This is a genomic window from Streptomyces sp. NPDC126499 (assembly GCF_040302485.1).
In the GTDB taxonomy this organism is placed as follows: domain Bacteria; phylum Actinomycetota; class Actinomycetes; order Streptomycetales; family Streptomycetaceae; genus Streptomyces.
The window spans coordinates 217731-333073 of record NZ_JBEOUO010000009.1; the positions used below are offsets into that span (position 1 = coordinate 217731).

General features: G+C 71.1%; 77 protein-coding genes (2 of these 77 cut by a window edge). 41 read left to right on the forward strand and 36 right to left on the reverse strand.

Annotation, left to right across the window (positions count from 1 at the left end; translation table 11 throughout):
- From ABTZ91_RS16315 to ABTZ91_RS16325, 3 genes are all read left to right on the forward strand, one after another.
- A protein-coding gene (locus ABTZ91_RS16315) for a DUF4349 domain-containing protein (protein WP_352077809.1) crosses the window boundary here: on the forward strand, positions 1–592 show its 3' portion. 479 nt of this gene lie to the left of the window's left edge; only the last 592 of its 1071 coding nucleotides appear in the window; the start codon falls outside the window, past its left edge; its stop codon occupies positions 590–592.
- A gap of 136 nt (positions 593–728) precedes the next feature.
- Positions 729–2102 carry an FAD-dependent oxidoreductase gene (locus ABTZ91_RS16320; RefSeq protein WP_352077810.1) on the forward strand — a complete coding sequence of 458 codons (1374 nt, stop codon included), beginning with the start codon at positions 729–731 and terminating at the stop codon, positions 2100–2102.
- Positions 2103–2168: 66 nt separating this feature from the next.
- On the forward strand, positions 2169–2660 hold the full coding sequence (locus tag ABTZ91_RS16325) for a hypothetical protein (protein WP_352077811.1): 492 nt from the start codon (positions 2169–2171) through the stop codon (positions 2658–2660).
- Between the two features lie 40 nt (positions 2661–2700).
- Here the strand turns inward: ABTZ91_RS16325 and hemE are convergent, their stop codons facing one another.
- Positions 2701–3777: a uroporphyrinogen decarboxylase gene (gene hemE / locus ABTZ91_RS16330; RefSeq protein WP_352077812.1), complete on the reverse strand. Its 1077-nt coding sequence runs from the start codon at positions 3775–3777 to the stop codon at positions 2701–2703.
- 91 nt (positions 3778–3868) lie between these two features.
- Between hemE and ABTZ91_RS16335 the strand changes: the two genes are divergently transcribed.
- The 12 genes from ABTZ91_RS16335 to ABTZ91_RS16390 all read left to right on the forward strand — a co-directional run bounded on the left by ABTZ91_RS16335 (position 3869) and on the right by ABTZ91_RS16390 (position 19786).
- Positions 3869–4597 (forward strand): DUF3000 domain-containing protein, encoded by a 729-nt coding sequence (locus ABTZ91_RS16335; RefSeq protein ID WP_352077813.1) that lies wholly within the window; start codon positions 3869–3871, stop codon positions 4595–4597.
- A gap of 344 nt (positions 4598–4941) precedes the next feature.
- Positions 4942–5607, forward strand: coding sequence for a response regulator transcription factor (locus ABTZ91_RS16340; RefSeq protein WP_015037008.1), 666 nt, complete (start codon positions 4942–4944; stop codon positions 5605–5607).
- A gap of 189 nt (positions 5608–5796) precedes the next feature.
- Positions 5797–7080: a ribonuclease D gene (locus ABTZ91_RS16345; protein ID WP_352077814.1), complete on the forward strand. Its 1284-nt coding sequence runs from the start codon at positions 5797–5799 to the stop codon at positions 7078–7080.
- A 125-nt stretch (positions 7081–7205) separates the two neighbouring features.
- On the forward strand, positions 7206–7970 hold the full coding sequence (locus ABTZ91_RS16350; protein WP_352077815.1) for a ferritin-like domain-containing protein: 765 nt from the start codon (positions 7206–7208) through the stop codon (positions 7968–7970).
- Positions 7971–8106: 136 nt separating this feature from the next.
- The gene (locus ABTZ91_RS16355) at positions 8107–9333 is read left to right on the forward strand and encodes an acetyl-CoA C-acyltransferase (protein ID WP_352077816.1); all 1227 of its coding nucleotides are present in this window, start codon (positions 8107–8109) and stop codon (positions 9331–9333) included.
- Positions 9330–11459 (forward strand): 3-hydroxyacyl-CoA dehydrogenase NAD-binding domain-containing protein, encoded by a 2130-nt coding sequence (locus ABTZ91_RS16360; RefSeq protein WP_352077817.1) that lies wholly within the window; start codon positions 9330–9332, stop codon positions 11457–11459. The genes ABTZ91_RS16355 and ABTZ91_RS16360 overlap by 4 nt, the downstream gene beginning before the upstream one ends.
- A gap of 185 nt (positions 11460–11644) precedes the next feature.
- Entirely contained in the window at positions 11645–12664 is a 1020-nt protein-coding gene (locus tag ABTZ91_RS16365) for a signaling protein (RefSeq protein ID WP_352077818.1), read from the forward strand.
- Between the two features lie 277 nt (positions 12665–12941).
- Positions 12942–14936 carry a hypothetical protein gene (locus ABTZ91_RS16370; protein ID WP_352077819.1) on the forward strand — a complete coding sequence of 665 codons (1995 nt, stop codon included), beginning with the start codon at positions 12942–12944 and terminating at the stop codon, positions 14934–14936.
- A 69-nt stretch (positions 14937–15005) separates the two neighbouring features.
- Entirely contained in the window at positions 15006–16508 is a 1503-nt protein-coding gene (locus tag ABTZ91_RS16375) for a bifunctional cytidylyltransferase/SDR family oxidoreductase (protein WP_352077820.1), read from the forward strand.
- 37 nt (positions 16509–16545) lie between these two features.
- A complete protein-coding gene (locus ABTZ91_RS16380) occupies positions 16546–17349 on the forward strand; it encodes a rhamnogalacturonan acetylesterase (protein WP_352077821.1) in 804 nt (267 codons plus the stop codon).
- 9 nt (positions 17350–17358) lie between these two features.
- Positions 17359–18171: an Ig-like domain-containing protein gene (locus ABTZ91_RS16385; RefSeq protein ID WP_352077822.1), complete on the forward strand. Its 813-nt coding sequence runs from the start codon at positions 17359–17361 to the stop codon at positions 18169–18171.
- Between the two features lie 10 nt (positions 18172–18181).
- Positions 18182–19786 carry a glycosyltransferase gene (locus ABTZ91_RS16390; RefSeq protein ID WP_352077823.1) on the forward strand — a complete coding sequence of 535 codons (1605 nt, stop codon included), beginning with the start codon at positions 18182–18184 and terminating at the stop codon, positions 19784–19786.
- On the opposite strand, the gene ABTZ91_RS16395 is transcribed toward ABTZ91_RS16390, so the two are convergent.
- The gene (locus ABTZ91_RS16395) at positions 19763–20947 is read right to left on the reverse strand and encodes a hypothetical protein (RefSeq protein WP_352077824.1); all 1185 of its coding nucleotides are present in this window, start codon (positions 20945–20947) and stop codon (positions 19763–19765) included. The two genes, ABTZ91_RS16390 and ABTZ91_RS16395, sit on opposite strands and share 24 nt — an antisense overlap.
- Before the next feature lie 142 nt (positions 20948–21089).
- Here ABTZ91_RS16395 and ABTZ91_RS16400 point away from each other — a divergent pair, with 142 nt between their 5' ends.
- Positions 21090–22184: an LCP family protein gene (locus ABTZ91_RS16400; RefSeq protein ID WP_352077825.1), complete on the forward strand. Its 1095-nt coding sequence runs from the start codon at positions 21090–21092 to the stop codon at positions 22182–22184.
- Between the two features lie 19 nt (positions 22185–22203).
- Complete coding sequence (locus ABTZ91_RS16405) at positions 22204–22572, forward strand: NTP pyrophosphohydrolase (RefSeq protein ID WP_352077826.1); 369 nt, start codon at positions 22204–22206, stop codon at positions 22570–22572.
- A 32-nt stretch (positions 22573–22604) separates the two neighbouring features.
- On the opposite strand, the gene ABTZ91_RS16410 is transcribed toward ABTZ91_RS16405, so the two are convergent.
- The 9 genes from ABTZ91_RS16410 to ngcE all read right to left on the reverse strand — a co-directional run bounded on the left by ABTZ91_RS16410 (position 22605) and on the right by ngcE (position 34662).
- The gene (locus ABTZ91_RS16410) at positions 22605–24083 is read right to left on the reverse strand and encodes an amino acid permease (protein ID WP_407077966.1); all 1479 of its coding nucleotides are present in this window, start codon (positions 24081–24083) and stop codon (positions 22605–22607) included.
- Positions 24084–24252: 169 nt separating this feature from the next.
- Positions 24253–26172 (reverse strand): 1-deoxy-D-xylulose-5-phosphate synthase, encoded by a 1920-nt coding sequence (dxs, locus tag ABTZ91_RS16415; RefSeq protein WP_352077828.1) that lies wholly within the window; start codon positions 26170–26172, stop codon positions 24253–24255.
- A 225-nt stretch (positions 26173–26397) separates the two neighbouring features.
- On the reverse strand, positions 26398–27726 hold the full coding sequence (locus ABTZ91_RS16420) for an ABC transporter permease subunit (protein ID WP_352077829.1): 1329 nt from the start codon (positions 27724–27726) through the stop codon (positions 26398–26400).
- Positions 27723–28523, reverse strand: coding sequence for an ATP-binding cassette domain-containing protein (locus ABTZ91_RS16425; protein ID WP_352077830.1), 801 nt, complete (start codon positions 28521–28523; stop codon positions 27723–27725). The genes ABTZ91_RS16420 and ABTZ91_RS16425 overlap by 4 nt, the downstream gene beginning before the upstream one ends.
- 138 nt (positions 28524–28661) lie before the next feature.
- Complete coding sequence (locus tag ABTZ91_RS16430; RefSeq protein ID WP_352077831.1) at positions 28662–29759, reverse strand: substrate-binding domain-containing protein; 1098 nt, start codon at positions 29757–29759, stop codon at positions 28662–28664.
- Positions 29760–29881: 122 nt separating this feature from the next.
- On the reverse strand, positions 29882–31102 hold the full coding sequence (locus ABTZ91_RS16435; protein WP_352077832.1) for an ROK family transcriptional regulator: 1221 nt from the start codon (positions 31100–31102) through the stop codon (positions 29882–29884).
- A 156-nt stretch (positions 31103–31258) separates the two neighbouring features.
- Complete coding sequence (locus tag ABTZ91_RS16440) at positions 31259–32209, reverse strand: carbohydrate ABC transporter permease (RefSeq protein WP_352077833.1); 951 nt, start codon at positions 32207–32209, stop codon at positions 31259–31261.
- A gap of 16 nt (positions 32210–32225) precedes the next feature.
- Positions 32226–33155 carry a sugar ABC transporter permease gene (locus tag ABTZ91_RS16445; RefSeq protein ID WP_352077834.1) on the reverse strand — a complete coding sequence of 310 codons (930 nt, stop codon included), beginning with the start codon at positions 33153–33155 and terminating at the stop codon, positions 32226–32228.
- Between the two features lie 67 nt (positions 33156–33222).
- A complete protein-coding gene (gene ngcE, locus ABTZ91_RS16450; protein ID WP_352077835.1) occupies positions 33223–34662 on the reverse strand; it encodes an N-acetylglucosamine/diacetylchitobiose ABC transporter substrate-binding protein in 1440 nt (479 codons plus the stop codon).
- A 379-nt stretch (positions 34663–35041) separates the two neighbouring features.
- Here ngcE and ABTZ91_RS16455 point away from each other — a divergent pair, with 379 nt between their 5' ends.
- Entirely contained in the window at positions 35042–38905 is a 3864-nt protein-coding gene (locus ABTZ91_RS16455; protein ID WP_352077836.1) for a GH92 family glycosyl hydrolase, read from the forward strand.
- A 77-nt stretch (positions 38906–38982) separates the two neighbouring features.
- Here ABTZ91_RS16455 and acnA read toward each other — a convergent pair whose 3' ends face one another.
- Entirely contained in the window at positions 38983–41697 is a 2715-nt protein-coding gene (gene acnA / locus ABTZ91_RS16460) for an aconitate hydratase AcnA (RefSeq protein WP_352077837.1), read from the reverse strand.
- A gap of 170 nt (positions 41698–41867) precedes the next feature.
- Entirely contained in the window at positions 41868–42719 is an 852-nt protein-coding gene (locus tag ABTZ91_RS16465) for an alpha/beta hydrolase (RefSeq protein WP_352077838.1), read from the reverse strand.
- Positions 42720–42785: 66 nt separating this feature from the next.
- Between ABTZ91_RS16465 and ABTZ91_RS16470 the strand changes: the two genes are divergently transcribed.
- From ABTZ91_RS16470 to ABTZ91_RS16480, 3 genes are all read left to right on the forward strand, one after another.
- The gene (locus ABTZ91_RS16470; protein ID WP_352077839.1) at positions 42786–43385 is read left to right on the forward strand and encodes a helix-turn-helix transcriptional regulator; all 600 of its coding nucleotides are present in this window, start codon (positions 42786–42788) and stop codon (positions 43383–43385) included.
- Positions 43386–43476: 91 nt separating this feature from the next.
- On the forward strand, positions 43477–43833 hold the full coding sequence (locus tag ABTZ91_RS16475; RefSeq protein ID WP_352077840.1) for a VOC family protein: 357 nt from the start codon (positions 43477–43479) through the stop codon (positions 43831–43833).
- Positions 43834–43883: 50 nt separating this feature from the next.
- The gene (locus ABTZ91_RS16480; RefSeq protein ID WP_352077841.1) at positions 43884–45413 is read left to right on the forward strand and encodes a UDP-N-acetylglucosamine 1-carboxyvinyltransferase; all 1530 of its coding nucleotides are present in this window, start codon (positions 43884–43886) and stop codon (positions 45411–45413) included.
- 91 nt (positions 45414–45504) lie between these two features.
- Here the strand turns inward: ABTZ91_RS16480 and ABTZ91_RS16485 are convergent, their stop codons facing one another.
- Together ABTZ91_RS16485 and ABTZ91_RS16490 are read right to left on the reverse strand one after the other, a co-directional pair.
- Positions 45505–48024 carry a tetratricopeptide repeat protein gene (locus ABTZ91_RS16485; RefSeq protein ID WP_352077842.1) on the reverse strand — a complete coding sequence of 840 codons (2520 nt, stop codon included), beginning with the start codon at positions 48022–48024 and terminating at the stop codon, positions 45505–45507.
- Positions 48025–48065: 41 nt separating this feature from the next.
- On the reverse strand, positions 48066–48449 hold the full coding sequence (locus tag ABTZ91_RS16490; protein ID WP_352077843.1) for a hypothetical protein: 384 nt from the start codon (positions 48447–48449) through the stop codon (positions 48066–48068).
- Positions 48450–48657: 208 nt separating this feature from the next.
- Between ABTZ91_RS16490 and ABTZ91_RS16495 the strand changes: the two genes are divergently transcribed.
- Positions 48658–53652, forward strand: coding sequence for a DUF3320 domain-containing protein (locus ABTZ91_RS16495; protein ID WP_352077844.1), 4995 nt, complete (start codon positions 48658–48660; stop codon positions 53650–53652).
- Positions 53653–53655: 3 nt separating this feature from the next.
- On the opposite strand, the gene ABTZ91_RS16500 is transcribed toward ABTZ91_RS16495, so the two are convergent.
- Entirely contained in the window at positions 53656–54714 is a 1059-nt protein-coding gene (locus ABTZ91_RS16500; protein ID WP_352077845.1) for a beta family protein, read from the reverse strand.
- 300 nt (positions 54715–55014) lie between these two features.
- Between ABTZ91_RS16500 and pglW the strand changes: the two genes are divergently transcribed.
- Together pglW and pglX are read left to right on the forward strand one after the other, a co-directional pair.
- Positions 55015–59700 carry a BREX system serine/threonine kinase PglW gene (pglW, locus tag ABTZ91_RS16505; protein ID WP_352077846.1) on the forward strand — a complete coding sequence of 1562 codons (4686 nt, stop codon included), beginning with the start codon at positions 55015–55017 and terminating at the stop codon, positions 59698–59700.
- Positions 59697–63317, forward strand: coding sequence for a BREX-2 system adenine-specific DNA-methyltransferase PglX (gene pglX, locus ABTZ91_RS16510; protein ID WP_352077847.1), 3621 nt, complete (start codon positions 59697–59699; stop codon positions 63315–63317). The genes pglW and pglX overlap by 4 nt, the downstream gene beginning before the upstream one ends.
- Before the next feature lie 59 nt (positions 63318–63376).
- On the opposite strand, the gene ABTZ91_RS16515 is transcribed toward pglX, so the two are convergent.
- Entirely contained in the window at positions 63377–63586 is a 210-nt protein-coding gene (locus ABTZ91_RS16515) for a DUF397 domain-containing protein (protein ID WP_352077848.1), read from the reverse strand.
- Complete coding sequence (locus ABTZ91_RS16520; RefSeq protein ID WP_352077849.1) at positions 63568–64410, reverse strand: DUF5753 domain-containing protein; 843 nt, start codon at positions 64408–64410, stop codon at positions 63568–63570. Before ABTZ91_RS16520 ends, ABTZ91_RS16515 begins: the two co-directional genes overlap by 19 nt.
- 217 nt (positions 64411–64627) lie before the next feature.
- Here ABTZ91_RS16520 and ABTZ91_RS16525 point away from each other — a divergent pair, with 217 nt between their 5' ends.
- From ABTZ91_RS16525 to ABTZ91_RS16565, 9 genes are all read left to right on the forward strand, one after another.
- Positions 64628–64888, forward strand: a complete 261-nt coding sequence (locus ABTZ91_RS16525; protein WP_352077850.1) for a hypothetical protein — start codon at positions 64628–64630, stop codon at positions 64886–64888.
- A complete protein-coding gene (locus ABTZ91_RS16530; protein ID WP_352077851.1) occupies positions 64885–65175 on the forward strand; it encodes a hypothetical protein in 291 nt (96 codons plus the stop codon). The genes ABTZ91_RS16525 and ABTZ91_RS16530 overlap by 4 nt, the downstream gene beginning before the upstream one ends.
- 125 nt (positions 65176–65300) lie before the next feature.
- The gene (locus ABTZ91_RS16535; protein WP_352077852.1) at positions 65301–67166 is read left to right on the forward strand and encodes a DUF2075 domain-containing protein; all 1866 of its coding nucleotides are present in this window, start codon (positions 65301–65303) and stop codon (positions 67164–67166) included.
- A 182-nt stretch (positions 67167–67348) separates the two neighbouring features.
- Positions 67349–71272 carry a DUF6079 family protein gene (locus ABTZ91_RS16540; RefSeq protein WP_352077853.1) on the forward strand — a complete coding sequence of 1308 codons (3924 nt, stop codon included), beginning with the start codon at positions 67349–67351 and terminating at the stop codon, positions 71270–71272.
- Positions 71269–74175 carry a BREX-2 system phosphatase PglZ gene (pglZ, locus tag ABTZ91_RS16545; protein ID WP_352077854.1) on the forward strand — a complete coding sequence of 969 codons (2907 nt, stop codon included), beginning with the start codon at positions 71269–71271 and terminating at the stop codon, positions 74173–74175. The genes ABTZ91_RS16540 and pglZ overlap by 4 nt, the downstream gene beginning before the upstream one ends.
- Positions 74176–74225: 50 nt before the next feature.
- Positions 74226–75974, forward strand: coding sequence for an AIPR family protein (locus ABTZ91_RS16550; RefSeq protein ID WP_352077855.1), 1749 nt, complete (start codon positions 74226–74228; stop codon positions 75972–75974).
- A 43-nt stretch (positions 75975–76017) separates the two neighbouring features.
- Positions 76018–77343 (forward strand): BREX system ATP-binding protein BrxD, encoded by a 1326-nt coding sequence (gene brxD, locus ABTZ91_RS16555; protein ID WP_352077856.1) that lies wholly within the window; start codon positions 76018–76020, stop codon positions 77341–77343.
- A complete protein-coding gene (locus ABTZ91_RS16560; protein WP_352077857.1) occupies positions 77343–79487 on the forward strand; it encodes a DEAD/DEAH box helicase in 2145 nt (714 codons plus the stop codon). The genes brxD and ABTZ91_RS16560 overlap by 1 nt, the downstream gene beginning before the upstream one ends.
- A 216-nt stretch (positions 79488–79703) precedes the next feature.
- Positions 79704–79832 (forward strand): DUF6408 family protein, encoded by a 129-nt coding sequence (locus ABTZ91_RS16565; RefSeq protein ID WP_352077858.1) that lies wholly within the window; start codon positions 79704–79706, stop codon positions 79830–79832.
- Between the two features lie 50 nt (positions 79833–79882).
- Here the strand turns inward: ABTZ91_RS16565 and ABTZ91_RS16570 are convergent, their stop codons facing one another.
- The 5 genes from ABTZ91_RS16570 to ABTZ91_RS16590 all read right to left on the reverse strand — a co-directional run bounded on the left by ABTZ91_RS16570 (position 79883) and on the right by ABTZ91_RS16590 (position 86608).
- Positions 79883–82000, reverse strand: coding sequence for a DUF2075 domain-containing protein (locus ABTZ91_RS16570; protein WP_352077891.1), 2118 nt, complete (start codon positions 81998–82000; stop codon positions 79883–79885).
- Positions 82001–82299: 299 nt separating this feature from the next.
- The gene (locus ABTZ91_RS16575; RefSeq protein ID WP_352077859.1) at positions 82300–83139 is read right to left on the reverse strand and encodes a hypothetical protein; all 840 of its coding nucleotides are present in this window, start codon (positions 83137–83139) and stop codon (positions 82300–82302) included.
- A gap of 89 nt (positions 83140–83228) precedes the next feature.
- Positions 83229–84779: an MFS transporter gene (locus tag ABTZ91_RS16580; RefSeq protein ID WP_352077860.1), complete on the reverse strand. Its 1551-nt coding sequence runs from the start codon at positions 84777–84779 to the stop codon at positions 83229–83231.
- Positions 84780–84893: 114 nt separating this feature from the next.
- Positions 84894–85292 carry a RidA family protein gene (locus ABTZ91_RS16585; RefSeq protein WP_352077861.1) on the reverse strand — a complete coding sequence of 133 codons (399 nt, stop codon included), beginning with the start codon at positions 85290–85292 and terminating at the stop codon, positions 84894–84896.
- On the reverse strand, positions 85289–86608 hold the full coding sequence (locus ABTZ91_RS16590; RefSeq protein WP_352077862.1) for an acyl-CoA dehydrogenase: 1320 nt from the start codon (positions 86606–86608) through the stop codon (positions 85289–85291). Before ABTZ91_RS16590 ends, ABTZ91_RS16585 begins: the two co-directional genes overlap by 4 nt.
- A gap of 308 nt (positions 86609–86916) precedes the next feature.
- Here ABTZ91_RS16590 and ABTZ91_RS16595 point away from each other — a divergent pair, with 308 nt between their 5' ends.
- Positions 86917–88608 (forward strand): AMP-binding protein, encoded by a 1692-nt coding sequence (locus tag ABTZ91_RS16595; RefSeq protein WP_352077863.1) that lies wholly within the window; start codon positions 86917–86919, stop codon positions 88606–88608.
- Between the two features lie 4 nt (positions 88609–88612).
- Positions 88613–89419: a PaaX family transcriptional regulator C-terminal domain-containing protein gene (locus ABTZ91_RS16600; RefSeq protein WP_352077864.1), complete on the forward strand. Its 807-nt coding sequence runs from the start codon at positions 88613–88615 to the stop codon at positions 89417–89419.
- A gap of 138 nt (positions 89420–89557) precedes the next feature.
- On the opposite strand, the gene ABTZ91_RS16605 is transcribed toward ABTZ91_RS16600, so the two are convergent.
- Both ABTZ91_RS16605 and ABTZ91_RS16610 read right to left on the reverse strand, forming a co-directional pair.
- Entirely contained in the window at positions 89558–91909 is a 2352-nt protein-coding gene (locus ABTZ91_RS16605) for an FAD-dependent monooxygenase (RefSeq protein WP_352077865.1), read from the reverse strand.
- On the reverse strand, positions 91906–92733 hold the full coding sequence (locus ABTZ91_RS16610) for an enoyl-CoA hydratase family protein (protein ID WP_352077866.1): 828 nt from the start codon (positions 92731–92733) through the stop codon (positions 91906–91908). Before ABTZ91_RS16610 ends, ABTZ91_RS16605 begins: the two co-directional genes overlap by 4 nt.
- Before the next feature lie 342 nt (positions 92734–93075).
- On the opposite strand from ABTZ91_RS16610, the gene ABTZ91_RS16615 reads away from it, so the two are divergent.
- A complete protein-coding gene (locus tag ABTZ91_RS16615; RefSeq protein WP_352077867.1) occupies positions 93076–93558 on the forward strand; it encodes an ATP-binding protein in 483 nt (160 codons plus the stop codon).
- Here ABTZ91_RS16615 and ABTZ91_RS16620 read toward each other — a convergent pair.
- Positions 93506–94357: an MBL fold metallo-hydrolase gene (locus ABTZ91_RS16620; RefSeq protein ID WP_352077868.1), complete on the reverse strand. Its 852-nt coding sequence runs from the start codon at positions 94355–94357 to the stop codon at positions 93506–93508. The genes ABTZ91_RS16615 and ABTZ91_RS16620 overlap by 53 nt on opposite strands.
- A gap of 101 nt (positions 94358–94458) precedes the next feature.
- Here ABTZ91_RS16620 and ABTZ91_RS16625 point away from each other — a divergent pair, with 101 nt between their 5' ends.
- The gene (locus tag ABTZ91_RS16625; RefSeq protein ID WP_352077869.1) at positions 94459–94989 is read left to right on the forward strand and encodes a MerR family transcriptional regulator; all 531 of its coding nucleotides are present in this window, start codon (positions 94459–94461) and stop codon (positions 94987–94989) included.
- Between the two features lie 161 nt (positions 94990–95150).
- Here ABTZ91_RS16625 and argF read toward each other — a convergent pair whose 3' ends face one another.
- The 10 genes from argF to ABTZ91_RS16675 all read right to left on the reverse strand — a co-directional run bounded on the left by argF (position 95151) and on the right by ABTZ91_RS16675 (position 110867).
- A complete protein-coding gene (argF, locus tag ABTZ91_RS16630) occupies positions 95151–96161 on the reverse strand; it encodes an ornithine carbamoyltransferase (protein ID WP_352077870.1) in 1011 nt (336 codons plus the stop codon).
- Positions 96162–96310: 149 nt separating this feature from the next.
- Entirely contained in the window at positions 96311–97543 is a 1233-nt protein-coding gene (locus tag ABTZ91_RS16635) for an arginine deiminase (protein ID WP_352077871.1), read from the reverse strand.
- A gap of 323 nt (positions 97544–97866) precedes the next feature.
- The gene (locus ABTZ91_RS16640; protein WP_352077872.1) at positions 97867–100512 is read right to left on the reverse strand and encodes a polynucleotide kinase-phosphatase; all 2646 of its coding nucleotides are present in this window, start codon (positions 100510–100512) and stop codon (positions 97867–97869) included.
- Complete coding sequence (locus tag ABTZ91_RS16645) at positions 100509–102128, reverse strand: 3' terminal RNA ribose 2'-O-methyltransferase Hen1 (protein WP_352077892.1); 1620 nt, start codon at positions 102126–102128, stop codon at positions 100509–100511. The genes ABTZ91_RS16640 and ABTZ91_RS16645 overlap by 4 nt, the downstream gene beginning before the upstream one ends.
- Before the next feature lie 67 nt (positions 102129–102195).
- Positions 102196–103107, reverse strand: a complete 912-nt coding sequence (gene mmuM / locus ABTZ91_RS16650; RefSeq protein WP_352077873.1) for a homocysteine S-methyltransferase — start codon at positions 103105–103107, stop codon at positions 102196–102198.
- 82 nt (positions 103108–103189) lie between these two features.
- Positions 103190–103933 (reverse strand): 4'-phosphopantetheinyl transferase superfamily protein, encoded by a 744-nt coding sequence (locus ABTZ91_RS16655; RefSeq protein ID WP_352077874.1) that lies wholly within the window; start codon positions 103931–103933, stop codon positions 103190–103192.
- Complete coding sequence (locus ABTZ91_RS16660) at positions 103930–104790, reverse strand: metallophosphoesterase (RefSeq protein ID WP_352077875.1); 861 nt, start codon at positions 104788–104790, stop codon at positions 103930–103932. Before ABTZ91_RS16660 ends, ABTZ91_RS16655 begins: the two co-directional genes overlap by 4 nt.
- A 101-nt stretch (positions 104791–104891) precedes the next feature.
- A complete protein-coding gene (locus tag ABTZ91_RS16665) occupies positions 104892–106304 on the reverse strand; it encodes a lanthionine synthetase C family protein (RefSeq protein ID WP_352077876.1) in 1413 nt (470 codons plus the stop codon).
- Positions 106305–107161: 857 nt separating this feature from the next.
- Positions 107162–110593 carry a lantibiotic dehydratase gene (locus tag ABTZ91_RS16670; RefSeq protein ID WP_352077877.1) on the reverse strand — a complete coding sequence of 1144 codons (3432 nt, stop codon included), beginning with the start codon at positions 110591–110593 and terminating at the stop codon, positions 107162–107164.
- Positions 110594–110720: 127 nt separating this feature from the next.
- A complete protein-coding gene (locus ABTZ91_RS16675; RefSeq protein WP_352022414.1) occupies positions 110721–110867 on the reverse strand; it encodes a hypothetical protein in 147 nt (48 codons plus the stop codon).
- Between the two features lie 239 nt (positions 110868–111106).
- Here ABTZ91_RS16675 and ABTZ91_RS16680 point away from each other — a divergent pair, with 239 nt between their 5' ends.
- The 4 genes from ABTZ91_RS16680 to ABTZ91_RS16695 all read left to right on the forward strand — a co-directional run.
- The gene (locus ABTZ91_RS16680; RefSeq protein WP_352077878.1) at positions 111107–112999 is read left to right on the forward strand and encodes an HAD-IIIC family phosphatase; all 1893 of its coding nucleotides are present in this window, start codon (positions 111107–111109) and stop codon (positions 112997–112999) included.
- Positions 112996–113235, forward strand: a complete 240-nt coding sequence (locus ABTZ91_RS16685) for an acyl carrier protein (RefSeq protein WP_352077879.1) — start codon at positions 112996–112998, stop codon at positions 113233–113235. Before ABTZ91_RS16680 ends, ABTZ91_RS16685 begins: the two co-directional genes overlap by 4 nt.
- Positions 113232–114113: an alpha/beta fold hydrolase gene (locus ABTZ91_RS16690; RefSeq protein WP_352077880.1), complete on the forward strand. Its 882-nt coding sequence runs from the start codon at positions 113232–113234 to the stop codon at positions 114111–114113. Before ABTZ91_RS16685 ends, ABTZ91_RS16690 begins: the two co-directional genes overlap by 4 nt.
- Before the next feature lie 193 nt (positions 114114–114306).
- Positions 114307–115343 carry part of the coding region annotated (locus tag ABTZ91_RS16695) for an SDR family NAD(P)-dependent oxidoreductase (RefSeq protein ID WP_352077881.1) on the forward strand (this coding region is incomplete at its 3' end). Its footprint extends 10341 nt past the window's final position, so 1037 of the 11378 annotated nt are shown.

Consider the following 115343-nt stretch of genomic DNA (forward strand, 5'->3'; position numbering starts at 1 on the left):
GGACGTCACCGAGCAGGTGGTGGACGTGGAGAGCCGGATCGCCACCCAGCGGGCGAGCGTGGCGCGGGTGCGGGCCCTGATGGACAAGGCCACGCAGCTGAGCGACGTGGTCACCCTGGAAGGGGAACTGAGCCGCCGTCAGGCCGACCTGGAGTCGCTGCTCGCCCAGCAGGCCTCGCTGAAGGACCGCACCTCGCTGGCCACGATCACCCTCCACCTCACCGAGCCGGAGGCCGCACCGGCCGCCGAGGCCGACGACCGGCCCGGCCTCCTGGACGCGCTGGCCGGCGGCTGGGACGCCCTGGTGGGCGCCGCCGCGTGGGTCCTGGTCGTGCTCGCCGCGCTGGCCCCGTGGCTGGCGACGGCGGCGGTGCTGTACGTGGGGTGGCGCCGGCTGGTCCGGCCGCTGTGGACACGGCGGCGGGCGGAGCGGATGCGGGAGCCGGGGCCGGGGGCGGCCGGGGGCGTGCCGGCCGTGCCGGTCCAGCGCCGTACGAGCGCCACGGGCGTGCCGCTGCCGGAGCCGGAGACAGCCGATGCGCCCGCCACTCCCCGGGCCCCCGACGGTGCCCCCCTGAACCCCGGCGAGTGAGCCGAAGGGGTGCGGCCGGGGGAACAGGGACGAACGCGCGCAGCCTCCCGAGGAACGAGGGAGGCGAGCACGTACGGCGCTGTGAGTCCGGCTCAAGCACCACCCGGGAGGGGAACCGAGCCACGAAAATAGGGGCATGAGCGAACGACTGGTGGTCATCGGGGGCGACGCGGCGGGCATGGCCGCCGCGTCGCAGGCACGCAGGCTCAAGGGGCCCGGGGAGTTGGAGATCGTCGCCTTCGAGCGGGGGCGGTTCAGTTCCTACTCGGCCTGCGGCATCCCGTACTGGGTCGGCGGTGACGTCGGCTCCCTGGACGAGCTGATCGCGCGGAGTCCCGAGGAGCACCGGGCCCGGGACATCGATCTGCGGATGCGGACGGAGGTGACCGAGCTCGACCTGGACCGGCAGCGGGTGCGCGGGCGGGATCTGGAGTCGGGTGAGGAGTTCTGGACGGGTTTCGACAAGCTGGTGATCGCGACGGGGGCCCGGCCGATGCGGCCGCCGCTGCCGGGGATCGACGCGCCGGGTGTCCACGGGGTGCAGACCCTCGGGGACGGGCAGGCGTTGCTCGACTCGCTGGAGCGGGCGCGGGGCCGGCGGGCGGTGGTGGTGGGTGCCGGGTACATCGGTGTGGAGATGGCGGAGGCGCTGCTGGGCCGCGGTTTCGAGGTGACGGTCCTGAACCGGGGCGAGCAGCCGATGGCGACGCTCGATCCGGACATGGGGCGGCTGGTGCACCGGGCGATGGACGGCCTCGGGATCACGACGGTCGGTTCCGCGACGGTGACGAAGATCCTGACCGGTGAGGACGGCCGGGTGCGGGCGGTGGCGACGGACGACGCCGAGTATCCGGCGGACGTGGTGGTGCTCGGCATGGGCGTGGAGCCGGAGACCTCGCTCGCGCGGGCGGCGGGGCTGCCGCTCGGCGCGTACGGGGGTCTGCTGACCGATCTGTCGATGCGGGTGCGGGGCCACGAGAACGTCTGGGCGGGCGGCGACTGCGTGGAGGTCCTGGACCTGGTGTCGGGACGGGAGCGCCACGTGCCGCTGGGCACGCACGCCAACAAGCACGGTCAGGTGATCGGCGCGAACGTGGGCGGCGGTTACGCGACCTTCCCCGGGGTGGTGGGGACGGCGGTGTCGAAGGTCTGTGACCTGGAGATCGCCCGCACCGGGCTGCGGGAGAAGGACGCCCGGGCAGTGGGTCTGCGCTACGTGTCGGTGACGGTGGAGTCGACCAGCCGGGCGGGCTACTACCCGGGGGCCGCGCCGATGACGGTGAAGATGCTCGCGGAGCACGGCACGGGGCGGCTGCTCGGCGTGCAGATCGTGGGTCGGGAGGGTGCGGGGAAGCGGGTGGACATCGCGGCGGTGGCGCTGACGGCGGGGATGACGGTGGAGACGATGGTCTCCTTCGACCTCGGCTACGCGCCGCCGTTCTCACCGGTGTGGGATCCGGTGCTCGTGGCGGCGCGTAAGGCGGTGGCGGCCGTTCGGGCGGCGCGGTGACCCGGGCGGCGCAGCGACCCGCCGTGACGACTTGCACCGATATGGTCACCATGCGTGACTGATCACATGATCAGACACAGCATGCGCGCGCTCTGCGCGGCCGCTCTCGTCATCGCCCCGCTCGCCCTCACGGCGACCCCCGCCCACGCTGTGACCTGTACGGTCAACGGCCAGACCGTCACCGCCAACGTCGTCATGGGCACGCCCGGCAACGACGTCATCCGGTGCGGCTCGGTGCCCGACGGACATCAGGTCAACGGCGTGGCCGGAAACGACAGCATCGAGATCGTCGGCGATGTCGACGGCCTCGTGACCGGCGGGCCGGGCAGCGACTACATCACCGTCTCCGGCTCGCTGAACACGGCGACCGTCTCCGGGAACGACGCCTCCGACTACATCATCGTGCAGGGGACGGTCGGTGCCGGCAGCGCCGTGACCGGTGGCCTCGGGAACGACGTCCTCCGGGTGAACGTCAACGCCGGCACCGTGGACGGCGCCGGCGGATTCGACTCCTGCCGGGTCGCCACCGGGAACCCGCCGATCAACTGCGAGTACTGAGCACCGACCACCCGCGCGCGGGCGGCCGTCCCCTGAGGGATCAGACGGCCGTCCGCGTGTGCACGTACTCCACCAGGCGGGTCAGCGCGTCCGGGTCGGTCGTCGGCAGCACGCCGTGGCCGAGGTTGAAGACGTGCCCCTCCAGGTCCTTCGCGGCGGCCAGGACCTCGTCCGTCTTGGCCTCCACGGCCTCCCGCGAGGAGAACAGCACGGCCGGGTCGAGGTTGCCCTGGAGCGCCTTGCCGGGGCCGACCCGGCGGGCGGCCTCGTCGAGCGGGACGCGCCAGTCGACGCCCACCACGTCGGCGCCCGCCTCACCCATGAGGCCGAGCAGCTCGCCCGTACCGACGCCGAAGTGGATGCGCGGGACGCCGTACGAGGCGACCGCGTCGAACACCTTGGCGGAGGCGGGCATGACCGAGCGGCGGTAGTCGGCGGGGGCGAGGGCGCCCACCCAGGAGTCGAAGAGCTGCACGGCGGAGGCGCCGGCCTCGATCTGCACCTTGAGGAAGGCCGAGGTGATCTCGGCGAGGCGGTCGAGGAGGTCGGCCCACAGCTGCGGGTCGCCGTACATGAGCGCCTTGGTGTGCTCGTGGTTGCGGGACGGGCCGCCCTCGACGAGGTAGCTCGCGAGGGTGAACGGCGCGCCGGCGAATCCGATGAGCGGGGTGGCGCCCAGCTCGCCGGTGAGCATGCCGATGGCCTCGGTGACGTAGGCGACGTCCTCGGAGGTCAGGTCGCGCAGCCGGGCCAGGTCGGCGCGGGTGCGGACGGGCTCGGCGACGACCGGGCCGACGCCGGGCTTGATGTCGAGGTCGACGCCGATGGCCTTCAGCGGGACGACGATGTCGCTGAAGAAGATCGCCGCGTCGACCTTGTGGCGGCGCACGGGCTGCAGGGTGATCTCGGTGACCAGCTCGGGCCGCATGCACGACTCGAGCATGGGGATGCCCTCGCGGACCTTGAGGTACTCGGGGAGAGACCGCCCGGCCTGCCGCATGAACCAGACGGGCGTGTGCGGCACGGCCTCGCGCCGGCACGCCTTCAGGAACGCGGAGTCGTAGGTCTGCGGCTGGTGCTTCGTCTGCTGGCCCTGAGGGCGATCGATGGCGCTCACGCCCAGAATCTTCGCATGTGGCGAGAAGCCGCTCACCCGGCCCGGGTGTCCCTCCCTGCGCACGGGCCCCGTTCCGCCTACTCTTCCCGGCATGGCTGCGGCTCAGGGACATTTTTCCGATCATTCCGACGGCATTCGAGGGACGGGGAAGACGGCGGGCGACAGGGTGGACCCCACGGAGACGAATCCGCAGCCCGCCGCCTTCCGGCGCGCGGTCGAGGGGCTGCGCGCGGTCCGGCTGCGGCCTGAGATCGAGGTGGATCCGACCCGCCCCCCGCAGCGGCTCGCCCCGTACGCGTACGCCCTGGAGGCGGCGGTCGTCCAGGGCGAGGAGGACCTGGCGGACGGGCGGCTCGTGCTGCTGCACGACCCGGCCGGGCACGACGCCTGGAAGGGCACCTTCCGGCTGGTGACGCTGATCCGGGCGGAGCTGGAGCCGGAGATGGCCGCGGACCCGCTGCTGCCGGAGGTGTGCTGGTCCTGGCTGACCGGCGCCATGGAGGCGCGCGGTCTCGCGTACGGGGAGGCGAGCGGCACCGTCACGATGGCGGGCTCGCACTACTTCGGGGGGCTGGCGGAGCGGCGTCCGGCGACGCAGATCGAGATCCGGGCCTCGTGGACGCCGCTGGAGGGTCTGGCCGGCGTGCCGGACACCGGGACGCATCTGGCGGCCTGGTGCGATCTGCTGTGCCAGGTGGCGGGGCTGCCGCCGTCGCCCGCGGATCCCACGGCGGGCCCGGCGACGGGGCCGGGGGCGGGCACGACGTCGGCGGCGGGGGTCGTGCCGCTGCCCCAGCGGCGGGGGCCGCAGCAGCCGTGACGGCCGGGCTTCAGCGTGCGTGACGAGCCTGCGTCAGCGGGCGTGACGGTCGGGTGTCAGCGGGCGTGACGGTCGAGCGTCAGGGGGCGCGCGGTGGCGGACGTCAGGGGGCGCGCCGTGACGGACGTCGTTTTTCGGACACTTTCGGGCGTGGAGAGCATGAGGCTCGTACGATGATCGATCGCGCGTCCGAATTGCACCAATTGTTACTCACTAAATCGTGATCTTTCCCTAAAGGCGGGCGGCCCGGCTGCCGAAGGAGTCAATGACCCCTTCAAAGCACGGGTTCGCCCCCGGCTTCTTCCCCGAGCCGGCTCCGTCCCGCACCTTCCCCAGGAGGCCTGGTGTCCGTTCTCCTCGAGCAGCCCGCAAGCCTGGTCGCCTACCGCCCGAACAAGCCGACGGCCATGGTCGTCGTGGCCGACCCGCGCGTCCGCTCCACCGTCACCCGCCACCTGTGGGCGCTCGGCGTGCGCGACGTCATCGAGGCGTCGTCCATCGCGGAGGCCCGTCCCCGCGTCGGCAACCCGCGCGACATCTGCGTGGCCGACGTCCACCTGCCCGACGGCAGCGGCCTGACCCTGCTGTCCGAGACCCGCGCCGCGGGCTGGCCCAACGGCCTCGCCCTCTCGGCGGCCGACGACATCGGCGCCGTGCGCAACGCCCTGGCCGGCGGCGTCAAGGGATACGTCGTCACCGGCACCCGTACCAACATCGGCCACCCCACCCGCCCCGGCGCCGCCCCCATCGGCGCCGCGGCCGCCCGCCTCGGCCACCGCCGCCCCCCGGGTGCCCCGAGCCACCCGGGCGGCTACCGCGAGCTCTCCGGCCGTGAGGTCGAGGTGCTGCGGCTCGTGGCGGAGGGCCAGTCCAACAAGGCCATCGGCGTCTCGATGGGCCTCTCGGCGCTCACCGTGAAGAGCCACCTGGCCCGGATCGCCCGCAAGCTGGGCACCGGCGACCGGGCCGGCATGGTCGCGGTGGCCCTGCGCACCGGGATCATCCACTGAGCGGCCCGACCCCGGAAGGGGTGTGAGAACCGGCAGGCGCCTGCCGACGGAACGTTCCCTCTGACCGGCCGGACCCACGGGTCCGGCCGGTTCGTTCGGCTGTTTCGCCTGTTTCGGAAGTTTCGACTGTTCCGCCTGTTCCGGCTGTTCCGTAGATGGGTGCTTGCCATTCGCAGATACCCTTGACAGGTGACCGACGCCCAAGACACCGCGAGTGACACCGCACTGCGAACCACCGGGGGCGCCCCCTCGGACGACGACGTCCCTGCGCATGGGCTGCCGATCCCGCTGCTCGAACCGCGTGAGGGCATTCCGCCCGTCGTCGCGACCGAGGACGCGCTCGCCGAGGTGATCGCCGCCTTCGCCGCCGGAAGCGGCCCCGTCGCCGTCGACGCCGAGCGCGCCTCCGGCTACCGCTACGGGCAGCGCGCCTATCTCGTCCAGCTCCGCCGGGAGGGCGCGGGGACCGCGCTGATCGATCCGGTGGGCTGTCCGGACCTGTCCGGCCTCGGCGAGGCGCTCGCCGGGGCCGAATGGATCCTGCACGCGGCGACCCAGGACCTGCCGTGCCTGCGGGACATAGGCATGGTGCCGACGCGGCTGTTCGACACCGAGCTCGCCGGGCGTCTGGCCGGCTTCCCGCGGGTCGGGCTCGGCGCGATGGTCGAGTCGGTCCTCGGCTACGCCCTGGAGAAGGGCCACTCCGCCGTCGACTGGTCGACCCGCCCGCTGCCCGAGCCCTGGCTGCGCTATGCCGCGCTCGACGTGGAGCTCCTGGTGGACCTGCGCGACGAGCTGGAGGAGGAGCTGGAGCGCCAGGGCAAGCTGGAGTGGGCGCTCCAGGAGTTCGACGCCATCGCCTCGGCCCCGCCGCCCCCGCCGCGCAAGGACCCCTGGCGCCGCACGTCCGGCATGCACAAGGTGCGCCGCCGCCGCCAGATGGCGGTGGTGCGGGAGCTGTGGACGGCCCGCGACCGGGTGGCCCAGCGGCGTGACGTCTCCCCCGGCAAGGTGCTGAGCGACGCGGCGATCGTGGAGGCGGCCCTCGCGCTGCCGCCGAACGTGGGCGCGCTCTCCGCGCTGCCCGGCTTCGGGCAGCGGATGGGCCGCCGCCAGCTGGAGCAGTGGCAGGCGGCCGTGGACCGGGCGAAGGCCCTGCCCGACGCCGAGCTGCCGCAGCCGGGCCAGCCGGTGGCGGGCCCGCCGCCGCCGCGCGCCTGGGCGGACAAGGACCCGGCGGCCGCGGCCCGGCTCTCCGCGGCCCGCGCCGCGGTGTCGGCGCTCGCGGAGGAGCTGAACCTGCCGCAGGAGAACCTGATCACGCCCGACACGGTCCGCCGCGTCTGCTGGGAGCCGCCGTCCCCCGCCGACCCGGAAACGGTCGCGGCGGTGCTCGCCGGCCACGGGGCGCGCCCCTGGCAGGTGGAGCTGGTGACGCCGCTGCTGGTGGGGGCGCTGGCGGCGAAGGCGTAACCGAGCGGGAGAGCGCGACGAGGCCCTCGGACCCTTCCGGTCCGGGGGCCTCGCCATGTCCCGGTTCTGTCACCGCTCCCTCCTTCTACTTTTGAACGCGCTCAACCATGGCTAGCGTTCTGAACATGATCAAAACCAACGGGGACACCTACGCCGACTGGATCGACGACTTCACCGCCGAGCGCGAGCGCCGCGCCGCCCTCGGCGACCCGGACTGGAGCACGGGAGCCCGTCTGCCACGAGCGCTGATCCGCAGCATCCAGCGCTTCCAGGTGGGCGAGGACGGCGACGGCGAGGAACTCCGCGCGAAGGCCGCCGCCGCGGGCGACCCGGAGTACGCCGAGGCGGTGGCGCTCTTCGTGGCGGAGGAGCAGAACCACGCCCGCCTCCTGGCCGAGCTGCTGCGCGCGGCCGGCGCCGGCACCCTGCCGGGCCACTGGACCGACGCCACCTTCGTCCGGCTGCGCCGGCTGCTCGGCCTCCGTCTCGAACTCCTCGTCCTGATGGTCGCCGAGGTGGTGGCCCTGCGCTATTACCGCGCGCTGCGCGACGGCGCCGCCGACCCGCTGACCGCCGAGGTCGCGGGCCGCATCCTCGCCGACGAGGAGCGTCACGTCCCCTTCCACTGCCGCCGTCTCCGCGAGAGCCTCGCCTCGCTCCCGGCCCCGGCCCGCCACGCCACCACCACCGCCTGGCGCGCCCTGCTCACCGGAGCCGCCCTCGTCGTCGCCGCCGACCACGCCCCGGCCCTGCGCACCCTCGGCGTCCGTCCCACCGCCTTCCTCCGCGACGTCCTGCGCAGCGCACCCCCGATGGCGGCGGCGATGAACGGCAGCGGACCGCTGACGGCGCTCGGTCCGGGCCCCCGGCGCACTCCCCCGTCGGTGTGACCTTCACCGCTTGGGGCGGGGGGACTGGGCAGTCTGGTTACCCGCAAGTAGCATGGGGGGAGCAAGCGCGCGCTTAGCCGCGTGCCGGGCAGTGCGCCCGCAGCAGTGCCATCCCGCACCCTGGAGGAGAGCCATCGTGCCTCGTACCGTCAGGGACGTCGTCTTCGTCGACGGCGTCCGTACCCCGTTCGGCAAGGCGGGCCCGAAGGGCATCTACCACGAGACCCGCGCCGACGACCTCGTCGTGAAGGCCATCCGGGAGCTGCTGCGCCGCAACCCCGGTCTCGACCCGAAGAAGATCGACGAGGTCGCCATCGCCGCGACCACGCAGATCGGTGACCAGGGCCTGACCCTCGGCCGTACCGCCGGCATCCTCGCCGGTCTGCCGCAGTCGGTGCCCGGCTACTCCATCGACCGTATGTGCGCCGGTGCGCTGACCGCCGTGACCTCGGTCGCCGGTTCCATCGCCTTCGGCGCGTACGACGCCGTCATCGCCGGTGGCGTCGAGCACATGGGACGCCACCCCATGGGCGAGGGCGTCGACCCGAACCCGCGCTTCGTCAGCGAGAAGCTGGTCGACGAGTCCGCCCTCTTCATGGGCATGACCGCCGAGAACCTGCACGACCGCTACCCGAGCATCACCAAGCGGCGCGCCGACGAGTACGCCGTGCGCTCGCAGGAGAAGGCCGCCAAGGCGTACGCCGACGGCAAGATCCAGCAGGACCTGGTGCCGATCTCGGTCCGCCGCACCTCCCCCGAGGGCGGCGAGACCGGCTGGGGCCTGGTCACCGCCGACGAGCCGATGCGCCCGGGCACCACCCTGGAGTCGCTGGCGAACCTGAAGACGCCGTTCCGCGTCCACGGCAACGTCACCGCGGGCAACGCGGCCGGCCTGAACGACGGCGCCACCGCCTCGATCATCGCGTCCGAGGACTTCGCCCGCGAGAACAACCTGCCGGTGAAGATGCGCCTGGTCTCCTACGCCTTCGCCGGCGTCGAGCCCGAGGTCATGGGCTACGGCCCGATCCCGGCCACCGAGAAGGCCCTGGCCAAGGCCGGTCTGACGATCGACGACATCAACCTGTTCGAGATCAACGAGGCCTTCGCCGTCCAGGTCCTCGCCTTCCTGGAGCACTACGGCATCGCCGACGACGACGCCCGCGTCAACCAGTACGGCGGCGCCATCGCGTACGGCCACCCGCTCGCCTCCTCCGGCGTCCGTCTGATGACGCAGCTGGCCCGCCAGTTCGAGGAGCAGCCGGAGGTCCGCTACGGCCTCACCACCATGTGCGTCGGCTTCGGCATGGGCGCCACGGTCATCTGGGAGAACCCGAACCACAAGGACGCCGGAGGCAGCAAGTGAGCACCACCGCAGAGCTTCTGAAGGGCGCCGCCGAGCTCTTCCCGGACGAGGTCGTCACGTCCGCCCACGTACGGCACTTCGAACTCCCCGCGGGTGCGGGCCGGTTCGCGCTGATCACGCTGGACAACGGCTTCGACCACACCAAGCCGACCACCTTCGGCCCGCAGTCGCTGGCCAACCTGAACACGGCGATCGACCAGGTCGAGGCCGAGGCCGCGAACGGTGAGATCGTCGGCGTCGGCATCACCGGCAAGCCGTTCATCTTCGCCGTCGGCGCCGACCTCAAGGGCGTCGAGCTGCTGAAGCGCCACGAGGACGCGCTCGCCATCGGCAAGGGCGGCCACGACGTCTTCAAGCGTCTGTCGAACCTGGCCGTGCCCACCTTCGCGTACTACAACGGCGCGGCGATGGGCGGCGGTGTCGAGGTCGGTCTGCACTGCACCTACCGCACCGTGTCGAAGGCCCTGCCGGCCTTCTCGCTGCCCGAGGTCTTCCTCGGCCTGGTGCCCGGCTGGGGCGGCTGCACGATCCTGCCGAACCTGATCGGCGCCGAGAAGGCCGTCTCGGTCATCATCGAGAACTCGCTCAACCAGAACCGCCAGCTCAAGGGCAAGCAGGTCTTCGAGCTCGGCATCGCCGACGCGATCTTCGAGGGCGCCGACTTCCTGGAGCAGTCGCTGATCTGGACGGCGTCCGTCCTCAAGGGCGACGTCACGGTCGAGCGCCCGGAGATCGACCGCGGCGAGGCCTGGGACCAGGCCGTCGCCAAGGGCCGCTTCGTCGCCGACTCCAAGGTGCACGGCGCCGCCCCGGCCGCCTACCGCGCCCTCGACATCATCGAGGCCGCCAAGGACGGCGACCTGCAGAAGGGCTTCGACGCCGAGGACCAGGCCCTCGCTGACCTGATCATGGGCGGCGAGCTGCGGGCCGGCATCTACGCCTTCAACCTGGTGCAGAAGCGCGCCAAGCGCCCGGCCGGCGCGCCGGACAAGTCGCTGGCCCGTCCGGTCACCAAGGTCGGTGTCGTCGGCGCCGGTCTGATGGCCTCCCAGCTGGCCCTGCTCTTCCTGCGCCGCCTCGAGGTGCCGGTCGTCCTGACCGACATCGACCAGGAGCGCGTCGACAAGGGCGTGGGCTACGTCCACGCCGAGATCGACAAGCTGCTCGGCAAGGGCCGGATCAACCAGGACAAGGCCAACCGTCTCAAGGGCCTGGTCTCCGGTGTCCTGGACAAGGCCGAGGGCTTCGCAGACGCGGACTTCATCATCGAGGCCGTGTTCGAGGAGATGAGCGTCAAGCAGAAGGTGTTCGCGGAGGTCGAGGCGGTCGCCCCGGCGCACGCGATCCTCGCCACCAACACCTCCTCGCTGTCGGTCTCCGAGATGGCCTCCAAGCTCCAGCACCCGGAGCGCGTGGTCGGCTTCCACTTCTTCAACCCGGTCGCGATCCTCCCGCTCCTGGAGATCGTCCGCGGCGAGAAGACCGACGACGCCTCGCTGGCCACGGCCTTCGCCGTCGCCAAGAAGCTGAAGAAGACGGGTGTGCTGACGAAGGACGCCCCGGCGTTCGTCGTGAACCGCATCCTGACCCGCTTCATGGGCGAGATCCAGAACATCATCGACGAGGGCACCCCGGTGGCCACGGCGGAGAAGGCGGTCGAGCCGCTGGGCCTGCCGATGTCCCCGCTGGTCCTCCTGGAGCTCGTCGGCCCGGCCATCGGCCTGCACGTCTCCGAGACCCTGAACCGCGCCTTCCCGGAGCGCTTCAAGGTCTCCCCCAACCTGAAGGCGGTCGTCGAGGCCGGCAAGCGCGGCTTCTACGTGTACGACTCCGGCAAGCCGGAGCTCGACCCCGAGGTCGCCGCGCTCCTGAAGCAGGGCGACGTCGTCCTGACCGAGGAGCAGGCCCGGGACCGCGTCCTGGACGCGGTGGCGCAGGAGATCGGCCTGATGCTCCAGGAGGGCGTCGTCGCCGAGGCGCAGGACATCGACCTCTGCCTGATCACGGGCGCGGGCTGGCCCTTCCACCTGGGCGGCATCACGCCGTACCTGGACCGCGAGGGCGTCTCCGAGCGCGTCAACGGCAAGCGGTTCCTGGCGCAGGGCGTGGCGAGCGTCCCGGCGTAAGGCGGCGGATCCGCGCGGGTGCCCGTCCCTCGGTCGAGGGGCGGGCACCCTCATGTCCGGGTCCTGGGCGGTCCTGTGTTCGACCCTCGAACGGAGGGTGACAGAATGGTGGATCTTGTACCCCCGGCAGAACGGCCCGCACCATGGCAACCTCCGGCCCCGGAACCGGCCGCCGCACTCTTCTCGTGGCGGGCGCGGCCTCACTGGCCCTCGGTGGTCTTGCGGGCCTGACCTTGTGGGCCGACGAAGAGACCGAGGAGTCGAAGGAGGGAGACAAGGTCCCCGCCGCCCCGGCGATCGCGGGGGCGTTCGACATCGCCCGTCCCACCCGGCTGTGGGGCCCCACGGCGCTCCACGACATCACCGGACCGCAGTCGCTTGCCTTCGACGACACCCGTGGTGATGTCTACGTGGTGCAGCTCGCCCAGGGCGGTCTGACGCTGCGCGGCGAGGAGGGGCCGGTGGACGCGGAGGACCGTAAGCGGGCCGGGGACCTGTGCGTCACCCGCTTCTCGCGCGCCGGGGATCGGCTGGGCCGGATGTATCTGCGGGGGTTCGGGCACGGCGTCTCGATGGGCGTCGAGCCCGAGGGCGACACGGTGTGGCTGTGGATGGAGTCCCAGGCGCACCCGAAGACGGGCTACGGGCGGGCGGTCGCCCGCGTGCGGTTCCGGGACGGGGCGGTCCTGGACAGCGACGACCGCGGTGTGCGGCACCACCGGCTGACGCCCAAGGGCAGCAGCCGCGTGCACCCGGCGGTCGACATGACCACGGGGCGGGTCCTGATCAGCTACCGGCAGGGCGAGGAACACGGGTATTCCGTGCACCGCCTCCGGGACGTCGTCGCGGGGCGGGACGAGCCCCTGCACAGAATCGGGCGAGCCGCGTTCCTGAAGGGCGAGACGTTTCAGGGGTGCGCGCTTCACGGCGATTACATCTACCAGCTCACCGGAAATCCCTACAGCAAAGCCGACGGCCGAAATCCCCGCGATTCGGGCGGAAACACCTACATTTCCGCCATCAATGCCCGGACGGGCGAATCCGCCGGCCGCCGCCATGTTTCCGTCGACCCGTCACTCCGCTATCGGGAACCGGAGGGAATCGCCGTTCGGCTCTCGCCGGAGCCGCTGCTGTGCATGGGCTTCTCGGTCAAGACGAGCGGTCGGCGGAACATCGCCCTGTACGGCTTCGAGCCGCAGCGCTGACCCTTCCGCCGCCACCGAGCGTGATGCCGAAATCACGTTACGACAGGGTTGTACGGGCGCAGGGCACGATTGAGGCATCGTTCCATAACTATTCGGCACGTCCGACGCTGTGGATTCACCTTCCATCCACCTGTGGTTCGCGCGTCAGATACCCCTGCTTATACTTTCCAAACGCTTTACAGCATCTGCACAGGTCGACAGTCACGTCCCCACCGTGGCGAAGTCCTGGCGCGAAGTGACCCGCGTCACGACAACGGCAAGGAGGGGCCGCGAGGCCATGAACAAGCAGCGTCGTCAAGCCCTTCTGGGTGTCCTCATCTCGAGCGCCCTGGTGCTGAGCTTCGTCGGCATGATGGCCGCGGTCGTGATGCCGTCCCTGACGGTGTTCGCCGCCTCGGCCGCCGTCAGCTACGTCGCCGACCTGCTCCTGCACAGCGCCCAGTCGACCACCCTCGACCGGCTCCGTGACTCGCGCTTCGGCCTCACCATCCGCTTCATCATCCGGCAGTTCCTGCTGCTCGGCCTGTGCGGCGCGATGTCCGACATCGACTCCTTCGTCGTCCAGATGACCGCGGTCGGACTGCTGCTGCTGTTCGCCCTGCAGCTGGCGTACGGCGCGGTCCTCAAGCACGTGCGCAAGAAGCGCGCGGAACTGCCGTTCACCACCCGCGGACTCGACATGGAGTCCCTCGGCATCCGCCGCATGCCCCACCCGTTCCTGATGGACAAGCACGTCCGCAAGACGCTGCACCTGGATGTCCCGCTGTTCGCCGGCGCGCTCGGCACGATGGCCACCGACAACTGGCGGTTCGTCACCTACGGCGGCATCCTCTCGGTCTCGGCCGGCTACGTGGCGCTGCTCGTCCTGCTGCCGGGGGCCCGCAACGCGCTGATCCTGCCCTCCACCGACGCCGCCATCGACGAGCTCAACCACGAGCTCGCCCGATACCGCCCCCAGATCGCCCTCTACTTCACCTTCGCCGCGATCTCCCGGGACTTCATGTACCAGGTGAACATGTGGCTGGAGTCGCTGGAGTCGATGGACCTGCGCCCCATCATCGTGCTGCGCGAACGGGCCACCCTGCGCTATCTGGACGCCACCTCCGTACCGGTCATCTGCGTCCCGAAGGCCGAGTACCTGGCCCGGGTCGAGATGCCGGAGCTGCGCGTCTGCCTCTACCCCGGCAACGCGGGCAAGAACGTGCACATGCTGCAGCGCCACGACGTCAAGCACGTCTTCATCGGCCACGGCGACAGCGACAAGGCCGCCAGCAGCAACCGCGTCAGCAAGGTCTTCGACGAGATCTGGGTGGCCGGCCGCGCCGGACGCGACCGCTACGAGCGCATCAAGCACGCCGTCCGCCCCGACCAGATCGTCGAGGTCGGCCGGCCCCAGCTGATGTCCCTGCACCGCTGGACCGGGCAGACGAGCCAGCCGGTGCCCACCGTCATCTACGCCCCCACCTGGGAGGGCTGGACCGACGACGCCTGCTACACCTCGGTCATCCCGGCCGGCGAGAAGCTGATCAAGACGCTGCTCGCCCACGAGCGGCAGCTGAGGATCATCTACAAGCCGCACCCGCTGACCGGCTCCCGGTCCGCCGCGGCCGGCGCCGCGCACCGGCGCATCATCGCCCTCCTGGAGGAGGAGAACGCCCGGCGCTTCGGGCGCAACCCGTCGGACGCCAGGACCGCCGTGCGCAAGCTCGCCCGCATCGACAAGCGCATCGCCGAACTCTCCGAGCGCGGCGTCCGCTCCCCGTACCCGGACCTCACCGAGGCCGAGCGCACGGCACGGATCCGGCGCAGCCGCAACCAGGCCGGGGAGCTGTACTGGAGCGCCGTGCCGGACGAGGCGCACCACGTGGTGCTCGACCGGATCCCGTCGCTCAACGACTGCTTCAACCACTCGGACCTGCTCATCGGCGACATGTCCAGCGTCGTCTCGGACTTCGTCGCGACCCGCAAGCCGTACGCGATCTTCAACCTCGAGGGCCTCCCGGACGACCAGTTCCGCAACGAGCAGCGCACGGCGTACGCGTCGTACCTGCTGGACCTGGACTGCAACGGTCTGGCGGAAGCCCTGGACGCCATGCTCCACCCCGAGCGGGACACCATGGCCGCCTACCGCGAGCAGTTGAAGGAATACCTGCTCGGCCCGGACTACCCGCCGTCCGTCGTCCGGTTCAACGCCGCGGCGAACGACCTGTACCGGCGCGGTGTGCGGGACTTCCCGATCGAGTACCCGGAGCGGGCACAGCTTCTCGCCTAGGGCGCGCCGCCCCGGCCCGCGTCGCACAACGTCAGCCACACCCACCCTTCACCCAGGAGTCCGGAGATCGTGACCAGTCCTGCCACCCGTCGTCGTACTGTCGCCGTCGTCCTCGCCGGCGGCACCGGGCAGCGCGTCGGCCTCGCGATCCCGAAGCAGCTCCTGAAGATCGCGGGGAAGTCGATCCTCGAACACACCCTGTGCGTCTTCGAGAACTCCCCCGAGGTCGACGAGATCATCGTCCTCATGGCCCCGGCCTACGTGGCCGAGGCCGAGAAGATCGTCACGAGGGCGGGCCTCGGCAAGGTCTCCCGGGTCCTGCCCGGCGGCGCGACCCGCAGCGAGACCACCAGTCTCGCCATCGCGCACATATCCGAGGGCCTGGCCGACGGCGAGGACGCCTGCCTGCTGTTCCACGACGCCGTACGGCCGCTGCTGTCCCAGCGTGTGGTCAAGGAGTGCGTGCGGGCCCTGGAGCGCTACCAGGCCGTGGACGTCGCGATCCCGTCCTCCGACACGATCATCGTGACCCGCACCCACGGCGACGACGGCGAGTTCATCACCGAGGTGCCGGACCGCTCCCGGCTGCGCCGCGGCCAGACGCCGCAGGGCTTCCACCTGTCCACCATCCGCCGGGCCTACGAGCTCGCGCTGGCCGATCCGTCCTTCGAGGCCACCGACGACTGCTCGGTCGTCATCAAGTACCTGCCGGACGTGCCGGTCCATGTGGTCATGGGCGACGAGTACAACATGAAGGTCACCCAGCCCGTCGACGTGTTCATCGCCGACAAGCTGTTCCAGCTGGCCTCGTCGACGGCTCCGGCGGCGGTCGGCGAGGAGTCCTACCGAAAGGCGCTGCACGGCCGGACCCTGCTCGTCTTCGGGGGTTCGTACGGCATCGGGGCGGACATCGCCCGGCTCGCCGAGGCCTGCGGTGCGACGGTGTACGCACTCGGCCGGTCCACCACCGGCACGCACGTGGAGAACCCGGCGCACGTCGAGGAAGCGCTCGCGAAGGCGTACGCGGAGACCGGCCGGATCGACTACGTGGTGAACACCGCGGGGGTGCTGCGCACCGGCCGGCTGGCCGACACCGACCCCGACACCATCCGCGAGGCGACCGAGGTCAACTACCTCGCTCCCGTGAACATCGCGCGCCTGTCGTACAAGTACCTCGCGGAGACCCAGGGGCAGCTGCTGCTGTTCACGTCCAGCAGCTACACGCGGGGCCGCTCCGAGTACAGCCTGTACTCCTCCACGAAGGCGGCCGTGGTCAACCTGACCCAGGCGCTCGCCGAGGAGTGGGCGGAGGACGGTGTCCGGGTCAACTGCGTCAACCCCGAGCGGACGGCGACCCCGATGCGGACCAACGCGTTCGGGCAGGAACCCGCGGGCACCCTGCTGTCCTCCGAGACCGTGGCCCGCAGCTCCCTCGACGTGCTGGTGTCCCGCATGACCGGGCACGTGATCGACGTCCGCCAGCAGGACCCCACGAGCGCCTCCTCGTCCCAGTCGGGCTTCGAACGCGCGATCGCCTCGGTGCTCAGCCAGCAGGAAGCCCAGGAGCTCTGAGGACCGTCCGCCGAGCGGGGTGGAACGAGGGAGGGTCATGACCTACACGAACGCACACGAAGGCCACCGGACGAGGATCTTCCTGTCCGGAGGTTCGGGCACGGTCACCCGGCCGGTCACTCATCTGCCGATGATGGGCTGGGGGCAGGCGCTGGACCTGTTCCTCACCGACGAGGTGGAGGTCGTCAACTGCTCCCGGGGCCGTGCGAGCACGAAGAGCTTCCGGGAGCGCGGACGGCTTCAGTGGATCCTCGACACCATGGCCCCCGGCGACTACCTGATCATGGCCTTCGGCCAGATCGACTGGAAGCCGGACCCCGGCATCCACACGGAGCCGTTCGAGGACTTCATCGAGCACCTGCGGGCGTACGTCACCGGTGCCCGTGAGCGTCAGGCGCATCCGATCCTGATGATGCCGTTCGAGCGGCGCCGGATCGACCGGCACGGCAATGTCAGCCGGTTCCTCGGCGACTACCCCGTGGCCATGCGGCAGCTCGCCCAGGAGGAGTTCGTGCCCCTGATCGACGTGTACGGCCAGAGCCTGCAGTGGTGGGAGGAGCTGGGTCCCGAGGAGACCAAGCGGGTCTTCACCTATCTGCGGCCCGGTGAGCCCCTGATGCCGGTCGTGCAGGACGCCGACAACGTGCACCTGCGGGCTGACGGGGCCGTCGAGGTGGCCCGGTTCGTGGCCCGCGCGCTGGTGACCCAGCAGCTCGTCCCCGCCCACTGGGTGAAGGACCTGGACCGGCGGACCTTCTCGTACGAGGAGATGGGGTGGCTCGACGAGGCCACGTTCCAGCACCGCACGAAGTCCCGTGTCACTCCCGCCCGCGATCTGTAAGGCCGGTCCATGAACCACTTGCTGTGCCGCGGCAGGGCCGTCGGCACCGAGGAGAGCTCCCCGGGCGTGGTCCACGCCGCGCTCTACTGCTCCGTTCCCCCCTTCGCCGGCGTCGCCCCCGGCGACACCGTCCAGATGGCGCTCTCCGTCGCCGTCGAGAACGCCCCGTTCGGTTACGCGTACCTGCAGGAGAAGTACTTCGCCGACGCGGCGGAGATCCTGGCGGTCCAGGACGTGGACTACTTCCCGAAGCAGCGCTGGTACCGCGTGCGGGCCGAACCGGGCGTGAACGGTGTCGGGTTCTTCTCGGTCCGGGTGAAGCGGCCCAAGAAGAAGGAGCCCCGGCTGCGCCCCCACATCGCCGTGGCGGTGCCCGGCCGCGACTCCCGCAAGATCGTCCGGACCGCCTCGCTGCGCGACCGCTCCCTCCTCATCCGCACCATGTTCGCCCCCGGCCTGCGGATCGTCGTCGCCCCCGGCACACAGGGTTCGGTCGACGTGCTCGCCGCCGTGCCCCCGGGCAGCACTCCGGTCGCGGTGTCCCAACCGCGCTTCGGCACCGCCCAGCTGGGTCAGGACGGCTGGCTCGGCTACCTGCCCTACCAGGGATTCACCGGCTACGACCGGTTCGAGTACACGGTGGCCACCCCGGACGGCGGCCAGGTCACCGCGCCGGTGAACGTGTTCGTCGGCAGTCTGGAGGGGCGGGCGGGGGTCTTCCCGGAGCAGCAGCTCACCACCGATTTCCAGAACTGGCAGTGGTCGGACTTCACCGGCGAGATGCCGTGGCCCCGGACCACCATCCCCCCGCAGAACGGATAGGCACCGGACCATGACCACTTCCGTACCCGTGCGCCCGGGAGACATCCGGGACGTCACCGTGGTCCTCCACGTCCGGGACCAGGCCCGCACGCTGCCGGCGTGCCTCGACTCGCTCCTCGCCCAGTCGATCGGCACCGATCGCATGGAGGTCATCGCGGTCGACGACGGCTCGACCGACGCCAGCGCCTCCCTGCTGGCCGAGGCGGAGCACCGCTACGCCGGCTGGCTGCGCGCCGGCCAGTTCCGCCGAGGGCTGTCCACGGCCGAGGCCCGCAACTGGGGCATGAGCCAGGCAACCGGCCGGTACCTGCTGTTCCTGACGGGCGCGGACCGGCTCACCCCGAACGCGCTCGAGCTGATGGTCGGCTCGGCCGACGCCCACGAGGCGGACGTGGTACTCGGCAAGCTGGAGAGTTCCGGCAAGCACGCGGTGGCCACGTCGATGTTCCGCAAGACCGAGGGGTCGGTGGACCTCTACGGCTCACGCGTGTACTGGTCGCTGACACCGGACAAGCTGTTCAGGACCAGCATGGTGCGGCGCTGCGGCCTGGAGTTCCCCACCGACATGACGATCGGCGAGGACCAGGCGTTCACCGCGGCCGCCTTCGTCCGTGCCGACAGCATCGCGGTGGTGGCGCACGAGACCTGCGTGGTCAAGGGCCCGTCGCAGACCGGTTCCGTGGCGCTGTCCCAGCGAATCGCCCTGGTGGCGCGGATGATCGCACTGCTCGGCTCGCTCCTGCCGCCCGGGCCTCGGCAGGATCTGCTGATCTCCCGTCACCTGGAGGCGGACCTGGGCAAGGCGACCGGGCCGCTGCTGCTCGCCTCGGACAGCCAGGCGGAACGCGAGCGGACCCTGTGGGCGGCCGCCGAGCTGCTGCGCGGCCAAGTACCGCCGACCGCGCTCGCCCTGCTGCCGCGTCCGCTGGCGGTCCGGCTCGCTCTGATCGCGGGCGGCCACCACGTCGAGGCCGCGCAGATGGCGGCGTACGAGGCGGACAAGACGCGACCGGCGCCGAAGAAGAAGGTCGAGGGCGGCCGGGTATACACCCTGCTGCCGTTCTTCCGCGACCCGGCCGTGGCGCTGCCGGACGCGCTCTTCGACATCACCGACAAGATGACGGTGAACCAGCAGCTGACCGGCATGCGGTGGAGCGGTCCGCTGCTCCTGCTCGACGGGCACGCGTTCTTCGAGCAGCTCAGCACGCGCGAGCGTGCCACGAAGGTGGTGCTGCGACACCGTCTCACCGGGGCGGAGGAGCGGTTCTCCGTCACCGCGCGCCGGGACGAGACCCTGGTGAACTCCAAGGGCAAGACCCGCGCCATGGGCCGGTTCTCCACCCGGATCAACCTGCGGCAGATGTCCGACGGCTGGCCGCTCGGCACCGGTGTCTGGGACGTCTTTCTCGCGGTGAGCTTCGAAGGGGTCACGCAGGAGGTGCGGCTCGGCCAGAAGCGCTCGGAGGAGGTCGATGTCGTCAGCCGGGCTCCGATGGTCTTCGCGCCCTCGGCGACCACGCCGGGGCACGAGCTGGCCGCCACGCCGTTCTACACCCCTGAGGGGCATCTGTCCCTCGAGGTGTCCGAGCGGCTACCGCTGCCCGGCTCCGGCTGACAGCGCATGGGTACCCTCCCGGCTCCACGGCCCGAAGGCGAGACCGTCCTGCGCCGGGTCCTGACGGGCCATCAGCAGGGATCCCGTCCCGTCGAGCGCCGCGACGACAAGGTTCCCGGCACCGTCCACTCCCGGCTGCGGGGCGTGGACGGGCGTGCCGGGGTCGCCCAGGGGCGCCCACCAGGTGCCGTATCCCTCGTTCTCGGTGACGTAGGCGGTGACCTCGACTCCTCCGTGGGCGCCGTTCTGCGCCACGACGGTGCAGTCGTAGCCGCCTATGGCGGCGCGGCCCACGCCGGGCCGCCCCACGCCGCCGGCGCCGCCGAGCGGCAGCACACCGCCGGTGTCGTTCGCGCTCCGGGCGCGCCAGGCGAGGAGCGATCCGTCGCCGGGATAGCGCCAGAGGTAGGTGGTGCGCTTCCGGGCGGTCTCGAGAGCCGTCTGGGTGCCGTCGGCCAGCGCCATGCCGAAACGATCCCTCAGCTCGAAGCGACCACCTCCCGCCCCGACCCAGCGGTCCACCGAACCTGCCTGGCTCACCGCGAGGACCTCCAGCGGACCGCCGGTGGGCATGGACGCCGTGAGCTGCCCAGGGTAGGTCTGCGGAGTGACGGTCTTCCAGCGGCCCCATCGGCCGTCTCCGGTACGGCTGCGCCGCAGGATGCCCCCGTGGCGCAGGGACACCAGGACGTGCACCGAGCCCGACACCTGGTTGACGACGACGACCGGGCCGCTCACGACCTCGTCGTCGGCCTCCGTCCCTGCTGCGGCCGGTCGGCCGAGGTCGTGCCAGTCGATCAGCGGACGGCCCGTCTGGTACTGCGTACTGAAGACGACGTGGTGGGCGCCGGATGCGGCGGAGAGCCGGAGGCCCGCGAAGCAGACGTAGCCTTCGGCGCTGCCGGCGAGGCTCAGCCGGCCGTCCCAGCCCTCGACCTCGATCGTCGCCGGTCCGTCGAAGGTGCCCCGGTCGGTCTCCGTCCAGCGCACGATGCCGGCGCCGGAGGTCGCGTACGCGGTCATCCGGCCGTCGGCGCCGGTGAACAGCCAGCGGCTCGACGGAGCCTGGACCGGCTCCGTGTCCCGGACGGCGGTGTGTCCGGATGGGTGCGAGCCGAGGTCCGCGTTCCGACCTCTGTTCCTGCCACGGATCACGACCACCGTCCGCCTCTCCACCTGCTCATCGCCCCGAAGTTTGTCACACGCTTCACGCGGCGTTCACGGGCCTCGGGCAGCCCGGGGCCCCTCCCTGAGCGATCCGCATACTAGTCACACGATTTCGACGGAAGAGACTCGACCAGCCATGACCTACCAAGACCCGACGGTGAGGAACGAGCCCCGGGGCGACGCGCCCCGCGGCTCCCGACGCAGGAACGCGCCGAAGCGCCGACGCCCGCTGCGCATCGTCCTGCTGACGCTGCTCGTCCTCGTCCTCGCCGCGGGCGGCGGCCTGTACTGGATGTACGCCAGCCTCGACGGCAACATCAAGGCCGCCGTCGACCTCGACAAGGAGCTCGGCGACAACCGCCCGCCGAAGGCGCCGATGTCGGGCCAGAACCTGCTGGTGCTCGGTTCCGACTCGCGGGCCGGGGCCAACGGGGCGCTGGACGGTGCGGCGGTGAGCGGGGCGCGGTCGGACACCGCGCTGGTGGTGCACATACCCGAGGGCCGGTCGAGCGCCGTCGCGGTGAGCATTCCCCGCGACACGCTGGTGACCCGGCCGGAGTGCGACCGCAAGGGCGGCGGGACGGCTCCGTCCGCGCAGCGCGTGATGTTCAACTCGGTGTACGCGCAGTACGGACCGGCCTGCGTGATGAAGACGGTCGAGCAGATGTCCGGCGTGCGGCTCGACCACTACCTGGAGATCGACTTCGCCGGGTTCAAGGACCTGGTCGACGCCATCGGCGGGGTGACCGTCGACATCGAGGAGCCCATCAAGGACAGCAAGTCCGGCCTGGACCTCGCCACCGGCCCCCAGCGCCTCGACGGCACCCAGTCCCTCGCCTTCGTCCGCACCCGGTACGGGGTCGGCGACGGCAGCGACCTCGGCCGCATCGGCAACCAGCAGAAGTTCCTCACCGCCCTGCTGACCGAGGTCAAGAAGCAGGACCTGCTGGGCAGCCCCGCCAAGACGTACGAGATCGCCGACTCGATGACCAAGGCCCTCACCACCGACTCCGAGCTCGCCTCGCTGACCGCGCTGAGCGACTACGCCCGCAGCCTCGACGGCGTGGACCCGGCCAACATGGAGACGATCATGCTCCCGGTGGCCTACGACAAGCGGGACCCCAACCGGGTCGTCGCCTACGAGCCGAACGCCTCCCGGCTGTGGAAGGCGATCCGCGAGGACCTCACCATCCCGGACGAGGTGCGCAAGTCGCCCGCCACCGGCGGCTGAACCGGGGCATCCTGAGGACATGAGACGTCCCCTGCTCGTCGTCGACGGCGCCAATGTCGTGGGCTCGGTCCCCGACGGCTGGTGGAAGGACCGGCGCGGTGCCGCCGAACGGCTGCGCGACCGGCTCGCGGAACGAGGCGGCCCGGAGGAGGGGCCGTTCACCGGCCCGTACGAGATCGTCCTCGTCGTCGAGGGCCGGGCCCGTGGTGTGGCCTCCGTCCCCGGCGTACGGGTCGAGGAGGCGACGGGCAGCGGGGACGACCTGATCGCGGAGCTGGCCCGCGACGCTGCCGGCCGGCCGTGCCTGGTGGTCACGGCCGACCGGCAGCTGCGGCGCCGGGTCGAGGAGACCGGCGCCGTCTGCGCCGGGCCCCGCAGCCTGCCGTAGGAACGCGGTCGCCTCGTCCTAGGGACGCCCCGTCAGTACTTCGCGTCCGCGCCCATCCGTCCCAGGCGGCTGTGGCTGCGCCCGTACAGGAAGTAGACGACGATGCCGATCGCCATCCAGACGGCGAAGCGGAACCAGGTCTCGCCCGGCAGGTTGAGCATCAGCCAGAGGGAGGCCGCGATGGACAGGATCGGCAGCAGCGGGACCCACGGGGTGCGGAAGGCGCGGTGCAGGTCCGGGCGGGTGCGGCGCAGGATGATCACGCCGGCGGCGACCATCACGAAGGCGAAGAGGGTGCCGATGTTCACCAGGGTCGCCAGCTCGTTGATGCTGGTGAAGCCGGCGACGATCGCGATGACCACGCCGAGCAGGATGGTCGGGCGGTACGGGGTCTTGAACTTCGGGTGCGTCACCGAGAAGAAGCGGGGCAGCAGTCCGTCGCGGCTCATCGCGAAGAAGACGCGCGTCTGGCCGAGCAGCAGGATGAGGCAGACCGTGGTGAGGCCGACGGCGGCGCCGAAGCTGATGACGCCCGCGTAGAAGGGGTGTCCGACGGCCTTGAAGGCGTCGGCGAGCGGCGCGCTGGTGGACAGCTCGGTGTAGTGCTGCATGCCGGTGACGACCAGGGCCACCGCCACGTACAGCACGGTGCAGATGAAGAGCGAGCCGAGGATGCCGCGGGGCATGTCGCGCTGCGGGAGCTTGGTCTCCTCGGCGGCGGTGGCGACCACGTCGAAGCCGATGAAGGCGAAGAAGACGACGGAGGCGGCGGTGAAGATGCCCATGACGCCGAAGTTGGTCGGCTCGTAGCCGAACAGCAGCTGGACCAGGGGCGAGTCCCAGTTGGAGCCGCCGCCCTCGGGGGTGACGGCGTCCGGGATGAACGGCTTGTAGTTGTCGCCGACGACGAAGAACAGGCCCGCGACGATCACGATCATCACCACGGTCACCTTGATCGCGACGACCAGGGCGGTGATCCGGGCGGACAGCTTCATGCCGACGACGAGGATCGCGGTCAGCACCAGGACCAGGACGAACGCGAGGATGTCGAAGGTTCCGCCCGGTGCGTCCGGTCCTTCCATCCAGGCCGGTAGATGCCAGCCGGCGTTGTCCATGAGGGAGCGTACGTAGCCGGACCAGCCGACGGCGACGACGGCGGTGCCGAGGGCGAACTCCAGGACGAGGTCCCAGCCGATGATCCAGGCGGGCAGCTCGCCGATCGAGGCGTACGCGAAGGTGTACGCCGAGCCGGCCACCGGCACGGTCGAGGCGAACTCCGCGTAGCACAGGGCCGCGAGCGCGCAGACGATGCCCGCGGCGACGAAGGCGAGCGCGGTCGCCGGGCCCGCGTTCTCCTTGGCGACCTTGCCGGTGAGGACGAAGATGCCGGTGCCGATGATGACGCCGACGCCGAAGACGGTCAGATCCCACGCGGAGAGGGATTTCTTGAGCGCGTGCTCCGGCTCTTCCGTGTCCCGGATCGACTGTTCGATCGTCTTCGTCCGGAACATCCCGGAATTCGCGCGTGGCTGCTGGTCCGTACTCACCGTCGCACCTCCTGGCACTGGGGCTGCCCGTCCTCAGCCCAGAATGCACGGACAAGGGCCGGTCGGCACCCGTAAGGGTGGTCCGACCGGCCCAATGGTGACGCGGTGTTACGGCCTGGCGGCCGGCGGGACGTCAGTCGCGGGCGGGCTCCACGGCCTCGGCGCTGGTCTCGAAGCGGCCGTCGAGGCGCGAGACGAGGCCGGTGACCTGGCGCGCGATGTCCGGTGCGGTGAGGCCGATCTCGGCCAGGACCTCGGCGCGGGAGGCGTGGTCGAGGAAGCGCGGCGGGATGCCGAAGTCACGCAGCGGCACGTCCACGCCGGCGTCGCGCAGCGCCTGGGCGACGGCGGAGCCGACGCCGCCGACGCGGCTGTTGTCCTCGACGGTGACGACCACCCGGTGGCGGTCGGCGAGCGGGGCGAGGGCCTCGTCGACCGGCTTGACCCAGCGGGGGTCGACGACGGTGGTGGAGATGCCCTGCTTGTCGAGGAGGTCGGCGATCTCCAGGCACATGGGCGCGAGGGCGCCCACGGAGACCAGGAGCACGTCGGGCGTGTCGGTGCCGGCCTCGCGCAGCACGTCCATGCCGCCGACCCGGCCCACGGCCGGGACGGCCGGGCCGACCGCGCCCTTGGAGAAGCGGACGACGGTGGGGGCGTCGGTGACCTCGACGGCCTCGCGCAGCTGGGCGCGGACCTGGTCGGCGTCGCGCGGGGCGGCGAGCCGCAGACCGGGCACGACCTGGAGGATCGACATGTCCCACATGCCGTTGTGGGAGGCGCCGTCGGTGCCGGTGACACCGGCCCGGTCCAGGACGAAGGTGACACCGCACTTGTGCAGGGCCACGTCCATGAGGACCTGGTCGAAGGCGCGGTTGAGGAAGGTCGCGTAGACGGCGAAGACCGGGTGGAGGCCGCCGGTGGCGAGACCGGCGGCGGAGACCGCGCCGTGCTGCTCGGCGATGCCGACGTCGAACACGCGCTCGGGGAAGACCTTGGCGAACTTGTCGAGGCCGACCGGCTGGAGCATGGCGGCGGTGATCGCGACGATGTCCTCGCGCTCCTTGCCGAGCGCGACCATCTCGTCGGCGAAGACGCCGGTCCAGTCGGCGCCGGAGGAGGAGATCGGCAGTCCCGTGTCGGGGTGGATCTTGCCGACGGCGTGGAAGCGGTCGGCCTCGTCGGCGAGGGCGGGCTCGTAGCCGCGGCCCTTCTGCGTGATGCAGTGGACGATGACGGGGCCGCCGAAGCGCTTGGCGCGGGTGAGCGCGGACTCCAGGGCCTCGATGTCGTGGCCGTCGATCGGGCCGACGTACTTCAGGCCGAGGTCCTCGAACATGCCCTGCGGGGCGATGAAGTCCTTCAGGCCCTTCTTGGCGCCGTGCAGCGTCTCGTAGAGCGGCTTCCCGACGACGGGCGTGCGCTCCAGGATGTCCTTGCCGCGGGCGAGGAAGCGCTCGTAGCCGTCGGTGGTGCGCAGGGTCGCCAGGTGGTTGGCGAGGCCGCCGATCGTCGGGGCGTAGGAGCGCTCGTTGTCGTTGACGACGATGACGAGCGGGCGGTCCTTCGCCGCGGCGATGTTGTTGAGCGCCTCCCAGGCCATGCCGCCGGTGAGGGCCCCGTCGCCGATGACGGCGACGACGTGGTCGTCCTTGCGGAGGATCTCGTTGGCCTTGGCCAGGCCGTCGGCCCAGCCGAGGACGGTCGAGGCGTGCGAGTTCTCGATGACGTCGTGCTCGGACTCGGCCTGCGAGGGGTAGCCGGACAGGCCGCCCTTCATCTTGAGGCGGGAGAAGTCCTGACGGCCGGTGAGCAGCTTGTGCACATAGCTCTGGTGGCCGGTGTCCCACAGGACCTTGTCCCTGGGCGAGTCGAAGACGCGGTGCAGGGCGATGGTCAGCTCGACCACGCCGAGGTTGGGACCGAGGTGCCCGCCGGTCTTGGAGACGGCGTCCACGAGGAACGACCTGATCTCTTCGGCCAGCTGGTCCAGCTGTTCCGAGGAGAGCCGGTCCAGATCTCGCGGTCCCCTGATACGGGTCAGCAATGCCACCCGTGCCTCCTTGCGTTTGAACTGGTCGAGCTTGCCGATTTGTCGAGTCTAATGTTCCGTCTTGGATGGTGGGCATCGGGCCGGGGTGGCGGGCCACTCCGATGGCCGACACGTCGTTGGTCCGTCTGCCCCGTCCACTGCTCCGGACGCGCGTCGGCCCGGCGCCGGTTTCCCGGCGCCGGGCGGACGGGGGCGTGATGTGCGTTACGCCCGCTTACGGGAGCGTCATGCGCGGCCCGCGGTCTTCTGCGTACGGCGGGAGACCGAGTCGATCACGACGGCGGCGAGCAGCACCGCACCGGTGATCATGTTCTGGATCGCGTTGGACATGCCGATCATGTTCAGGCCCTGCTGGATCGACTGGATCACGATCATGCCCAGGAGCGCGGACCAGACCTTGCCGCGGCCGCCGAAGAGGCTGGTGCCGCCGATCACCGCGGCGGCGATGACCAGCATCAGCGTGTTGCCGCCGCCGAGGCTCTTGGTGGCGCCGCCGGAGAGGCTCGCGATGAACAGGCCGCCGAAGGCGGCGAGGGTGCCGGAGACCGCGAAGACCGCGATCCTGACCCCGTCGACGTTGATGCCGGCGCGGCGGGCCGCCTCGGCGTTGCCGCCGACCGCGAAGACCTTGCGGCCGAAGAGGGTGCGGCGGGCGACGAAGTCGGCGATCACGAGGACGGCCAGGAAGAGCACCAGGGCGAGCGGCAGGCCGCGGGCGCCGGCGGGCTCGTTCATGACGTACGCCACGGCGAAGACCAGGATCGCGACGACGACGGTGCGCAGCGCGATCTCGGAGACCGGGCGGGCCGGGAGCAGCGCGGCCTTGCGGCGGCTGCTGTCGCGCAGCAGCGAGATGAGGTAGACGGCGACCGCGACGAGCGCGAGGCCGTAGGCGGCGATCTTGTCGGCGAAGAAGTAGTTGGTGAGGTTCTCCACCACGCTGCCGGACGGCGTGTTGATGGAGCCCTCGCCGCCCATCAGCCACTCCTGGAGGCCCATCCAGCCGAGGAAGCCGGCGAGGGTGACCACGAAGGCGGGGACGCCGATCTTGGCGAAGAAGAAGCCGTGCAGCGCGCCGATGACGGTGCCGGTGAGCACCGCGAGCACGATGGCCAGCCACTCGTTCGTCCCGTTGCTCACCTGGAGGCCGGCCCAGACGGCGGCGCCGACGCCGGCGACGGAGCCCATGGAGAGGTCGATCTCGCCGAGGACGAGCACGAAGACGATGCCGACGGCCATGATGCCGAGGCCGGAGGCGTAGACGGCGACGTTGGCGACCGAGCTCGCGGACAGGAAGTTGCCGTTCTGGAGCTGGAAGACGACGGCGATGACGATCAGGCCGAGGATCACGGGCAGGGAGCCGAGCTCGCCGCCGCGGATCTTGCGGGTGAACTCGGTCCAGTAGCCCTTGAGGCCCTCCTCGCGGACGAGCAGGCGGGGGTCGACGGCCGGTACGGGGGCCGCGGACCGCTCGACGGCTTCGCCCTGGGCGGTGCCGTCCTGGGCGTCCTGGGGGGTGCCGTCCTGGGGGGTGGTCTTGGCGAGGTCGCTCACTTGGCGTCCTCCTTCGCGGCCGCGGCCGTACGGGCCTGCCTGCGGGTCACGGCGTTGTCCGTGGCACCGGTGATGGCGGCGATGATCTCTTCGTGGGTGGTCTCGGCGACCTTGAAGTCGCCGTTGTTGCGGCCGAGGCGCAGCACCGCGACGCGGTCGGCGACGGCGCGGACGTCGGCCATGTTGTGGCTGATGAGGATGACGCCGTGGCCGCGCTCGCGCAGCCGCTCCACGAGGTCGAGCACCTGTGCGGTCTGCTCGACGCCGAGGGCGGCGGTGGGCTCGTCCAGGATGACGATCTTCGGGTCGCCGATCAGGGCGCGGGCGATGGCCACGACCTGGCGCTGGCCGCCGGAGAGGGCGGCGACGGGGATGCGGACGGACGGGATCCGGATGGACAGGGTGTCCAGCAGCTCCCGGGCGCGCTTCTCCATGGCGATCTCGTCCAGGACGGTGCCGGAGCTGAGCTCGCTGCCGAGGAAGAGGTTGGCGACGACGTCGAGGTTGTCGCAGAGCGCCAGGTCCTGGTAGACGGTCGCGACCCCGAGGTTCTGGGAGTCGTGGGGCTTGGTGATCTGGACGGGACGGCCGTCCCATTCGATGGTGCCCTCGTCGATCGGGTGGACGCCCGAGATCGTCTTGACGAGGGTCGACTTGCCGGCGCCGTTGTCGCCCACCAGGGCGACGACCTCTCCGGCGTGGATCTCCAGATCGACATCGGTGAGCACCTGGACGGCGCCGAACCGCTTGGAGACCCCGCGCAACGCCAGCACGGGCGTAGCGGACACGTGAATCATCTCCTTCGCCGCCTGACCGGCGGGGATGTGGTGCGAGAAGTACTGCGAGGTACGGGGAGGGGAGTCCGGCGCCCCGCCCCCGCTCGCGGGGCGTGGACGGGGCGGGGTACGCCGGACCGGTCCGTGGAGCGGGGCGGGCTACTTGATGCCCGCCGCCTCGCAGGCCGCCTTGTACTCGGCGGTGCAGATGTCGGCCGCCTTGTAGACGTTGTCGGCGATGATCGTGGAGGCGATGTTCTCCTTGGTCACGATCTGCGCGTCGTAGAGCTTGGCCGGGATGTCCTTGAACTCGCCGGTCAGGCTGGTGACCTTGGTGCTGACCAGGTCGTCGATCTTCTCGCCCTTGAGGAGGCGCACCGCGATCTCGGCGGTGGTCTCGGCCTCCGGCTTGATCTGCTTGTAGATGGTGAAGGCCTGGTCGCCCTTCAGGATGCGCTGCAGGCCCGCGAGTTCGGCGTCCTGGCCGCCGACGGGGACCTTGACGCCCTGCTTGTTGAGGGCGGTGATGATGCCGCCGGCCATGCCGTCGTTGGCGGAGTAGACGCCCTGGAAGCCGTCCTTGCCCAGGGAGTCGATGGCGGCGCCCATCTTCTTGTTGGCCTCGTCGGGGGACCAGTCCGGGATGTCCTGCTCGTAGACGACCTTCTTGACGCCGGTGTCGAGGACGCTGTGGGCGCCCTTCTTGAACAGCGGGGCGTTGGGGTCGGTCGGCGAGCCGTTGATCATGACAACGTTGGCGTCCTTGGCCTTGGCGCCGAGCGCCTTCACCAGGGCCTCGCCCTGGAGGCGGCCGATCTTCTCGTTGTCGTAGGAGACGTAGGCGGAGATCGGGCCCTCGGCCAGCCGGTCGTACGCGACGACCTTGACGCCCTTCTTCTCGGCCTGCTGCACCCAGGACTTGGTGGCCTTGTAGTCGACCGAGTCCAGGATGATCACCTTGACGCCCTGCGTGACGAGCGCGTCGAACTGCTTCTTCTGCGTCTCGGTGTCCTGCGCGGCGTTGTTGTACTTGACCTCGCAGTCCGAGCAGAGGGCCTTGATCTTCGCCTCGATGATGGGGCGGTCGAAGGTCTCGTAGCGGGTCGTCTTGTTCTCCGGCAGCAGCAGGCCGATGGTCTTGCCGTCACCACCCGCATCGCCGGAGCCGTTGTCGCCGGCCTTGCCACAGGCGGCGAGGGAGAGGGCCATGGAAACCGCGGCCGTGCCTATGACGACGCGACGCGTCACTGCGTTCATGTGGGGTTGCCTCCCTGACGAGGCCGCGACGTTGCGGCCGAGGTGGCTGGAAGTCAACTCGGCCGCAGGGTCGACGTCAAGGAGTAAATCCTTAACGAGATGACAACGGTGCCATCCGTTATCTAAGTGAAGGCAGGAGTCCTCGTCCCGGCGGTGCTCGCGAGGGCATTGCCGGACCCGTGCAACAGGGAGGAATCCCCCATCTCGCTGAGGACGAGGGCGAGGGCGCCCAGGACCTCCGCACGGCCGCCCAGGGCCCCGGGGGCCAGGGACAGCTGCCGGGCGGCGCTGGGGATGGCGTACCGCGACACGGAGTCCCTGATGGGGGCCAGGACCAGCTCCCCCGCCTCGGCGAGGTCGCCGCCGAGGACCACCCGGCTCGGGTTCAGAAGGTTGCAGAGGTTGGCGACGCCGCTGCCGATGTGGCGGCCCACGTCGGCGACCACCCGGCGGCAGCCCGGGTCGCCCTCCCGGGCCAGCTGGACGACCCGCTCCATGGTCAGGTCCGGGCCGTGGCTGGACTGGAGCAGCGGGAGCACGTAGCGGGCGGCGGTGAAGGTCTCCAGGCAGCCCCGGTTGCCGCAGCGGCAGACCGGTCCGGACTCGTCGAGCGTGATGTGGCCGATCTCGCCGGCCGTACCGCCCGGGCCCCGGTAGACCCGGCCGTCGATCACGAGGCCGGCGCCGACACCGCTGGCGACCTTGATGTACGCGAGGTCCTTCACGCCCCGGCCGCTGCCCCAGACCAGCTCGCCGAGGGCCCCGAGGTTGGCGTCGTTGTCGACGTGCACGGGGACGCCGAGCCGGCCCGAGAGCTCGTCGGCGGGGTTGATCCCGCTCCAGCCCGGCAGGATCGACGTGGAGCCCAGGGTGCCCGAGGAGACGTCGATCGGGCCCGGCACGCCGAGGCCGACCCCGACCACCTTGTCCCGGCCGATGCCGGTGGCCGCGATCAGACGGCTGACCAGCTGTTCCGCCCGGTCGAAGCCCTCGGCGGCCGAGGCGTCCACGTCCAGCGGCTCGGCCTCCTCGGCGAGCACCTGGTGGGCCAGGTTGCCCACCGCGACCCGCAGGTGCGTATGGCCGAAGTCGACGCCGATCACGATGCCGGCGTCCCCGCTGAGCGAGACGCTGCGGGCCCGGCGGCCCCCCGCCGAGGTCGGCGTGACCTCGACGGTGCCGCCGTCCTTCAGCTCCCGCACGATGTTGGAGACCGTGGCGGCGGACAGGCCCGTCGCACGGGCGATCTCCGCCTGGGTGAGCGATCCGGCCATCCGTACCGCCCGGACGACCCGCTCCAGATTGGCCCGGTGCAGCGAGGACTGCGACCCCGGAGTCTCCATTGACTCTCTCCACCCTACGACGTGTACAAGTTATGAACTCCAAGCTCCTTCGTGGGGCTTGTCGTCGTCAAGTCCTCGACGGTAGTGGAATCCGGAACGAAAAGGTCCGGCCCCGGGAGCGTGGCGCTCCCGGGGCCGGACAGTGCGGCGCCCTCGTTACTTCAGCGTGGCCGAAGTGAGACCTGCCTGGACCTGCCGCTGGAAGGACAGGTAGACCACCAGCATCGGGATCATGGCGATGGTCACGCCGGCGAAGAGCACCGGCAGGTCCGTCGCGTACCCCTGCTGCTGTTCGAGCTGGATCAGGCCCTGGGTCAGCACGTACCGCTCGGGGTCGTCGCCGCTCTGCGGCTGCATGAGCACGGTCGGCAGGATGAACTGGTTCCACTGCCCCAGCGTGTTGAAGATGCCGACGCTGAGCAGGCCCGGCTTGGCCATCGGCAGCATCACCTGGAAGAAGGCCCGGGTGTGCGAGGCGCCGTCCAGGATCGCGGCCTCGAAGACCGCCGTCGGCAGCGTCCTGAAGAAGGAGTGCATGAAGAAGACGGTGAACGGCATCGAGTAGGCGACGTACACCAGGATCAGGCCCTGGTAGGTGTTGAGCATCCCGAGCATCTTCACCATGAAGAAGAGCGGGACGAGGGCGAGGAAGACCGGGAACATCGCGCCGGCGACGAAGAAGTAGTAAAGGAGCCGGTTGCCCCAGAACTCGTAGCGCGCGAGCACGTACGCGGCCATGGAGCCGAAGAGCATGGTCAGCGGCACCGAGAACACCAGGACGATCACGGTGTTCACGAAGTAGTCGCCGATGCCCTTCTCCCAGGCGCGGGCGAAGACGTCGAGGGACCAGTTCGACGGCCAGCCGAAGGCCGACCCGGCGATCTGGGAGTCGGTCTTGAAGGCGCTGAGCACCAGCCACAGCAGCGGCAGCACGATCAGCAGGGCCCACACGGCGAGGAAGCCGTGCGAGAAGACGTTCAGGACCATGCCCTCGCGAGCCGGACCGGGGGCCGGGGTGCGGCCCTTGCGGACCGCCCGCTGCCTGGGCACGGAGCCCTCGCCGGCGGCGGCCGGGCTCGCGTCGGACTTCTGGATGGGTGCAGTCATCGTTACGTTCTCCCGCTCAGAACTCGAGGCGCTCGCGGCGGGTGGCGCGCAGCGTGACCACGGACACGATCAGGGTGAGGAGCAGCATGACCACGCCCATGGCGCAGGCGTAGCCGCTCCTGCCGAAGTAGAGGAAGTTGCGCATCATGACCGTCGACATGACCTCGCTGTGGTGGTCGGGGCCACCGCCGTAGTCGCCGGAGGTCATGGTGGACACCAGGACGAACATGTCCATGGCCACGATGCCGAGGTACACCCAGGCGGTCTGTACGGAGTCCCACAGCAGCGGCAGGGTGATGCGGAAGAAGGACTGGGCGCGGCCGGCGCCGTCGATCAGCGCGGCCTCGTAGATGTCCCGGGGGACGGACTGCATGGCAGCGGAGAAGAGCACCAGGTAGAAGCCGACGCCGTGCCAGACGACGACCGCCATGAGGGCCCACAGGACGAAGTCGGGCTCGTTGAGCCACTCGATGGGCCTCTCGGCCTCGATGAGGCCGAGCTTCAGCAGGAGGCCGTTGAGCATGCCGCCGGTGTCGCTGCGGTACACGGCGCCGAAGAGGACGGCGAGGATCGCGAGGGAGAGCACCTGCGGGAAGAAGTAGACGACCTTGTAGAACTTGGAGCCGGCGACGCCGGAGACACCGCCGGCCCGGCCGCCGCCGCCCGCGTTCACCATGAAGGCGAGGAAGAGGGCGAGCAGAATGGTGATCACCGGGATGAACACCAGGAACAGGATGTTGTGCCAGACCGCTCCGAGGAAGACGTCGTCCTCCAGGAGCGCGACGTAATTGTCGAGACCGACGAAGGAGAAGGTCTGCGACTGTCCCTTCCAGTCGGTCAGCGAGTAGCCGAACGTCTGGATGTACGGCCAGACGACGAAGACCAGATAGAGGGCCACGGGTATGAAGAGGAATCCCGTGACGAACGTGTACTGCCCTTTGCGCATGGCGTTCCTGTCCCTGATGTTCCCGGCGGCGGTGTTCCCGGCGTGAGGCGCGGGATCGGTCCGCGAATCAGTCGCGGCGGTTCTTCTTGGACGCCGGGTCCTTGGCGGCCTTGTCGACGGCGGCCTGGGCCCGCTTCAGCCATTCCGCGGGCTGGATGCGCTTGGCCATCAGCTCGTTGGAGGCGTTCTGGAGCTCGGTGTCCATCTCGCTGTACCACTCGGTGTACAGATAGCGGAACGTGTTCGGGCCGGCCTTCTTGGACGCCTCGACGGTGGACTGGGTGCCGGGGCGCAGCTTCACGCTCGGGTCCACGCCGTCGGCGAGGATGGTGAGGGAGTTGGCCTCCTTGGCGAAGAGCGTCGACCACTCCTTGGAGAGCATCATCCGCATGAACTCCTTGGCCTCGGCGAGGTTCTTGGCCTTGGAGGGGATGATGAAGGGCTCGCCGGAGCCGGCGCGGATCGCCTCGTACGGCATCTTGCTGCCGGGCAGCAGCGGCATCGGCATGAACCTCATGTCGAAGTCGGCCGGGGTCTGCTTGATCTGCTCGTTCTCCAGCCAGGAGCCGCAGGTGATGAAGGCGGCCTTGTACTGGTTCCAGCGGGTCTGGGACTCGGTGTGCTCCAGGCCGTTGGTGCCGGGCATGAGGTAGCCCTTCTCGACCACCTCGTAGATCGCCTCGACGGCCTGCTTGGCGGCGTCGGAGCCGACGAAGGCCTTGGGGTCGAGGTTGTCGATCGCCTTCATGGCCTCCAGACCGCCGGTCTTGGCGATCAGGTCCATGATGGCGACGTTGATGTAGTACGGGTACTTGCCCTGGTGGGCGAGGCCGCCGATGCCCTGGGCGGTGGCCTCCTTGCAGATGGCGAGGAACTCGTCCCAGGTCTTCGGCTCCGTCCAGCCCTTCTCCTTGAAGAGCTTGCCGGAGTACCACAGGCCCCACACCGTGTAGATGTAGTTGAGGGCGACGACCTTGCCCTCCTGCAGGCCCGGGTCGAGGGTGCCGGGGATGAGGGTGTCGCGGACCTTCTTGTTCGGGTCGTCGACGGACGGCGCGTCGAGGACCTCGGCGAGGTCGAGCAGCTGGCCGTTCTTGTAGAGAACGTCGATCTTGATCTTCTGGGCGCCGGAGTTGTCGACGATGTCCGGCGGGTTGCCGGCGTTGAAGCGCGGCTGGAGCTTTCCGGTGATCTCCTGGGTGCCGGTGTGGGTGGCGGTGACGCCCCACTTCTTGTTGAAGCTGGCTTCCCACGCCTTGGCGTACTCGTCGCCGTATCCGCCCTTGAAGACGACGACGTCGATCTTGCCGCCCTTGGCCACGCCGAACGGATTGTCCTTGGTCTTCTCGCCCTTGGGCTTGCTGTTGTCCGTGCTGTCGCCTCCGCTGGAGGCGCACGCGGACAGGAAACTCATGGTGGGCACCGAGATCAGACCGAGTGCGGCGGAACGCTTGATCAGATCGCGACGGCCGAGACCGTCGTTCTTCGGGGCGGAGGTGGATCCCATGCTCAAGTCCTCGCCTTCATTCAGGACTCAGGCGGTGTACCGGTCACCCGTTCTTCACTCGCCTCAGGCGAAGGGCCCCGCCACCGCGGTCAATTGCTGGGTCGTGCAGGCGTCGGGCCGTCGTGTGGAGTGATACGACGGGTCGGACGCCGACAGGTATAGTCCACTTCCCTTCGCCGGAGCAAGATCGAAACCAGCTTTCCCGGGCAGTCTTCTCCGAGTTGAGACCTGCGGGATATCCGAGCCGTTTCTGCCCCGTTTCCTCCCTCGATTTCTCGTCAACACCCTTGACAGCGGCAGGTCATTGCCTTCTTCTGGTTTCTCGCGCCATCGGATTGACAACGTTGTCTACAACGAGCGGCAGGAGCGACGACACGGCATGCGGTCCTCTTTCAGAGTGGTCTCGCTGGCGGCCTCGGCGGCCTTGATCCTGAGCCTCACCCCCTCGGTGGCTCAGGCGCTTCCGGGTCAACCGGACACTTCCGGACGGGAGTTCACCACCTCCTTCGAACCGGACGAAACACAGCCGACCTGGCGGAACACCATCGACACCGGCCCCGACGGAGAGAAGCGGGCCTCCGGTGTCGACGGCGGTTACGTCACCGGCATTCCCGGCAATGTCACCGACCGGGTCGTCGCCGTGCGCGCGAGCGCCGAGCACGCGGGCGCCGGAGAGGTGAAGGAGAACCTGGTCGACCTCCAGGCGGGCACCAAGTGGCTCGCCTTCGAGCCCACCGCCTGGCTGGAGTTCGACCTCGACGCCCCGGTAAGACTGGCGACCTACGCGCTGACCTCGGCCAACGACGCCGCCGAGCGCGACCCGCGCGACTGGACCCTCAAGGGCTCGGCCGACGGCAAGCAGTGGACGGTCCTCGACACGCGCGCGGGCGAGACCTTCGCCAAGCGGTTCGAGACGAGGAGCTACGACATCCCGGGCGCGGCGGGCGGTGGCGCGACCGCCTACGCCCACTACCGCCTGGAGATCACGAAGAACGCCGGCGCGGGCCTGACCCAGCTCGCCGACGTTCAGTTCTCGAACGGGGACACCTCCCAGCCCGTCCCCGAGGAGATGCGCAGCCACGTCGACCGGGGCCCCAGCGGCTCCCCCACCGCCAAGGCCGGTGCGGGTTTCACGGGTAAGCGGGCGCTGCGCTACGCCGGCACCCACAAGGGCGAGGGCCGGGCGTACTCGTACAACAAGGTCTTCGACGTCGACACCCGGATCGTGCGGAACACCGAGCTGTCCTACGCGATCTTCCCCTCGATGCCGGCCTCCGAGACGGACCTGAACTACCCGGCGACGAACGTCTCCGTCGACCTGGCCTTCACCGACGGCACCTATCTCAGCGACCTCGGCGCCGTCGACAGCCACGGCGGGCGGCTCAGCCCCCAGGGCCAGGGCGCCGCCAAGCGCCTCTACGTCAACCAGTGGAACCGGGTCACCGCCCGGATCGGCGAGGTGGCGAACGGCAGGACCGTGGACCGGATCCTCGTGGCGTACGACTCCCCCAAGGGTCCGGCGAAGTTCCAGGGCTGGATCGACGATCTCACGATCGCCCCCGAGGCGCCGCGGCAGCCCTACGAGCGGCTCTCCGACTACGCCTCCACGATCCGCGGCACCAACTCCTCCGGTTCCTTCTCGCGCGGCAACACCTTCCCCGCCACCGCCGTCCCGCACGGCTTCAACTTCTGGACGCCGGTGACCAACGCGGCGACACAGAGCTGGATCTACGAGTACGCGCGCGGCAACAACGCCGACAACCTGCCCACCCTGCAGGCGCTGTCGGCGAGCCACCAGCCGAGCCCCTGGATGGGCGACCGGCAGACCTTCCAGGTGATGCCCTCGGCCGCCGCCGGCACCCCGCCGGCCGACCGGGCGGCCCGCGCCCTGCCGTTCCGCCACGAGAACGAGACGGCGAAGCCGCACCACTACGGCGTCACCTTCGAGAACGGCCTCAAGGCCGAGATCGCGCCCGCCGACCACGCGGCCGCGATGCGCTTCACCTATCCCGGGGACGACGCGAGCGTCGTCTTCGACAACGTCAACGACCAGGGCGGCCTCACCCTCGACCCTCAGACCCGTTCCTTCACGGCCTACTCCGACGTGAAGAGCGGGCTGTCCACCGGCGCCGGGCGGATGTTCGTGTACGGCGTCTTCGACGCGCCGGTCACCGCGTCCGGGAAGCCGACGGCCCAGGGCGTGAAGGGACACTTCCGCTTCGACGCGGGCGCGGACCGCACGGTGAACCTGCGGATCGCGACCTCGCTGATCTCCGTCGAGCAGGCGAAGGCCAACCTCGCCGACGAGATCCCCGAGGGGACGGGCTTCGACACCGTGCGGGAGCGGGCGCAGGACGCCTGGGACGAGGTGCTCGGCCGGGTGACGGTCGAGGGCGCGACCCACGACCAGCTCGTCACCCTCTACTCCAGCCTGTACCGGCTCTACCTCTACCCCAACTCCGGCTTCGAGAAGGTCGGCTCGACCTACAAGTACGCCAGTCCCTTCTCCGCCCCGGCCGGGCCGGACACCCCGACCCGTACCGGCGCGAGGATCGTCGAGGGCAGGGCGTACGTCAACAACGGCTTCTGGGACACCTACCGGACCACCTGGCCGGCCTACTCCTTCCTCACCCCGAAGAAGGCGGGCGAGCTGGTCGACGGCTTCGTGCAGCAGTACAAGGACGGCGGCTGGATCTCCCGCTGGTCCTCCCCCGGCTACGCGGACCTGATGACCGGCACCTCCTCGGACGTGGCCTTCGCCGACGCGTACGTCAAGGGCGTCGACTTCGACGCGGAGGCGGCGTACGAGGCGGCACTGAAGAACGCCACCGTCGTCGCGCCGCACCGGGGCGTGGGCCGCAAGGGCATGGACACCTCGCCCTTCACCGGTTACGCCTCGACCGCGACCCACGAGGGCCTGTCCTGGTCGCTCGAGGGCTACCTCAACGACTACGGCATCGCGAGGATGGGGCAGGCGCTCCACGAGAAGACCGGGAAGAAGCGGTACGCGGAGGAGTCGGCGTACTTCCTGGAGCGGGCCCGGAACTACGTCCTGCTCTTCGACGCGAAGGCGGGCGCGGGCTCCGGCTCCGGTGCGAGCGCGGGCTTCTTCCAGGGCCGGGACCCCAAGGGTGCCTGGCGGGTGCCCTCGGAGTCGTACGACCCGCGGATCTGGGGCCACGACTACACGGAGACCAACGGCTGGGGTTACGCCTTCACCGCCCCGCAGGACTCCCGAGGTCTGGCCAACCTGTACGGCGGGCGCGCGGGCCTCGCGCAGAAGCTGGACGCGTACTTCTCGACGCCGGAGACGGCGAGCCCCGACGTCGCCGGCTCGTACGGCAGCGTCATCCACGAGATGACGGAGGCGCGGGACGTGCGGATGGGCATGTACGGGCACTCCAACCAGGTCGCCCACCACGTGCCGTACATGTACGACGCGGCCGGGCAGCCGTGGAAGACGGCCGAGAAGGTGCGTGAGGTGCTGTCGCGGCTCTACACCGGAAGCGAGATCGGGCAGGGCTACCACGGCGACGAGGACAACGGCGAGCAGTCGGCCTGGTTCCTCTTCTCGGCGCTCGGCTTCTATCCGCTGGTGATGGGCAGCGGGGAGTACGCGATCGGCTCGCCGCTCTTCACCAAGGCGACCGTACGGATGGACAACGGCCGCACCCTGGTCGTGGAGGCCCCGCGCAACAGCGCCCGCAACATCTACGTGCAGGGCGTGAAGCTGAACGGGAAGCGCTGGAACTCGACGGCGCTGCCGCACGAGCTGCTCGCGAAGGGCGGCACGCTGAAGTTCGACATGGGGCCGGAGCCGTCGGCCTGGGGCACGGGCGCCGAGGCGGCGCCGGTCTCGATCACCCGGGACGACGAGGTGCCGGCGCCTCGGGCGGACCTGGTGCGGGGCGCGGGTCCGCTGTTCGACGACACGTCGGCGACGGCGGGTCCGGTGGCGGGCGCGCTGGAGCTGCCGACGGCGAAGCCGGGCCGGGCGGTGCAGTACACGCTGACGTCCTCGGCGGACCGGGCGAAGGCGCCGTCCGGCTGGGTGCTCCAGGGCTCGGCGGACGGGCTGACGTGGACGGATCTGGACCGGCGAGAGGGCGAGGGCTTCGCCTGGGACCGGCAGACCCGGGTGTTCTCGGTGGCGAAGCCGGGGACGTACGCGCGGTACCGGCTGGTGCCGTCGGGTGCGGGCGGTGTGGCCGCGGAGCTGGCGGAGGTGGAGCTGCTCGGCTGAGGTTCCGCGGACATGAGTAAGGGCCCGTCTCCATGGAGACGGGCCCTTACTTACTGCCTACTGCCTACTGCTGATCCTCAGCCGCGGATCAGGTTGCGCAGCACGTACTGCATGATGCCGCCGTTGCGGTAGTAGTCCGCCTCGCCGGGGGTGTCGATGCGGACGACCGCGTCGAACTCGACACCGGTGTCGGTGGTGACCTTCACCGTGCTCGGGGTCCGGCCCTCGTTGAGCTCGGTGATGCCGGTGATGGAGAAGGTCTCCTCGCCGGTCAGGCCCAGCGAGTCGGCCGACTGGCCGGCCGGGAACTGCAGCGGCAGGACGCCCATGCCGATGAGGTTCGAGCGGTGGATGCGCTCGTACGACTCGGTGATGACGGCCTTGACGCCGAGGAGCGCGGTGCCCTTGGCCGCCCAGTCGCGGGACGAGCCGGAGCCGTACTCCTTGCCGCCCAGGATGACCAGCGGGGTGCCGGCGGCCTGGTAGTTCTGCGAGGCGTCGTAGATGAAGGAGACCGGGCCGCCCTCCTGCGTGAAGTCGCGGGTGTAGCCGCCCTCGGTGCCCGGCGCGATCTGGTTGCGCAGGCGGATGTTGGCGAAGGTGCCGCGGATCATGACCTCGTGGTTGCCCCGGCGCGAGCCGTAGGAGTTGAAGTCACGACGCTCCACACCGTGCTCGGTGAGGTACTTGCCGGCGGGGGTGTCGGCCTTGATGGCACCGGCCGGGGAGATGTGGTCGGTGGTGACCGAGTCGCCGAGCTTCGCGAGCACGCGGGCGCCCGTGATGTCGGTGACCGGGGTGGTCTCCATCGTCATGCCCTCGAAGTACGGGGGCTTGCGGACGTAGGTGGACTCGGGGTCCCACTCGAAGGTGTTGCCGGTCGGGATCGGCAGCGCCTGCCACTGGGCGTCGCCCGCGAAGACGTCGCTGTAGGACTTGGAGAACATGTCCTCGCCGATGGCGTTGGCGACGACGTCGTTGACCTCGGCCTCCGACGGCCAGATGTCCTTGAGGTACACCGGGTTGCCCTCGGTGTCGGTGCCCAGCGCGTCCTTGGTGATGTCCACCTTCATGGAGCCCGCGATGGCGTACGCGACGACCAGCGGCGGGGAGGCCAGGTAGTTCATCTTGACGTCGGGGTTGATGCGGCCCTCGAAGTTCCGGTTGCCGGAGAGGACCGAGGTGACGGCGAGGTCGTGGTCGTTGACCGCCTTGGAGACCTCCTCCGGCAGCGGGCCGGAGTTGCCGATGCAGGTGGTGCAGCCGTAGCCGACGAGGTTGAAGCCGACCTTGTCGAGGTACGGGGTCAGGCCCGCCTTGTCGAAGTAGTCGGTGACGACCTTCGAGCCCGGGGCGAGGGTGGTCTTGACCCACGGCTTGCGGGTCAGGCCCTTCTCCACGGCCTTCTTCGCGACGAGCGCGGCGGCGACCATGACGTACGGGTTCGAGGTGTTGGTGCAGGAGGTGATCGCGGCGACGGTGACGGCGCCGTGGTCGAGCTCGTAGGTGGTGCCGTCGGGGGCGGTCACCTGGACCGGGTTCGACGGGACGCCGTTGCTGACCGCCGGGGCGTCGGAGGCCGGGAAGGACTCCTGGCCGGCCTCGTCGACCATGTCGACGTAGTTGCGGACGTCCTGCTTGAACTGCTCGGCGGCGTTGGCGAGGACGATGCGGTCCTGCGGGCGCTTCGGGCCGGCGATCGAGGGGACGACGGTGGAGAGGTCGAGCTCCAGCTTCTCGGAGAAGTCGGGCTCGGCGGCCGGGTCGAGCCAGAGGCCCTGCTCCTTGGCGTACGCCTCGACGAGCGCGACCTGCTGCTCGGAGCGGCCGGTCAGCTTGAGGTAGTTCAGGGTCTCGCCGTCGATCGGGAAGATCGCGGCGGTGGAGCCGAACTCCGGCGACATGTTGCCGATGGTGGCGCGGTTGGCGAGGGAGGTGGCGGCGACGCCCTCACCGTAGAACTCGACGAACTTGCCGACGACGCCGTGCTTGCGCAGCATCTCGGTGATCGTGAGGACCAGGTCGGTGGCGGTGGTGCCGGTGGGCAGCTCGCCGGTCAGCTTGAAGCCGACGACGCGCGGGATCAGCATGGAGACCGGCTGGCCGAGCATCGCGGCCTCGGCCTCGATGCCGCCGACGCCCCAGCCGAGCACGCCGAGGCCGTTGACCATGGTGGTGTGCGAGTCGGTGCCGACGAGGGTGTCGGGGTACGCCTGGCCACCCCGGACCATGACCGTGCGGGCCAGGTGCTCGATGTTGACCTGGTGGACGATGCCGGTGCCGGGCGGGACGACCTTGAACTCGTCGAAGGCGGTCTGGCCCCAGCGCAGGAACTGGTAGCGCTCCTTGTTGCGGCCGTACTCCAGCTCGACGTTCTGGCCGAAGGCGTCCGGGGTGCCGAACTTGTCGGCGATGACGGAGTGGTCGATGACCAGCTCGGCCGGGGCGAGCGGGTTGATCTTCGCCGGGTCGCCGCCGAGCTCCTTGACGGCCTCGCGCATGGTGGCGAGGTCGACGACGCAGGGCACGCCGGTGAAGTCCTGCATGATCACGCGCGCGGGCGTGAACTGGATCTCCTGGCTGGGCTGGGCCTGGGAGTCCCAGTTGCCGAGGGCCCGGATGTGGTCGGCGGTGATGTTCGCGCCGTCCTCGGTGCGGAGCAGGTTCTCCAGCAGAACCTTAAGGCTGTAGGGGAGCCGGGCCGAGCCCTCCACCTTGTCCAGGCGGAAGATCTCGTACGACTCGTCGCCCACGCGCAGCGTGCTGCGGGCGTCGAAGCTGTTCGCCGACACGACAGTCTCCTTCATATATGTGCGCGTTCCACCACATCCTGCCGCCACGTACACGTCGTCGATCCGCTAAGGTAAGGCTAAGTTAGGTAACCCTTACCGGGTGGCGGCAGCGGTGCGCCTCGGCAGATATCTCGATGTCGAGATAACTCTAGTACATCACCGGCGGTCGGTCATGCCCGGCAGGCCCCGAGAAACGCCGTCAGGGTCGCGACGAAGCCGGCGGGGTCGTCCAGCCAGGGATAGTGGCCCGCTTCCGGCCGCACATGGAATGTGGCGTCCGCCACGAAGTCCGCGCACGCCGCCACCGCTCGCGGCGGGCTGTTCAGGTCGTACGCCCCGGCGAGCAGCAGCACCGGGGCGGTGAGCCCGGTGAGCGCCGCGCGGGTGGCGTCCGGGGTGAAGGCGCCGTCGGCACCGAAGCGGGCGAGGGCCTCGGGAGGACCGAGGCGCCCCGCGGCGTGGTGGCGCCGGGCGGCCTCGTCCCAGCGGCCGTAACGGAAGGGGGCGACGGCCTCCCAGTCGTTTCCGGTACCCGCGTTGATCGCCTCCAGGGCGGCGAAGGCGGCGGCGAACCACGGCTCGCCCGCACGGAGCCGGGCGAGGCCCAGGCGCTCCTCGGCGGTGATCTCGATCCCGAGGGCGCGCATGCCGGGGGTGACGAGGGCGAGCCGGGACACCCGGTGCGGGTGGCGGGCCGCGTACTGGACGGCGACGTTCGCTCCGGCGGAGTGCCCGAGCAGGTCGATCTGCTCCAGGCCGAGGTGGACGCGGAGGGCCTCGACATCGTCGACGAGCCGGTCGCAGCGGTACGAGGCGGGGTCGGCGGGCACGGCGGAGCGGCCGGTGCCGCGCAGGTCGGGGATCAGGAGCGTGCGGTGGGCGGACAGGCCGCCGAGGTCGCCGAGGTACGCGGAGTCGGCGGGGCCGCCGGGGACACAGAGGAGCGGGGCGCCGGAGCCGGTGGTACGGAGGGCGAGGCGGGTGCCGTCGGGTGCGGACAAGGTGCCGGAGACGGAGTTCATAACCAGGTTGTACAACCAGGTTATGACCTCTGTCGAGCCCTGCCGACGGCGGGGTATAACGGGGTGGTGACAGCCGAGGGTGAGTGGACCGAGGAACAGGTCGGGCGGATGTTCGCGGAGATGAACGAGATCATCGACGCGGGCGAGGAGATGCGCCGTCTGCGCGCCGAGATGATCCGGCTGTTCGTCGGCGCCGGCTGGACCCAGGAGCGGCTCGCCCGGCTCGCCGGGATGAGCCAGCCGGCCGTCTCCAAGCAGGCGGCCAGGGCGAGGACGGAGGGCGCGGCGGGCGGGACGGGCGAGCCGGTGGACCTGTCGCTCGACCAGCTCGACCCGCCCTGGCTCGAAGGCCGGCTGTGGGGCCTGGCCGAAGCGGTCTCGGAGACCCTGGACGACGCCGCCCACTGCTCGCGCCTGGTGCACGCGCTGGCCCGCGGCCGGAAGCGGTTCACGCCGCAGAACGTGGACGCGCTGCGGCGGCTGGTCGAGGAGGACCTGAGGGAGCATCGCGCCGAGGCGCCGTTCGCTGCGTACCGGGAGGCCTACGACCGGATCGCCCGGGGCCTCGACGTGCCGACCGCGACGGACGGGAGCCCGGCGGGATCGCCGGCCAGACGCCGCACGCTCGCCTGCCAGGTCCAGCGGGTCCGACTGCGGGATGCCTGACCCCACGTGCGCCCGTACGCTCCCCGCCCTCCCCTCCCCGTACGGCTGCGGAACGATTGCCGCGAAAGGGAATCGGGCGGACGATCGAGGCATGTTCAGCGGCGCGCATGTCATCCTCTACACCCAGGACGCGGAGGCGGACCGCGCCTTCCTCAAGGACGTGGTCGGCTTCGACCACGTGGACGCGGGACGCGGGTGGCTCATCTTCCGGCTGCCACCGGCCGAGATCGCGGTGCATCCCACCGACGGGGAGCCGAAGAACGAGGTCTATCTGATGTGCGACGACGTCGCCGAGACCCTGAAGCGGCTGGAGGACCGGGGCGCCGAGGTCTCACGCCCCATCAGCGACCAGGGCTGGGGCCTGGTCTGCGCGGTGCGCCTGCCGAGCGGGTCCGAACTGCCGCTCTATGAACCGCGCCACCCGGTCGCCCACAGCCCGTCACCCTGATGGCCCACCCCCTGGCGTAACTCATCTCATATCTGAGATAACGTGACGCCATGGCAGACGACTACCTCGTACGCATCGGCAAGCTCATCCGTGACGCCCGTCAGCACCGTGGCTGGACCCAGACCCAGCTGGCGGACGCGCTCGGCACCAGCCAGAGCGCCGTCAACCGGATCGAACGCGGTAACCAGAACATCAGCCTTGAGATGATCGCCCGGATCGGTGAGGCCCTGGACAGCGAGATCGTCTCTCTGGGTTACGCCGGCCCCATGCATCTGCGGGTGGTCGGCCGCCGGCGCCTCTCCGGCTCCATCGACGTCAAGACGAGCAAGAACGCCTGCGTGGCGCTGCTGTGCGCCTCCCTCCTCAACAAGGGCCGTACGGTGCTGCGCCGGGTCGCCCGCATCGAGGAGGTCTTCCGCCTCCTGGAGGTGCTCAACTCGATCGGCGTGCGCACCCGTTGGATCAACGAGGGCGTCGACCTGGAGATCGTGCCGCCGGCCGAGCTGGACATGGAGGCCATCGACGCCGAGGCGGCCATCCGCACCCGCTCCATCATCATGTTCCTGGGCCCGCTGCTGCACCGCATGGACCGCTTCAGGCTGCCGTACGCCGGTGGCTGCGACCTCGGTACGCGCACGATCGAGCCGCACATGATCGCGCTGCGCCGCTTCGGTCTGGACATCACCGCGACCGAGGGCCTCTACCACGCCCAGGTCGAGTCGTCCGTCGTCCCCGACCGCCCGATCGTCCTGACCGAGCGCGGCGACACGGTGACCGAGAACGCCCTGCTCGCGGCGGCCCGCCACGACGGCGTCACCGTCATCCGCAACGCCTCCTCCAACTACATGGTCCAGGACCTGTGCTTCTTCCTGGAGGCGCTGGGCGTACGGGTCGAGGGCATCGGCACCACGACCCTCACCGTGCACGGCATCCGGGACATCGACGTCGACGTCGACTACTCCCCCTCCGAGGACCCGGTCGAGGCGATGAGCCTGCTCGCCGCGGCCGTCGTCACCGAGTCGGAACTGACGATCCGCCGGGTGCCGATCGAGTTCATGGAGATCGAGCTCGCGGTCCTGGAGGAGATGGGCCTGGACCACGACCGCTCGGCCGAGTACCCGGCGGACAACGGCCGCACCCGCCTGGTCGACCTCACGGTCCGCCCCTCCAAGCTGGAGGCGCCGATCGACAAGATCCACCCGATGCCCTTCCCGGGCCTCAACATCGACAACGTCCCCTTCTTCGCGGCGATCGCGGCCACGGCCCAGGGCAAGACCCTGATCCACGACTGGGTCTACGACAACCGCGCCATCTACCTCACCGACCTCAACCGCCTCGGCGGCCGCCTCCAGCTCCTCGACCCCCACCGCGTCCTGGTCGAGGGCCCCACCCGCTGGCGCGCCGCCGAAATGATGTGCCCCCCGGCCCTGCGCCCGGCCGTGGTCGTCCTGCTGGCCATGATGGCGGCCGAGGGCACGTCGGTGCTGCGGAACGTGTACGTCATCAACCGGGGGTACGAGGACCTGGCGGAGCGGCTGAACTCGGTGGGGGCGCAGATCGAGATCTTCAGGGACATCTAGGAGGAAGCGCAGTCTGGCGTAGTCGAGGCTCCATCGTCTTCAGAAGGCGATGGAGCCTCGACGTTCTTCATTGACTGCTGCGTGCGGCCGATCACTCGCCGGAGGCTGCCATGACACCCGGATTCTCGGCACGAATGACGCGCAGGAGACGCTCGTACTGTCTGACGGCGTCCGCGTCGCGCAACTGGGCGGCGGCTCGAAGAGCCAGCAAGCACGTCGCGATCCTGGCGAGCGGAGGCAGTACCTTGCCGTCGCCGCCGAGCGAGCGCTCAGCGTGTGACCGGGTCTCTTCCCACAGCGCTTTCTCGCAGTACTCCCTCGCGAGAGCGTAGTGAGCCAACGCTATGGTTTTAGCTTCATCGAACTCGGCCAGAATCTGGAGCGCCTGCTCTAGTACCGCGAGACTCTCGGCATCTGGACCACCGTGGAAGAAGATAGGGATGTGGCAAACCACGGTCCGAGCGAAACGTTGTCGGTCACCAAGTTCGACAAAGCGTTCCCTCGAGAGGACAGCCTTCTCCGTTGCCTCCCGGACCCGCCCCAGGAGATACAGGATCTCCGCCGCGTTCCCGTGCGCCACACCTTCCCCAGAGGCGTTGCCGGTGGAGCGGCACAGCTCGATGTCCTCCTCATGGAGCGACAACGCCTCCTCGAGCTTCCCCTGACGAGACAAGGTGAGCGCTAGGTCGTTGAGGACCATGCTGATCTTGTGAGGGTTCCTCAGCCGGGAGAACACGGCCAGGGCCTCGCGCTGCAACTGCTCAGCGGTGTGAGGCTCGTCCAGTTCGGCGTAGGTGAGTGCCATTGTGTTCATCGTCTCTGCCGCGCCGGCTTCATCCGACATCTCGCGGCACACGGTCAGGTCTTGCTCGAAATACGTGAGCGCGGTCCGCAGTTCACCGGAGTCGAGGTGGATCGTGCCCAGGTTGTAGAGAGCCTTACCGACTTCGTGCTTGATTTTGAACCGCTCGGCCAGCTCCAGGCTCTCACGCAGCAGGGGAAGCGCCTCACTCCGGCGGCCGAGGTCCATCATCAAGCCCGCCATAAGACTCGCTGTACCGATAGTGAGACCCACCGCCTTCGTCGTGCGTGATGCGTCGTACGCTTGTCTCGCATGTGTGAGGGCGGTCGCGAAGTCCCGTTGATAGCGAGCTAGGTTGGCGGTGTCCGCGAGAAACCTGACGCGCAGCTCGGGATCTCCGGCAGCTGTCGAGGATCTCAACCCTGTCGCACACACGGTGGCCCACTCGTCCCATCGCCCGACGGTTTGACAGACAAGGGTGAGGGATAGCGCGAAAGTGGCCGTCTCCTTCGGTCGACAGAGCTCTTCGGACATCACAAGGGCTCCAACTGCGTTGGCAAGCTCTTGCTCCACCCATGTGACGGCCGCCTCGAAAGAGTCCAGATCTGCGCCGGCAGTGGTGGGAACCTTCACCTCCAGGACCCCCACGATGTGGTTCTGCGCACGCAGCGCAGAACCCTGCAACCAGAGGATCATCCGTCTGACGTCCGAAAGAGGTCCGGTTGGCGACCCCTTCTGCTCTTTCTCGCGGGCGAACTCTTTCAGCAGGTCGTGAACTCGGTATCGGCCGTTCACCGGGGAGGGCTCGACCAGGTTCGCTTCGGCGAGCTTCCGCAGAGCCTTGCGCGCCTGAGCTTCTCCGTTACCCGTCAGAGCGCCGCAGATGCCGGGTCCGAACTCCGAGGTGGGGACATGAGCCAGCTGCTTGAAGGTGTTCCTGCACGCCTTCCCCAACCTTCGGTAGGAAAGGTTGAATGCCTTGCGTACTGCAAGGTCGCCGACCACGAGAGCGTCCAGCCGCTCGTGTTCACTCTGCAACTCGACGGCAAGGTCGGTCATCCTCATTCCCGGCGTGGCTTGCACGCGGTATGCGGCGATGCGTAGTGCGAGGGGGAGGTGACCACAGTGCTCGGCCACGGTGTGCGCCGCCTGGGCATCCGCGCCTGCGAGTGTTCGGCCCGTGACGCGTTCCAAGAAGGTGAACGACGTGTGAGTCGGGAAGACCGCAAGATCGAATCGGTGCGTCGACTCGAGTCCGGCCAGCTTGTTCCGGCTTGTGACGAGGACGGCGGTTCCTGGTCCGGAGGGCAGCAAGGGCCGGACCTGCCCTTCGTCGGCGGCGTTGTCCAGAACGAGTAGGAGGCCCCGGTCGGCGGTCCTGTTTCGGAACAAGTCCAGCCTGAGGTACGGATCCGTCGGAATTTCACTATCAGGGACGCCAAGGACATGGAGGAAGCGCCGGGCGATTTCGTCCGGTGGGGCGGGTGCTGGATCAACACCCCGAAGATCGGCGTAAAGAACTCCGCCGGTGAACTCATGCTCGATCATGTGGGCGATGCGCAGTGCGAAGCTTGTCTTGCCGATGCCGGGCTGGCCGGAAATGACCGCCACCATCGTCCCGGCAGTCGAGAGCGCCGCGCGTGCCGCCTCCGCCGCACGGTCGACATCGTCCTCGCGTCCGGTGAAGTCCTGCACCTCGGGTGGTAGCAGCTTGGGTCGGGAGGCGGATTCCGGGGTGCTGCTGGGGACCACGAAGAACTGGGGCGAGTTCACCAGGAGCGGGCCGTGCGCGTCACCTCCGATCGCCACGGACGCATCACCCTCGGCCCGTACGCCCATGGCGGGGCGCCTCATCGAGCCTCACCAGAGTCGGTGTGTACGGAACCGAGCGCATCGCCTCCGATGGCCACCGAACCGGCACCGGCAGCTGTGATCCCATGGTCAGGGACGGCCGCAGCGCCGCTTCCGTTGCCGTGCGCGACCACGGGGCCATGGGCAGAACCGCCGATCGCGATCGCCCCGGGGGCGGCGGCGGTGACGGTAGGCGTCTGCGGGGATGCATCGCTGTCGTTCAGGTAGATCTGGGCACCCGTACCGGCCGTCACCAACAAGGCCAAGGCAATGCCCAGGGTCCACGACGGACTGTCCGTGACCAGATTGGTGACCACTCCGCCCACCGAGGCAAGGATGCCTGCCGCCCCAGCTGCCAACGCTCGCTTGACCCGTATGGTCATGTCGTCCCCCGCTTTCCACAATGCACTCGCTTCAGGCTCGCACACACCACTGACAGCGGAGGGGCGAGAGGGGAAGACCACCGGGCGCGTGGCGATGTGACGGTGTGTCGAAACCCGCACCCACGTCGCGGAATGAGATGATATTCAGTTACCTCCGGGGGTCGTCGCGACGATGCCCTGCGCGCCCGGTTCAGGAGGTAGTCACCACATGCCCGCCCCGTTCCACACGTCCTCCGCCTCCGGCGGCGATCCCGGCCTCAGCCGCTTGAAGGCCGTCCTCGAAGAGTGGCGCAAGTCCCTGCTGGACATGGGCGGACGCAACCGGCTGCTGAACTTCAGGCACACCAGGACCGCAACACTGGAAGTGATGTTCCCGGGCGTCGAACCGCTGCTGGCCGAACTCCGGCAGGGCTGGACCTTCGCTCCCGTCGCTGAGGAGTCCGACGACGACTCGGACGGAAGCGGATCCGTCACCCTCCTCAAGACCACTGACGGGCGCTCCCCCTACCTCGACAACGGCCTCGTCACCCAGAAGACCACGCAAGTCGGCCTCAACAGCGCCCTGTACCAGCTACGCAGCAAGTCCGGCCAAATGTTCAACGACTACGGCCTGTGGGTTCTCTGGCTCGGCATCGGCATGCTCAACTGGCGCGAGGAGGGTGCTCAGGAGAGCAGCGCTGCGCCCCTGGTCCTGGTTCCGGTCGAGCTCCGGCGTGAGGAAGGAGGCAAGCGCTACAGGCTGCGGCTCGCCGACAACCAGGAGCGGATGCACAACCCGGCCCTGGCGGTGAAGATGGAACACCTCGGGGTCGACTGGAAGCCGGTCGGCGGCACCGACGTCATGGATGCACCTGCCGTCCTCTCTGCGGCCCGGAAGGTCACGGCCGGCCTGGACGGCTGGTCGGTCGACGAACGCGTGGTGCTCGGGCTCTTCGCCTCCCACCGGGAGTCCATGTACCAGGACCTCCTGCAGAACGAGGCCCGGATCCTCGCCCATCCGCTGGTACGGGCCGTTGCCCTCGGCCCGGATGCGGGCCTTCCCGACGACGTCATCGGCTTCGATCCTCCGGAGCTGGACCGCATCGACGAGATCCAGCTGCCCGAGACGACTCCGATGGTGCTGGATGCGGATGCCTCGCAGCGCCAGTGCATCGCGGCCGTCCTCGACCAGCGCTCCTTCGTCATGAGCGGTCCACCGGGAACGGGCAAGAGCCAGACGATCACCAACATGATCGCTGCCCTGATGCACGCCGGCCGCAGTGTGCTGTTCGTCAGTGAGAAGGCCGCGGCACTGGACGTGGTGCGAAACCGTCTGCGCAGCGTCGGGCTGGGGGACTTCGTCCTGGCCCTGCACAGCGGTGACACCGGCAAGAAGGCCGTGGCCGCGGAACTGGCCCGGGTCCTGACGACCGAGGCGCGGGTCACCGGCGCCGCACAGCATGAGCTCGAGCAGGCACGGCAGTTGCGCACGGAGTTGTCCGCGCACGCCACGGCCATGAACGAGGTCCGCGAACCTCTGCAGCGCACCCTGCATCAGGTCCTGGGCCGCCTGATCCAACTGGAGCGGGCCGGCGTCCCGCAGTTGCCGACATCCACGCAGAACGACGCCATCGTCCGCACCCTGAGTGCCGGCTCCCTCAGGGAATCGGTCGATGCCGCCCAGGCCATCAGCCGGGCCTGGCGGCCGGCGGCGCAAGGTTCGGCGTTCGTCTGGCGCGGTCTCGTGGGCAGCTCGGCGCACACCGTGGTCTCCGAGGCGTCCGGAGCCTTGACCGCTCTCAGCGCGGCCGTCGAACGACGGCCCTTCGCCTCGCCCCAGGACAAGCCCGGGTCGGTGCGGGAGCTGCGGCACCTCGTAGGAACGCTGAGCGCGCGACTCCCGGAGGCTCCGCAGGTGCCGGCGGACGGACAGTTGCCCGAGGTCACGGACGCGGAGCTGCGTCAGCTTGCCGATCTCTTCGGAATGCCGCATGACGTCTCCTCGGAGGCAGCATTCGCCCTGTGCGAGCTGGCAGACCTCACCTCGTCCGAGTTCAGGCCACCTCGTGCGTGGTTCGAGCCGGCCTCTCTCGCACAGGCCCACGCCGCCGCAGCTGAGCTGCGCGAGGCGATCGCCGCCGAATCCGCCGCCCGTGCCACGGCCGCGGACCTCTTCGGCGACCAGGTGCTGCGGGCCGCGGGGCTCCACGAGCTGGCGGAGCGCTTCTCCACGCAACATCACGGCCTCTTCTCGCGGTTCTCGGCGCAGTTCAAGGCCGATCGGGCGGCGGCCGCAGCGCTGACGCTCACGGGGACCTGGGACAAGTCGGTCGGCACACGGCTCGCCGATGCCGTTGCGTGGCAGGATGCGCACACCGGCGTGGCCCGTCTGGCGCAACGGCATTCAGCACTCCTGGGCCCGTACGCGCCGCTGAACGAGGAGGCGATCGTCGCCCTGGACGCAGCGCTGGTCAACGCCGACCGCATCGCCGTCCTGACGCGCGGCGCCGATCGGACCGATCTCGCCGCACTGCAGCTGGCCCATGACACGGACCAGGACCGGCTTGGTGCACTCCTCGCCGGCAACATTCGGCGTGCCCTGGGCGGTTGGTGTGCCGTTGCGGCACAGCGCGCCGATCGTTGGGAGACAGCGGCAGAGTCTCTGCTCGCCCTCTTCGAGCCGGCCCGCGCCGCCCAGCTCTCGCCGTCCCTGCTGGGCCCTCTCGATCAGGCACAGGCGATGGTGGATGCTCTGGAGGACGACCAGCGCGGGCCCGAGGAATGGAGGGCCTATCGTGACGGGCTCTCCGTACTCGCCCGGCACGGCGCGGACGGCCTCGTCACAGCAGCCGCCGAGCAAGGACTCGACCCGCAGCACCTGCCGGAGATCGTTGAGCAGTCACTGCTGCGTGCCTGGGCGGACGGGATCCTCGCGTCGGACGAACGGTTGCGGACCACACGTGGCGAGGACCTCGACGCCCGCGTCGCCGACTTCCATGAGGCCGACCGGCGGCTGGTCGCCGCCGCGGGCAGGGCCGTCATCGAGGCCTGCAACACACGCCGGCCCCGCCGATTCAGCAGCGGTGGAGGCGCCGTCATCACTCGCGAGGCGGAGAAGAAGACCCGGCACCTGCCGGTACGCGAACTGCTCGGCAGGACTCGTGAGGTGGTTCAGGCGATCAAGCCCTGCTTCATGATGAGCCCGCTCACGGTCAGCCAGATGCTTCCTGCCGACTTCACCTTCGACGTCGTCATCTTCGACGAGGCTTCCCAGGTCCGGCCCGCGGATGCGATCAACTCCGTCTATCGCGGCCGAACGCTCGTCGTCGCAGGAGACGAGAAGCAGCTGCCGCCGACCTCGTTCTTCGACTCTTCTGTCGAGGACGACTCCGACGAGTACGCCGAGGACGTACCCGATTCGTTCGAGTCCCTGTTGCATGCCTGCAAGGCCGGTGCCATGCAGGACCTTCCCCTGCGCTGGCACTACCGCAGCCGCCACGAGGATCTGATCACCTTCAGCAACCGCGAGTTCTACCAGAACTCGATGATCACCTTCCCCGGTGCGCAGGAGGAGGGCAACGACGTCGGCGTTGCCTTCTTCGAGGCCGCCGGCGTCTACGACCGCGGCGGCCGACGTGACAACCAGGCCGAGGCCGAGTTCGTCGCCCAGCGCGTGCTTCACCACTTCGACACCCGCCCCGGGCTCACTCTCGGCGTCGTCGCTCTCTCTCAGGCCCAGGCATCAGCCATTGATCTCGCCGTCCAGCAGGCCCGGCTGAGCCGGCCCGATTTGGAGCGCTGCTTCACCGAAGACCGCCTCGACGGCTTCTTCATCAAGAATCTCGAGTCGGTCCAGGGTGACGAACGTGACGTGATGATCATGTCGGTCGGTTACGGGCCTGACGAGCACGGCAGGCTGGGACTGAACTTCGGGCCGATCAACAAGAACGGCGGCTGGCGTCGCCTGAACGTCGCCGTCACCCGCGCCCGGTATCGCATGGAGGTCGTCGCATCCTTCCGCGGTGGCAGCCTTGCCGACAGCACGAACGAAAGCGTTCGCCACCTGAAGCGGTACCTGGAGTACGCGGAGTCCGGCCCGGCGGTACTTGCCCAGGAGGTCCTCCCGTCGGACGCGGAGCCCGACAGCCCCTTCGAGGAGTCGGTGCTGGATGTGCTGCGCGGCTGGGGACACAAGGTGCAGTCCCAGGTCGGCGTGGCCGGCTACCGGATCGACATCGGTCTGCGTCACCCCACCCTGCCGGGCGCCTACGCCCTGGGAATCGAGTGCGACGGCGCGATGTACCACTCGTCCAAGGCCGCACGGGACCGTGACCGGCTGCGCGAGGAGGTCCTGACCGGGCTGGGGTGGCGGCTGTACCGGATCTGGGGCACCGACTGGTACCGAGGCCGGGCCGCAGCCGAGCTGCGACTGCGCGAGGCGGTCGAGCATGCCATCGCCCAGGGCCCGCTGCTCGGCGGAGCGTCCGTGACGCTGCCCGCGCAGCGGGGGCCCGTGGACGACGCGCCGCCCGTCGGCCGCCCGGAGCAGGAACGGATGGATCCGGTGACGGCCGGCGGTGTGTCGCCGGCTCCGACTCCTGTGAAGCTGCCCGCGCCACCCGCCCAGCTCGACGTCGAGTACGAGCGCGTGCCCGTGGACACGCAGGCCGAGCGGGCATGGAGCGCCCCGTACGAGCCCCGGTGGATCAGCGCCGGCTCGTCCTACGAGCTGCATACCCCGGAGGCCAAGCCCGCGCTGCGCAAGGTGCTGGCCGCCGTCATCGAGGCCGAGGGGCCGGTCCACGAGGATCTCCTCGTGCAGCGTGCGCGCGAGGCCTGGGGCCTCGCCAGGGCCGGCGGACGCGCCCGCACCGCCGTCGTACAGGTGGCACAGGCCCTCGTACGGTCGGGGACCGTCACGTCAGAGGGCTCCTTCTTCGACGTGACGCACCGCACCACACTCCAGGCACGCACCCCGGGCGCGGGCGAGGCCGCGCGGAAGGTGCTGCACGTCGCCCCTGCCGAGCGCCGGCTGGCGCTGTGGGAGCTGGCGGCCGAGTGTCCCGGCATGTCGGCCGAAGAGCTGATGAAGCAGGCCTGTGACTTCTTCGGCTGGCGGCGGCTGGGTCCCGACATCCGGACCACCTTGAGCGCGGACATCAAGGCGCTGCACCGCAGCGACCGGATGACCGGTGGCCCGGACCGCATCACGGTGGTGCGCTGACCTTCACTGCGGCCCGAGCGTGTGGGCGACGTAGGCCAAGTGCTGAGCGTTGCCCACCGTCAGCCACTCCCCGAAGGCCCCGGTCTTGTCGCCTCCTCCGGCCAGGTCGTGAAGCCACATCTCGGCGGCTCCGGCGCTGAGACCGCGGAAGGAGGGCAGTTCGACGATGCGGCGAGCCGCCTCTTGGTTGTACGCGAGCTTGTCGCTCGTCCGCTTGCCGGTGTGCAGGACCTTCGAGATGACGAACTCCCGCTCGGTCGTGTAGCGCAGGAAGCCCCAGTCCGGCCCTCCCTTCCGGTTGGGGTCGCTCGGTGGTTGAGCGATGGCGTCGACGGACTGGGTCCCGTAGTCGCCGTACCTCACCACGGGCAGGTAGGGCCTCCGGCTCTGTGCGATCTCGTGCCACATCGCCCAGTCCCACCGCGGCTCCTCCCGCGGGCCCTGTTCCAGCATGTCCGCTGTGACGTGCGGGAAGCCGGCGCTCAGCACGCAGACCTCGCGCCAGGGAGCCAGAGGGAACAGGACGTCGAGTGCCCGCAGGGCCTCCTTACCCGCGTCGGGCCGGGAGGCGAGCACGGCGCCCATGTCCAGGAGCAGGTCCACTCGGACGCCCGGGTCGGCGCGGGCCAGGAGGGAGCGGACGGCTTCCCCTGTCCCGTCGTCCCACTCCCCTGCGACGGGGACACGTATCCCGATGCCCCGTTGGCTGCGCGCTGCCGTTTCGAGCGAGGTCGCCTGCTGGAAGGCGGATCGGTCCGGTCCGGTCACCGGCCGGAGCCGGGCGTACATGCAGCGTTCGTCCAGGAGGTCCGCCAGCACGGTCATCTGTGTCTCGTCCGCGAAGGGCGCGTCTATCCACCCGTCGTTGTGACGGTGGACCGCCCCGACCGAGGCCAGGTCCTTACGGAACCCGGTGGTGAGAGCCGGGGCGTCGATTTCCGGTCTCGGTGGCAGGTTCCACAGCGGCGCGATGCGCCGCCGGCCTATCGGCGGCTGCCACGCGTAGGCCTTCGCCGCATGCGGTCGGGCTCGGAGCACGGGCACGTACAACAGCTCAGACACGGCGGATTCCCCCTCGGCTCTGCCGACTCCGGTGACCTGGAGCCAGGGTCCGCGCAACCGGCGGAGCGCGAAACCATGCCGATTCGGCCGCTCTGGCGCAAACCGTCAACACTGCCGTGAAACGATCATCCGGCTTCTCGGTCCGGCGGCGACCGCATATGCCGGGAACGGCTCCCCCTGTCAGCGCCCGCCATTAGGATTTCCCACGGATGTGCCCTGGTCGGAACAGCCTCGACGGCCCTGAATGAGCCCCGGGCGATCCACCAGTGGGCAGGGAAACGAGACGGGCGGGGACAGCGCATGCGGGAAGGCCGGTGGACGACGGTCGCCGACTCCGAGTTCGACCATGAGCGCCGCGGCCTGGAAGCCATCCGCTCGCAGCTGCCGGACGCGGACCCGTGGCGTGCCTGGTCCAATTTCACCTTCACCGCCAACACCGGTCACGTCCGCGAGGTCGATCTGCTCGTCGTCGCCCCCGGCGGCATGTTCATGATCGAACTGAAGGACTGGCACGGCTCCGTGACCAGCGAGAACGGCACCTGGGTCCAGACCACGCCCGGGGGCCACCGTCGCCCGCACGGCAATCCCCTCCACCTGGTCAACAAGAAGGCGAAGGAGCTGGCCACGCTCCTCGGCCAGAACGGCAAGCGGGTGTGGGTCGGCGAAGCGGTCTGCTTCACCGACGGTGGTCTCCGGGTCCGCCTCCCGGCCCACGACCAGAACGGCGTGTACACCGTCCCCGAGCTCGTGGCCATGCTGAAGCAGCCACCGCGGGACGAGCGACGCCGCATCACGGCGATCGACTCCCGCGAGATCAAGACCGCTCTGGACCGCATCGGCATCAAGCGCAGCGAGGCCGCGTACAAGGTCGGTCCGTACCAGCTGGAGCGCAAGGCCTTCGATTCCGGCCCTACCTGGGCCGACTACCGGGCCACCCACAGTGAGCTGCCCGAGGTCGCCCGGGTCCGGGTCTATCTGAGCGAGCGCGGTTCCGACGCCTCCCTCCGACGCTCGGTCGAGAACGCCGCCCGGCGCGAGGCCGCGGTGCTCCAGCGCTTCCGTCACCCCGGCGTCGTGCAGCTGAAGCAGTACTTCCCGTCCGGACACACGGCCGGCCCCGCGCTGATCTTCGACTACCACCCGCAGACCCTTCGCCTCGACGAGTACCTGCTCCAGCACGGCAAGCGGCTCGACATCCTCGGCCGCATGGCGCTCGTCCGCCAGCTCGCCGAGACCATACGGTCCGCCCACTCGAGCCGCATCCACCACCGCGCCCTCGCCGCGCGCTCGGTGCACGTCATCCCGCGCAATCGAGGCCGCGAGGGCAAGGCGATCGGTGAGGACGCTGCCTGGCTGGCTCCGCGGCTGCAGATCTCGGACTGGCAGATCGCCACCCAGCGGTCCTCCGGCACGGACGGCTCCACGGGGCAGGGCATGACCCGCTTCGCCCCCACGGCCCTGTCGGTGACGCACATCTCGGAGGGATCCGACCCCTACCTCGCGCCGGAGCTGACCGCGCTCAAGGCGGACCCGGTCTATCTCGACGTCTACGGCCTGGGCGTCCTCACCTATCTCCTCGTCACGGGCAAGGCGCCCGCCGCCAGCCAGGCCGAGCTGCTCGCACGGCTGGAAGCCGGGGAGGGGCTGCGTCCCAGCTCGCTCGTCGACGGCTTGTCCCCGGACATCGACGAGCTGGTGCAGGCGGCCACCGCTTACCGCCCAGGGCAGCGGCTGTCCACGGTGGACGAGTTCCTGGAGATGCTGGAGTACGTCGAGGACAGCCTCACCGCGCCGACGCCCCCCGCGGAGCCCGAGACCGCGGAGGTGGCCGAGAAGGACCCGCTGGAAGCCGTCGCCGGTGACGTCCTCGGCGGCCGGTGGGAAGTCCGGCGACGCCTGGGCACCGGCTCCACCAGCCGCGCCTTCCTCGTACGGGACCTGGAGGCGGAGGCCCGGAAGACGCGCCCGCTCGCCGTGCTCAAGGTGGCGCTGTCCGACAGCCGGGGCGAGATCCTCGTCCACGAGGCCGAGGTCATGGGCCGGCTGCGGCCCGACTCCCGGATCATCAGGCTCGTCGAACCGGAGCCGCTGCGGATCGCGGGCCGGACCGTGCTCGCCCTGGAGTACGTCGGGGACGAGCGCGACCAGGACACCGACGCCGACGGGACCGGAGCCGAGGGCTCCGACAGTGCCCCCCGCAAGGGCACGCGGCACCGCCGCCGCGAGGAGACCGTCGCCCGCCAGCTCCGCGAGCGCGGTCGGCTCCAGATGGACCAACTGGAGGCGTACGGCGACTACCTCTTCGGAGCCGTGGACTTCCTGGAGGGCGAGAGCGTCTGGCACCGCGACATCAAGCCCGACAACATCGCCATCCGCATCCGCCCCAACCGCACGCGCGAGCTGGTGCTGATCGACTTCTCCCTCGCCGGCTACCCGGCGACGGACCACGACGCCGGTACGGAGGGTTATCTCGACCCGTTCATCGGCGGTCTCACGCGCACCGCGTACGACTCGCACGCCGAGCGGTACGCGGTGGCCGTCACGCTGCACCAGATGGCGTCCGGCGAGCTCCCGAAGTGGGGCGACGGCTCGGTTCCGCCCGCCATGACGGACCCGGCCGAGTTCCCGTACCCCGTCATCGCGGCCGACGCCTTCGAGCCCGCCGTACGGGACGGGCTGGTCGCCTTCTTCCGCAAGGCGCTGCACCGGGACGCCGCCCAGCGGTACCCCGAGCTCAAGCCGATGCGGGACGCCTGGAAGAAGATCTTCCTGGACGCCGCTCAGGCAGTGCCGTCCAGCCACCGCACCCGTCACCCCGAGCCGGCCGCCGAGCAGACCGCCCCGACCGGCGCGCCTGCCATCGCGGAGGCCGAGCCGCTCACCGCCGACGAGCAGCGCGAACGACTCGCCGCCGCCGTCACCCGGGACACCCACCTCTCCTCCGCGGGCCTCACCCCGGCCGCCGAGTCCTTCCTCTACGGCCTGGGCATCACCACCGTCGGCGGGCTCCTCGACTACAGCCGCAGCAAGCTCCTCAACGCCCCCGGCCTCGGCACCAAGACCCGCACCGAGGTGCAGCGCCGCCAACGCCAGTGGGGCAAGCTGCTGCGCGAGGCACCCGTCTCGCCGCTCACGCCGAAGGGCCGTGCCGAGGCCAAGGAAGAGCTCGCCCAGCTCACGGCCGCCGAATCGGCCGTTCTCGGCTCGCTCGCCACCGGCGAGGGAGCGGGCGGGCTCACCGCGTCCGCGCTGCGCTCGGTCAGCCTGGACACGCTCGCCACGATCTTCGTCCCGGAGCTCAACAACAACCGCTCCAACAGCAACAAGATCGAGATGGTGCGGCTGCTGCTCCGCCTCCCCAACGAGCGCGGTGAACTGCCCGACATCGGCGTCTGGCCCAAGCAGAAGGACGTGGCGGAGGCCCTCGGACTGTCCGCCGGCCGCATCCCGCAGATGCTCAAGGAAGAGCGCAAGCGCTGGAAGAAGCACCCGGCTGTGCAGGCCCTGCGCACGGAGATCATGGATCTCCTCGCCGGCCTCGGCCGTGTCGCCTCCGCGCTGGAGATCGCCGACGCTCTCGCCGTACGACGCGGTACGCAGCTGGCCGAGCGTGAGCAGCGGCGCGCTCTCGCCCTCGCAGCCGTACGGGCCGTGGTGGAGGTGGAGCAACTGGAGCCGGAGGAGGCCGAGTTCCAGCACCAGCCAAACCGCAAGGCCACCGAGGACGCCCTCGCCGCGGGGCTGCTCGCCCTGGACGTCCGCGAGGGCGACGCCCCGGACACTCCGACGGCTCCCGGTCTCCTCGACTACGCGATGCGGCTCGGCAAGACCGCCGACCGGCTCTCCCGCCTCGACACCCTCCCGACGGCGACCACGGTCCTCGGCGAACTCGGCGCGCTCACCCCGCCGCCCGGCCTCGTCGAGTGGGACGAGCGCCGGCTCGTCGAACTGGCCGCCGCGGCTTCGGCCAACGCCGCCGCCACCCCGCGCCTGGAGATCTACCCGCGCAACCTGTCGCTGGTCCGCGCGCTGCGGCTCACCCAGGCCGGCCTGGTTCCGATGATTCCGGGCGTCCCTGAGGCCCGGCAGCCGGGCCTCACCGCCGACGACATCCACGAGCGGGTCCGCGCCCGCTTCCCCGAACTGGTCGTCACCGACGCACGCGGGGTCGCGACGCACGAGCTGCCGACCGGCAGCCGCCTGACGAAGGCCCTGTTCGACGCCGGCTTCGAGCTCACCCTCTCGACGCGCGAGGACACGAAGACGCTGCGCTATCTGCCGGCACGAATGGACGGCACGTCCAGCTATCTGACCGGTGGCATCGGGCACACATCGAGCGGCGTCGGCACGGTGACCCGGTACTCCGACGACCCGCTGCTCGCGGGCGCCGTCCGCACGGACGAGCGCCTCCTCGCCTCCGCCCGCCAGGACGGCTACCGGGTCCTGACCGTGCACCACGGCCGTACGGTCGAGGCGGTGCACAGGCTGACCAGCGACCGGATCGGGGCGCGCCCGGTGTCCGCGACTGAGCTGTTCCTGGAGTCCATGCACGCCCTCGTCCCGCCGGCAACGAAGCCGACGTGGGAGACCCTGCTGAAGGCCGACGTGGCCGAGCCGGGCACGCGGGGGGCGATGAAGTTCGCCGAGTACGCGCGGACGGCGTGGGGCACGGTCGAGCCCCGGGTACGGGAGCTGCTCGACCCGGCGACGGGCGAGGGCCCGGTGCTGCTGACGGAGACGGCGGTCTTCGCGCGGTACGACGCGATGGGTGTCCTCGACCGGCTGGCGGAGGCCGCCCGGCGGGGCGGGCGGGGCCTGTGGCTGCTCGTACCCCAACCGGACCCGGCGCGCGAGCCGAAGCTGGGCGCCGTGGCCGTGCCGTACCAGGCGGGGCTCGGCGAATGGATCGACCTGCCCGACTCGTGGGTGAAGAACGCCCACCGGTCGGGTCTCAACGAAGTCAAGGCAACTGGAGACGAGAAGTGATCGACCGCAAAGCCCTGTTGGACGACCTGAAGCAGCAGGTCAAGGCGGTCGAAGCCGACCTGGGCAAGCAGGTGAAGGTCGTTCCCGAGGGCGCGCGCCTGCGGGACGAGTACGAGCGGGCGCGCAAGCTCGGGCGTACGGCGGCGACGTGGAACACGTGGCTGGACGAGCGCATCACGCAGGTCGCGGTGGCGTGGGTGCTGGGGTCGGTTTTCGTCCGCTTCTGCGAGGACAACGGCCTGATCCCGGAGCCGTACCTGACGGCTCCGAGCGCGGACCGGCGGGACCTGGCGCTGGCGAGGTACGAGGACTACATGGCTACGTCGGAGGACCCGACGTACCGGGGCTGGCTGGAGTGCGCCTTCGAGGAGCTGGGCTCCGGCCAGGCGGGCCGACTGCTGTTCGACCGGCGGCACAACCCGCTGTACCAGATCCCGCTGTCGCACGACGGGGCGCGGGAGCTGGTGGACTTCTGGCGTGGGCGGGATGAGTCGGGTGTTCTGGTTCACGACTTCACGGACCCGCTGAACGAGGACGGTACGGAGGGGTGGGACACCCGGTTCCTGGGTGACCTGTACCAGGACCTGAGCGAGGCGGCGCGCAAGACGTACGCACTGCTGCAGACCCCGGAGTTCGTCGAGGAGTTCATCCTCGACCGGACGATGGACCCTGCGGTCCGGGAGTTCGGTTACGAGGGCCTGAAGATGATCGACCCTACGTGTGGGTCGGGGCACTTTGTGTTGGGCGCGTTCCGGAGGCTGGTGCGGCTGTGGGGCGACGGCCAGCCGGGCAAGGACCTGCACGAGCGGGTGCGGGCTGCGCTGGACTCGGTGCACGGGGTGGACCTGAACCCGTTTGCGGTGGCTATCGCCAGGTTCCGGTTGTTGGTGGCGGCGATGGCGGCGAGTGGGGTTCGGACGCTGGCGGAGGCGGCGCGGTATGAGTGGCCGATCCACTTGGCGGTGGGTGACTCGCTCATTAAGCACCGGCACAAGCAGGGGAACCTGTTCGACGACTTGGAGGAAGAGGGCGCGGACGAGCTCGCGGACTTCAAGTACGAGACGGAGGATGTGCACGAGCACCCGAGGATTCTGGAGCCGGGGCGGTACCACGTGGTGGTGGGCAACCCACCGTACATCCAGGTGGACGATGACAACCTGAACAAGCTCTATCGCCAGATTTACGATGCTTGCAGCGGAAACTACGCCCTTTCAGTTCCTTTTGCCCAGCGCTTCTTCCAACTGGCCAAGATCGGCGACAAGGAGGGACGCGGCTTCGGTCGAGTTGGGCAAATCACCGCAAACTCCTTCATGAAACGAGAATTCGGCTCACGACTCATTGAGCAGTACTTTGCCCACCAGGTTGAGCTGACAGAGGTAATCGATACCTCAGGCGCATACATCCCCGACCACGGAACGCCCACCGTCATCCTGGTGGGCACCCGGCGATCCGGGAAGAGTCGACAGAGCACCGTCCGCACGGTGCGAGGCATCCAAGGGGAGCCCGGCACCCCCGAGCGCGGTGAGGACGGTCTCGTTTGGAACGCCATCACTGACCAGATTGATAAGCCGGGATCGGCAAGTCGATGGGTGTCCGTCGACGATCTGGATCGACAGCGCTTCTTCAGTAAGCAGCCCTGGATTCTCGCCGATGGCGGCCTGGAGATGGTGGAGGAGATCGCAGCAGCAGCCACGAAGAGGCTGAGGTCGCAAGTAGAGAGCGTCGGGCGGACTACCTCCACTGGGGCAGACGACATTTTCTTTTGGCCGTCGCCCTCCTGCGCCTCGCGCTACGGACACGCTGACAGGACGCGCCCAATGGTGGCGGGTGACGTAGTACGAGACTTCGGACTAGGCCCACTCACTCAAGTGAGCGACCCTTATGCAAATCGAGAGCATACGCACCTTCTTGGCGAGAGCGACCGACTCGTCTCAAGACATCTCTGGCTGGACCGCACAAGGCTGCGCAACAGGAAAATCTTCGGCAAGTCCTTGGCGGAGAACGGTCGCGCCTGGTACGAGCACCTGGAAAACTATCCCAGCAAACTAGGCACAGACCTTGGCATCGCATTTGCATTCGTAGCCACGCACAATCACTTTGTACTCGATCAATGCGGCCGTCTTTTCAATCGAACTTCACCGGTGATCAAGCTGCACGATGGAGCAACCCTAGAGGAACACCTTCAGATCCTCGGTCTCCTAAACAGCTCGACGGCTGGTTTTTGGCTTCGCCAGGTCTGTCATGACAAGGGAAACCGTGGCGGCGAGCGCGGCACAGGCCGTTACGCGTGGGAGAGCTTTTACGAGTTCACTGGGGCCGCCGTTAAGGAATTTCCGCTACCTCCGACCTACCCCACGCCCCTTGCTTCCGCCCTGAACGCTCTTGCCGAGCAAGTTTCGCGCAGCAGCCCTTCCGGATTCGCATCCGAATCGCCACTTACAGCCTCCACCCTCCGCGATGCCAAGATCCGCTGGAATTCCTACCGTGCCCGGATGATCGCGCTTCAGGAAGAGCTGGACTGGCAGGTCTACGCGCTCTACAACCTGTACCCCGAGGACCTGCGGGTTTCAGAGGACCCGGACTCCCCCGATATCCCCGAACTCGCCCTCGGCGAGCGCGCCTTCGAGATCGTCTTGGCTCGCCGCGTCGCCGCAGGCGAGGCCAGCGACGAGTGGTTCAAGCGGCACGGGTCGACGCCCATCACGGAGATCCCGGCGCACTGGCCCGCCGCCTACCGTGAGGTCGTGCAGAAGCGGATCGACGCCATCGAGTCGTCCCGCGCGATCGGGATGGTCGAGCGCCCCGAGTACAAGCGTCGCTGGGCCACTGAGGGCTGGGACGCGCTGCAGGAGAAGGCATTGCGGTCGTGGCTGCTCGACCGGATCGAGAGCCGGGACCACTGGTTCGACGAGAACGGGATGCCTGCCCTCGTTACGCTCTCGCGGCTGACCGACAACCTGTCCCGCGACGAAGACTTCGTCTCCGTCGCCAAGATCTACGCGCCCCGCAAGGAACTGCCCGCCGTCGTCGCCGAGCTGATGACCGACGAGCACGTGCCGTTCCTCTCCGCCCTGCGCTACAAGCCCTCCGGGCTCAAGAAGCGCGCCGACTGGGAGCACGTCTGGGACCTCCAGCGGCAGGAGGATGCCGCCGAGGACGAGCTGGCCAAGCGAAAGATCCGGGACTCCATCCCCGTACCGCCGAAGTACACCTCGGCCGACTTCCTGCGCCCCTCCTACTGGCGGGCGCGCGGCAAGCTGGACGTGCCCAAGGAGCGCTTCATCTCGTACGGGCAGGCCAACGTGCCCACGCCCGACCTGTACGGCTGGGCCGGCTGGGACCACCAGGAGCAGGCGTACGCGCTCACCACGTACATCGCCACGCACGAGGCCCTGACCGACGAGGAAGTCACCCCGTTCCTGGCCGGCCTGCTGGAACTCCAGCCGTGGCTGGACCAGTGGCACAACGAGTTCGACCCGACCTTCGGTACGTCTCCGGCCGACTTCTTCCGGGGCGATCGGCAGATGGAGCAGGGTAAGCACGGTCTGACGGACGACGATCTGCGCGCGTGGCGCCCGCTGGCGGCCACGCGAGGACGCCGTACGACCAAGAAGTAGGCCCAGGTACGCCGACGGCCCCCACGATCCCAAAGGTCGCGGGGGCCGTTGTCGTCTGCTCAGCCGGGCAGTTGCCCGGTCTTGACCGCCGTGACGAAGGAGGACCAGCCGCTTGCCGGGAACACGAGAACCGGACCTCGCAGCATCTTGCTGTCCCGCACCGGCACGACGGAGGTGAAGTCGTCGGAGACCTCGACGCATGCGCCGCCGTCCGGGTTGCTGTAGCTGCTCTTGCGCCAGGTCACGGCGCTCAAGTCGATGGATCGCACGGCACTTCCTCCAACATGCGCAGGATGAACTTCCGCGACTCAGCAGGGGACAGCGCCATGTCGCGCACTACATCGTAGGCACGCTGTTTGCGCTCGATCCTCGGGCTTTCTTCGATGAGCTCGCCGCTGTAGGCATTCTCTGTGTAGGCCACCGGGCGGCCGTCCGCGAGACGCAGGAACCACACCTCGGTACCGACCAGCCCGTGCACTCCCGCGCTTTGCAGCAGCACCTGCACGGTGATGTTCTGCCGCTCGGACACCTCCAGCAGGTACTCCAGCTGCGCATGCCACTCTCGCTCGTCCTTCGCTGGCGTCCGCAGGACCGCTTCCGCCATGATCGTCCGGAACGGCGGCGCATCCTCCCCTTCCAGCAGCACCTTCCGACTCATCCGCGCCTCGACCTGCTGGTCCAGCTCCTTGCCCTTGTACCCACCCGCCGCGAGCACCTCCCGCGCATACCCCGGCGTCTGCAACAACCCCGGCACCACACTCACCGCGAAGTGCCAGAGGCTCACCGCCTCCGCCTCCAGTTTCATGTACCGCCGGTATCGCTCCTTGAACTGCGACTTGTCCCCCGTCGCCAGCTCCCACAGCGTCATCAGGAAGTTCGGCGTCCCGTAGAACGTGTCCAGCGCCTGGACGACCTCCGGGCTGCTGATCGTCTCGCCCTTCTCCATCTTCCCGAACAGGGACCAGTCCCAGCCGACCCGTTCCCCGAGCTGCCGCAGGCTCACCCGCCGCTCCGCCCGCAGTCTCCGCAGCTCCTCCGCGAACCGTTGCCGTGGTTCCTGGCTGCGGCCGCTGATCACTCGTCGCTGCGGCATGACGGCGCTCCCCTCCGAGTCGCTCGCACACGGGCGGAGGTGGGACGGGGCGTGGAAGGTGTGGAACCGGCGTCGCACGCCGGGGAAGCACTCCCCCGTCCACGGCCCGCCCGCCCACATCCGGGCACATCCTCGTCACACCCGGATTACGCAGCGTAATGCAGCGCGCGTCAGCGGCTCCGGGAAACAGTGCAATCCGCCCACGAGGAGCGACCCCATGGCACCCACCACACACAATTCGGCCAATACTCCGAAGACCGCGCCCGACCCGAAGGTCCAGGAGGCTCTGGACGCCCGCGACGCCCTCGCCGCCGCGCTCACGCGGGCCGGTATCCAGCTTCCCGCCATGGACATCCGCACCCCGTGGCTGGACGACCGCGAGGCCGAAGCGCCGTACGCCTTGGTCAACCTCGGAGTCTGTTCCGCGCCCGTCGCCCACGCGCTCGCCACCGTGATCAGGAACGGGCTGGACACATGACCAGCAGCAACACCAACCTCCCACCCATCGGCGCCATCGTCCTCGACACCGCCCGCAACCACGTGGGCCGCGTCATGGGCGCGGAAGGCCCGTACCTTCAGCTCCGCCCTCTCGGCGGCGGTCGCGAGTGGGACGTCGAAGCCGCCCACCTCCACCCCCTCACCGGCGCGGAGCTGCTGAGTGCGCTCGTGGCCGAGGCAAACGCGCGCAGCCGGCGCCGCCGCAGCCTCGGCAACGGGACACCATCGCCCGACCTGACGGAGTCCGGACCGGCGCCCTCCACATGATTCACACGCTGTCTTAAGATGACCGAAATCATCTCAGCGGCCCGCCGGGCTTCCGTTCCGCTTCGCGGACTTCGAGGACACGCCCCCACCCGCACGAGCGTTTTTGTGCTGCCTGGGGGCCTGTCTTGCTGTTCCGTGAGTCCGCGGCGTCGGTTGCCGCCCGCACGCTCGAGGGTTCCCTTGCGCTGCTCCTGATCGAGAACTTCCGGCACAAGCACAGCCACCAGCCCGGCGCCTCCGAGGTCCGCTCCTGGAAGCGGAGTCTTCCCGCCCTCGCGAACGCCCTCGTCGAGGCCGGGCTCGGCGATGTCGAGGTGATGGTGGAGTACGGGCTCCCCCTCACCAGCAAGCGGGCGGACGCGATACTGGCCGGCGTCCACCCCACCACCGGCGAGCCGTCGTACGTCGTTGTGGAGCTCAAGCAGTGGAGTGAGGCGCACCCCGAGGAGGAGGACCCGCTCCTCTGCCGGATCGACGCCTACGCGCACCCCGTCCTGAATCCGATCGAGCAGGTGCGGGGCTACTGCGAGTACCTGCTGTCCTTCAACGGTGCCGTGGAGCGGACTCCGGAGGCCGTCGCAGGTGTGGCATACCTGCACAACGCGACCGAGTTCGGGGTCGGGTCACTGCGGGCCGTGCCCGAGGACCTCCACGGACGCATGTACACCGGTGAGGAGCGCGGCGCGTTCCTCGACTTCCTGCGTTCGCGCCTCGCACCCAAGCCGGGTGCCGAAGCCGCAGACATACTCCTGCAGGCCAAGGTGCGGCCCTCCAAGCAGCTGATGAGCGTCGCGGCGGCCGAGGTGCGTGAGCGGGAGCAGTTCGTGCTGCTCGACGAGCAGCGGCTCGCGTACGAGCTCGTGATGTCGGCCGTACGCAAGGCGCAGCGCGCCAACCACAAGCAGGTCATCGTCGTCACCGGCGGGCCCGGGTCGGGCAAGAGCGTGATCGCGATGCAGCTGCTCGGCGAGCTGTACCGCCGTGGCGTTCCCGCCCTGCACGCGACCGGGTCGCAGTCGTTCACGAAGACGATGCGCAAGGTGGCGGGGGCTCGGAAGCCCGAGGTGCAGAAGCTGTTCAAGTACTTCAACAGCTTCATGGAGGCCGAGCCGAACGACCTCGACGTGCTGATCTGCGACGAGGCGCACCGGCTCCGCATCACCTCGGCCAACCGCTACACCAAGGCCGCTCTGCGCACCGGCAAGCCGCAGGTGTCCGAGCTGATCGACGCGGCCCGGGTGCCGGTGTTCCTGCTCGACCAGCATCAGGTGGTGCGACCGGGCGAGATGGGGACCGAGGAGCAGATCCGACAGGCCGCCGCCGCACACGGGTTGGAGTGCACGGTGGTGGACCTGGACAGCCAGTTCCGCTGCGGCGGCAGCGACGCGTACGTGCAGTGGGTCGCCGATCTGCTCGGCCTGGAGGGCGAGACACCCACCGTTTGGGAGCCGGACGGCAAGGTGGAGCTGCGGGTCGCCGACAGCCCTCAGGAGCTCGAGGACTTCCTCGTCGCACGCCGCGAGGAGGGCTACGGAGCCCGGATGTCCGCCGGCTACTGCTGGAAGTGGACGACGAAGATCACCCCGGACATGCAGGCGCTGCCCGCCGACGTCGTCATCGGGGACTGGGCCCGGCCGTGGAACGTGTACGGGGACCGGTCGGTCCTCGGGGCGCCGCCGGCGCCGCTGTGGGCGACCGACAAGGCCGGCTTCGGGCAGGTGGGCTGCGTGTACACGGCGCAGGGCTTCGAGTACGACTGGTCCGGCGTGATCATGGGGCCCGATCTGGTGTGGCGTACCGACCGGTGGGTGGTGGACCGTACGGCGTCCAAGGATCCGTCGTTCACCAAGGCGACGCCCGATGCCCACATCGACCGGCTCGTCCGGAACACGTACAAGGTCCTGCTGACCCGGGGGATGGTCGGCACGATCATCTACTCGACGGACCCGGAGACGCGGGACAAACTGCGGTCTCTGATCCCTCCGGCGTAGGGCACAAGGGACCGTCCCCCGCCGCCTACCCGTTCGTGTCGGGCCGCAGCCCGACCGGCCTCCGACCACTGGTGTCCGAAAACGGTCAACCGTTGTCAGACCGACGCCATACGATCGGACGAGCTTCAACCATCACATCAGTACCGTCGGCAGCCGCCCGCCCGTCGAGAGTGAGACCGTCCATGGCCCAGCAGCCGCCCCTGCTCCGCGATGTCATCGACATCAAGGAGAAAGTCTCCACCTCGGACTTCGTGCTCCAGCTCTCGGAGGCGACGACTCCCGAGGGCGCGGAGCGCGCGCTCCGGGATTACGTGGTCACGGAGCGGCTGCTCGAGAACTTCGACGAGGCGCTCGGGCTCATCAAGTCGGCGCTCGACGGGGCAACCTCCAAGGCTGCGTACCTCCATGGTTCGTTCGGTTCCGGTAAGTCGCACTTCATGGCCGTGCTGCATGCGCTGCTCAGCGGCAGCCCGGCGGCCCGTGCGCGCGACGACTTCGATCCGATCCTGACGAAGCACGAGTGGCTCGGCACGGACGGGAAGAAGTTCCTGCTCGTGCCGTACCACATGCTCGGGGCCAAGGCTCTGGAACAGCGGGTCCTGGGCGGGTACGTGAGCCACGTCAAGAAGCTGCACCCCGAGGCGCCGACGCCGCAGGTGTACCGGACGGACGCCCTCTTCGAGGACATCCGGTCGATGCGGGCGCGCATGGGCGACGCAGCCGTGATCGCCGGCCTCGCCTCCCTGGACGGGTCCGACGACGCGGACGGCGAGGAAGAGGACGAGTGGGGGGAGTCCCTCGCCTGGGCGTGGACGCCGGAGCTGCTGGACACCGCGCTCGCCGCGGAGGAGGTTCACGAGAGCGGCACGGCCCTGAACCTGGTCCGCCCGTCCACGCCCTCCGAGCTGAGGGCTCGGCTCGTACGCGACGCGAGCACGAATCTGCTGCCCGGCTTCGCGAAGAACGCGGCCGAGGACGAGCACGGGTTCATCTCGCTCGACGCCGGCCTGTCCGTGATCGCCGAGCACGCGAAGGGGCTGGGCTACGACGGTCTGATCCTGTTCCTCGACGAGCTGATCCTGTGGCTCGCGACGCTGATCCACGACCAGAAGTTCGTGGCCCGCGAGGCAAGCAAGATCACGAACTTCGTCGAGGGCGGCGATGCCCGCCGCGCCATCCCCGTGGTCTCCTTCATCGCCCGCCAGCGTGACCTGCGCGAGCTCGTCGGCGAGGAGGTGTCCGGCGCGGCGGAGTCCTCCATCCAGGACACGCTCAACCTGGCCTCGGGCCGGTTCGACAAGATCACCCTGGAGGACCGCAACCTCCCCCAGGTCGCCCACGCCCGCCTCCTCCAGCCGAAGGACGCGGACGCCGCGGCCCTCATCAAGGCGGAGTTCGACAAGACGCGCAAGATCCGCCAGGAGGTTTGGGACACCCTGCTCGGTTCCGACCGGGGTGCGGACGGCGTCGGCGCGGACGAGGAGAGCTTCCGGCTCACGTACCCCTTCTCGCCGGCCTTCATGGACACCCTCGTGCACGTGTCCTCAGCGCTGCAGCGCAACCGCACCGGTATGAAGCTGATGGGACAGCTGCTCGCCAACCACCGCAACGAGCTGCGGCTCGGCGATCTGATCCCGGTCGGGGACCTCTACCCCCTGATCACCGCGGGTGGCGACAAGCCGTTCACCGACAGCCTGAAGGTCGTCTTCGAAGCGGCGGACAAGCTGTACAAGACCAAGCTGCGCCCCTATCTCCTCCTTACGCACAACGTGTCCGAGGAGGACATCGAGAAGTACACCAACCGTCCCGACGACATCACCGACCCGGCGCTGCGTGGCCGGATCAAGCTGTTCATCGGCGACAACCGCATCGTCGGCACGCTGCTCCTCTCTGCTCTCGCCCCGAGCGTCCCCGCGCTCTCCGAACTCACGATCCGCCGTCTGTCGGCCCTCAACTACGGCTCTGTCGTCGCCCCGATCCCCGGCCGCGAGTACGGCATCCTGAAGAACAAGATCGCGGAGTGGGCGGGACGCTTCCCGGAGATCAAGGAGACCGGCACCGAGGCCAACCCGGGTGTCCGTCTCGAACTGTCCGGCGTGGACGTGGACTCGGTCATCGCCAACGCCCAGATCAACGACAACCCCGGCAACCGCAATGCGCTCGCCAAGCGGCTCCTCGCCGAGGAACTCGACATCACTCAGGGGCAGTTGATCGACGAGCTGAACCTGGTCTGGCGCGGCACGGAGCGCAGCGTCGAAGTGATCTTCGGCAATGTCGTGGACGAGGACGAGCTGCCCGATCACGACCTGATGCCCCAGATGGACGGGCGTTGGCGACTGGTGATCGATCTGCCCTTCGACGAGGGAGAGTACGGTCCGGTCGAGGATGCCGACCGCATGCGACGGCTGCGCGAGAAGCAGGGCGAGCCGTCCCGTACGGTCGCGTGGCTGCCCACCCACCTCTCCCACCAGCGATATGCCGATTTCCGCCGCCTCGTCGTCATCGACAAGGCGCTCGCGGACGAGCAGCGCTTCGACGGGCAGTACGCCGGACATCTGAGCCCCGACAACCGGGCCCGGGCCAAGGGGCTCCTGGAGACACAGCGGGAGTCCCTCCTCAAGAACGTCAAGGCCGCCTTCAAGCAGGCCTACGGGCTCGCCGAGAAGAAGGCCACGGACGTCGAGCTCGGGTTCGCCGACCATCTGCAGTCGCTGCGTGCGGTCGACGGACTGACGCTCTCCTTCGGTCAGTCCCTGCGCGACGGCATCCGGCACATCGCCGGCAAGCTGCTCGCGAGCCAGTTCCCGGAACACCCCGACCTCGACCCCGACGGCACCGGTACCGCAGTCCGGCAGGCCGATGCGAAGAAGATCTTCGGCCACGTCCAGGCGGCGGTCGAGGCACGCGACGGACGGGCCGAGATCCCGGCTGCCGACCGGAACCTGATGCGCAGGGTCGCCGGGCCGCTGCGGCTCGGCCAGCAGAAGGAGGCGTACTTCGAGCTCTCCCGCTACTGGGCCGACCACTTCCAGCAGCTGGCCCGCGAGCAGGGCGTGACCGGCGACCTCAGCCTGATCACGCTGACCGACTGGACGGACCGGCCGACGCCGCGCGGCCTGCCCGTGTTCCTCAGCCGGCTCGTCGTGGCCTCGTTCGCCGAGATGGACGACCGAGTGTGGGTGCGGGCAGGCATGCCGCTCGACCCCCCTCCGGGCTTGAACGAGATCAAGGAGCAGGACTCCCTGCGCAGCCAGCCGCTGCCGTCGGAGGAGGACTGGGACACTGCCCGGCAGCGGTTCACGACCGTTTTCGGCGTCCCCGCGCCGACGCTGCGCCGCGGTCGCATGGTGAACCAGCTGGCCAGGCTGATCGCCACCGAGGCCGGCAAGTACCGCGAGGAGGCCCGCCAGCTGGTGGCGGAGCTGGAGCGGCACGCCGGCTTCCTCCAGCTGGACGAGACGCTGGAGACGGGGCGGCTCGCCATCGCCCGCCGGGCCGTGGAGCTGCTCGACGTGCTCACCCGCTCGGCCGGTCAGGGTGCCGCGGGGGCCAGGAAGACGGTCGAGGCGTTCGCCGCCTTCGATTTCGGTCCCGTCAGCCCCGACCGTTTCGGTACCTCCATCAAGCAGGCCGGTGCGGTGGCGCAGGCGCTCGACTCGGCCTCCTGGAACACGCTCGACCTGGCCTCCTCCGAGGGGCCCGAGGGCGAGGCGCTGCTCGAGTCCCTCCGTAACGCCGCGCGGAGCGACCAGCGGACCAACGACCTCAAGGACGCCCTGGCGCGCGCTCAGCGTGACGTCCTCGCGCTGGTGAAGCGGAACCGTGCCGCGGCCACCCCGCCGCCCGCTCCCGCTCCCCCGGCTCCGCGGCCCGGCGACGTGGCCCTGGACACTCCGACCAGCCATCCACAGGTTCCCGAGGAGAGCGAGTCGAAGGCCGGTCCCGCTGCCGGCGGCAGCGGCACGGGCGGTCGGCTGCGCCGGTCCGGCGGCGGCCGGACGACGGCCGTGCGGGCCGTCGCGGAGCTCCAGGCGGAGCTCGCAGAACTGGTCGCCCAGGAGCCGGGCGCCACGGTCGAGATCACCTGGCGGGTTGTCGAGTCATGAGTGCGCTCGCCTCCGGCACGGTCGCGGTACGGCTGAACCTCGCGACCATCACCCAGTATCTGTCCGCCCAGTCCTCCCTGGCCGACGCGCTCGCCGGGCGCGGCAGGCGACGCGCAGTCCTGCTGCGTTCCACTCCGCAGTGGGAGGGCCCCGCCGAGCCGACCTGGGGTGACGGCCAGTCCGCTCGCGTCGTGGCGGCGCCGTCCCCACTCGCGGTGCACGAGCTGGTGCTCGACCATTTCGCCGACCGAGCGGCGGGGCCGGCGGTCCTCGTCGTCCTCACGGACCGGGAGCAGTACGAGCTCGACCCGGCGATCCTCGCCCGGGTCCACAGGCAGCGGATCGACGCGGTCGACAGTTGGGACGTGGTCCGGGACGCCTTCGGCGCTCAGCAGGTCGATCCGCGGCTCAAGGAGGACAACTGGGCCGCGGAGGCGCTGTTGGACGCCGCGCCTCCGGCCGGGTGGAACCGCCTCGGCGGCGGTCTGCTGTCCCGGTCCGTCGCACTGACCGCTCTCGCGCTCCGGCGCCTGCGGCTCGGGCCGTTCCAAGACGAACAGGAAACCGGCCCACAGGACCACACCGCCGCGGCCGACACCCTGGACACTCACGCTCTGCTCGGCTGGTCTCTGACACCCACCGGACCCGAGAGGTTTCTCGAGCTGCGCGGACCCGAGCGCTCCGGACTCGTCTCGTTCCTCGGCGAACCGGATCAGGCCGGGCTGGCAGGCCAGGCGCTCCTCGCCCTGGTCGAGGCGGAGCACGGGCCTGACGCCGTTCCCTTCGGCCTGGTGTGCTCCGCGCTGTGGTGTCACGCAGAGCCGGACGCTGCGACGTACACGGCACGCGGTCGGGCCGAGCGCTGGTTCGGCGAGCGCCCCCCAGCGAAGGGCGAGCAGTTCGACATTCTGGCGGCAGCCTTCGGCCGGGCCGCCGAGGACTATGTCACGGGTCTGCTGACCAAGGCTGCCCGGGCCGGTGGTGACGGCTCCGACGAAGCGCGGGAGGCACGCAGGGTCAGCGAGACGGTCCTGGACCGGGCCTCGGTGCTGGTGCGCCAGTTCGGAGCGGAGGCCGCTGCGGAGGCGAGTCCTGTCCTGTCCATGGGTCTGGAAGCCAGGTTCAGGGCCGTCGGTCAGGCGCTGGCCGCGCGCGAGCCGGGAGCGCTGGCCCACGCGGTCGTTGCTCTGGGGAATCATCGGCGGGCGAAGGGTCCGGAGCACAGGGCGCGGGTCGAACGAACGAGGATGAGTCAGCGGCTCGTCCAGTGGCTGACCGTCGAATCGGTCGACGAGAACCGGCCGGTGTTCGACGCGATACAGCATCACGTGCAGGAGACGGGCTGGGTCGACCGTGCCCTGGAGCACATCGAAGCCGGCGGCGACCCCGATCCGGGGCTCGCCGCCGCGTACGACTCGCTTGCTGCTCGGGTGCGCGAGCGGCGTCGCGAGATCGACCGCGACTTCGCCCGCACGCTGGCGACATGGACGGCCGGGGGTACCGGGCCCGGTACGGGGTTGGTTGTGGAGAACTTCCTGGAGCGGGTGGTGAAACCCGTCGTCCAGGGGCCCGGTGACCGGCGGGTGCTGCTGCTTGTCCTTGACGGCATGAGTGCGGCCATCGCCACCGAGCTGGGTGAGGAGCTGCGCGCCTCGTGGGCGGAGTTCGATCCGGTGGAGAACGGGAGTCCGCGGCGCCGGGCCATGGCTGCTGCTCTGCCGACGCTGACGGCTGTCTCCCGGACGTCGCTCTTCGCAGGCCGGCTCATGCAGGGATCGCAGAAGGACGAGGCTCAACTGTTTCCCCGGCTTCCGCTCTGGGACGGAGCGCCCGCCGCCGTCTTCCACAAGGACGATCTGCGGGCGGAGAGCGCGGGCGAGACGTTCGGGCCCGCACTCACCGAGGCGCTGAACGACGGCCGTACGCATGTGGCGGTGGTCCTCAACGCCATCGACGACCGGCTCGCCAAGGAGCAGAAGCTCGGCGACGGGTCCTGGCAGGCGGCGCACATCCCCGGGCTCGTGGACCTGATGCGGGTCGCGGCGGAGCAGGGCATGGCCGTGCTCATCACCAGTGACCACGGGCACGTGGTGGATCGGCACGGGGTGAAGGTCGAGGCCGGGTCGCCCCTGTCCGCCCGTCATCGGACTCCGGGTGGTGACACCGCCCCAGCCGAGATCGAGCTGCAAGGGAGTCGAGTCGTCGCGCCCGAGCCCGGCGCCTCGATCGTCGCCCTGTGGGATGCCGATTCCCGTTACACGGCCCGGAAGGCCGGCTACCACGGGGGTGCGTCCCTCGCCGAGTTCACCATCCCGGTCCTCGCGTTTCTGCCGTTCGGGGCCACCCCGCCACCGGCATGGCGGGAACTGGGCGACCAGCGTCCCCTCTGGTGGCATCTGGAGGCGAAGGCGTCCCAGCCCGTGGCTGCCCCGGTGCCCAAACCGAACGTGCCCGCGAAGCGTCCGGCAGCCAAGCAGAAGCCCCGCAAAGAGCACGAGCAGCTGGCGCGTACCCACGACTCGCTGTTCGACGTCGCCCTCGTTCCGGCAGCGGAGCACGAGGATGCGCTGGTGACCGCTGCCGTGGTCGACCCCGGCGACGCCCTCGTCGAGGCGCTGTTCGCATCCGAGACGTTCAAGGGCCAGCAGGAGCTGCTCGCGCGCAAGCCGCCGGAGGGCAAGCTGAAGCAGGCGATTCGCGCCCTGATCGATGCCGGCGGCACCCTGCCGGTAACGGCACTGGCCCAGCGCGTGGCGTATCCGACGACGCGAGCCGACGGGTTTGCCGCCGTCCTGCGTCAGCTCCTCAACTACGACGGTGTCCAAGTCCTGGAGACACTGCCGGACGGCCGGACGGTCCGCCTCGACCTGCCCTTGCTGCGCGTCCAGTTCGCCCTCGACTGACCCTCCCCTCCGACCGATCTGTGCCGATCCTTGACGATGAGCCAGGAGCCATGAGCGCCAACGACCGTGTTCTGATCAACCAGATGATCGACGAGTGGCGGAACGCCCGCACCGTCCCTCTGTCGTTCGACGCCGCTTTCGAGCGCTTCGCAAGCGAGCACGCTCTGCACGGTTTCGGCCTGTCGGAGGAGGAGATCGAGGCAGGCATCATCGGTGGCGGGAACGACGGGGGCATCGACGGCGCATACGTGTTCCTCGGCGGGCGACTCCTGCACGAGGACAGTGACATCTTCCAGCAGTCATCGGCTGCTGCACAGGTGGAAGCCGGCACACAGCTGACGCTGTGGCTCGTCCAGGCCAAGACGAGCCAGACCTTCTCCGAGCTGGCTCTGGACCGGGTGGCCGCCACCTGCAAGGACCTCCTCGACATGGAGGTCGACGAGAGCGCCATGTCCATCCTCTACAACGAGGACCTCCTGGGCCGCTTCAAACTGTTCCGGGATGCCTTGAAGCGCCTCGCGCACCGTCACCCGACCTTGCTGATCAAGTTCTCGTACGTGACCCGTGGCGAGGCCTCCGAGGTCCACGTCAAGGTCCAGACGAAGGCGAAGCTCCTGGAGGCCCAGCTCACCCAGGCATTCGCGATCTCGACGGGCGAGGTCGAGTTCCTGGGCCCTGCCGAGCTCTGGAAGCGGGCGAGCACCCTGCCCTCGTACACCCTGGAACTTCCGTACCGGGAAAGCATCACCCACGGCACGAGCCACATCGCCCTGGTCGGCCTGGGCGAGTACATCGACTTCCTCAGCGACGAGACCGGCACGATCAAGTCGCACATCTTCGACTGGAACGTCCGCGACTACCAGGGCAACGTCGAAGTCAACCGGGAGATCACGGCGTCCCTCCAGAATGCGGATGCGCCCGAGTTCTGGTGGCTGAACAACGGCATCACGATCGTGTGCTCCCAGGCCACGTCCGTCGGCAAGCGCCTCAGCCTCTCCGATGTGCAGATCGTCAACGGCCTCCAGACGTCGTACACACTCCACGAGACCCTCCGAGAGCTGTACGCCGCCGAACCGACCGCCCCTGTCTTCGAACGGCTGGTCCAGGTGCGCATCCTCGTCACGGCCGACCAGGCGGCTCGCGACGCCGTCATCCGGGCCACCAACCGGCAGACCAGCGTGCCCGTCGCCTCGCTCCGGGCCACCGACGACATTCAGCGGCAGATCGAGTCCTACTTCCTCGAGCACGAGTGGTTCTACGACCGCCGCAAGAACTTCTACCGGAACCAGGGCAAGCCCGCCGACCGCATCGTCAGCATCCCGCTCCTCGCCCAGTCCGTCATGGCGATGGCGCTGGGACAGCCGGACCACGCACGTGCCCGGCCGTCCAGTCTGCTCAAGTCCGACACGGACTACCGGCGGGTGTTCTCCGACAAGACGGAGCTGCCGGTATACCTGTGGCTGGCCAGGGCCCAGCGGCAGGTGGACGAGTTCCTCCAGTCGGCCTCGGAGCCGGTCACCCGCTCCGAGTACACCAATCTCCACTTCCATCTGGCCATGCTCGGTGCCGTCGATCTGATCGGCCGTGTGTTCAACAGGCCGGACATGCTCACGAACGCCGCCCGGGAGGAGGTCTTCCCCACTCCCGCCCGTCTGGAGGCGCTGTGGCAGTCGCTCCGCGAGCAGTTCGAGCTCTTCCAGAAGGACCGGCAGTGGGGACCGGACAAGACCGCGAAGAGCGCGGAATTCGTGACGCACCTGACGACGACCCTGGGCTACGGCAGCCTGCGCCGGCGGTGACTCGACCCGGCACCGGATCCACGACGGATGGGAGAATGCGCGGGTGAGCGCACCTCGTCCCACCGTCGTATCCGCCGCTCGGCGGCGCACCGCCCTCGATGCCCTCCGGCGCGGAGCGGTGCCCGAGAGCGGCTTGGATCTGCTGGCCACCGGGCTCGACCGCTTCGAGTCCGCCCTCGATGCGGAACTCGAAGCGGTAGCCTCCGGCGCCTCGGTGTTCAAGGCCGTGCGGGGTGAGTACGGCTCCGGCAAGACCTTCTTCACGCGCTGGCTCGGTGAACGTGCGAAGCAGCGGAAATTCGCCGTCTCCGAGATCCAGATCTCGGAGACCGAGACTCCGCTGCACAAGCTGGAAACCGTTTACCGACGTCTCACCGAGCGGCTCGCAACGGCGAGCTTCCCACCGAGCGCGCTGCGTCCCGTGGTGGACGCCTGGTTCTACGCCCTGGAAGAAGACGCTCTCGCCGCCGGCATCGACGAGCAGCACCTGGACGGCGAGGTGGAGCGGCTGCTGACCGCCCGGCTGACGGAGGTCTCGCGGCACGCGCCGTCCTTCGCCACCGCTCTGCGTGGCTATCGGTCCGCCCTCGCGGAGGGCGATGAGGCGACGGCCTCGGCCGTCCTCGCCTGGCTCGGTGGCCAGCCGCACGTGGCCGCGGCAGCCCGGCGCGCGGCGGGTGTACGCGGGGACCTCGACCACTTCGGGGCCCTGGGCTTCCTTCAGGGGTTGCTGACCGTGCTGCGGGACTCCGGTCACCGAGGGCTGTTCGTCGTACTCGACGAGGTGGAGACACTCCAGCGGGTGCGGTCGGACGCCCGGGACAAGGCGCTGAACGCCCTCCGACAACTGATCGACGAGGTCCACTCGGGTCGCTTCCCCGGCCTCTACCTCGTGATCACGGGAACGCCTGCCTTTTTCGACGGCCAGCAGGGCGTCCAGCGACTCGCGCCACTCGCCCAAAGGCTGGCCACGGACTTCACGACGGATCCGCGTTTCGACAACCCGCGGGCGGTGCAGCTGCGCCTGACCGGATTCACCCAGGAGTCCCTGACCTCCCTCGGCATGAACATCCGTGATCTCTACGCCTCAGGCGCTGCGGCCCCCGACCGGATCCGAGCGCTGGCCGACGACGCGTACATCAGCGATCTCGCCCGCGCCGTGGGCGGCTCGCTCGGCGGGAAGGTCGGCGTGGCGCCCCGACTCTTTCTGAAGAAACTGGTCGGTGACGTCCTCGACCGGATCGACCAGTTCGAGGACTTCGACCCGCGTCTGCACTACCGGCTGACAGTGACGAGCAATGAACTGACCGACGTGGAGCGGAATCTGTCTGCGGCCGTCTCGGCCGACGGCATCGACCTGGAGCTGTGATGGCGCACGCCGCGAATCCCGTCGACCGGCTCGACCCTGTGGTCCTGCACCACGTGGTCAACACCCTCGGCTGGCCGGATCTCCGGCCGCTGCAGCGCGCCGCAATCGACCCGGTCATGGACGGCGAAGACGCGGTGCTGCTGGCCCCCACCGCCGGAGGGAAGACCGAGGCAGCTTGCCTGCCGATCCTCTCGGCCATGACCGCCGGAAGCTGGAGCGGCACCTCGGTCCTGTACCTCTGTCCTCTCAAGGCACTCCTCAACAACCTGGTCACGCGCATCGACGGGTACGCCCAGTGGCTGGGGCGCAGCGCTGCCCTGTGGCACGGGGACACGAAGGAGTCCCAGCGGCGTCGTATCCGTACCGAGCGGCCCGACATCCTGTTGACGACGCCGGAGTCCCTCGAGGCGATGCTCATCGGCGTGAAGACCGACCACGCGCACCTGCTGGGAGGCGTCAGAGCAGTCGTCGTGGACGAAGTGCACGCCTTCGCGGGGGACGACCGCGGCTGGCATCTCCTGGCCGTCCTCGAACGGCTGGAGCGAGTGACAGGGCGTGCCATCCAGCGGATCGGGCTGTCGGCGACCGTGGGCAACCCCAAGGAACTCCTGACCTGGCTGCAGGGCGCGAAGGCCGGACAGCGACCAGGCACCGTCGTTGCCCCGGACACCCCGCCTGCCACGCAGGCGCTTCCCGCCGGCACCGCTTCCCCGCCGCCCGGGGACGTCGAACTGGACTACGTGGGGTCCCTCGACAACGCCGCCAAAGTCATCGCCGCCCTGCACAGGGGCGAGAAGCGCTTGGTGTTCTGCGACTCCAGGCGTCAGGTGGAGGAGCTGGGCGCCGCGCTGCGGGCGCGGGACGTCACCGTGTTCCTCTCCCACGCCTCTCTCTCGGCCGATGAACGGGCCAGGTCCGAACAAGCCTTCGCCGAGGCACGTGATTGCGTCATCGTCGCCACCTCCACCCTGGAGCTGGGGATCGACGTCGGAGACCTGGACCGGGTCATCCAGATCGACTCCCCCGCCACCGTCGCCTCCTTCCTCCAGCGCATCGGCCGGACGGGGCGGCGGTCGGGTTCCCTCCGCAATTGCCTCTTCCTTACCACCCAGAAGGAGACGCTGCTGCAGGCTGCAGGGCTGCTCCTGCTCTGGGGTCGGGGCTGGGTCGAACCCGTCGTGGCGCCGCCGGAACCCCGTCACCTCATCGCCCAGCAACTCCTCGCGGTCACTTTGCAGGAGCACAAGCTGGGCGATCAGCTGTGGTCGGAGCAGTGGAACGGGCTCGTGCCCTTCGACCGCTCCGCCGCCCCTGTCCTGCGCCACCTCGTGGACGAAGGATTCCTGGATTCGGACGGAGGCATGCTGTTCATCGGCCAGGAGGCCGAGCGCCGTTTCGGGCGACGGCATTTCATCGAACTGACGGCGTCCTTCACCGCGCCGCCCCAGTTCACTGTGCTGTCCGGGCGCACCGAGATCGGCCGGATGGATCCCTCCGTTCTCACCGAGGAGCGTCCGGGTCCGCGCAGACTGCTTCTTGCCGGCCGCAGCTGGCAGGTGACGTTCATCGACTGGGGGCGCAAGAGGGTGTTCGTCGAGCCCGTCGAGAGCGGCGGCGTCGCGAAGTGGTCCAGCGGATCGGTCGCCGGCCTCTCGTACGCGCTCACCCGTGCGATGCGCGAGATCCTCCTGGGCGAGGATCCGCCGGTGGCGCTCACCCGCAGGGCCGAGATCTGTCTGCAGGACTGGCGCTCCGAGCAGGGGCCTCACATGGTGCACCCCGGTGGCACCCTCGTGGTGCGGCACGGAAACGACGTCCGCTGGTGGACGTGGGCGGGCTACCGCGCCAACGCGACGCTCGGCGCGACGCTGGGCTCGATTGCCGACCCCGTGCAGCGTCCCACCGACTGCTGTCTCCGACTGCGGGAGGACCTGACGCAGGACATGTGGCGGAGCGCGCTCAGGGCTGCGGAAACCGGTCCCGCCCTGGTGCTCCCCGACGTGGATCGTCGGGCGGTGGCCGGGCTGAAGTTCTCCGCCGCCCTGCCCATGCGCCTTGCCACGGCGACGGTCGCCGCGCGGTTGGCGGACTTCGACGGGGCACGTGCCGTGCTGTCGGAGCCGACCAGGTTCCAGTCGGCGTAGCCACGACGCTCACAACTCTATCGGTCATTCCCCGACCGTCCCGTGCATTAGGGTTGTTGGCGCTGCGCACCTTCCCGGAGGGTACGTCGGTGGTGGTCAGGTGCCGGTCCTCGGCAGCGACTGGAGTGGTTTCCCTCGCGTCTCGTACGTGAGGTGAGTGCGGATGCCCGGAAGGGCAACCCTGCCATTCCACAGTCCGATCGAGGAGTGGTGCTCATGAGCTCTGCCGAGTGCAAGCTTGCACGTCGCCGCAGGGTCCGCAGGATCCTGTTCGACGTCTCCGTGGGTGTCGTCGCCAATCTCGTGGTGGCGGCCCTGACGGCGGCAGCGCGCCTGGTCTTCTGACCCGGGCGGATGGCGGGCCCGGAGAGCCCGCCATCACCCTGTGGCCCTTGTCAGAAGAGCCTCAGTTCCGTCTCGTGAACCCCTCCGGGCTTGCGCTTCTTGCGCTTGCGCCGGCCGCGCGTACGTGGCAGGGGTGGACGGCGGGCTTCCGGCGGCAGGTTGTGCCAGGTGGGTCGAAGGCCGTGGATCTCCACCTCGCCGACCATCTTCCTGAGGTACTCACGGGTCTCCTTGTCCGTGGAGTACAGCACCGTCGCACGGCTGGCCCTGGTCATCAGCACGTGGTAGGCGTGGCGTACGAGCCGGGCGAACTCCTCGTCGTCGACGGTGGCGGGCTTCACCTTGGGATCGAACGATCCGGGCACGGCGACACGTTTGACCTTGGACTCCGGGTCCACGCGGTCCTTGCCGCGGCGGAACACCCAGGTGTCCCCCCGCCGCACCATGTCCTCGCCCATGATGACGCCGCACCAGTCCCATTCGAGGCCCTGCGCCGTGTACACGCAGCCGATCTGCCCCAGACCGTTCTCGTCGACCCCCCAGATCTTGGAGGGGGGCGCGCCGTTCTCGCAGACGGTCTCGCTGTCCGCGTTCCAGGGCCGGTGCCAGCCTCCGATGCGGACGTCGGGCTCCAGCCGCTTGGTCTTGCCCTGTGGCTTCGTCCAGGGCCAGCAGTAGCCTGCGACCATGCGGGCGGAAGCACCGGCCCGAGCTTGGCCGTGGATGATCCGTTCGAGTTCGTCCGGAGTGTCGGCGACTTCGATGTGCATCAGTCCGTCGGCTCTCCATTCCTCGGGCTTCTCGTCCGTGAGCCCCAGCAGGGCTCGCACCCAGTGAACGTAGGCGTCGCTGCCGCCGCAGCGGAACTGCTCCCACAGGTCGAACCGGGCGAGCCGGGCATCGTTCCGACCGGCCGCTTCCTCGATCAGCTGCACGGTGCCGACGTCGTGCGGCCGAACGGACTGTGCCTCGTCCAGGAAGAAGACGGACAGGCGGGACGCCGCGATCAGCTCGTCCACCTGCGGCCCCGTCCCCTGTTTCTCGGCCGGCCAGAACCGGCTCGACGAGCGGTCCCGCAGGCGGTGCGCCTCGTCGCAGATCAGGACGTCCAGGGGCGGGTCGGGCGGAGTGACGAAGTTGCTGAAGTAGGTGAACGACTCCCGGAACTCGCTGTCTCCGAAGCCGACGTGCTCCTGCATCGCACCGTTGAAGGCCCGGCTGCCGCTGGCGTACATCACCGTACGGCCTTGGGCCTCCAGTTCGGTCTTCATCTGCAGGCCGACGGCGCTCTTCCCCGTTCCGGCACCGCCGGTCACCAAGAACACCGCGCGTCGCTCGTCCGGGATCAGCTCCGGTCGGCGTGGGTCGGGAAGCACCCTGGACGCGGTCTCGAGGATCTGCTCGGCGATCTCCTTCTGCTTTCCCCGTAGCGTGAAGACCGTGTCCGCACCACGGGACCAGATCATGGCGTCCAGCAAGCGGGTGTTGCGCAACCCCATGCCCTGGAGCATGACCTCGGCCGCCGAGGCCGCACTCTCGTCGTCAGCGGCGAAACTCCGCTGGAGGTCCGCCAAGAGCTGCTTGCGCCGGTCGCTCGTATAGATCCGGCCGTACACCCCGGTCGGCGCCACCACGTCGAGGAGTGGGCGCACCGCTTCGTCCGTGGCGTTGTGCAGGTAGGCGAAGCCGCCGCATTCGAAGTCAAGGCCCTGGAACGGCCCCCTTTCACTCCGGAACGCGTTGTAGTACTCCCGCAGCTGCAGAACCGGATGAGCCTTCTCACCCATGCCCTCCACGTACACCAGGTCCGCGGTGGCCTGTTCCACCCTGGTCACGGTCGACCAGCGCTTGAGCTCGACCAACTCCACGGAGGGCCGGTTCCTCTCGGGGTGGCGACCCACTAGGACGACATCGATGAGCCTCGGATCACCTGGACGGTTGAACTCGTCGATGGTGGCGGCACACTCGACGACCATCTGCACGTTGCCCCGCCCGGCCTCCACCAGGTCGCCGGCCAGGCTCACCAGGCTTTCCGCCCAGGCGGACCGCTCGGTGAGCGATGCATCGCTCTTCCGGAACTTCCGCCATCGTGCCGCGAGATGCGGCACCATGAGGCGCCTGGCGTTGAGCGTCAGCAGATCCTGCGCTGCCATCTTCAGCAGGAGCATGGACACGAGGTGGTTCCCCCAGGGCACGAGTGACTCGTGCGGGTGGGGGCATGTCCTCGCATGGAAGCCCGTCGGACCGCAGTCTTTCTCGACGATCTTACGGGGCCGACCAGACCTCCGGACATCGAAGGCCCGAGTGGCGGTCCGAACCGTGCAAACCGCATCTTGAGTGCTCAATGTCCCAGTGGTATGTGCCCCCCTCCGAGGAGGGAGGAGGGGCGGGGCGGCCGGCCCCAGCGCCCGTCGGTTGCCGGGGCCGTCGGCTGACGGACTCGTGCCGGGGCCCCGGCACGGGTCCGTCAGGAGCGCTGCCAGGTCACCGGGACCTTGACCTCCGCGCCGCCGTTGCCGCCCTCGCCGCCGAAGCGGAGGGTGCCGCCGAGGGAGGCGACCGTGGCGTCCCAGCAGTTGATGTCGGTGAGGCGGATCTCGGGCATCCTGAGGGCCGTGCCGTCGACCACCGGGCGGAAGGGCTTGATGGCGTCCGCGGCCAGTTCCAGCTTCGCCGGGCGGGCCGCCGTCCACGTGCCGCCGGCCGGTGCGAAGCGGGTGAGGATCTCGTCGTCGCCGCGGATGCCCGTGGCCGGGTCCGTCTTCGGGGCGAAGCGCAGTTCGACCAGGGTCGCCTTGTTGCCGGTCGGGAGGGTTCCGGCCGGGACCAGCGCGACGAAGGTGCCGGTGATCGGCTTCGAGTCCGGGGTCCAGCAGGGGTGGGCGGTGTACGGGATCTGGCCCGTGCCCGGCTGTGTCGCGGTGGGGGTGGGGGTCGGCTCGCCGCCGCCCGTGGTCTCGCCCGTCGTCGTGCCTTCGCTGACGCCGGTGTTCGCGCCGCCGTCCGCTCCGCCGTCGGCCCCGCCCGTCGTCGTACCCTCGCTGACGCCGGTGTTCGCGCCACCGTCCGCTCCGCCGTCCGCCCCGTTCGTCGTCCCGACCGTGGACCCTCCGTCGGTCTCCCCGGAGGTCGTGCCCTCGGTGACGCCGACGCTGGTTCCTCCGTCGGTCGGCTCGGCCGCCGCCGGGGCGGCCTGGCCGAGGCCCTCCGCGAGGCCCGTGCCGGAGGCCAGGAAGACGGCGGTGGCGGCGACCGCCGTCGCCGCCACTGTCAGGGATATCCGGCGGACCGTCTGCTGCTGTCTCAAGGTGCCTGCTCTCGCTCGTCGTTCGGGTTTCCGTCGAACACTGTCTCGAACAGGGGGCGTTCAAACGGATACGAGCGGTGATCTCGACCTCAGGCACCCGGCAGCATCCCGCCGCCCTTCAGGCGCTCGATGTCGGAGGGCCGGACCTTGATGACGAAGAGGGCGATGAGCGCGGCGGCCGCGGCGAAGACGGCGGCCGTGATGAAGCCCGCGGAGACCCCGGAGGTCAGCACCTGGTCGGCGTAGGGCGGTGGGAGCTCGCCCGTCCTCGCGAACTGGGCCTTCTCCAGAGGGCCCGCCTGGGACAGGAACGCGGGCACCTGCCTCTTCGCCTCGTCGCGGCTGTACGTGCCGAAGACCGTGACCAGGATGGACAGACCCAGCGAACCTCCCACCTGCTGCGTGGCGTTGAGCAGTCCGGAGGCGGCGCCCGACTCCCGCTGCGGGACGTTCGACAGCGCCATGATGGTCAGCGAGACGAACATGAAGCCCATGCCGAAGCCGAAGACCAGGATCGGTCCGAGGATGCTGCCCGCGTACGTGGAGTGCACGTCGGTCAGGGTGAGCCAGGCCAGACCGAGCGCGGCCAGCACCGACCCCGTCACCATGAAGGGCTTCGGCCCGAACCTGGGCAGCAGGCTGGACGTGAGGCCCGCGGCGACCGCGATGATGGCGCTGACCGGCAGGAACGCGAACCCGGTGGCCAGGGGGCTGAAGGCGAGGACCTGCTGCACGAAGAGCGTCAGGAAGAAGAACATGCCGAAGATCGCCGCGGCCAGGCACAGCATGATGGCGTACGTGCCCGAGCGGTTGCGGTCGGCGAACATGTGCAGGGGCGTGATGGGCTGCTGGGAGCGGCGTTCGATCGCGAGGAACCCGGCGAGCAGCACGACCGCCGCCGCGAACGAGCCGATCGTGTACGGGTCGCGCCAGCCCTCCTGCGAGGCCCGGATGAACCCGTACACCAGCGCCACCATGCCGAGCGTGGACGTGAGCGCGCCGGCGAGGTCGAAATGGCCGGGGTGCCGCTCGGACTCCCGGACGTGCCGGGGGGTGAGGAAGGCGATCAGCACGGCGATGGGCACGTTGACGAAGAAGATCCAGCGCCAGTCGAGCCATTCGACGAGCATGCCGCCGGCGACCAGGCCGATCGCGCCGCCGCCCGCCGAGACTCCCGCGAACACCCCGAAGGCGCGGTTGCGTTCGGGCCCTTCATCGAAGGTGGTGGTGATGAGGGACAGCGCGGTCGGGGAGGCGATGGCGCCGCCGACGCCCTGGAGGGCTCGTGCGGCCAGCAGGTGCCACTCGGCCTGCGCCAGCCCGCAGAAGAGCGAGGCGAGTCCGAAGAGCAGCACGCCGAAGACGAAGACCCGTCGGCGGCCGAGGATGTCACCGCAGCGGCCGCCCAGGAGCAGCAGGCCGCCGAAGGTCAGCGTGTAGGCGTTGACCACCCACGACAGGCTGGTGGTCGAGAAGTCCAGCGCGCTCTGGATGTGCGGAAGCGCGATGTTCACGATGGTGATGTCGAGGACGACCATCAGCTGGCAGGAGGCGATGACGAACAGGGCGATGCCTTTGCCGTCTCCGCCGCTCCGGGGAGCGGCTGACTTCCGCGGGGTCGTCGGCTTGGATGTACTCATGGCGCATCGCGCCCTCACCTGGGGGGACCATGGGCCGGTCAGTCCACCTTTCGACCGTAATGCTGGTCCATACGGGTGACCAGTCGATCTTCACGGCGTTCCGTCGAGGCCGTTTCAGTCGACGACGGCGAAGCCGTCCAGCTCCACCAGGGCCTGTTCGTCCCACAGGCGCACGACGCCGACGACCGCCATCGCCGGATAGTCCCGGCCCGCCAACCGCCGCCAGATGCGGCCGAGTTGGTGGGCGTGGTGGCGGTAGTCGGCGACGTCCGTGGCGTAGACGGTGACGCGCGCGAGGTCGGCGGGCGAACCACCGGCGTGGCGCAGTGCGGTGAGGAGGTTGGCGAGGGCCGTCTCGAACTGCTCGGGCAGGGTCTCCCCCGTCACCTTCCCGTCCCGGTCCAGGCTGGTCTGCCCCGCGAGGAACACGAGCCGGCTGCCGGTGGCGGTGACGGCGTGGCTGAAGCCGGTGGGCGGGGACAGTTCGGCGGGGTTGTGCCGGTGCAGGCTCATGTCGCGGCTCCCGAGGTGACTCCTGACGTGACGGTCGGCGTGAGTCCTGACGTCGACGGGGGTGGGGCGGCGCCGGCCGGCTGCCGGGCGAGCTCCCGCTGGTCGAGCTCCCGCTTGTAGAGCTCCTTGGCGATGATCGTGCGCTGCACCTCCGTGGCTCCCTCGTAGATACGGGGTGCCCGCACCTCCCGGTAGAGGTGTTCCAGCAGGTGGCCGCGTTGCAGCGCGCGGGCGCCGTGCAGTTGGACGGCGGCGTCGACGACGTACTGCGCGGTCTCGGTGGCCAGCAGTTTCGCCATGGCGGCGCGGCGCGGCACGTCCGGGTCGCCCCGGTCGTACGCCTCCGCCGCCGCGTACACGAGGAGCCGGGCCGCCTCGGTACGGGTGGCCATCTCGGCGACCTGGTGGGCGACGGCCTGGAGGTCGGCGAGCACACCGCCGAAGGCCGGGCGCCCCGCGGTGTGGGCGACGGTGGCGTCGAGGGCGGCCTGTGCCATGCCGACGGCGAAGGCGCCGACGCTGGGCCGGAAGAGGTTGAGGGTGTTCATCGCGACCCGGAAGCCCTGCCCCGGCTCGCCGAGCACATCGCCCGGCCCGACCGGCACCCCGTCGAAGACGAGGCTTCCGAGGGCGTGCGGCGCGAGCATGTCCAGGGCCTCGCCGGACAGCCCCGGCCGGCCGGCGGGGACGAGGAAGGCGGTGACGCCCCGGGCCCCGGACCCGCCGCCCGGGCCGCCGTCACGGCCGTCGGGACCGGAGGAGCCGGAGGAGGCGGTGCCGGGGCCCTCGGGAGCGGTTCCCCCGGCTCCCGCCTCGCCCGTTCGGGCGAACACCGTCATCACGTCCGCCTCGGGCGCGTTCGAGATCCAGCGTTTCTCCCCGTACAGGCGCCATCCGCCCGTCGGCGGATCCGGGACGGCCTCCAGGGAGAGCGCGGCGGCGTCGGAGCCCGCGCCCGGTTCGGACAGGGCGAAGGCGGCGACGGCGCGGCCCGCGACGACCTCCGGGAGCCAGCGGGCGCGCTGCTCGGGGGTGCCGAAGGCGGCGACCGGGTGGGCGCCGAGGCCCTGGAGGGCGAGGGCCGTCTCGGCCTCCGTACAGGCGTGGGCGAGGGACTCCCGCATCAGGCACAGGTCGAGTGCGCCGGACTCGAAGACGCGGGCGAGCAGGCCGTGCTCGCCGAGGGCGGCGACCAGCGGGCGGTTGACGCGGCCCGGCGGGCCCTGGTCGGCGAGCGGACGCAGGTGGTCGGCGGCGAGCTCCCGCAGCCGTGCGCACCAGGCGATCTGTTCCGGATCGAGCGAGAATGCGGCCATGTGCGGTGGCCCTCTCTGGCGCCCCGCAGGCGCCGACGCGGCTTCTATCGCGAACCGTTGACTGTCGTCACCATCACGATACGCTCGTTTGGCGACGGTCGACCCCTTCCCGACGATGTCCGCCATCCGCACGATGCCCGCCGTCCCGACGATCTCCCGCCGCCCCGCACGACGCCCCGCCCGCACGCGCACGACGCCCCACCGATCCCGTCGACGCCCCGAGGCCCGCCGAACCGTGACGGGCCCGACGCGCGGCCGACGGGACTTCCACGGTCCTCGACGATCCCACCCGACAGGGGGACGGACGCATGGAGCTGACGCCCTCGGCCCACCTGGACACCTTCGCCCGCGACCATCTGCCGCCCGCCGAGCAGTGGCCCCGACTCCTCTTCGACCTGCCCTCCCTCGCCTACCCCGACCGGCTGAACTGCGGGGCCGAGCTGCTCGACCGCACGGTGGAACGATTCGGCCCCGACCGCCCGGTGTTCCGCGACGGCGAGGGCGGCGTCTGGACGTACGGGCAGCTGCGCGCGCGGGTGGACCGGATCGCCCATGTCCTCGACGGCGACCTCGGCGTCCGCCCCGGCAACCGGGTGCTGCTGCGCGGCCCCACCACCCCCTGGCTCGCGGCCTGCTGGCTCGCCGTGATGAAGGTCGGCGCGGTCGCCGTCACCGTCCTCGCCCAGCAGCGGGCGCGGGAGCTGGCCGTGATGGGCGAGATGGCCCGCTGCAGCCACGCGCTGTGCGACGTGCGCGCCGTCGACGAGCTGGTGAAGGCCGACGTGCCGGGGCTGCGCGTCACCCCGTACGGCGGCGACGGGCCCGACGACCTGCTGGCCCTGGCCGCCGGCAAGCCGGAGCGCTACGAGGCGGTGCCGACGGCCGCCGACGACGTGGCCCTGATCGCCTTCACGTCCGGCACCACCGGGCGTCCCAAGGGCTGCGCGCACTTCCACCGGGACGTGCTCGCCGTGGCCGACACCTTCTCCGCGCACGTCCTGCGCCCGGAGCCGGACGACGTCTTCGCCGGCTCCCCGCCGCTCGGCTTCACCTTCGGCCTGGGCGGGCTCGTCGTCTTCCCCCTGCGGGCCGGGGCGTGCGCGGTGCTGCTCGAACAGGCCGGTCCCCAGCAACTGCTCGCCGCGATCGAGCGGCACCGGGTCTCGGTGCTCTTCACCGCGCCGACCGCCTACCGGGTGATGCTGGAGGAGCTCGACTCCCCGAAGCACGACGGCCGGCCCGGCCACGGCCCCGACCTGAGTTCGCTGCGCCGCTGCGTCTCGGCGGGCGAGCACCTTCCCGAGGCGACCTGGGAGGCCTGGCACAAGCGCACCGGTCTGAAGCTGATCAACGGCATCGGGGCGACCGAGCTGCTGCACATCTTCATCTCCGCCGCCGACGGCGAGATCCGGCCCGGCACCACGGGCCGGCCGGTCCCCGGCTGGCAGGCCCGGGTCGTCAGCCGGAACGGAACGGCGGGCCTCCACGACGTCCCGGACGGCGAGGAGGGCCTGCTCGCGGTCCGCGGCCCGGTCGGCTGCCGCTATCTCGCCGATCCGCGGCAGACGGAGTACGTGCGCGACGGCTGGAACCTCACCGGCGACACGTACGTGCGCGAGCCGGACGGCTACTTCCGCTACGTCGCCCGCGCCGACGACATGATCATCTCGGCCGGCTACAACATCGCGGGCCCCCAGGTGGAGGAAGCCCTCCTCGCCCACCCCGACGTCGTCGAGGCGGCGGTGGTCGGCCGCCCCGACGAGCTGCGCGGCCAGATCGTGGTGGCCTACACGGTGGTACGGGACGGGGTGCCGCGCGACGCGGGCACGGCGACGGCGCTGCGGTCCTTCGTCCGGGCCCGGCTCGCCCCGTACAAGGCGCCGCGCGAGATCGTCTTCCTGGACGCGCTGCCGCGCACGGCGACGGGCAAGCTCCAGCGGTTCCGGCTGCGGGACGCCGAGGCCGGACCTCCCCCGACCGGGCCCGGCGGCCTAAAGTGATCACGTGGCCGAGCAGCACACCCCCCGATCCCTGATCGTCTCCCTGTACGGCGCGTACGGCCGGTCGCCGGACGGCGCGCCGCTCCCGGTCGCGGAGCTGATCCGGCTCCTCGGCGTGCTCGGCGTGGACGCGCCCTCGGTGCGTTCGTCGGTGTCCCGGCTGAAGCGCCGGGGGCTGCTGCTGCCCCGGCGCACGGCGGACGGCGCCGCCGGGTACGCGCTGTCGGACGAGGCGCGGATGCTGCTGGAGGACGGCGACCGCCGGATCTACGCCCGTACGGAACCGGCCCTGTCGGACGGCTGGGTCCTCGCGGTCTTCTCCGTCCCCGAGGCCGAGCGCCACAAGCGCCATCTGCTGCGCTCCCGGCTGGCCCGGCTCGGCTTCGGCACGGCCGCGCCCGGCGTCTGGATCGCCCCGGCCCGCCTGCACGACGAGACCCGCCACACCCTGGAGCGGCTGGATCTGGCCGCCTACGTGGACCTGTTCCGCGGCGACCACCTGGGCTTCGCGCCCACGGCGGAGGCGGTGGCCCGCTGGTGGGACCTGCCGTCGATCGCCAAGCTGCACGAGGAGTTCCTGGACGCCCACGAGCCGGTGCTGCGCACCTGGCCGGCCGGTCCGGGCACGCCGGAGGACGCCTACCGCGCGTACCTCCTCGCCCTCGACTCCTGGCGGCGACTGCCGTACGCGGACCCGGTCCTTCCGCTGGAACTCCTCCCGGAGAACTGGCCGGGCACCCGGTCGGCGGAGGTCTTCGCGGCGCTGCACGAGCTGCTGTACGCGCGGGGGGCGGAGTTCGTGCGGGCGTAGGGGCCCGGCGTCCGTCCCTACGGGCCGCGAGCGCCGCCACGATCTCCCGGGGGCAGCCGCTCTTCCGCTCTTCCGCTCGGCTGTCCCGACCGGGCCCGGGGTCCAGCCGTCCTGGGCCGTCCCGACCGGGCCCGCGGCTCAGCCGTCCTTGCGGCCCGTCGGGGGGCGGCGGCTGCCCGCGCGGTACGGGGCCGGCCAAGGGGCGCCGGGGCCCTCGTAGCCCTGTTCGGCGGCGGCGTGCAGGGTCCAGTGGGGGTCGTAGAGGTGGGGGCGGGCCAGGGCGCAGAGGTCCGCGCGGCCCGCGAGGAGCAGGGAGTTGACGTCGTCCCAGGAGGAGATGGCGCCCACCGCGATCACGGGCACGCCGAGGGCCGCGCGGATGCGGTCGGCGTACGGGGTCTGGTAGGAGCGGCCGAACTCGGGCCGCTCGTCGGGCACGACCTGACCGGTGGAGACGTCGATGGCGTCGGCGCCGTGGGCGGCGAAGGCGCGGGCGATCTCGACGGCGTCGTCGGCGGTGGTGCCGCCCTCGGCCCAGTCGGTGGCGGAGACGCGGACCGTCATGGGCCGGTCGGCCGGCCAGACCTCCCGTACGGCGTCGAAGACTTCGAGGGGGTAGCGCAGCCGGCCGGCGAGGTCGCCGCCGTAGGCGTCGGTGCGGTGGTTGGTCAGCGGGGAGAGGAAGCCGGAGAGCAGATAGCCGTGGGCGCAGTGGAGTTCGAGCAGGTCGAAGCCGGCTCGGGCGGCCCGGCGCGCGGCGGCGGTGAACTCCTCGCGTACGGCGGTGAGTCCGGCCCGGTCGAGGGCGTGCGGGGTCTGGTTGACGCCGGGGCGGTAGGGCAGGGGCGAGGCGGCGACGAGCGGCCAGTTGCCGGCGGGCAGCGGCTGGTCGATGCCCTCCCACATGAGGCGGGTGGAGCCTTTGCGGCCGGAGTGGCCGAGCTGGACGCCGAGGGCGGTGCCGGGGGCCTGTGCGTGGACGAAGCCGGTGATACGGGTCCACGCCTCGGCCTGCTCGTCGGTCCACAGGCCGGTGCAGCCGGGGGTGATCCGGCCCTGGGGGCTGACGCAGACCATCTCGGTCATGACGAGGCCGGCGCCGCCGAGGGCGCGGGCGCCGAGGTGGACGAGGTGGAAGTCGCCGGGGACGCCGTCCTCGGCGACGTACAGGTCCATGGGCGAGACGACGACCCGGTTGCGGAGGGTGAGTCCGCCGAGCCGGAAGGGGGTGAACATGGGCGGGGTGCCGGGCGGGCAGCCGAACTCGGCCTCGACGGCGGCGGTGAACGCGGGGTCGCGCAGCCGCAGGTTGTCGTGGGTGACGCGGCGGCTGCGGGTGAGCAGGTTGAAGGCGAACTGGCGGGGCGGGCGGTCGAGTTGCCCGGCGAGCTCCTCGAACCAGCGCAGGCTCGCGGCGGCGGCGCGCTGGGTGGACTCGACGACGGGGCGGCGCTCGGCCTCGTAGGCGGCGAGGGCTCCGGGGAGGTCGTCGGGGCGGGCGTCGACGTGGGCGGCGAGGGCGACGGCGTCCTCGACGGCGAGCTTGGTGCCGGAGCCGATGGAGAAGTGGGCGGTGTGGGCGGCGTCGCCGAGGAGGACGGTGGTGCCGTGCGACCAGCGGGCGTTGACGACCGTACGGAAGGCGGTCCAGGCGGACTTGTTGGAGCGCAGGGCGCGGCCCTGCAGCGCCTCGGCGAAGATCTTGGCGCAGCGGGCGGTGGACTCGGCCTCGTCGAGCTCGTCGAACCCGGCCGCCCGCCAGACCTCCTCGCGCATCTCGACGATGACGGTGGAGGAGCCGGGGCGGACCCGCGTCCCGGCCGGCCGGGACGTCGGGTGGTCGGGATCGGCGGCGGAGCCGGCGGCGGCGTGGGCGTAGGGGTAGGCGTGCAGCTGCATCACGCCGTACTCGGTCTCGGCGATGTCGAAGCGGAAGGCGTCGAGGGCGAAGTCGGCGGCGAGCCAGATGTAGCGGCAGCGGTGGGTGGTGAGCGTCGGCCGGAAGACGTCGGCGTGCGCCTCGCGGGTGCGGCTGTGGACGCCGTCGGCGGCGACGACCAGGTCGTGGGTGGCCGCGAGCTCGGCGGCGGGCGGGGCCTCGGCGCGGAAGCGGAGCCGTACGCCGAGCTCGGTGCAGCGCGCGTGCAGGACCTCCAGGAGCCGGCGGCGGCCGAGGGCGGCGAAGCCGTGGCCGGTGGAGGTGAGGAGCCGGCCGCGGTGGACGATGTGCACGTCGTCCCAGTGGACGAGTTCGCGGCGCAGGGCGGTGTGGACGGCCGGGTCGGCGTCCTCGATGCCGCCGAGGGTCTCGTCGGACAGGACGACGCCGAAGCCGAAGGTGTCGGTGGGCGCGTTGCGTTCCCAGACGGTGACCTCGCGTGCGGGGTCGCCCCGCTTGAGGAGGGCGGCGGCGTAGAGTCCGCCGGGGCCGCCGCCGATGACGGCGATCCGCAGCGGCCGCCGGGCCGGTGCCGGGGGGCGCACGGTCACCGCCCCCGCCACTTCGCGGGGCGCTTCTCGGTGAAGGCGGCGTGGAACTCGGCGTAGTCCTCGCCGTGCATGAGCAGGGCCTGGGTGGCGGCGTCCATCTCGACGGAGGCGGCCAGCGGCATGTCGAGCTCGGCGGTGAGCAGGGCCTTGGTCTGGGCGTGGGCGAGGGCGGGTCCCTCGGCGAGACGGCGGGCCAGGGCGGCGGCCCGGGTGCCGGCTTCGCCCTCCTCGGTGAGCTCGCTGATCAGGCCGATGCGCTCGGCCTCGGCGGCGCCGACCGGGTCGCCGAGCATGAGGAGCCGGGTCGCGTGGCCGAGGCCGACGACGCGGGGCAGCAGATAGGCGGCGCCCATGTCGCCGCCGGAGAGCCCGACCCGGGTGAAGAGGAAGGCGAAGCGGGCGGTGGGGTCGGCGACCCGGAAGTCGGCGGCGAGGGCGAGGACGGCCCCGGCGCCGGCGGCGACGCCGTGGACGGCGGCGATCACCGGGAAGGGGCATTCGCGCAGGGCCCGGACGGTCTGGCCGGTCATCCGGTTGAAGTCGAGGAGCTGGGCGGTGTCCATGGACAGGGTGGCGCCGATGATCTCGTCGACGTCGCCGCCCGAGCAGAAGCCACGCCCCTCGCCGCCGAGGACGAGGGCACGGACGGCCCGTTCCCGGGAGAGCTCGGCGAGCAGGTCGCGCAGGTCCGCGTAGGCACCGAAGGTGAGGGCGTTCAGTTTCGCGGGGCGGGCGAGCGTGATCGTGGCGACGCCGTCGTCGACGGTGAGGCGCAGGTGCCGCCAGCGTTCGGTGCGGGTCGCGGAGCCGGTGAAGGGGCTCATTCGGGACGACCTCCCTGTGGTGTGCACGTACGGGTACGGCATCATCCGCGAGGGTATCACTTGTCTGTGACTGTCGTCACGAGTACGCAATAGGGGGAGGAGCGGGGCGGGGGGCGAAGGGCCCGGACTCAGGTCCCCCCGGGATCGGGGCGCCCGACTCTGGGTCTGGATTTTTCACTCCGTAAGGTTGAAACCAGGACGTCCTCCCTTCAGGCCGCTCCTCCGGTCCGCCGCTCCTGCGGTCCGCTCCTCCAGTCCGCTCCTCCGGCCCGCGCCTCCAGCCCGCCCCTCCGGCCCGCGCCTCCAGCCCGCCCCTCCGATCCCAGCCCGAACGGATCCCCCGTGTTCGAAGTCTCAGGACCCGCATCCTGGCGCGTCGAGCTGCCGCACACGACGGCCGCCGTGCCGATGGCCCGCTCCCTCGTCCGTACCCTTCTCGCCGACATCGACGGGGACACGGCGAACGGAGCCGCGGACGCGGCCGCCGACACCGACACGGCCGAGCTGCTCACGGCCGAGCTCGTCGCCAACGCCGTCGAGCACACCTCGGGCGAGGGCCCCATCGAGCTGGTCGTCGAGCTGCTCACGGCGTCCGGCGACTGCCACATCGAGGTCCGCGACCGCCGCCCCGCGGCCCCCGGCGAGCTGATCGGCCCGGGGCCGGTCGCGCCCGTCGACCCGTGGCAGGAGCACGGCCGCGGACTGCTTCTGATCCGCGCCCTCAGCAGCGACTGCGGCCACCGCCCCACCGCACACGGCAAGGCGGTCTGGTTCACGCTCCCGGCCGTGCCGTCACAGCGGCGCCGCTCTGCGTCGCCCTGGTGAGGCGGGCGAACTCCCAGGGGTCGTGGGCGGAGAAGACCTCGACCCGGTCGCCGTGCTCGCGGACCAGTTCGCGCAGCCTGGCCTGGGTGCCGAGCCGCAGGTCACGGTGGACCTGCGAGCGGGTCTGGACGACGTCGAGGACCGGGTGCGGTTCCTTCGCGTCCTCGAGTTCGCGGTGGTAGTAGTACGCGTCGCCGCAGTGCAGGAGCCACCGGTCGCCGTCGCGCACGGCGACTCCCGTGTGGCCCTCGGTGTGGCCGCCGAGGGGGACGAGCCGGAACTCCGGCGGCAGACCGGCGGGCCGCAGCGCGGTGAAGCCGAACCAGTCCTCGGCGGACGCCTGGTCCTCCGGGTCGTGGGGGACCCACCGGGGCTCGTGCGCCCAGTGGGCGGGGCGGTAGCGGCTGCCGGCGGTGTCCGCGCGGGCGGCGGCGAGTTCGGGGGCGAGCAGGTGCACCCGGGCGCGCGGGAAGTCCGGCAGGCCGCCGCAGTGATCGACGTCCAGGTGGGTCACGAGGACGTGGCGTACGTCGGACGGGTCGTGGCCGAGCCGGGCGATCTGCCGTACGGCCGTCTCCTCCTCGTCGAGCACGGGGGCGGCCATCGCGACCCAGTCGGCGCCGAGCGTCGCCTCCGGGTCGCGGACGTCACCGAGGCCGAGGCCGGTCTCGACGAGGACCAGACCGTGGCGGTCGGTCTCCACGAGCAGACAGTGGTTGACGGCGGGGGCGGGCGCGGGGCCTTCGTAGGTGGCCTCGATCGTGCGCACGGAGCCGCAGTTCAGGTGATGGATCCTCATGACCGCTAGGCTGCGACGTGAAGCGCGCTTCAAGTCAACCGGCCGGGCGGGCCTCCTCGGAGAGGCGGGGAGCCCATCGAGGGGATCAGGGAGGCTCAGGGATGAGCGAGCCGCTGCCGCTGCTGGACATCGGGGAGGTCGCGCGCCGGTCCGGCCTCGCACCCTCGGCCCTGCGCTTCTACGAGAAGAAGGGCCTGATCGAGCCCGCCGGCCGCAACGGACTCCGGCGCGCCTACCGGTCGGACGTGCTGGAACGCCTGGCGCTGATCACCTGCGCCCGCGGCGCCGGGCTCTCGGTCGCCGAGATCCACCGCTTCCTGGTGGCCCGGCCGTCGGACGCGGACCTGCGCGCCCGGATGAACGCCAGGGCCGACGACCTCGACGAGCAGATCGGCCGCCTGACACGGCTCCGCGACAGCATGCGGCACGCGGCCGTGTGCACGCACGAGCCGATCGTCGACTGCCCGGACTTCAAGCGGGCCGTCGGCCGGGTGCCGACGGCGGCGGCGGCCGCGTCCGGGGTGGCGACGGCCGCGTCGGCGGCCCCGTCCGGGGCGCCGGCGGCGGTGTGCAGGCCGGCGCACCCGTCCGGGTCGGCGCACCCGTGCGGGTCGGCGCCCGCGTGCACGTAGCGGCCGGGCCCGCGGGGCGGCGGCCTCGGCCACGTGGCAGCAGCGCCTGCCGGGTGGCGGCCTCGGCTGCTGCGGCTGCTGCGGACCTCGCCGGGATCGGCCCGACCCGGGTCGCGCTCGGTCCGACCCCGCCCAGATCCGTCAGGCTCGGTCCGGCTCCGTCAGGCGACGGGGTCACCCATCGTGGCGACCATGACCGCCTTGATCGTGTGCATACGGTTCTCGGCCTCGTCGAAGACGACCGAGTGCGCCGATTCGAAGACCTCGTCGGAGACCTCCAGCTCGGTGAGCCCGTGCCGGGCGTGGATCTCGCGGCCGACGGCGGTGCCGAGGTCGTGGAAGGCCGGCAGGCAGTGCAGGAACTTCACGTCCGGGTTGCCGGTGGCCCGGATGACGTCCATCGTCACCGCGTACGGGCCGAGGGCGGCGATCCGCTCGTCCCAGACCTCCTTGGGCTCGCCCATCGACACCCACACGTCCGTCGCGACGAAGTCGGCGCCGCGCACGCCCTCGGCGACGTCCTCGGTGAGGGTGATCGTCGCACCGCTCGTCCCGGCGAGCCGGTGCGCCTCGGCGACGACGGCCTCGACCGGCCAGTACGCCTTGGGGGCCACGATCCGGACGTCCATGCCGAGCAGGGCGCCGGTGATCAGGTAGGAGTTGCCCATGTTGAAGCGGGCGTCGCCGAGGTAGGCGAAGACGAGCCGGTCGAGCGGCTTGTCGCTGTGCTCGGTCATGGTGAGGACGTCGGCGAGCATCTGGGTGGGGTGCCAGTCGTCGGTGAGCCCGTTGAAGACGGGCACGCCGGCGAAGGCGGCCAGCTCCTCGACGGCGGCCTGACTGTCACCCCGGTACTCGATGCCGTCGAACATCCGGCCGAGCACGCGCGCGGTGTCCTTGACCGACTCCTTGTGCCCCATCTGCGAGCCGGAGGGGTCGAGGAACGTGGTGGAGGCGCCCTGGTCGGCGGCGGCGACCTCGAAGGCGCAGCGGGTGCGGGTGGAGGTCTTCTCGAAGATCAGGGCGATGTTCCGGCCCCGCAGCCGCTGCACCTCCGTACCGGCCTTCTTGGCCGCCTTGAGCTCGGCGGCGAGAGCGATCAGGCCGCGGAACTCCTCGGCGGTGAAATCCAGCTCCTTGAGGAAGTGGCGGCCGATGAGGTCGGTGGCCATGAGCCCTCCTGGGTTACGGTCGGGACGACGGACGGGCCCCCGGCGAGCGGGAGCATTGGAAGTCTATACGTAATTCGGCATTCTTATACAGCCCTCCTCCTGGGTCCGCCGCCCGCCGTCCCCGTGCGCACCGGGGGTGCCTGCCGCCGTCAGACCGCGTCCCGCTCCACCGGGCAGCTCATGCAGCGCGGGCCGCCCCTCCCCCGGCCCAGCTCGCTCCCCGGGATCTCGATCACCTCGATGCCCTGCTTGCGCAGATGCGTGTTCGTGGTGACGTTGCGCTCGTACGCCACCACGACCCCCGGCTCCACGGCGAGGACGTTGCACCCGTCGTCCCACTGCTCCCGCTCCGCCGCGTGGACGTCCTGGGTGGCCGTCAGGACCCGGATGTCCTGGAGGCCGAGGGCGGCGGCGATCGCGCTGTGCATCTGCTCCGGCGGATGGTCGGTGACCCGCAGGGACTGGCCCTGGTCGCCCGGTTCGATCGTGTACGAGCGGAGCATGCCGAGCCCCGCGTACTGGGTGAAGGTGTCCTGGTCCACCATGGTCATCACGGTGTCCAGGTGCATGAACGCCCGGCGTTTCGGCATGTCGAGAGCGATGATCGTGCGCGCGGAGTCGGCCGCGAACATGCCGCGGGCCAGCATCTCGACGGCCTGCGGGGTGGTGCGCTCGCTCATGCCGATGAGCACGGCGCCGTTGCCGATGACGAGGACGTCACCGCCCTCGATCGTCGAGGGGTAGTCGGACTGCCCCTCCGACCAGTGGTGGAAGCGGCCCGCCTCCGGGCCGGTGAACAGCGGGTGGTGCTTGTAGATCGCCTCGAAGTGGACGGTCTCGCGCTGCCGGGCCGGCCAGCGCATCGCGTTGATCGACACCCCGTCGTAGATCCAGGCGGAGGTGTCCCGGGTGAAGAGGTGGTTCGGCAGCGGGCCGAGGACGAACTCGTCCAGGTCCAGGGCGTGGAAGCGGACGGAGGTCGGCTCGCGGTGGGAGGCCAGGAACTCCCGCTTCGTCATCCCGCCGACCAGCGCCTCCGCGAGGGCGGCGGGGTCGAGCGAGTCGAAGGCGGCCCGCAGGTGGTCGGCGGCGAGCGGACCGTACTCCTTCTCGTGGAAGACCCGTTCGAGCACCATCGCCCGCGCCGCCGGCACCTCCATGGCCTCGCGCAACAGGTCCCCGAAGAGATGCACCTCGACCCCCCGGTCCCGCAGGACGTCCGCGAAACCGTCGTGCTCCTGCCGGGCCCGGCGCACCCAGAGCACGTCGTCGAAGAGGAGGGCGTCCTTGTTGGTCGGGGTGAGCCGCTTCAGCTCCAGATCGGGTCGGTGCAGGATGACGCGGCGAAGCCGCCCGGTCTCGGAATCGACATGGAATCCCATGCGCCCATCCTGACGGAGCGGGGCGGCTCGCGCGTGGTACTCGCACGGGGTACTCGCACCGGGTACTGGCCGCGGGCCCGGACCCGGCGGGCCGGGGAGGGCGCGCCGGGCGAACGGCGGGCGGCCGGGCCGGGCGGCGGCGGGCACACAGGGCCGGACACCGACGGGCGGCCGGACCGGGCGACGGCGAGCGCACAGGGCCGGACCCCGACGGGCGGCCGGACCGGGCGACGGCGGGCACACAGGGCCGGACACCGACGGGCGGCCGGGCCGGGCGGTGCCGGCCCGAGGGCAGGACCCCGGCCAGACCGCCCGCCCCCCCTTCACAGACGGGGGTCCACCGGCTCCGACTCGAGTGCCAGCACCGCGAACACCGCCTCGTGGACCCGCCACAGCGGCTCGCCCGCCGCCAGCCGGTCGAGCGCTTCAAGGCCGAGCGCGTACTCTCGCAGCGCCAGCGAGCGCTTGTGGCCGAGGAACCGGCCCCGCAGGCGTTCCAGGTTGTCCGGGCGGGTGTACTCGGGGCCGTAGATGATCCGCAGGTACTCCCGGCCGCGCACCTTCACGCCCGGCTGGACGGGGCGGCCGTCGGCGCCCCGTACCAGGGCCGCGAGCGGTTTGACGACCATGCCCTCGCCGCCCGCCGCGGTCAGTTCGAGCCACCAGTCGACGCCCGCCCGTACGGACGCCTCGTCGGCGGGGTCGACCACCAGCCGCCGGGTGACCTGGAGCAGTCCCGTCGGATCGTGCTCGACGAGCCGGTCCAGCCAGGCCAGCTGTTCGTCGTGCGGTACGGCGGCCAGCGAGCGCCCGCGGGCCGCGAGGACCTGGAACGGCGCGAACCGCACGCCGTCCAGCCCCTCGGTGGGCCAGCAGTAGCGCCGGTAGGCGTCGGTGAACGCCGCCGCGTCCGCCGCCCGCTCCCGCTGCCGGCCGAGCAGCCCGTCGAGCCCGGGGACCCCCCGGGCGACGGCCTGTTCGAGCGCCCCGAGCACGCCGGGGAAGACCGCACGGGAGGCCGCGCCGACCGCCGCGTACTGGGAGCGCAGCAGACCGGCCGACTTGAGCGACCACGGCATCAGCTCGCCGTCGAGCAGCAGCCAGTCCGTGTCCAGCTCCTCCCACAGCCCGGCGGCGCCGATCGCGGCCCGCAGCCGTGCGAGGACCTGCTCGGTGGTCTCCGGGTCGTCGAAGAAGGGGCGTCCGGTGCGGGTGTGCAGCGCGCCGGTCACCCCGGCCGCCGGCCCGGCCGCCCCGGCACCGGTCACGCCGAATCGTTCCGCCGCGACCGCCGCGTCCCGGCAGACCAGGGCGACGGCCCGCGAACCCATGTGCTTCTCCTCGCACACGACCCGCTCGACCCCGTCCGCCGCGTACTGCGCGAACGCCTCGGCCGGGTGCTCCAGATACCCGTCCACCTTCGACGTCGCCGTCGGCGCCATCGTCGGCGGCAGATAGGCGAGCAGCCGCGGGTCGACCGCGAACCGGCTCATGACCTCGAGCGCGGCCGCCGCGTTCTCCTCCCGCACCGCCAGATTGCCCATCAGACGGGTCTCCACGACCCGGCGTCCGTGCACGTCGGCCAGGTCGAGGGGCCGGCCCTGGTGGCCGCCCGGCGCCTCGGGCGCGAGCGGCTTGGCCGGCTCGTACCAGACCCGCTCGGCCGGTACGTCGACGAGCTCGCGCTCCGGCCAGCGCAGCGCGGTCATCTTCCCGCCGAACACGGCACCGGTGTCGAGGCAGAGGGTGTTGTTGATCCAGGACGTGGTCGGCACCGGCGTGTGTCCGTAGACGACGGTCGCGCGGCCCCGGTACTCCTCGGCCCACGGGTAGCGCACCGGCAGCCCGAACTCGTCGGTCTCGCCGGTCGTGTCCCCGTACAGCGCGTGCGCACGCACCCGCCCCGAGGTGCGGCCGTGGTACTTCTCCGGCAGACCGGCGTGGCAGACCACCAGTCTGCCCTCGTCGAGGACGTAGTGGCTGACAAGCCCGTCGATGAACCGGGCCACCTCGGCGCGGAACTCCTCCGGTTCGCGCTCCAGCTGCGCGATCGTCTCGGCGAGGCCGTGGGTCTGCTGCACCTTGCGGCCGCGCAGCCAGCGCCCCAGCTTGTTCTCGTGGTTGCCGGGCACGCACAGCGCGTCCCCGGCGGCCACCATGCCCATGACACGGCGCAGCACGCCGGGGCTGTCCGGGCCGCGGTCGACCAGGTCACCGACGAAGACGGCCGTGCGGCCCTCCGGGTGGTGCCCGTCGACGTAACCGAGCTTCGCGAGCAGCGTCTCCAGCTCGGACCGGCAGCCGTGGACGTCGCCGATGATGTCGAAGGGGCCGGTGAGGTGGCGCAGGTCGTTGAACCGCTTCTCCAGGACGACCTCGGCCGTCTCCACCTCCTCGACGCTCCGCAGCACGTGCACCTTGCGGAAGCCCTCGCGCTCCAGACCACGCAGCGAGCGGCGCAGTTCACGGCGGTGGCGCTGGATGACGTGGCGCGGCAGATGCGCCCGGTCGGGGCGGGCCGCGTTGCGCGCGGCGCACACGTCCTCGGGCAGGTCGAGCACGATCGCGATGGGCAGCACGTCGTGCTCGCGGGCGAGCTGGACGAGCTGGCGGCGTGCCTCGCGCTGCACGCTGGTGGCGTCGACGACGGTCAGCCGGCCGGCCGCGAGCCGCTTGCCCGCGATGTAGTGGAGGACGTCGAAGGCGTCCTTGCTCGCGCTCTGGTCGTTCTCGTCGTCGGCGACGAGCCCGCGGCAGAAGTCGGAGGAGACGATCTCGGTGGGCTTGAAGTGCCGCCGCGCGAAGGTGGACTTGCCCGACCCGGTCGCACCGATCAGGACCACGAGGGACAGGTCGGTGACGGGCAGCGTACGGGGCGCGGGCGCGGCCCCGGCCGTCCCGGTGCTGCCGGTGGTCTCGGTGGTATCGGTCGAGTCGGTGGTATCGGTCGTGTCCGTGGTGCCGGTCATGCCGCGTCCTCCTTCGGGGTCTCGTCGGTACGGGTCTGGTCGTTACGGGTCTGGTCGTTACGGGGCCGGTCCGTGCGGGTCTCGTCGGTACGGGGCCGGTCCGTGCGGGTCTCGTCGGTACGGGGCCGGCCCGTACGGGTCTCGTCGGAACCGGTCTCGTCGGAGCCGGTCTCGTCGGCGCGGGTGAAGACGGCCATCTGCGTGGGCGGGCCGGCCTCGGGGTCGTCGGGGCCGACGGGCGCGAAGGCCACCACGTAGCCGTACCGTCCGGCGAGGCCGGTCGCCCACGTGCGGAACTCCTCGCGGGTCCACTCGAAGCGGTGGTCGCCGTGCCGGACGTGACCGGCCGGCAGCGACTCCCAGCGGACGTTGTACTCGACGTTCGGAGTCGTCACCACGACCGTGCGGGGCCGGGCCGCACCGAACACCGCGTACTCGAGCGCGGGCAGCCTCGGCAGGTCCAGGTGCTCGACGACCTCGCTGAGCACGGCCGCGTCGTAGCCGACGAGCCGCTTGTCGGTGTACGTGAGGGAGCCCTGGAGCAGGCGCACCCGGGCGGCCTGCCGCTCGCCCATCCGGTCGAGGCGCATCCTGCGGGCGGCGACGGAGAGGGCGCGCGCCGACACGTCGACACCGACGATCTCGGTGAACCGCGCGTCCTTGAGCAGCGCCTGCACCAACTGGCCCTGGCCGCAGCCGAGGTCGAGCACCCGCGCCGCTTCGGCGGCGCGCAGCGCGCCGAGGATCGCCGCACGGCGCTGCTCGGCGAGCGGGACCGGCCGCTCCTCGGTGTCGGTGGTCTCGTCGACCGCGTTGTCGACGTCCTCGACGTCCAGTCCGTCCGCCTCGGCGAGCCGTACCAGCTCCAGACGCTCCGTCGCCTCCCGGGTCAGGCCCCAGCGGCGCGACAGATAGCGGCTGGTGATGAGCTTCTGCTCGGGGTGGTCGGCGAGCCAGCCGTCACCGGCGCGCAGCAGCTTGTCGACCTCGTCCGGCGCGACCCAGTAGTGCTTGGCGTCGTCGAGCACCGGCAGCAGCACGTAGAGCTGGTTGAGCGCGTCGGCGAGCCGCAGTTCGCCCTCCAGGACGAGCCGCACATAGCGGGAGTCGCCCCACTCGGGGAACTCCGGGTCGAGCGCGACCGGTTCCGCCTCGACGCGCGACCAGCCCAGCGGGCCGAACAGCCGCGTCACGAGCTCCGCGCCGCCGCCGCGCGCCGGCAGGGCCGGGACCTCGATCCGCAGCGGCATCGCCGCGGCGGCCCGTTCGGGCATGGCCGCGCAGGTGCCGTGCAGGGCGCTCTTGAACACCCGGGCGAGGGCGACCGCGAGCAGTGAGGAGGCCGCGTAGGGGCGGTCGTTCACATACTGCGCGAGCGCCGCGTCCGGTGCGCCGCCCCGCCCCTTGCCGCGCCCGCGCCGCACGAGCGCCACGGGGTCCACCTCGAGCAGCAGCGCGGCCGTGCACCGCTCCGCGCCCGCCTCGGGGTAGAGGACGTGCGCGGTGCCGTACGAGGTCGAGAACGCCTGCGCCCTGCCGGGATGCTTGTGCAGCAGAAAGCCCAGGTCAGTGGCGGGTTTCTCGGCGGTGCCGGTGGTGCTGATCGTCAGGAACATGCGCTCCAGCATGACCTGCGCCGCCACCCCCGGGCCACCGTATTTCGGGGGCGCCGGTCCCCCGCTCTCAGAGCCCCTCCGCCTTCACCGTGCCGGCGAGGGCCGCGATGGCGTCGGGGCCGACGCGGCAGCAACCGCCGATCAGTCGGGCGCCTGCGGTGCGCCAGGCGGCGGTCGTGGCCGGGTCGAAGGTCGCGCCGCCGTGCCAGCCGCGGGCGCCGGCGTCCCACCGCTCGCCGCTGTTGGGGTAGACCACGACCGGCTTGCCGGTCACCGAGGCGGCGATCTCCGCGGCCGGCCCGGCGTCCGCCGGGTCGCAGCAGTTGACGCCGACCGCGACGACCTGGTCGACGCCCGCGGCGAGCCCGAAGGCGTCCTCCAGGCGCTGCCCGGCCCGGGTGCGCCGGCCGTCGACCGTGTACGAGAGCCAGACCGGCACCCCGCACCCCTCGACGGCCCGCAGCAGCCCTTCGGCCTCGTCGGCGTCCGGAACCGTCTCCAGGGCCAGGACGTCGGGACCGGCCTGGGCCAGGACCTCGACGCGCGGCCGGTGGAACCGTGCCAGCTCGGCCGCCGTCAGTCCGTACCGGCCCCGGTACTCGCTGCCGTCCGCGAGCATCGCCCCGTACGGGCCGACGGAGGCCGCGACCCAGATCTCGCCCTCCGTCCGCTCGACCGCCGCCCGGGCGAGCTCGACGCTGCGGGCGAGCAGCCGTGCCGCCTCCTCCCGGTCGGTCCCGCGCCGGGCGAAGCCCTCGAAGGTGGCCTGGTAGCTGGAGGTGATCAGCACCTGGGCGCCCGCCCGCGCGTAGGCCGCGTGGGCCGCCTCGATCTGCTCGGGCGCGTCGGCGAGCAGCCGGGCGGACCAGAGCGCGTCGGACAGGTCGCAGCCCTGCGCCTCCAGCTGGTTGGAGAGCCCGCCGTCGAGGACGAGCACCTCCTCGGCGAGGGCGGCGGCGAGTGTGCGGGCGGGTTTCATCGGGTCACCCCAGCTACGAGCGGTCGAACGGTCCTGCGCGGAGATCGGCTCCTCTCCCCGCACGGTACCTCCCCGCCCCGCCTCACCCCCCTGCGCCCGCCCTGCCGCCGGGGACGGCTCGGACGACCGTGATGGCGGTGAGCAGGAGTCCCCGCTCGGCGAGCCAGCGCCCTTCGAGCCGGTCGGGCAGGTCGGGCAGGGCGGCGGCCGGCGGAGGGACGGAAAGGATGCGGGCCGTGAAGCCGCCGCCGAGGCGAGTGCCGGGGGCGGGGTGGCTGCCGTGGGCGGGGCCGTCGTTCAGGGTGAAGGTGAGGGCCGCGTCCTCGAAGTCCAGACGCTCACCGGTCCAGGGGTACCAGGACTTGTACACGGCCTCCTTCGCGCTGAACAGCAGCCGGTTCCATTGGACTTCGGGGGTCCCCCGCGCCAGATCGCGCAGGTGACGCCGCTCGCCGGGGAGGGCGATGGCCCCGAGGACGCCTTCGGGGACGGGCTCGTTCGGTTCGGCGTCGATGCCGAGGGCGGCGACGGCGGGCGAGCGTGCGGCGACCGCCGCGCGGAAGCCGGCGCAGTGGGTGATGCTGCCGAGGGTGCCCGCCGGCCAGACCGGCGCGCCGTGCGGGCCCGGAAGCAGCGCCGCGGCGGGCGCGCCCAGGCGCGCGAGGGCCTGCCGGGCGCACCAGCGGGCGGTGGTGAACTCACGGCGCCGGGTGTCCACGGCCCTCGCGATCAGCGCGGCCTCCGCCGGGTGGAGGTCGCCGGGTTCGGCGACGTCCTCGAAGGCGTCCACGGCGACGACGCCCTCCGGCACCAGGCGTTCGATCACCTGCCCTCCTCGGGCGTGAGCTCTTCGGGCAGGATGCGGCGGAGGCCGACCGCCGGGTGGCGCGGCCGGCTCCACTCGCGCGGGTAGCCGACCGACACCTCCTCGAAGCGCACCCCGTCGTACCAGGTGGTCCGGGGGATGTGCAGATGGCCGTAGACGACCGTGCGGGCCCGGAAGCGGAGGTGCCAGTCGGCGGTCCGTTCCGTGCCGCACCACTGCGCGAAGTCGGGATGGCGCAGGATCCGGGTGGGTTCACGGACGAGCGGGTAGTGGTTGACGAGCACCGTCGGCAGCTCCGGGTCGCAGGCCGCGAGGCGCTGCTCGGTCAGCGCGACGCGGGCCTCGCACCAGGCCTCCCGGCTCGGGTACGGGTCGGGGTGGAGGAAGAACTCGTCGGTGCAGACGATGCCGTTCTCCTCGGCGCGGGCGAGGGACTCCTCTTTGGTGGTGACGCCGGGCACGCGGAACGAGTAGTCGTACAGCACGAAGAGCGGCGCCACCGTGACCGGGCCGCCGGCGCCGTGCCACACGGGATACGGGTCCTCGGGCGTCAGGACGCCGAGGCGGCGGCACAGGGCGACCAGGTGCTCGTACCGCTCCTGGCCGCGCAGTCGGACCGGGTCCTCCTTCGGCGTCCACAGCTCGTGGTTGCCGGGTGTCCACACCACCTGCGCGAAGCGCTCGCTCAGCAGGGTCAGGGCCCACTCGACGTCCTCGGACAGCTCGCCCACGTCTCCGGCGACGAGCAGCCAGTCGTCGTCCGTCGTGGGGCGTAGTGACTCCACGATCGCCCGGTTCTGCCGGTAGGCGACGTGCAGGTCGCTGATGGCCAGCAGGCGTCCCTTGCTCTGGGTCATGCCGTCGTTCCTGTCGTCGGTCGGTTCCGGAGCGGCCCGAGGGCGCGACCGGACGTGCGGGGCGGGACGTGCGGGGCGGGAAGGTGGTGCTCACCCGGTGGTCACGAGGTCAGGAAGACCGCGTCCCAGTCCGTGGCAGATCCCTCCGCGGCAGGTACCTCCACGGTTGGTTCCTCCACGGTCGGTCCCTCCGCGGTCGGTCCCTCCGTGGCGGCCGGGTCCCTCGGCCCCTCGCCGTGCGCCGCCTCCGCGTAGCCGAGGAGGGCCAGGGCCACTCCGGCGGCGCCGTCGATGAGGGACGGGCTCTCCAGGACGACGGTACCGCCGGGAGTCCGGACCAACTGACGGTATCCGAAGGCGGATTCGGGCTCGTGGAGGGAGACCAGCGCGTCCGCCAGGCGGTCGACGCCGCGCCAGAGCGCCGGCTCCTCGGTACGTCGGGCGAGCCGGACGGCGGCGTGCAGGACACCGGCCAGGCCGTGGCAGAAACCCGGGTCGTCGCCGCCGAGTTCGGCGAGCGGGCGGGCGAGGAGGGCGGTCATCGCGTCGACGGCCAGGCGGGAGACGGCGGAGTCGCCGAGCTCCGTGCCCGCCAGGTGGAGCGCGCCGGCGATGCCGGCGGTGCCGTAACACCACCCGGCCCGCGTGGTCGCGCCCCGGGCGGGCGGCGCGGCGCCCGTCTCCTCGTCGAAGGCGACCCGGCCGGGCCACGCGACCGCGCCCTGCCCGTCCTCGTACGCGTGAGCGCCCAGCCAGTCGGTGATCCGCCGGAGCGCGTCGAGGATCCCCGGCACGCCGTGGCCTGCCCGGTGAGCCAGCGACAGGAGGGCGAGCGGTCCGCAGATGCCGTGGGCGATGCCCGCGTTGAAGTCGCCGCGCGGGTAGGCGGTCCGGTCGCGGGGCACCGCGTAGCGCTCGGGGGCGCACCACCAGCCGGGGACCTCGACGCCGTCGACCCGCCGCGGTTCGGTGAGCGCGACCAGCAGGGCGAGGACGTCCTCCAGGGCCTCCGCGGCCCGCTCGTCACCCCGGACGGCCGCCGCGAGGAGGGCCCTGCCCTGGCCGGTGAGGCCCGCGACGACGTCGTAGTCGAGGTACGACAGCCCGGCGTCCCGGCGCTCGCGCAGCGCGGCGGCCCGGGCCCGGGCGTGCCCGGCGAGCACGCCGGTGCCGCGTGCGAGCAGCCGTGCGTAGCCGCCGGTGGCCTCGGCACCGAGCAGCGCGGGCAGCACGAGGTTCCCGACGGCGGCGGGCCCCTCACGCGGGGCGAGCGCGGCAGCGGCGGCGAGATGCGCGTGCGCGGCGGCGCGCCACGCGTCGTCGTGCCGCGCGCAACGGTCGTGCAGCAGCGCGACGCCGGGATGCCCGAGCAGCACGGAGGCCGGCTGCCACCCGGGGAGCATCAACTCCCCCGGCACCCCGGCGAACTCCGCCTCGGTGACCCGGGCGACCCGCTCGGGATCCCGCAGTCGCTCGGCGACGTCGACGGCGATGCGCAGCGCGGAGCCCCGCACACCCGCGCCGGTGGCGGTGCCGCCATCCAGGCCGGCAGGTCCGGGGCGCCACCCGTGGGCCCGCTCCGGGCCGGGGCGAGAGCCCTGGTGGGCGTCGCGGGCCGGGGTCGGGTGGCGACCGGATTCAGCGGTGGGGGCAGGGCCGGGGGCGGGCGCTATGTCGGCTCCCTCCGGGCGAAGCCCCGGACCAGGGCCCGACCCCAGGTCGGGGCCACGGACCGGCACCACGTCGGCCCGCTCCCGGCCAAGTCCCGGACCAGAGCCGAGGCCCAGGTGGGCGTCGCGGGCCGCGACCGCATCGGGGCCCAAGCCGCGCGCAGCGGCTGCGGCACGTCCGGGGGCCGGCACCATGTCGGCTCCCACCGGGCGAAGCCCGGGACCAGGGCCAGGGCCCAGCTGGGCGTCGCGGGCCGTGGCCGCATCGAGGCCCAGGCCATAACCCGGCGCAGCGGCTGGCCACAGGCGGGCGTCGCCGTCCGAGGACTGGGGGTGACCGGGTTCAGCGGTTCGTGCGGGGCCGGAGGCCGGCGCCGCGTCGGGGCCCAGGCCGGAGCCGGACCCCAGGTCGGGGCCACGGACCGGCGCCCCGTCGCCTCGCTCCCGGCGAAGCCCGGGACCAGGGCCAGGGCCCAACTGGGCGCCGCGGGCCGTGGCCGCGTCGGGGCCCAGGCCGGAGCCGGGCCCCAGGTGGGGGCCATGGACCGGCGCCCCGTCGGCCCGCTCCGGGCCAGGGCGCGGACCAGAGCCGGGGCCCACGCGGGGGCAACGCGCCGGGGCCGCGTCGGGGCCCTGGCCCGGCTCAGTGGCCGAGGCCGGGGCAGGGGTTTCGCCGGTCGGGTCGACGCGGGGGGTCGGGGTCATCGGTGGTGCCTCTTCCTGCTGAGGGCGAGGGCCAGGCCCTCGCGGGCCGTCACGTGCGCGAGGACCTCCTCCTCGCGGCGGGGGCCGAGGAGCCGGTTGCAGTGCATGTGCGCGAGGCTCAGGGCGACCGGGGCCCGGTGGGACGGGGCGAGGGCGCCGCGCAGGGCGGTCAGCGTCTCGGCGCGGGCGGCGCGCGTCGGGGAATCGGGGGCGCCGGTGAAGAGGTCGGCGACGGTCTCCTTCGTGGCGCGGGCGACCTCCGCGCGCCGGGCCAGGAAGCGGGGGTCGCCGAGCCAGTCGAGGGCCTGCTCCGGGCCGCCGAGCCCGGTGAGCAGGTCGAGGATGCCGAGCGCGGCCCGCGCGACCACGGGCAGGCCGCCGCCGTCACCGGCCAGCTGCGCCAGCACGGCCGCGCTGTCCGCGTGGAAGACGCGTTCGGCGTGGCCGAGTGCCGCCGGCCCCCCGTACCGCTCGATCTCGGGGTCGTACGTGTCGAGCACCAGCCGGCTGGTGAGGCCCGCGTCCCGCAGTTCCTCCGCCCACTCCCGTACCGCAGGCAACAGCACCGGCCACAGGGTCTCCGGCTTTCCCTGGAAGCGCAGGCGCAGATGCGGGTCGGGGTCCGCGTAGCGGAGGAAGAACCAGCCGTCGGGTCCGGCGGCACGCACCGCGTCCGAGTCGACGAGCCGGCTCACGTGCCGGGAGAGGACCAGGTCCTGGAGGCTGTCGGGAACGTACAGCTTGGCGTACAGCCACTCGCCGCCGGGCAGCACGGCGCGCCGCCCGGCGGGCGTCGGCGCCGCGACGGGCCTCGCGGTCGGGGCGGCCTCGGCGCGCGGCCGGCGGGCGAAGAGCGGGACGACCAGTTCGCAGGCGTGCGGTCCGTCGGGCCCGGCGAACCAGCCGGTGCCCTGCGGGCCGCCGTACCACTCGGTGATCGCCAGGCCCTGCGGCCGCTTCACCTCGTCGTGCAGGACGAGCAGATGGCGCGGATCGTCGAGGTCGACCGTGACCCGGTTGTCGGCCCGGCCGAGCAGCACGTACGGGGGCACCCCGAGGCGCAGCCGCCACGCGGCGACGGCGTCGCGCCAGCCCGGGTCCGTGCCGTCGGTACGGGCGGCGGCGTCCTGGAGCGCGCTGTCCGGGAGCCAGCGGGCGGGCGCGAGCACGGTACGGCCCAGCCGGACCCGGGGCAGGGCCGGGGCGGCGGCCCAGGACCCCCAGTTCCAGGGGGCGCACCAGTCGTGGCCCTCGTAGCCGAGATCGAGCAGGAAGCGTGCCACGTACGGCAGATGGCCGCTGGCGGGATTCAGCATCGAGTGCGACACCGGGCGCACCGTCCGGCCCGTCGGCGTGTGGACGAGCCACATCCGGTTCAGGTCGGCGTGGACGGCGAGGTCCTCGGGGCGCAGGTCCGTGACGTCGCCGAGGGCGGCGGAGGCCGGGACGCCGAGCGGGATGCGGTAGGGAAGCAACGGGGGAACGGTGGCGACGTTCGCGGAACGGGCGACGCGGGGCCGGTACGCGACGGTGGCGACCAGCTCACCGGTCGGGGCCGGGGGAACGGCCAGAGCCGGAGGAACGGCGGCCGGAGCCGGGGGAACGGCCAGAGCCTGGGGAACGGCCGGAGCCGGGGGAAAGGCCGGGGCCTGGGGAACGGCCGGAGCCGGTACCGGGGCCCCCGCCGGGTCCTCCGCCACGGCCCCCGCCGTGAGCTCTACGGCCCGGCCCGCCGGGCCCTCCGCCCCCGCCTGGGCCCGGCCGCCCGTCCCCTCCGCCCGCGCGACGATCGCGCCGAGCTCCGCGCCGTCGTCGGACAGCACCGGGGCGAAGCGGCCGAAGGTGGCGCCGGCGCGGGGCGAGCCGGGGTTGGCGCCCAGGATCAGGTGGAAGTCGCCGGCGAGCAGGGCCTCCCAGCTGTCGGCCGCGAGTTCGGCGCCCAGTTCGAGCGAGGCCGGCACCGCGCGCTCCGCAGCGGTGCCGTCCGCCGGCCGGCGCCGCGCGCCCAGGGCGTCCAGCGTGGTGTCGTCGAGGACGATCTCGGCGATGCCGTTCCCGCTCCCGGCGGGGCTCCGCAGAGCGGCCAGCAGCAGTTCTCCGAGGAGCCGGTCGCGGCGGCGGCCGTCCTCCGAGGGCGCCGTCGGTTCGGCCGGTGTGCCGTCCGGGCCCGCGCCGCTCCGGTAGGACTCGGGGAGGCCGAGGCCGCGCGCCTCGTCGAGGAGTTCCAGCAGCGGTACGGCACGCTCGGTGCCGTACCGCTCCAGGAAGGCGAGGTGGTACGCGCGCAGGTGCGGCATGCCCGGTCGGGTTGCCGTGGTGCGCCAGAGGGCGGCGGCGGCCCGCTCGGCCTCCCGGGCGACCTCGGCCGGCAGGACGAGCCGGGCGTCCAGCCGCAGGTCCGACTGGACGAGGTCGTCGGCCTCGCGCAGCTCCCGCATCCGGGCGGTGACCTCGGCGAGCGCCGGGCCGCGCCCGTCGGGCGGTGCCGTGTCCAGGGCGGTGAGCCCGTCGCGTATCGCGGCGAGGGCCCGGGGCAGCGGGTGGTCGGCGCCCGCGAGCCGGTCGAGGACGTGGTCGAGCGGGGCCGTGTGGTCGGGCGGTGGCATCAGGTCGCTCAACAGGAAGCCGCTGCGCACCAGTTGCTCCACCGTCCGCTCCACGGTCGCGACCGGGGCCGCGGGGAAGCGCTCGGCGAGTCCGGCGACCAGCTCGGCCCAGGCGACCGGCTCGGCGGCCCGCTCCAGGACGTGGGCGACGACCGCGCTCGACCGCACGGAGTGGGCCAACTGCCGCTTTCCACTGGGGTCGTGGTGGTCGACGAGGACCACACGGCCGTCCCGTACGGTGCGCAGGGGGTTGGCGGTGAGGGCCGCGTGCTCGCGCAGGCCGGGTGCCGTGACGACCTCGTCGGCGAGCAGGCCGTACAGCCAGGCCGCGTCGGGCCGGCTCGCGCTCCGGTGCGCGTTCCCCACCTCCCGCACCGCGTCCGTACCGGTACGGGCGAGCGCGACGCCCGCGAAGTGGCCGAAGGGCGTGGCCCGGAAGGTCGTGCGGAGGTGGTACTTGGTCAGCGAGACGACCGTCCGCAGCAGCCGCCTGCGCTTGACCGGGGCCCCGGCCCGTGTCTTCTCGGCCTCGTCGGCGAGGCTCGGGCTGGCGAGCCGTACCGCCGCGAGGAAGACCGGGTCGGCCGTGAGCCGCACGACCTCGGCCCGCAGCGCCTCCTCGGACGCGAGGTCGACCGCGCCGGACGCGGAGGGCGCGCCGCCGGCACCGGACACGGAGGGCGCGCCGACGACCGCACCGGACACGGGAGCCGTGCCGCCGGCACCGGACGCGGGAGCCGCGCCGACGGCGGGTGGCAGGGGGCGGGCGGCGGCGCGCAGCAGCACCGTCCCGGCGGCCTCGAAGATCTCGCTGTCCGTCACGTGTCCGTCCCCGGTCCGTTCTGTGCGTGCGTGTGGGCATGCGTACGTGGCAGTGACATGGGTGCGCCGGGCGGCGCGGGCCCCGGAGGGCCGTGCCGCCCGGCGCGCGATCAGCCGGTGGGGCCGATCAGCAGTGCCAGGACGTGACCGGGCAGGAAAGACAGGTGCCGGTGCCCGTGAAGGACTTGGCCTCCATCGCCGGGGCGTCCTGGACCACGACCTCAAGGTCGAGGTCGAGATCGAACTCCAGCTCTGCGGTCAGTGCGGTCGCCATGTGTTCCTCCAAGGAATCGCGGTCGCTGCGGCGGCCGGGTCGGCCGGCCGCCGATCACGCCGTGGTGCGGAGCAAGATCTAGACGGGCTCGCCAAACCACCCCTTAAGAGGGGCTAATCCCGTTCTGATGCCGTTCTCCCGGCACGTCCGCAAGACCCGGCACAGACGGCTGCAAGGGCGGCTTTAGAACGCTCGCCAAGCATGGCCGACGTCGCACCCGACGTACGGGAGAGCTGGGAATGGTCGAGAAGACGGACGACGACACGCTGCGGTCGCTGCACGAGCGGGGCCGGGTGGCCGCCGAGTACCCGCGGGTACGGGCGCTGGTCGGCGCCGCCGACGCCGCCGGACGGCGCTGGGCGGGCAACCTGCTGGCCCGTATCGGCCCGGACGCCGTGCTCGCCGAACATCCGGACACGCCGGTGGTGTCGGTGGCCTTCACCGGGCACAGCACCGTGTCCGGGCTCGTCCCGCCGGTCACCGCCGAGCTGGCCCGGCACGGACTGCTGCTGCGCCCGCACGTGTCCGACTTCGACAGTTACGTCTTCGACCTGTCGGACACCGGGAGCGAGCTGTACGCGGCGAAGCCCGACGCCGTCGTGTGCCTGCTGGACGCCTCGGTCGTCTTCGACGAGGTCCCGCTGCCCTGGCGGCCCGACGACGTGGCCCGGGTCTTCGACGAGAAGCTGCGGCTGCTCGACGGGCTCGCCGGCGTGTTCGACGGTGTGGGCCGCGGCACGCTGGTCCTCAATACCCTTCCGCTGCCGCGCGAGTGGCCGGCGCAGCTGGTCGCGCTGCGCGACCGGGCGCGGCTCGGCGCGGTGTGGCGGGAGGCCAACGCGCGCCTGCTGCGCCTGATGGACGAGCACCCCTCGCTGACCGTCCTCGACCTCGACCCGCTGCTCGGCGCGGACCTGCCGCTGCGCGACGACCGGCTCGGCGTCTACACGCACACCGAGCTGTCGCCCGAGGCGCAGGCGGCGTACGCGGGCGAGCTGGCCGACGTGCTGCGCGCGGCCACCGGGCGGGCGAAGAAGGTCCTGGTCCTCGACCTGGACAACACGGTGTGGGGCGGGATCCTCGGCGACGACGGGATCGAGGGCATCGAGGTGTCCGGCTCCTACCGCGGCGAGGCCTTCCGCAGGCTGCAGCGTGCGACGCGGCAGATCGCCTCGCAGGGCGTGCTGCTCGCCGCGGTCAGCAAGAACGACCTGGAGCCGGTCCGCGAGGTGCTGGCGTCGCACCCGGACATGACGCTGCGCGAGGACGACTTCGTCCGGGTGGTCGCCAACTGGCGTCCCAAGCACGACAACCTGCGCGAGCTGGCCGCCGATCTGAACCTCGGCGTCGACAGCTTCGTGTTCGCCGACGACAGTCCGTACGAGTGCGGCCTCGTCACCCGCGAGCTGCCGGACGTCGCCGTGGTCGCACTCGACGACGAGCCGGCGCTGCACGTCGAGAAGCTGCTGCGGGACGGCTGGTTCACCGTACGGGACGTCACGGCCGACGACCTGAAGCGTCCCGAGCGGTACCGGGAGGAGCTGGACCGCAAGGACTTCCTGGACAGCTTCTCGTCCCTCGACGACTACCTGCGCGAGCTCGACGTCCAGGTGCGGTTCGCCGACGCCACGCCCGCCGAACTGGCCCGGGTCTCGCAACTGACGTTGCGCACCAACCAGTTCAACCTGACCACCGAGCGGCTCCAGGAGGCCGAGGTGGCCGAGCGTGCGGCCGCGCCGGGCTCGCTCGTCCTGACGATCCGCTCCGGTGACCGGTTCGGTGACAACGGCATCGTCGGCGCCGTCCTGGCCCACCGCGAGGACGACTCCCTCGTCATCGACAACTTCCTGCTCAGCTGCCGGGTGTTCGCCCGTGGCATCGAGCAGGCCTGCCTGTCGGCGCTCCTTTCCCACGCCCGCGAGCAGGGCCTGAGCACGGTACGGGCCGGATACCGGCCCTCGGCCAAGAACGGCAAGGTGCGGGACTTCTATCCCGCGAACGGCTTCGCGCCGGACACCCCGGACGGCGACGTCGACAGCTCGCCCGTCCTCTTCCGTCACGACCTGGCGGACATCACCGCACCGCCGGAGCACGTCCGGCTGACCCTGAGCCTGGGAGGGCTGCTCCAGTGAAGAACCTCGACGACTTCCTCACCCTCGTGGAGAGCGAGATCGGTCTGTCCCTCACGCCCTCGACGGTCGGCGCCGGGTTCGACGAACTGCCCGGCTGGGACTCGCTCCACCTGCTGACGCTGCTCACCGCGATCGAGCGGGAGACCGGGCGGCGGGTGCCGATGGCGCAGGTCCTGGAGTCGACCAGCCTCCACGACATCTTCCTGCTCACGGCGGCGGGGACGGTGGAGACATGACCGGCGCCTTTGCCGGGTCCGGTACGACGGTGCCGGTCCGCCGAGGCCCGGCCCCCGGCCGGGGGCCGGCCGGCTCGGCGTATCTGCTGCCCCGGCAGCCCGACCCGACGCGGGCGCCGCTGCGGCTGTTCTGCTTCCACCACGCGGGCGGCGCGGCCTCCTCGTTCTCCGGCTGGCAGGAGCGTCTGGGCGGCGGCGTCGCCGTCGTTCCGGTGCAGCTGCCCGGCCGCGAGCACCGGGTCAAGGAGCCCCGGCTGCGCGACTTCGCGCGGCTCGTCGACGAGCTCGACGAGGCGCTCGACCCGCTGCTCGAGGCTCCCTACGCCTTCTACGGGCACAGCATGGGCGGCATCGTCGCCCACGAGCTGACCCGGCGGCGGGTCGAGCGGGGTCTCACCCCGCCCCGGCAGCTCCTGGTCGGGGCCTGCCCTCCGCCGCACCGGCCGCACCTGGGCGACGGCGTCCCGCCGGAGCGGCGCACCGACGAGGAGCTGACGGCGTGGATGGCCGGTCTCGGCGGGCTGCCCGAGCTGGTGCGGCGTTACCCGGAGTGGCTCCGGCTCGCCGTGGCCGTGCTGCGCGACGACCTGAGCCTCGTGCACAGCCACAGCCACGGCCACGGCCACGGCCACAGCCACGGTTCCGGTGCGGGGGCCGCCGCGGTGCTCGAACCGCTGCCGGTCCCGGTCCGCGCGCTCGCCGGGTCCAGCGACCCGCTGGTGCCGCCCCGGCTCGCCGCCGAGTGGGGCCGCCACACGACGGCCGACTTCCGGGTGTTCACCCTGGCCGGCGGGCACTTCTTCCACCGCTCGGCGCCCGGGATCGTGCTCCGGCTCGTCGCCTCGCTGCTCGCCGCCGAGCGCACCGCCCGGTCCTGAGGGCGCCGCCCCGGCGTCCCCGGGGCGCCGCCGCCTAGCGCACCGCCCGGTCCTGAAGGCACCGCCCCGGCGTCCCCGGGGCGCCGTCCGGCACCTCGGACCTCCCTCCTCGTATCCCCCCATCCCGCCCCTCCACCCCTCCACCCAGCTCGACCTGAAACCCGCGCACACCGAAATTCGGAGACGGTAGACGATGACTGCTGCACCCCACCCCGTCGTACTGTGGCCGGTCTCGGCGCCCGGGCCGGCCTCGCTGCGAGCCCGCGCCGCCGCGGCCGCGGAACTGCTCGACAGTCTCCCCGGCCTGTCCCCGGCGTCGGCCGCGGCCGCGCTGACGGCGGCCGACGAGGCCGCCGGGCACCGGGCCGTGGTCCTCGGCCGGGACCGCGACGAGCTGCTCACGGGGCTGCGGGCACTGGCGGCCGGCCGGACCGAGGACGCCTCCGGCGCCGAGGTGCGGCGGGGCCGGCTGCCCGAGGACGGTGCGGCGCCCGGGGCCGTCTTCGTCTATCCCGGATTCGGCGCGCACTGGGACGGCATGGCCGTCGACCTGCTCGACGGCTCCGCGGTGTTCCGGGACAGTCTCACCGCCTGCGCCGACGAGCTGCGCCCGCTGGTCGGCTGGGACCTGCTCGATGTCCTGCGGGGCGCCGAGGGCGCGCCGGGGCTGGAGTCGGCGGCCGTCGTGATGCCGGCCCTGGTGGCCGTGATGATCGCGCTGACCGAGGAGTGGCGCTCGCTGGGCGTCGAGCCGGTCGCGGTGGTCGGGCACAGCATCGGCGAGATGGCCGCGGCGCACGTGTGCGGGGCGCTGCCGCGGGCCGAGGCCCTGCGGATCGCGGCGGTGTGGGGTGCGGCCCTCACCGACGGACTCGCGGGCGGCCACGGCATCGTGGCGGTGCTGCTGCCGGCCGAGGAGACGCGGGAGCGTCTCGTGCCGTGGGGCGACCGGATCGGTCTCGCCGCCGTCAACGGTCCCGGCTCGGTGACCGTCTCGGGCGAGGAGGAGGCGCTGGGCGAGCTCGAGGCGGCACTGGCCGCCGAGGGCGTGCGCACCCGCCGGATCCGGTCCGACGTGCCGGTCCACGTGGCGCAGGTGGACGCGATCATGGACCGGCTGCTCGCGGAACTGCGGACGGTCCGGCCGGCCTCGTCCCGGATCCCGTTCTACTCCTCCGCGCTCGGCGCCGCGGTGGACACGACGGAGCTCGACGGTGCCTACTGGGCGGG

Excerpts from the sequence above, each read along its gene's own strand:
- pglZ (WP_352077854.1), top strand. The coding sequence starts at position 71,269 with ATGAGTGCGCTCGCCTCCGGCACGGTCGCGGTACGGCTGAACCTCGCG.
- ABTZ91_RS16380 (WP_352077821.1), top strand. The coding sequence starts at position 16,546 with ATGACCTACACGAACGCACACGAAGGCCACCGGACGAGGATCTTCCTG.
- ABTZ91_RS16325 (WP_352077811.1), top strand. The coding sequence starts at position 2,169 with ATGATCAGACACAGCATGCGCGCGCTCTGCGCGGCCGCTCTCGTCATC.
- ABTZ91_RS16435 (WP_352077832.1), bottom strand. The coding sequence starts at position 31,102 with ATGGAGACTCCGGGGTCGCAGTCCTCGCTGCACCGGGCCAATCTGGAG.
- ABTZ91_RS16680 (WP_352077878.1), top strand. The coding sequence starts at position 111,107 with ATGGTCGAGAAGACGGACGACGACACGCTGCGGTCGCTGCACGAGCGG.
- ABTZ91_RS16320 (WP_352077810.1), top strand. The coding sequence starts at position 729 with ATGAGCGAACGACTGGTGGTCATCGGGGGCGACGCGGCGGGCATGGCC.
- ABTZ91_RS16635 (WP_352077871.1), bottom strand. The coding sequence starts at position 97,543 with ATGGGATTCCATGTCGATTCCGAGACCGGGCGGCTTCGCCGCGTCATC.
- ABTZ91_RS16520 (WP_352077849.1), bottom strand. The coding sequence starts at position 64,410 with ATGCCGCAGCGACGAGTGATCAGCGGCCGCAGCCAGGAACCACGGCAA.
- ABTZ91_RS16405 (WP_352077826.1), top strand. The coding sequence starts at position 22,204 with ATGAGACGTCCCCTGCTCGTCGTCGACGGCGCCAATGTCGTGGGCTCG.
- ABTZ91_RS16560 (WP_352077857.1), top strand. The coding sequence starts at position 77,343 with ATGGCGCACGCCGCGAATCCCGTCGACCGGCTCGACCCTGTGGTCCTG.
- ABTZ91_RS16625 (WP_352077869.1), top strand. The coding sequence starts at position 94,459 with ATGAGCGAGCCGCTGCCGCTGCTGGACATCGGGGAGGTCGCGCGCCGG.
- ABTZ91_RS16675 (WP_352022414.1), bottom strand. The coding sequence starts at position 110,867 with ATGGCGACCGCACTGACCGCAGAGCTGGAGTTCGATCTCGACCTCGAC.
- ABTZ91_RS16640 (WP_352077872.1), bottom strand. The coding sequence starts at position 100,512 with ATGACCGGCACCACGGACACGACCGATACCACCGACTCGACCGATACC.
- ABTZ91_RS16440 (WP_352077833.1), bottom strand. The coding sequence starts at position 32,209 with ATGACTGCACCCATCCAGAAGTCCGACGCGAGCCCGGCCGCCGCCGGC.
- ABTZ91_RS16595 (WP_352077863.1), top strand. The coding sequence starts at position 86,917 with ATGGAGCTGACGCCCTCGGCCCACCTGGACACCTTCGCCCGCGACCAT.
- ABTZ91_RS16540 (WP_352077853.1), top strand. The coding sequence starts at position 67,349 with ATGGCCCAGCAGCCGCCCCTGCTCCGCGATGTCATCGACATCAAGGAG.
- ABTZ91_RS16370 (WP_352077819.1), top strand. The coding sequence starts at position 12,942 with ATGAACAAGCAGCGTCGTCAAGCCCTTCTGGGTGTCCTCATCTCGAGC.
- ABTZ91_RS16385 (WP_352077822.1), top strand. The coding sequence starts at position 17,359 with ATGAACCACTTGCTGTGCCGCGGCAGGGCCGTCGGCACCGAGGAGAGC.
- ABTZ91_RS16350 (WP_352077815.1), top strand. The coding sequence starts at position 7,206 with ATGATCAAAACCAACGGGGACACCTACGCCGACTGGATCGACGACTTC.
- ngcE (WP_352077835.1), bottom strand. The coding sequence starts at position 34,662 with ATGGGATCCACCTCCGCCCCGAAGAACGACGGTCTCGGCCGTCGCGAT.
- ABTZ91_RS16455 (WP_352077836.1), top strand. The coding sequence starts at position 35,042 with ATGCGGTCCTCTTTCAGAGTGGTCTCGCTGGCGGCCTCGGCGGCCTTG.
- ABTZ91_RS16465 (WP_352077838.1), bottom strand. The coding sequence starts at position 42,719 with ATGAACTCCGTCTCCGGCACCTTGTCCGCACCCGACGGCACCCGCCTC.
- ABTZ91_RS16425 (WP_352077830.1), bottom strand. The coding sequence starts at position 28,523 with ATGATTCACGTGTCCGCTACGCCCGTGCTGGCGTTGCGCGGGGTCTCC.
- ABTZ91_RS16400 (WP_352077825.1), top strand. The coding sequence starts at position 21,090 with ATGACCTACCAAGACCCGACGGTGAGGAACGAGCCCCGGGGCGACGCG.
- ABTZ91_RS16410 (WP_407077966.1), bottom strand. The coding sequence starts at position 24,083 with ATGTTCCGGACGAAGACGATCGAACAGTCGATCCGGGACACGGAAGAG.
- ABTZ91_RS16490 (WP_352077843.1), bottom strand. The coding sequence starts at position 48,449 with ATGACCATACGGGTCAAGCGAGCGTTGGCAGCTGGGGCGGCAGGCATC.
- ABTZ91_RS16570 (WP_352077891.1), bottom strand. The coding sequence starts at position 82,000 with ATGCTCCTGCTGAAGATGGCAGCGCAGGATCTGCTGACGCTCAACGCC.
- ABTZ91_RS16530 (WP_352077851.1), top strand. The coding sequence starts at position 64,885 with ATGACCAGCAGCAACACCAACCTCCCACCCATCGGCGCCATCGTCCTC.
- ABTZ91_RS16580 (WP_352077860.1), bottom strand. The coding sequence starts at position 84,779 with ATGAGTACATCCAAGCCGACGACCCCGCGGAAGTCAGCCGCTCCCCGG.
- ABTZ91_RS16660 (WP_352077875.1), bottom strand. The coding sequence starts at position 104,790 with ATGACCCAGAGCAAGGGACGCCTGCTGGCCATCAGCGACCTGCACGTC.
- ABTZ91_RS16445 (WP_352077834.1), bottom strand. The coding sequence starts at position 33,155 with ATGCGCAAAGGGCAGTACACGTTCGTCACGGGATTCCTCTTCATACCC.
- ABTZ91_RS16430 (WP_352077831.1), bottom strand. The coding sequence starts at position 29,759 with ATGAACGCAGTGACGCGTCGCGTCGTCATAGGCACGGCCGCGGTTTCC.
- ABTZ91_RS16475 (WP_352077840.1), top strand. The coding sequence starts at position 43,477 with ATGTTCAGCGGCGCGCATGTCATCCTCTACACCCAGGACGCGGAGGCG.
- ABTZ91_RS16550 (WP_352077855.1), top strand. The coding sequence starts at position 74,226 with ATGAGCGCCAACGACCGTGTTCTGATCAACCAGATGATCGACGAGTGG.
- argF (WP_352077870.1), bottom strand. The coding sequence starts at position 96,161 with ATGGCCACCGACCTCATCGGCCGCCACTTCCTCAAGGAGCTGGATTTC.
- ABTZ91_RS16565 (WP_352077858.1), top strand. The coding sequence starts at position 79,704 with ATGAGCTCTGCCGAGTGCAAGCTTGCACGTCGCCGCAGGGTCCGCAGG.
- ABTZ91_RS16525 (WP_352077850.1), top strand. The coding sequence starts at position 64,628 with ATGGCACCCACCACACACAATTCGGCCAATACTCCGAAGACCGCGCCC.
- ABTZ91_RS16585 (WP_352077861.1), bottom strand. The coding sequence starts at position 85,292 with ATGAGCCTGCACCGGCACAACCCCGCCGAACTGTCCCCGCCCACCGGC.
- ABTZ91_RS16480 (WP_352077841.1), top strand. The coding sequence starts at position 43,884 with ATGGCAGACGACTACCTCGTACGCATCGGCAAGCTCATCCGTGACGCC.
- ABTZ91_RS16610 (WP_352077866.1), bottom strand. The coding sequence starts at position 92,733 with ATGAGCCCCTTCACCGGCTCCGCGACCCGCACCGAACGCTGGCGGCAC.
- ABTZ91_RS16620 (WP_352077868.1), bottom strand. The coding sequence starts at position 94,357 with ATGAGGATCCATCACCTGAACTGCGGCTCCGTGCGCACGATCGAGGCC.
- ABTZ91_RS16390 (WP_352077823.1), top strand. The coding sequence starts at position 18,182 with ATGACCACTTCCGTACCCGTGCGCCCGGGAGACATCCGGGACGTCACC.
- ABTZ91_RS16690 (WP_352077880.1), top strand. The coding sequence starts at position 113,232 with ATGACCGGCGCCTTTGCCGGGTCCGGTACGACGGTGCCGGTCCGCCGA.
- ABTZ91_RS16335 (WP_352077813.1), top strand. The coding sequence starts at position 3,869 with ATGGCTGCGGCTCAGGGACATTTTTCCGATCATTCCGACGGCATTCGA.
- mmuM (WP_352077873.1), bottom strand. The coding sequence starts at position 103,107 with ATGAAACCCGCCCGCACACTCGCCGCCGCCCTCGCCGAGGAGGTGCTC.
- ABTZ91_RS16645 (WP_352077892.1), bottom strand. The coding sequence starts at position 102,128 with ATGTTCCTGACGATCAGCACCACCGGCACCGCCGAGAAACCCGCCACT.
- ABTZ91_RS16495 (WP_352077844.1), top strand. The coding sequence starts at position 48,658 with ATGCCCGCCCCGTTCCACACGTCCTCCGCCTCCGGCGGCGATCCCGGC.
- pglW (WP_352077846.1), top strand. The coding sequence starts at position 55,015 with ATGCGGGAAGGCCGGTGGACGACGGTCGCCGACTCCGAGTTCGACCAT.
- ABTZ91_RS16590 (WP_352077862.1), bottom strand. The coding sequence starts at position 86,608 with ATGGCCGCATTCTCGCTCGATCCGGAACAGATCGCCTGGTGCGCACGG.